The sequence below is a fragment of the Peribacillus sp. V2I11 genome (genome assembly GCF_030817135.1).
In the GTDB taxonomy this organism is placed as follows: Bacteria; Bacillota; Bacilli; order Bacillales; family DSM-1321; genus Peribacillus; species Peribacillus simplex.
Genome location: NZ_JAUSYW010000001.1, coordinates 2831545 through 2946887, shown reverse-complemented (window position 1 = coordinate 2946887; position 115343 = coordinate 2831545). Strand labels below are relative to the sequence as shown.

Annotated in this window: 111 protein-coding genes, 22 tRNA genes, 3 rRNA genes and 4 pseudogenes (2 of these 140 only partly in view); 46 read left to right on the top strand and 94 right to left on the bottom strand. The window is 42.4% G+C overall.

Annotated features, from left to right (window positions below; translation table 11 throughout):
* The 3 genes in view from QFZ73_RS14395 to QFZ73_RS14385 are tightly spaced (at most 27 nt apart) and all read left to right on the top strand, a layout consistent with a single transcriptional unit that may run on beyond the window.
* A protein-coding gene (locus tag QFZ73_RS14395) for an ABC transporter substrate-binding protein (RefSeq protein WP_251434390.1) crosses the window boundary here: on the top strand, positions 1–117 show its end. The gene continues 840 nt to the left of window position 1, outside the view; the window shows 117 of its 957 coding nt (coding positions 841–957); the start codon falls outside the window, past its left edge; its stop codon occupies positions 115–117.
* A 27-nt stretch (positions 118–144) separates the two neighbouring features.
* Positions 145–915, top strand: coding sequence for an ABC transporter ATP-binding protein (locus tag QFZ73_RS14390; protein ID WP_251434184.1), 771 nt, complete (start codon positions 145–147; stop codon positions 913–915).
* Positions 905–1696 (top strand): ABC transporter permease, encoded by a 792-nt coding sequence (locus tag QFZ73_RS14385; RefSeq protein WP_307267241.1) that lies wholly within the window; start codon positions 905–907, stop codon positions 1694–1696. Before QFZ73_RS14390 ends, QFZ73_RS14385 begins: the two co-directional genes overlap by 11 nt.
* Before the next feature lie 178 nt (positions 1697–1874).
* On the opposite strand, the gene ytkD is transcribed toward QFZ73_RS14385, so the two are convergent.
* Together ytkD and QFZ73_RS14375 are read right to left on the bottom strand one after the other, a co-directional pair.
* Entirely contained in the window at positions 1875–2345 is a 471-nt protein-coding gene (gene ytkD / locus QFZ73_RS14380) for an RNA deprotection pyrophosphohydrolase (RefSeq protein WP_251434178.1), read from the bottom strand.
* A gap of 113 nt (positions 2346–2458) precedes the next feature.
* A complete protein-coding gene (locus QFZ73_RS14375) occupies positions 2459–2809 on the bottom strand; it encodes a hydrolase (RefSeq protein ID WP_251434175.1) in 351 nt (116 codons plus the stop codon).
* A 226-nt stretch (positions 2810–3035) separates the two neighbouring features.
* Between QFZ73_RS14375 and QFZ73_RS14370 the strand changes: the two genes are divergently transcribed.
* A complete protein-coding gene (locus tag QFZ73_RS14370) occupies positions 3036–3302 on the top strand; it encodes a DUF6154 family protein (protein WP_370694063.1) in 267 nt (88 codons plus the stop codon).
* A 93-nt stretch (positions 3303–3395) separates the two neighbouring features.
* On the opposite strand, the gene QFZ73_RS14365 is transcribed toward QFZ73_RS14370, so the two are convergent.
* Entirely contained in the window at positions 3396–3836 is a 441-nt protein-coding gene (locus QFZ73_RS14365) for a Dps family protein (protein WP_307267233.1), read from the bottom strand.
* A gap of 123 nt (positions 3837–3959) precedes the next feature.
* Here QFZ73_RS14365 and ytzI point away from each other — a divergent pair, with 123 nt between their 5' ends.
* Both ytzI and QFZ73_RS14355 read left to right on the top strand, forming a co-directional pair.
* Entirely contained in the window at positions 3960–4115 is a 156-nt protein-coding gene (gene ytzI, locus QFZ73_RS14360; protein ID WP_251434170.1) for a YtzI protein, read from the top strand.
* Positions 4116–4421: 306 nt separating this feature from the next.
* Positions 4422–4577, top strand: coding sequence for a hypothetical protein (locus tag QFZ73_RS14355; protein ID WP_307267223.1), 156 nt, complete (start codon positions 4422–4424; stop codon positions 4575–4577).
* Positions 4578–4722: 145 nt separating this feature from the next.
* Here the strand turns inward: QFZ73_RS14355 and QFZ73_RS14350 are convergent, their stop codons facing one another.
* Positions 4723–5196 (bottom strand): S-ribosylhomocysteine lyase, encoded by a 474-nt coding sequence (locus tag QFZ73_RS14350; protein ID WP_137019600.1) that lies wholly within the window; start codon positions 5194–5196, stop codon positions 4723–4725.
* A gap of 209 nt (positions 5197–5405) precedes the next feature.
* Between QFZ73_RS14350 and yidD the strand changes: the two genes are divergently transcribed.
* On the top strand, positions 5406–5627 hold the full coding sequence (gene yidD / locus QFZ73_RS14345) for a membrane protein insertion efficiency factor YidD (protein WP_373459008.1): 222 nt from the start codon (positions 5406–5408) through the stop codon (positions 5625–5627).
* A gap of 121 nt (positions 5628–5748) precedes the next feature.
* On the top strand, positions 5749–6696 hold the full coding sequence (locus tag QFZ73_RS14340) for a metal ABC transporter solute-binding protein, Zn/Mn family (RefSeq protein ID WP_251438011.1): 948 nt from the start codon (positions 5749–5751) through the stop codon (positions 6694–6696).
* Positions 6697–6754: 58 nt separating this feature from the next.
* On the opposite strand, the gene QFZ73_RS14335 is transcribed toward QFZ73_RS14340, so the two are convergent.
* The 3 genes from QFZ73_RS14335 to QFZ73_RS14325 form a co-directional block, all read right to left on the bottom strand.
* On the bottom strand, positions 6755–7177 hold the full coding sequence (locus tag QFZ73_RS14335) for an IS3 family transposase (protein ID WP_307267210.1): 423 nt from the start codon (positions 7175–7177) through the stop codon (positions 6755–6757).
* A 396-nt stretch (positions 7178–7573) separates the two neighbouring features.
* Complete coding sequence (locus tag QFZ73_RS14330) at positions 7574–7999, bottom strand: HTH domain-containing protein (protein WP_307267207.1); 426 nt, start codon at positions 7997–7999, stop codon at positions 7574–7576.
* Between the two features lie 131 nt (positions 8000–8130).
* Positions 8131–9195: a DctP family TRAP transporter solute-binding subunit gene (locus QFZ73_RS14325; protein ID WP_251438013.1), complete on the bottom strand. Its 1065-nt coding sequence runs from the start codon at positions 9193–9195 to the stop codon at positions 8131–8133.
* Between the two features lie 140 nt (positions 9196–9335).
* On the opposite strand from QFZ73_RS14325, the gene QFZ73_RS14320 reads away from it, so the two are divergent.
* Together QFZ73_RS14320 and QFZ73_RS14315 are read left to right on the top strand one after the other, a co-directional pair.
* A complete protein-coding gene (locus tag QFZ73_RS14320; RefSeq protein WP_307267201.1) occupies positions 9336–10946 on the top strand; it encodes an ATP-binding protein in 1611 nt (536 codons plus the stop codon).
* Positions 10939–11634, top strand: a complete 696-nt coding sequence (locus QFZ73_RS14315) for a response regulator (protein ID WP_307267196.1) — start codon at positions 10939–10941, stop codon at positions 11632–11634. Before QFZ73_RS14320 ends, QFZ73_RS14315 begins: the two co-directional genes overlap by 8 nt.
* Positions 11635–11687: 53 nt before the next feature.
* On the opposite strand, the gene QFZ73_RS14310 is transcribed toward QFZ73_RS14315, so the two are convergent.
* The 8 genes from QFZ73_RS14310 to QFZ73_RS14275 form a co-directional block, all read right to left on the bottom strand.
* The gene (locus QFZ73_RS14310; protein ID WP_185151124.1) at positions 11688–11837 is read right to left on the bottom strand and encodes a hypothetical protein; all 150 of its coding nucleotides are present in this window, start codon (positions 11835–11837) and stop codon (positions 11688–11690) included.
* Positions 11838–11970: 133 nt separating this feature from the next.
* A complete protein-coding gene (locus QFZ73_RS14305) occupies positions 11971–12192 on the bottom strand; it encodes a hypothetical protein (protein WP_307267193.1) in 222 nt (73 codons plus the stop codon).
* A 152-nt stretch (positions 12193–12344) separates the two neighbouring features.
* Positions 12345–13448: an o-succinylbenzoate synthase gene (gene menC / locus QFZ73_RS14300; protein ID WP_307267190.1), complete on the bottom strand. Its 1104-nt coding sequence runs from the start codon at positions 13446–13448 to the stop codon at positions 12345–12347.
* Positions 13445–14926 carry an o-succinylbenzoate--CoA ligase gene (locus tag QFZ73_RS14295; RefSeq protein WP_307267187.1) on the bottom strand — a complete coding sequence of 494 codons (1482 nt, stop codon included), beginning with the start codon at positions 14924–14926 and terminating at the stop codon, positions 13445–13447. The genes menC and QFZ73_RS14295 overlap by 4 nt, the downstream gene beginning before the upstream one ends.
* A gap of 86 nt (positions 14927–15012) precedes the next feature.
* Positions 15013–15825 carry a 1,4-dihydroxy-2-naphthoyl-CoA synthase gene (gene menB / locus QFZ73_RS14290; protein ID WP_370029151.1) on the bottom strand — a complete coding sequence of 271 codons (813 nt, stop codon included), beginning with the start codon at positions 15823–15825 and terminating at the stop codon, positions 15013–15015.
* Positions 15826–15827: 2 nt separating this feature from the next.
* The gene (gene menH / locus QFZ73_RS14285; RefSeq protein ID WP_307267173.1) at positions 15828–16652 is read right to left on the bottom strand and encodes a 2-succinyl-6-hydroxy-2,4-cyclohexadiene-1-carboxylate synthase; all 825 of its coding nucleotides are present in this window, start codon (positions 16650–16652) and stop codon (positions 15828–15830) included.
* Positions 16649–18400, bottom strand: coding sequence for a 2-succinyl-5-enolpyruvyl-6-hydroxy-3-cyclohexene-1-carboxylic-acid synthase (gene menD / locus QFZ73_RS14280; RefSeq protein WP_307267170.1), 1752 nt, complete (start codon positions 18398–18400; stop codon positions 16649–16651). The genes menH and menD overlap by 4 nt, the downstream gene beginning before the upstream one ends.
* The gene (locus QFZ73_RS14275) at positions 18393–19802 is read right to left on the bottom strand and encodes an isochorismate synthase (protein WP_251438020.1); all 1410 of its coding nucleotides are present in this window, start codon (positions 19800–19802) and stop codon (positions 18393–18395) included. Before QFZ73_RS14275 ends, menD begins: the two co-directional genes overlap by 8 nt.
* A gap of 299 nt (positions 19803–20101) precedes the next feature.
* On the opposite strand from QFZ73_RS14275, the gene QFZ73_RS14270 reads away from it, so the two are divergent.
* Together QFZ73_RS14270 and QFZ73_RS28935 are read left to right on the top strand one after the other, a co-directional pair.
* Entirely contained in the window at positions 20102–21022 is a 921-nt protein-coding gene (locus QFZ73_RS14270; protein WP_307267166.1) for a 1,4-dihydroxy-2-naphthoate polyprenyltransferase, read from the top strand.
* 141 nt (positions 21023–21163) lie between these two features.
* Positions 21164–21640 (top strand): annotated as a pseudogene (locus tag QFZ73_RS28935) (TraR/DksA C4-type zinc finger protein); the annotation flags it as partial.
* Between the two features lie 314 nt (positions 21641–21954).
* Here QFZ73_RS28935 and QFZ73_RS14260 read toward each other — a convergent pair.
* From QFZ73_RS14260 to QFZ73_RS14145, 24 genes are all read right to left on the bottom strand, one after another.
* Positions 21955–22026, bottom strand: a tRNA-Glu gene (locus QFZ73_RS14260).
* Between the two features lie 3 nt (positions 22027–22029).
* Positions 22030–22120 (bottom strand) — tRNA-Ser (locus QFZ73_RS14255).
* A 1-nt stretch (position 22121) separates the two neighbouring features.
* Positions 22122–22196 (bottom strand) — tRNA-Asn (locus QFZ73_RS14250).
* Between the two features lie 12 nt (positions 22197–22208).
* Positions 22209–22285, bottom strand: a tRNA-Ile gene (locus QFZ73_RS14245).
* 5 nt (positions 22286–22290) lie between these two features.
* Positions 22291–22364, bottom strand: a tRNA-Gly gene (locus QFZ73_RS14240).
* Between the two features lie 4 nt (positions 22365–22368).
* Positions 22369–22444, bottom strand: a tRNA-His gene (locus tag QFZ73_RS14235).
* Between the two features lie 17 nt (positions 22445–22461).
* Positions 22462–22537: transfer RNA gene (locus QFZ73_RS14230), tRNA-Phe, on the bottom strand.
* Positions 22538–22560: 23 nt separating this feature from the next.
* A tRNA-Asp gene (locus QFZ73_RS14225) sits at positions 22561–22636 on the bottom strand.
* 6 nt (positions 22637–22642) lie between these two features.
* A tRNA-Met gene (locus QFZ73_RS14220) sits at positions 22643–22716 on the bottom strand.
* A gap of 103 nt (positions 22717–22819) precedes the next feature.
* Positions 22820–22912: transfer RNA gene (locus QFZ73_RS14215), tRNA-Ser, on the bottom strand.
* 20 nt (positions 22913–22932) lie between these two features.
* Positions 22933–23009 (bottom strand) — tRNA-Ile (locus QFZ73_RS14210).
* Positions 23010–23019: 10 nt separating this feature from the next.
* Positions 23020–23096, bottom strand: a tRNA-Met gene (locus QFZ73_RS14205).
* A gap of 28 nt (positions 23097–23124) precedes the next feature.
* Positions 23125–23200 (bottom strand) — tRNA-Ala (locus tag QFZ73_RS14200).
* Between the two features lie 17 nt (positions 23201–23217).
* Positions 23218–23294 (bottom strand) — tRNA-Pro (locus tag QFZ73_RS14195).
* Between the two features lie 12 nt (positions 23295–23306).
* Positions 23307–23383, bottom strand: a tRNA-Arg gene (locus tag QFZ73_RS14190).
* Positions 23384–23392: 9 nt separating this feature from the next.
* A tRNA-Leu gene (locus tag QFZ73_RS14185) sits at positions 23393–23481 on the bottom strand.
* A gap of 12 nt (positions 23482–23493) precedes the next feature.
* Positions 23494–23568 (bottom strand) — tRNA-Gly (locus tag QFZ73_RS14180).
* A gap of 8 nt (positions 23569–23576) precedes the next feature.
* Positions 23577–23658 (bottom strand) — tRNA-Leu (locus tag QFZ73_RS14175).
* An 8-nt stretch (positions 23659–23666) separates the two neighbouring features.
* Positions 23667–23742, bottom strand: a tRNA-Lys gene (locus QFZ73_RS14170).
* Positions 23743–23762: 20 nt separating this feature from the next.
* A tRNA-Thr gene (locus QFZ73_RS14165) sits at positions 23763–23838 on the bottom strand.
* A gap of 10 nt (positions 23839–23848) precedes the next feature.
* Positions 23849–23924 (bottom strand) — tRNA-Val (locus tag QFZ73_RS14160).
* An 11-nt stretch (positions 23925–23935) separates the two neighbouring features.
* Positions 23936–24051 (bottom strand): 5S ribosomal RNA (gene rrf / locus QFZ73_RS14155).
* A 118-nt stretch (positions 24052–24169) separates the two neighbouring features.
* A 23S ribosomal RNA gene (locus QFZ73_RS14150) occupies positions 24170–27102 on the bottom strand.
* A gap of 176 nt (positions 27103–27278) precedes the next feature.
* A 16S ribosomal RNA gene (locus QFZ73_RS14145) occupies positions 27279–28829 on the bottom strand.
* Together the 16S, 23S and 5S rRNA genes with 21 tRNA genes alongside form the textbook arrangement of a ribosomal RNA operon.
* 434 nt (positions 28830–29263) lie before the next feature.
* Here QFZ73_RS14145 and QFZ73_RS14140 point away from each other — a divergent pair.
* On the top strand, positions 29264–29449 hold the full coding sequence (locus QFZ73_RS14140) for a hypothetical protein (protein WP_034310479.1): 186 nt from the start codon (positions 29264–29266) through the stop codon (positions 29447–29449).
* Positions 29450–29481: 32 nt separating this feature from the next.
* Here the strand turns inward: QFZ73_RS14140 and QFZ73_RS14135 are convergent, their stop codons facing one another.
* Positions 29482–30387, bottom strand: a complete 906-nt coding sequence (locus QFZ73_RS14135; RefSeq protein WP_307267154.1) for a DMT family transporter — start codon at positions 30385–30387, stop codon at positions 29482–29484.
* 145 nt (positions 30388–30532) lie between these two features.
* On the opposite strand from QFZ73_RS14135, the gene QFZ73_RS14130 reads away from it, so the two are divergent.
* Positions 30533–31240: an MgtC/SapB family protein gene (locus QFZ73_RS14130; protein ID WP_251437355.1), complete on the top strand. Its 708-nt coding sequence runs from the start codon at positions 30533–30535 to the stop codon at positions 31238–31240.
* A gap of 114 nt (positions 31241–31354) precedes the next feature.
* Positions 31355–31427: transfer RNA gene (locus QFZ73_RS14125), tRNA-Ala, on the top strand.
* Between the two features lie 160 nt (positions 31428–31587).
* Here the strand turns inward: QFZ73_RS14125 and QFZ73_RS14120 are convergent.
* From QFZ73_RS14120 to QFZ73_RS14105, 4 genes are all read right to left on the bottom strand, one after another.
* Positions 31588–31719, bottom strand: a complete 132-nt coding sequence (locus QFZ73_RS14120) for a DUF6254 family protein (RefSeq protein WP_251437356.1) — start codon at positions 31717–31719, stop codon at positions 31588–31590.
* An 89-nt stretch (positions 31720–31808) separates the two neighbouring features.
* Positions 31809–31991 carry a hypothetical protein gene (locus QFZ73_RS14115; protein WP_307267148.1) on the bottom strand — a complete coding sequence of 61 codons (183 nt, stop codon included), beginning with the start codon at positions 31989–31991 and terminating at the stop codon, positions 31809–31811.
* A 270-nt stretch (positions 31992–32261) separates the two neighbouring features.
* Positions 32262–32507 carry a hypothetical protein gene (locus QFZ73_RS14110; protein ID WP_251437357.1) on the bottom strand — a complete coding sequence of 82 codons (246 nt, stop codon included), beginning with the start codon at positions 32505–32507 and terminating at the stop codon, positions 32262–32264.
* Positions 32508–32778: 271 nt separating this feature from the next.
* On the bottom strand, positions 32779–33981 hold the full coding sequence (locus QFZ73_RS14105) for an aminotransferase-like domain-containing protein (RefSeq protein WP_307267143.1): 1203 nt from the start codon (positions 33979–33981) through the stop codon (positions 32779–32781).
* Positions 33982–34549: 568 nt separating this feature from the next.
* Between QFZ73_RS14105 and QFZ73_RS14100 the strand changes: the two genes are divergently transcribed.
* A complete protein-coding gene (locus tag QFZ73_RS14100; RefSeq protein ID WP_207440688.1) occupies positions 34550–34780 on the top strand; it encodes a helix-turn-helix transcriptional regulator in 231 nt (76 codons plus the stop codon).
* A gap of 863 nt (positions 34781–35643) precedes the next feature.
* Here QFZ73_RS14100 and QFZ73_RS14095 read toward each other — a convergent pair.
* Positions 35644–35808 (bottom strand): hypothetical protein, encoded by a 165-nt coding sequence (locus tag QFZ73_RS14095; RefSeq protein ID WP_251437361.1) that lies wholly within the window; start codon positions 35806–35808, stop codon positions 35644–35646.
* A 408-nt stretch (positions 35809–36216) separates the two neighbouring features.
* Here QFZ73_RS14095 and QFZ73_RS14090 point away from each other — a divergent pair, with 408 nt between their 5' ends.
* From QFZ73_RS14090 to QFZ73_RS14075, 4 genes are all read left to right on the top strand, one after another.
* Positions 36217–37134 carry a proline dehydrogenase family protein gene (locus QFZ73_RS14090; RefSeq protein WP_251437362.1) on the top strand — a complete coding sequence of 306 codons (918 nt, stop codon included), beginning with the start codon at positions 36217–36219 and terminating at the stop codon, positions 37132–37134.
* 57 nt (positions 37135–37191) lie between these two features.
* The gene (pruA, locus tag QFZ73_RS14085) at positions 37192–38733 is read left to right on the top strand and encodes an L-glutamate gamma-semialdehyde dehydrogenase (protein WP_251437363.1); all 1542 of its coding nucleotides are present in this window, start codon (positions 37192–37194) and stop codon (positions 38731–38733) included.
* Between the two features lie 157 nt (positions 38734–38890).
* Positions 38891–40357, top strand: coding sequence for a sodium/proline symporter PutP (putP, locus tag QFZ73_RS14080; protein WP_307267130.1), 1467 nt, complete (start codon positions 38891–38893; stop codon positions 40355–40357).
* Positions 40358–40498: 141 nt separating this feature from the next.
* Positions 40499–41719 (top strand): PucR family transcriptional regulator, encoded by a 1221-nt coding sequence (locus QFZ73_RS14075; protein WP_251437364.1) that lies wholly within the window; start codon positions 40499–40501, stop codon positions 41717–41719.
* A gap of 156 nt (positions 41720–41875) precedes the next feature.
* Here the strand turns inward: QFZ73_RS14075 and QFZ73_RS14070 are convergent, their stop codons facing one another.
* The 9 genes from QFZ73_RS14070 to QFZ73_RS14030 all read right to left on the bottom strand — a co-directional run bounded on the left by QFZ73_RS14070 (position 41876) and on the right by QFZ73_RS14030 (position 52822).
* A complete protein-coding gene (locus QFZ73_RS14070) occupies positions 41876–43330 on the bottom strand; it encodes an alanine/glycine:cation symporter family protein (RefSeq protein WP_307267126.1) in 1455 nt (484 codons plus the stop codon).
* Between the two features lie 174 nt (positions 43331–43504).
* Positions 43505–45157, bottom strand: coding sequence for a glycerol-3-phosphate dehydrogenase/oxidase (locus tag QFZ73_RS14065; RefSeq protein WP_307267123.1), 1653 nt, complete (start codon positions 45155–45157; stop codon positions 43505–43507).
* A 302-nt stretch (positions 45158–45459) separates the two neighbouring features.
* Positions 45460–46950 carry a glycerol kinase GlpK gene (glpK, locus tag QFZ73_RS14060; protein WP_307267119.1) on the bottom strand — a complete coding sequence of 497 codons (1491 nt, stop codon included), beginning with the start codon at positions 46948–46950 and terminating at the stop codon, positions 45460–45462.
* 21 nt (positions 46951–46971) lie between these two features.
* A complete protein-coding gene (locus QFZ73_RS14055; RefSeq protein WP_251437368.1) occupies positions 46972–47796 on the bottom strand; it encodes an MIP/aquaporin family protein in 825 nt (274 codons plus the stop codon).
* A 226-nt stretch (positions 47797–48022) separates the two neighbouring features.
* On the bottom strand, positions 48023–48565 hold the full coding sequence (locus tag QFZ73_RS14050) for a glycerol-3-phosphate responsive antiterminator (RefSeq protein ID WP_048683275.1): 543 nt from the start codon (positions 48563–48565) through the stop codon (positions 48023–48025).
* A gap of 173 nt (positions 48566–48738) precedes the next feature.
* The gene (locus QFZ73_RS14045; RefSeq protein WP_251437370.1) at positions 48739–49167 is read right to left on the bottom strand and encodes a hypothetical protein; all 429 of its coding nucleotides are present in this window, start codon (positions 49165–49167) and stop codon (positions 48739–48741) included.
* Positions 49168–49230: 63 nt separating this feature from the next.
* Positions 49231–49755: a hypothetical protein gene (locus tag QFZ73_RS14040; RefSeq protein WP_307267108.1), complete on the bottom strand. Its 525-nt coding sequence runs from the start codon at positions 49753–49755 to the stop codon at positions 49231–49233.
* 251 nt (positions 49756–50006) lie between these two features.
* Entirely contained in the window at positions 50007–51107 is a 1101-nt protein-coding gene (locus tag QFZ73_RS14035; protein ID WP_307267099.1) for a CaiB/BaiF CoA transferase family protein, read from the bottom strand.
* Between the two features lie 233 nt (positions 51108–51340).
* Entirely contained in the window at positions 51341–52822 is a 1482-nt protein-coding gene (locus QFZ73_RS14030; protein ID WP_307267096.1) for an amino acid permease, read from the bottom strand.
* A gap of 442 nt (positions 52823–53264) precedes the next feature.
* Between QFZ73_RS14030 and QFZ73_RS14025 the strand changes: the two genes are divergently transcribed.
* Together QFZ73_RS14025 and QFZ73_RS14020 are read left to right on the top strand one after the other, a co-directional pair.
* Positions 53265–54890 carry a M4 family metallopeptidase gene (locus QFZ73_RS14025; protein WP_307267094.1) on the top strand — a complete coding sequence of 542 codons (1626 nt, stop codon included), beginning with the start codon at positions 53265–53267 and terminating at the stop codon, positions 54888–54890.
* Between the two features lie 427 nt (positions 54891–55317).
* Complete coding sequence (locus tag QFZ73_RS14020; RefSeq protein ID WP_192206858.1) at positions 55318–55719, top strand: SET domain-containing protein; 402 nt, start codon at positions 55318–55320, stop codon at positions 55717–55719.
* A 177-nt stretch (positions 55720–55896) separates the two neighbouring features.
* Here QFZ73_RS14020 and QFZ73_RS14015 read toward each other — a convergent pair whose 3' ends face one another.
* On the bottom strand, positions 55897–56085 hold the full coding sequence (locus tag QFZ73_RS14015) for a hypothetical protein (protein ID WP_063234131.1): 189 nt from the start codon (positions 56083–56085) through the stop codon (positions 55897–55899).
* A gap of 91 nt (positions 56086–56176) precedes the next feature.
* Positions 56177–57400: a beta-N-acetylhexosaminidase gene (nagZ, locus tag QFZ73_RS14010; protein ID WP_307267085.1), complete on the bottom strand. Its 1224-nt coding sequence runs from the start codon at positions 57398–57400 to the stop codon at positions 56177–56179.
* Positions 57401–57583: 183 nt separating this feature from the next.
* On the opposite strand from nagZ, the gene QFZ73_RS14005 reads away from it, so the two are divergent.
* The gene (locus QFZ73_RS14005) at positions 57584–57937 is read left to right on the top strand and encodes a hypothetical protein (RefSeq protein WP_251437380.1); all 354 of its coding nucleotides are present in this window, start codon (positions 57584–57586) and stop codon (positions 57935–57937) included.
* A 63-nt stretch (positions 57938–58000) separates the two neighbouring features.
* Here QFZ73_RS14005 and QFZ73_RS14000 read toward each other — a convergent pair whose 3' ends face one another.
* On the bottom strand, positions 58001–58783 hold the full coding sequence (locus tag QFZ73_RS14000; protein WP_251437381.1) for a TrmB family transcriptional regulator: 783 nt from the start codon (positions 58781–58783) through the stop codon (positions 58001–58003).
* Between the two features lie 216 nt (positions 58784–58999).
* Here QFZ73_RS14000 and QFZ73_RS13995 point away from each other — a divergent pair, with 216 nt between their 5' ends.
* Together QFZ73_RS13995 and QFZ73_RS13990 are read left to right on the top strand one after the other, a co-directional pair.
* Positions 59000–59770: a TSUP family transporter gene (locus tag QFZ73_RS13995; protein ID WP_307267078.1), complete on the top strand. Its 771-nt coding sequence runs from the start codon at positions 59000–59002 to the stop codon at positions 59768–59770.
* A 99-nt stretch (positions 59771–59869) separates the two neighbouring features.
* On the top strand, positions 59870–60634 hold the full coding sequence (locus tag QFZ73_RS13990; protein ID WP_307267073.1) for an oxidoreductase: 765 nt from the start codon (positions 59870–59872) through the stop codon (positions 60632–60634).
* Positions 60635–60894: 260 nt separating this feature from the next.
* Here QFZ73_RS13990 and QFZ73_RS13985 read toward each other — a convergent pair whose 3' ends face one another.
* Complete coding sequence (locus tag QFZ73_RS13985; protein WP_063234129.1) at positions 60895–61335, bottom strand: peptidylprolyl isomerase; 441 nt, start codon at positions 61333–61335, stop codon at positions 60895–60897.
* 162 nt (positions 61336–61497) lie between these two features.
* Between QFZ73_RS13985 and QFZ73_RS13980 the strand changes: the two genes are divergently transcribed.
* Positions 61498–62490, top strand: coding sequence for an NADPH:quinone oxidoreductase family protein (locus QFZ73_RS13980; protein ID WP_307267068.1), 993 nt, complete (start codon positions 61498–61500; stop codon positions 62488–62490).
* Positions 62491–62527: 37 nt separating this feature from the next.
* On the opposite strand, the gene QFZ73_RS13975 is transcribed toward QFZ73_RS13980, so the two are convergent.
* From QFZ73_RS13975 to QFZ73_RS13965, 3 genes are all read right to left on the bottom strand, one after another.
* Positions 62528–63994, bottom strand: a complete 1467-nt coding sequence (locus QFZ73_RS13975; protein WP_307267064.1) for a PAS domain-containing sensor histidine kinase — start codon at positions 63992–63994, stop codon at positions 62528–62530.
* A gap of 147 nt (positions 63995–64141) precedes the next feature.
* The gene (locus tag QFZ73_RS13970; RefSeq protein ID WP_251437386.1) at positions 64142–64570 is read right to left on the bottom strand and encodes a cell wall hydrolase; all 429 of its coding nucleotides are present in this window, start codon (positions 64568–64570) and stop codon (positions 64142–64144) included.
* A 224-nt stretch (positions 64571–64794) separates the two neighbouring features.
* Positions 64795–65064, bottom strand: coding sequence for a DUF1292 domain-containing protein (locus QFZ73_RS13965; protein WP_034310405.1), 270 nt, complete (start codon positions 65062–65064; stop codon positions 64795–64797).
* Between the two features lie 322 nt (positions 65065–65386).
* On the opposite strand from QFZ73_RS13965, the gene QFZ73_RS13960 reads away from it, so the two are divergent.
* Positions 65387–65773: a VOC family protein gene (locus tag QFZ73_RS13960; RefSeq protein WP_285847394.1), complete on the top strand. Its 387-nt coding sequence runs from the start codon at positions 65387–65389 to the stop codon at positions 65771–65773.
* A 199-nt stretch (positions 65774–65972) separates the two neighbouring features.
* Complete coding sequence (locus tag QFZ73_RS13955; RefSeq protein WP_307272771.1) at positions 65973–67616, top strand: alkaline phosphatase; 1644 nt, start codon at positions 65973–65975, stop codon at positions 67614–67616.
* Positions 67617–68066: 450 nt separating this feature from the next.
* On the opposite strand, the gene rpsN is transcribed toward QFZ73_RS13955, so the two are convergent.
* The 10 genes and pseudogenes from rpsN to purT all read right to left on the bottom strand — a co-directional run bounded on the left by rpsN (position 68067) and on the right by purT (position 76430).
* Complete coding sequence (gene rpsN / locus QFZ73_RS13950; protein ID WP_285847395.1) at positions 68067–68336, bottom strand: 30S ribosomal protein S14; 270 nt, start codon at positions 68334–68336, stop codon at positions 68067–68069.
* 39 nt (positions 68337–68375) lie between these two features.
* Positions 68376–69545, bottom strand: a complete 1170-nt coding sequence (locus tag QFZ73_RS13945) for an NAD(P)-binding domain-containing protein (RefSeq protein WP_307267056.1) — start codon at positions 69543–69545, stop codon at positions 68376–68378.
* A 68-nt stretch (positions 69546–69613) separates the two neighbouring features.
* Entirely contained in the window at positions 69614–69763 is a 150-nt protein-coding gene (gene rpmG / locus QFZ73_RS13940) for a 50S ribosomal protein L33 (protein WP_034310390.1), read from the bottom strand.
* A gap of 22 nt (positions 69764–69785) precedes the next feature.
* A complete protein-coding gene (locus tag QFZ73_RS13935) occupies positions 69786–70979 on the bottom strand; it encodes a GTP-binding protein (RefSeq protein ID WP_307267048.1) in 1194 nt (397 codons plus the stop codon).
* A gap of 428 nt (positions 70980–71407) precedes the next feature.
* Positions 71408–71578 carry a hypothetical protein gene (locus QFZ73_RS13930; RefSeq protein WP_307267044.1) on the bottom strand — a complete coding sequence of 57 codons (171 nt, stop codon included), beginning with the start codon at positions 71576–71578 and terminating at the stop codon, positions 71408–71410.
* A gap of 166 nt (positions 71579–71744) precedes the next feature.
* Complete coding sequence (locus QFZ73_RS13925; RefSeq protein ID WP_170946990.1) at positions 71745–72125, bottom strand: nucleotide excision repair endonuclease; 381 nt, start codon at positions 72123–72125, stop codon at positions 71745–71747.
* 206 nt (positions 72126–72331) lie between these two features.
* Complete coding sequence (locus QFZ73_RS13920) at positions 72332–72484, bottom strand: YpzG family protein (protein ID WP_283899230.1); 153 nt, start codon at positions 72482–72484, stop codon at positions 72332–72334.
* A 106-nt stretch (positions 72485–72590) separates the two neighbouring features.
* On the bottom strand, positions 72591–73238 hold the full coding sequence (locus tag QFZ73_RS13915) for a DUF4352 domain-containing protein (RefSeq protein WP_307267039.1): 648 nt from the start codon (positions 73236–73238) through the stop codon (positions 72591–72593).
* 22 nt (positions 73239–73260) lie between these two features.
* On the bottom strand, positions 73261–74628 hold the full coding sequence (locus tag QFZ73_RS13910; RefSeq protein ID WP_307267035.1) for an alkaline phosphatase: 1368 nt from the start codon (positions 74626–74628) through the stop codon (positions 73261–73263).
* Positions 74629–75271: 643 nt separating this feature from the next.
* A pseudogene (purT, locus tag QFZ73_RS13905) lies at positions 75272–76430 on the bottom strand (phosphoribosylglycinamide formyltransferase 2).
* A gap of 274 nt (positions 76431–76704) precedes the next feature.
* Between purT and QFZ73_RS13900 the strand changes: the two are divergent.
* On the top strand, positions 76705–77031 hold the full coding sequence (locus QFZ73_RS13900) for a hypothetical protein (protein WP_251436929.1): 327 nt from the start codon (positions 76705–76707) through the stop codon (positions 77029–77031).
* A gap of 440 nt (positions 77032–77471) precedes the next feature.
* Here the strand turns inward: QFZ73_RS13900 and QFZ73_RS13895 are convergent, their stop codons facing one another.
* From QFZ73_RS13895 to katA, 3 genes are all read right to left on the bottom strand, one after another.
* The gene (locus QFZ73_RS13895) at positions 77472–78665 is read right to left on the bottom strand and encodes a M14 family metallopeptidase (protein WP_307267031.1); all 1194 of its coding nucleotides are present in this window, start codon (positions 78663–78665) and stop codon (positions 77472–77474) included.
* Positions 78666–78797: 132 nt separating this feature from the next.
* On the bottom strand, positions 78798–79091 hold the full coding sequence (locus tag QFZ73_RS13890; protein ID WP_307267028.1) for a hypothetical protein: 294 nt from the start codon (positions 79089–79091) through the stop codon (positions 78798–78800).
* A 334-nt stretch (positions 79092–79425) separates the two neighbouring features.
* Positions 79426–80880, bottom strand: coding sequence for a catalase KatA (katA, locus tag QFZ73_RS13885; protein WP_307267024.1), 1455 nt, complete (start codon positions 80878–80880; stop codon positions 79426–79428).
* Positions 80881–81491: 611 nt separating this feature from the next.
* Between katA and QFZ73_RS13880 the strand changes: the two genes are divergently transcribed.
* From QFZ73_RS13880 to QFZ73_RS13860, 5 genes and pseudogenes are all read left to right on the top strand, one after another.
* On the top strand, positions 81492–82382 hold the full coding sequence (locus tag QFZ73_RS13880; protein ID WP_251436937.1) for a TetR/AcrR family transcriptional regulator: 891 nt from the start codon (positions 81492–81494) through the stop codon (positions 82380–82382).
* 253 nt (positions 82383–82635) lie between these two features.
* The gene (locus tag QFZ73_RS13875) at positions 82636–82983 is read left to right on the top strand and encodes a phage holin family protein (protein WP_101223581.1); all 348 of its coding nucleotides are present in this window, start codon (positions 82636–82638) and stop codon (positions 82981–82983) included.
* 203 nt (positions 82984–83186) lie between these two features.
* Positions 83187–83558, top strand: a pseudogene (locus tag QFZ73_RS13870) (DUF6359 domain-containing protein); the annotation flags it as partial.
* A gap of 105 nt (positions 83559–83663) precedes the next feature.
* Positions 83664–84321, top strand: a pseudogene (locus tag QFZ73_RS13865) (endonuclease I family protein); the annotation flags it as partial.
* Between the two features lie 335 nt (positions 84322–84656).
* Positions 84657–86024 (top strand): amino acid permease, encoded by a 1368-nt coding sequence (locus QFZ73_RS13860; protein ID WP_251436942.1) that lies wholly within the window; start codon positions 84657–84659, stop codon positions 86022–86024.
* A 49-nt stretch (positions 86025–86073) separates the two neighbouring features.
* Here QFZ73_RS13860 and QFZ73_RS13855 read toward each other — a convergent pair whose 3' ends face one another.
* The 5 genes from QFZ73_RS13855 to QFZ73_RS13835 all read right to left on the bottom strand — a co-directional run bounded on the left by QFZ73_RS13855 (position 86074) and on the right by QFZ73_RS13835 (position 89789).
* On the bottom strand, positions 86074–86940 hold the full coding sequence (locus QFZ73_RS13855; protein WP_307267016.1) for a DUF4349 domain-containing protein: 867 nt from the start codon (positions 86938–86940) through the stop codon (positions 86074–86076).
* A 227-nt stretch (positions 86941–87167) separates the two neighbouring features.
* The gene (locus QFZ73_RS13850) at positions 87168–87509 is read right to left on the bottom strand and encodes a 5'-nucleotidase C-terminal domain-containing protein (protein ID WP_307267013.1); all 342 of its coding nucleotides are present in this window, start codon (positions 87507–87509) and stop codon (positions 87168–87170) included.
* A 374-nt stretch (positions 87510–87883) separates the two neighbouring features.
* Positions 87884–88342 (bottom strand): DinB family protein, encoded by a 459-nt coding sequence (locus QFZ73_RS13845; RefSeq protein WP_307267011.1) that lies wholly within the window; start codon positions 88340–88342, stop codon positions 87884–87886.
* A 41-nt stretch (positions 88343–88383) separates the two neighbouring features.
* Positions 88384–89211: a GNAT family N-acetyltransferase gene (locus QFZ73_RS13840; RefSeq protein ID WP_307267007.1), complete on the bottom strand. Its 828-nt coding sequence runs from the start codon at positions 89209–89211 to the stop codon at positions 88384–88386.
* A gap of 413 nt (positions 89212–89624) precedes the next feature.
* Positions 89625–89789, bottom strand: coding sequence for a YvrJ family protein (locus QFZ73_RS13835; protein WP_251436952.1), 165 nt, complete (start codon positions 89787–89789; stop codon positions 89625–89627).
* A gap of 157 nt (positions 89790–89946) precedes the next feature.
* Between QFZ73_RS13835 and QFZ73_RS13830 the strand changes: the two genes are divergently transcribed.
* Positions 89947–90570: a sigma-70 family RNA polymerase sigma factor gene (locus QFZ73_RS13830; RefSeq protein ID WP_251436953.1), complete on the top strand. Its 624-nt coding sequence runs from the start codon at positions 89947–89949 to the stop codon at positions 90568–90570.
* Positions 90563–90781: a hypothetical protein gene (locus QFZ73_RS13825; protein ID WP_251436955.1), complete on the top strand. Its 219-nt coding sequence runs from the start codon at positions 90563–90565 to the stop codon at positions 90779–90781. Before QFZ73_RS13830 ends, QFZ73_RS13825 begins: the two co-directional genes overlap by 8 nt.
* 54 nt (positions 90782–90835) lie before the next feature.
* On the opposite strand, the gene QFZ73_RS13820 is transcribed toward QFZ73_RS13825, so the two are convergent.
* The 3 genes from QFZ73_RS13820 to QFZ73_RS13810 all read right to left on the bottom strand — a co-directional run bounded on the left by QFZ73_RS13820 (position 90836) and on the right by QFZ73_RS13810 (position 94920).
* A complete protein-coding gene (locus QFZ73_RS13820; protein WP_307267000.1) occupies positions 90836–93205 on the bottom strand; it encodes a penicillin acylase family protein in 2370 nt (789 codons plus the stop codon).
* Positions 93206–93441: 236 nt separating this feature from the next.
* A complete protein-coding gene (locus tag QFZ73_RS13815) occupies positions 93442–93879 on the bottom strand; it encodes a hypothetical protein (protein WP_307266997.1) in 438 nt (145 codons plus the stop codon).
* Positions 93880–94056: 177 nt separating this feature from the next.
* Complete coding sequence (locus QFZ73_RS13810) at positions 94057–94920, bottom strand: STAS domain-containing protein (protein ID WP_307266993.1); 864 nt, start codon at positions 94918–94920, stop codon at positions 94057–94059.
* A gap of 145 nt (positions 94921–95065) precedes the next feature.
* On the opposite strand from QFZ73_RS13810, the gene QFZ73_RS13805 reads away from it, so the two are divergent.
* The gene (locus tag QFZ73_RS13805) at positions 95066–95209 is read left to right on the top strand and encodes a hypothetical protein (RefSeq protein ID WP_155726480.1); all 144 of its coding nucleotides are present in this window, start codon (positions 95066–95068) and stop codon (positions 95207–95209) included.
* A 110-nt stretch (positions 95210–95319) separates the two neighbouring features.
* Here the strand turns inward: QFZ73_RS13805 and QFZ73_RS13800 are convergent, their stop codons facing one another.
* From QFZ73_RS13800 to QFZ73_RS13785, 4 genes are all read right to left on the bottom strand, one after another.
* Positions 95320–95649: a hypothetical protein gene (locus QFZ73_RS13800; RefSeq protein ID WP_251436962.1), complete on the bottom strand. Its 330-nt coding sequence runs from the start codon at positions 95647–95649 to the stop codon at positions 95320–95322.
* A gap of 99 nt (positions 95650–95748) precedes the next feature.
* Positions 95749–96942 (bottom strand): MFS transporter, encoded by a 1194-nt coding sequence (locus tag QFZ73_RS13795; protein ID WP_251436964.1) that lies wholly within the window; start codon positions 96940–96942, stop codon positions 95749–95751.
* A 149-nt stretch (positions 96943–97091) separates the two neighbouring features.
* Positions 97092–98414: an APC family permease gene (locus QFZ73_RS13790; RefSeq protein ID WP_251436965.1), complete on the bottom strand. Its 1323-nt coding sequence runs from the start codon at positions 98412–98414 to the stop codon at positions 97092–97094.
* A gap of 372 nt (positions 98415–98786) precedes the next feature.
* Positions 98787–99614 carry an undecaprenyl-diphosphate phosphatase gene (locus QFZ73_RS13785; RefSeq protein ID WP_285847398.1) on the bottom strand — a complete coding sequence of 276 codons (828 nt, stop codon included), beginning with the start codon at positions 99612–99614 and terminating at the stop codon, positions 98787–98789.
* Positions 99615–99767: 153 nt separating this feature from the next.
* On the opposite strand from QFZ73_RS13785, the gene QFZ73_RS13780 reads away from it, so the two are divergent.
* Positions 99768–100511 (top strand): glycerophosphodiester phosphodiesterase, encoded by a 744-nt coding sequence (locus QFZ73_RS13780; RefSeq protein ID WP_251436967.1) that lies wholly within the window; start codon positions 99768–99770, stop codon positions 100509–100511.
* A 60-nt stretch (positions 100512–100571) separates the two neighbouring features.
* Here the strand turns inward: QFZ73_RS13780 and QFZ73_RS13775 are convergent, their stop codons facing one another.
* A complete protein-coding gene (locus QFZ73_RS13775) occupies positions 100572–100781 on the bottom strand; it encodes an alpha/beta-type small acid-soluble spore protein (RefSeq protein WP_034310322.1) in 210 nt (69 codons plus the stop codon).
* A gap of 165 nt (positions 100782–100946) precedes the next feature.
* Here QFZ73_RS13775 and QFZ73_RS13770 point away from each other — a divergent pair, with 165 nt between their 5' ends.
* Positions 100947–102233 carry a glycoside hydrolase family 18 protein gene (locus QFZ73_RS13770; RefSeq protein WP_251436969.1) on the top strand — a complete coding sequence of 429 codons (1287 nt, stop codon included), beginning with the start codon at positions 100947–100949 and terminating at the stop codon, positions 102231–102233.
* A gap of 245 nt (positions 102234–102478) precedes the next feature.
* The gene (locus QFZ73_RS13765) at positions 102479–103471 is read left to right on the top strand and encodes a potassium channel family protein (RefSeq protein ID WP_251436971.1); all 993 of its coding nucleotides are present in this window, start codon (positions 102479–102481) and stop codon (positions 103469–103471) included.
* Here QFZ73_RS13765 and QFZ73_RS13760 read toward each other — a convergent pair.
* The 3 genes from QFZ73_RS13760 to QFZ73_RS13750 form a co-directional block, all read right to left on the bottom strand.
* The gene (locus QFZ73_RS13760; protein ID WP_251436973.1) at positions 103468–103872 is read right to left on the bottom strand and encodes a YugN-like family protein; all 405 of its coding nucleotides are present in this window, start codon (positions 103870–103872) and stop codon (positions 103468–103470) included. The two genes, QFZ73_RS13765 and QFZ73_RS13760, sit on opposite strands and share 4 nt — an antisense overlap.
* A 220-nt stretch (positions 103873–104092) precedes the next feature.
* Positions 104093–105439, bottom strand: coding sequence for a glucose-6-phosphate isomerase (locus QFZ73_RS13755; protein ID WP_307266972.1), 1347 nt, complete (start codon positions 105437–105439; stop codon positions 104093–104095).
* A 147-nt stretch (positions 105440–105586) separates the two neighbouring features.
* On the bottom strand, positions 105587–106750 hold the full coding sequence (locus tag QFZ73_RS13750) for an iron-containing alcohol dehydrogenase (protein ID WP_307266969.1): 1164 nt from the start codon (positions 106748–106750) through the stop codon (positions 105587–105589).
* A gap of 206 nt (positions 106751–106956) precedes the next feature.
* Here QFZ73_RS13750 and QFZ73_RS13745 point away from each other — a divergent pair, with 206 nt between their 5' ends.
* Positions 106957–107190 carry a DUF378 domain-containing protein gene (locus QFZ73_RS13745; RefSeq protein ID WP_251436977.1) on the top strand — a complete coding sequence of 78 codons (234 nt, stop codon included), beginning with the start codon at positions 106957–106959 and terminating at the stop codon, positions 107188–107190.
* A 137-nt stretch (positions 107191–107327) separates the two neighbouring features.
* Here the strand turns inward: QFZ73_RS13745 and yugI are convergent, their stop codons facing one another.
* A complete protein-coding gene (gene yugI / locus QFZ73_RS13740) occupies positions 107328–107732 on the bottom strand; it encodes a S1 domain-containing post-transcriptional regulator GSP13 (protein WP_063234086.1) in 405 nt (134 codons plus the stop codon).
* A gap of 346 nt (positions 107733–108078) precedes the next feature.
* Here yugI and QFZ73_RS13735 point away from each other — a divergent pair, with 346 nt between their 5' ends.
* Together QFZ73_RS13735 and QFZ73_RS13730 are read left to right on the top strand one after the other, a co-directional pair.
* A complete protein-coding gene (locus QFZ73_RS13735; RefSeq protein WP_307266964.1) occupies positions 108079–109422 on the top strand; it encodes a sodium-dependent transporter in 1344 nt (447 codons plus the stop codon).
* A gap of 140 nt (positions 109423–109562) precedes the next feature.
* Positions 109563–109916 carry a helix-turn-helix domain-containing protein gene (locus tag QFZ73_RS13730; protein WP_251436981.1) on the top strand — a complete coding sequence of 118 codons (354 nt, stop codon included), beginning with the start codon at positions 109563–109565 and terminating at the stop codon, positions 109914–109916.
* 160 nt (positions 109917–110076) lie between these two features.
* Here the strand turns inward: QFZ73_RS13730 and QFZ73_RS13725 are convergent, their stop codons facing one another.
* Both QFZ73_RS13725 and QFZ73_RS13720 read right to left on the bottom strand, forming a co-directional pair.
* Positions 110077–111246, bottom strand: coding sequence for an aminotransferase (locus QFZ73_RS13725; protein WP_307266959.1), 1170 nt, complete (start codon positions 111244–111246; stop codon positions 110077–110079).
* A complete protein-coding gene (locus QFZ73_RS13720) occupies positions 111243–111743 on the bottom strand; it encodes an Lrp/AsnC family transcriptional regulator (protein ID WP_251436985.1) in 501 nt (166 codons plus the stop codon). Before QFZ73_RS13720 ends, QFZ73_RS13725 begins: the two co-directional genes overlap by 4 nt.
* A gap of 305 nt (positions 111744–112048) precedes the next feature.
* On the opposite strand from QFZ73_RS13720, the gene QFZ73_RS13715 reads away from it, so the two are divergent.
* Complete coding sequence (locus QFZ73_RS13715; protein WP_307266955.1) at positions 112049–112891, top strand: alpha/beta fold hydrolase; 843 nt, start codon at positions 112049–112051, stop codon at positions 112889–112891.
* 298 nt (positions 112892–113189) lie between these two features.
* Here QFZ73_RS13715 and QFZ73_RS13710 read toward each other — a convergent pair whose 3' ends face one another.
* Positions 113190–113450: a DUF1871 family protein gene (locus tag QFZ73_RS13710; protein WP_251436989.1), complete on the bottom strand. Its 261-nt coding sequence runs from the start codon at positions 113448–113450 to the stop codon at positions 113190–113192.
* A gap of 102 nt (positions 113451–113552) precedes the next feature.
* Here QFZ73_RS13710 and QFZ73_RS13705 point away from each other — a divergent pair, with 102 nt between their 5' ends.
* Positions 113553–114728 (top strand): MalY/PatB family protein, encoded by a 1176-nt coding sequence (locus QFZ73_RS13705; RefSeq protein ID WP_251436991.1) that lies wholly within the window; start codon positions 113553–113555, stop codon positions 114726–114728.
* A gap of 74 nt (positions 114729–114802) precedes the next feature.
* A protein-coding gene (locus tag QFZ73_RS13700) for an IS3 family transposase (protein WP_307266945.1) occupies positions 114803–115343 on the top strand; the annotation gives its coding sequence in 2 pieces (ribosomal slippage) (positions 114803–115247 and positions 115247–115343; 1347 coding nt in all); it runs 805 nt beyond the window's last position.

Sequence of the window (115343 nt, the reverse complement as noted above, 5' to 3'; positions counted from 1 at the left end):
GATGAAGAAGAATGGAACAATCTTCAAAACATCATGGATGAAGCAGGCGAGCTGCCTTCACGTATAAGCCATGAAGAGCTGGTCAATACCGATTTTGCTGAAGAAGTCACAAAATAGCATAGCTAAAGGTAAGGAGGATGTCCGATGAGCTTTTTAAAAATCCAAGACATTCACCATACTTATTTTTCAAATCAGACGGCAGCGACCGCACTAGCGGACATTTCCCTCGACATTGAAAAAGGTGAATTCGTCTCTTTTCTAGGTCCGAGCGGCTGCGGAAAAACCACCCTGCTTTCCATCATCGCCGGGCTATTTCCGCCCACTGCGGGAAAGATCCTGCTCGAAAACAAACCGCTGAAAGCCAACAGTGACCTTTCAATCGGCTATATGCTGCAGCAGGATTATCTATTTCCATGGAAGACGATTGAAGAAAATATATTATTAGGATTGAAATTGATTAAAAAAGATGAAGGCCTTGAGAGAATAAAAACGCTGAAACTTTTAAGTGACGTTGGATTGGGAGGCACCGGAAAATTATATCCGCGCGAACTCTCGGGAGGAATGAGGCAAAGGGCTGCACTGGCACGGACACTGGCGGTCGACCCAAAAATCCTTTTGCTTGATGAACCGTTTTCGGCTCTTGATTACCAAACGAAGTTGAAGCTTGAAGACCTTGTTTTTGAAACCCTTAAATCTTTCGGAAAGACAGCCGTGCTCGTCACCCATGATATCGGTGAAGCCATTGCAATGAGTGACCGCATCTATCTGTTTTCCGCAAACCCGGGAAACGTGCACAAAACCTTCAAGGTGCCCGATGAACTGCGTGAACTCACGCCTTTCCATGCACGCAACCATCCACAGTATCCGATGCTATTCCAAACGATCTGGAAGGAGCTTGAGAGCCTTGAATATTGAACAGCTTCATAACCAATATAAAACCTCATTAAAAAAAGAAAACAGACTCATTCGCTTTTATCAGATCCTGATTTTCATCGTTTTTTTCAGCAGTTGGGAAATTTTATCCAGGATGGAAGTGATCGATCCGCTCATCTTCAGCTCCCCAACTAAAGTATGGCATCTTTTCATACAGAAATTAGGTGATGGAACCCTGCTATCCCATTCCGGAGTGACGCTATTCGAGACCGTTCTCGGCTTTATCATAGGGACACTGCTTGGAACCATCCTGGCATCCCTGCTTTGGTGGTCGCCAAGATTATCAAAAACACTTGACCCCTATCTCGTCATTTTAAATGCCATGCCGAAAGTGGCACTCGGCCCCATCATCATCGTAGCATTCGGCCCTGGCTTTCCATCCATCATCTCGATGGGGGCGATCATCTCCATCATCATCACCACCATTGTCGTCTACACCGCATTTCGCGAAGTGGACCCGAACTACCTGAAGGTACTCCAAACTTTTGGCGCCACAAGAACACAAGCTTTTCGGGAAGCCATATTACCCGCCTCCTTCCCAACGATCATCTCGACATTGAAAGTGAATGTCGGCCTCTCCTGGGTCGGCGTCATCGTAGGGGAATTCCTTGTTTCGGCGAAAGGACTCGGCTACCTCATCATTTATGGCTTTCAAGTTTTCAACTTCACCCTTGTAATGCTTGCCTTGATGATCATTGCCGTCTTTGCCACAATCATGTATCAACTAGTCGAACTGCTCGAGCGAAAATTAATCAAAGACTGACCAAACTGCCGATAACCCTCGGCAGTTTTTCATTCATGCTGAGATAAAACATGAATTTAGTTGAGTTTCGGCATTTCACTCGTGAATTAGGCTTTTACTCGTGAATTCAGGCGATTTACTCGTGAGTTTGGTGCTTTTACTCGTGAATTTCGGCGTTTTACTCGTGAGTTCCGGCGATTCACTCGTTTCTGAGCAAAATACCATCATCCAGTCTTGATAAGCTTAACGGTACAATCTCGTCTTTCATGATGAAGCTAAACTCCTCACCGAGTTCATCCGGCAGTGCTTCCAAAAAGATCGGGCCGTCCGTTTCCATGTAATTCTCTTTCTTTTCCACTTCACGCAATGCGGCATAGTATATCGATTTAACGAATGGCTTTACTGGATCATGTACTTTATATTGTCCCAAAAATTGCAGTTTGCCCACCAAGCCCCCTGTTTCTTCATACACTTCCCGTATGGCCGTTTCTTCAATCGATTCCCCTGCTTCCCTCTTTCCTCCGGGGAACTCCAATCCCCGCTCCCTATGTTTGGTCAATACCCACCTGCCCTTATATCTGCTAAGCACAAAAACATGCCAAGACTCTCCAAAGACAGGATCCTCGGAGAATTCCACCTTATATCCGTTCTTATCAAGAAAACGTTTCATTTTTCCCCTTCTCTCCGTATAAGAAATAATGCTATGACCCTTCATTCATTATATGGGTAAAAAAAAACACTATCCAGCCAGAATCTGCAACACATCAAAAAAACGATGGATCCTCAATATTCGAGGCCATCGTCTGTTGGTTTTGCCTGTAAAATCCCCATGCTTTCTATATGCCTTCTTCCTTCTTCAGTACCCAGAGTATAAATCATCTCGTAAATTTTCTGGAGAGTGATATCCTGTTCATCATTTTCACGGTCAAAATGATATTGAAGGTATGGGACATGTGCCCGGTAAAAATTTTCTTCCCCTGCTGAATAATTATAATCAAATAATTCACGTAATTTGATGATTTCATCATCTGTCGCCTCGATCTCGAAATTCCATGGAGAACTTTCCCTATCTTGTGTTATCTGCCCATTTGGAATCCAAATGTAATATTTCTTCCTTTTTTCAGACACATTCATCGACCCTTTCCATATTTCCTACGCTTATTTTTCACGTATTTCCCCACTTCATACAATGGGAAATTTTGTTTACAGAAGAACAAAGATGTTAAATAATAGATTAAAGTATCTTTCAAAGGGTAAAACATATAATAAGCCCAAGCATCCCTTAAGATTTTTATATGCACCCAGAGGTTTTTTTGATAACCTACATATAAAGAGATAACGGATTTCTAATAAATGTGAGGTGAGAGTTTTGAAGTTAATTGAAGAATTATACAATATGTACCGTGATAAGATGACTGGTGATGAAGAAGATATTGATATGCTTACTTTTGCGGTTCTGGAACAGCTTGACCGTAAGGAAATTTTCGAATTGCTTCAAGAGATGGATGATCAAGAACTAACCAATTTAATGGGCCTTTACATTATTGAAACGTTAAAAGGGAAGTTCGCTCAAAATAGTATGAACGACACGAAACCTACACATTTTCCGCCTAGGAATATTCATTAATACATACCATGTCAGGTGTCCCTCTTTTGATGGATGCCTTTTTTATTGTTTTAAACAAAAAAAGGCCCTACGAAGCAGGGCTTTTCCTATATCTTAATGTCCTAAATACGCACGCAGCATCCAAGCATGTTTGTTTAAGCTTTTCTTCATGCCTGTCAGCATATCAGCGGTAACCGGATCTTCTGTTTCGGCAACTTCGATGATTTCCAGGAACTCTTCGGAAAGCTTCTCAAAATCACTGATGACGCTTTGAACCATATCTTCTGTATTTTCCTTACCTGTCGCTTCTTCGATCGTAGTTAATTCCATGTACTCTTTAAGGGTAGCAACCGGCTTTTCACCAATGGCCAATAGTCTTTCAGCCAATTCGTCATAGTTGGTTGTCACTTCTTTATATAATTCTTCCAATTTTTGGTGAAGTTCAAAGAAGTGCGGTCCATTCACGAACCAGTGGTAATTATGAATTTTCGTATAAAGAACACTGAAGTTTGCAATTTCCTTATTCACTAAAGTTCCTAATTTTTTCTGAGCCATAAATATCTACCTCCGTAAGTGGTTATACCTTTATAATTCCCTCTATTCAAAAATTGAAACATTATCTGACTTGGTTCTTATGCTAAAATGAATCTAAATTGTGAACGTTAGGAGCTGTAAAGTATGATTACGGTTTTAGTTATCTCCATTATTGTGATTCTGATTGTATTGGCCTTATCGGTCCTCACAATCGGAAAAGGTTACAGCTACAAGCATACAGTGGATCCGATCGATCCTTTGCCTGAGGATGAGGAAAAAAAAGAAGAACCTGAAAAATAAAAAAAGTTCCTGTCACAAATGGACAGGAACTTTCAGACTGTAGACAAACTCGATGAAAATCGAGTTTGTCTATTTTTATGGCTTGTACAATTTGGACGTTGATTTCCACTCCAGGCACTCGCTTTCCGCGGGCGGTCGGGGAGCCTCCTCGGCTTTCGCCTGCGGGGTCTCCCCTAGACGCGCTTTTCCCGCAGGAGTCTCGTACCTTCCGTTCCAATCAACTTTGTCTTACCTTTTAGATAGAACACTTTTGCCTGGAGTCATTTTTGTTTTAAAATAGAAGTATTAAAACTTGAGGTGATGAGGATGCTTTCTAAACATGATTCTATTCAGCGAGATCAACTTGAAATGATTACTTTAGATCAACTGGTGCCACCGAACCATTTGGTTCGTAAAATGGAGGCTGCCATTAATTTAAAGAAGATGGCCAATTGGACATGGCGAGGTCCAAAAATGGCCTAACATAGTGGGCTCGTAGAGCCCCAATCTCTTAACTTTAGGCGAAAATTCAAAGGGAATTTCAAAAGGGGTTCAGAATTTTTTAATTCCGAACCCCTTTTGTCTACAAACTGAAAGTTCCTGTCACAAATGGACAGGAACTTTTTTATTAACCGAAAACTTTATGAAGATCTTCTTTATCTTGTGCAAGCCAGAAATTCATTAATTTCTTAGCTCCTTCAAGATCATGCAATTTTGCTTGGCCGCATTGTTTTTCGTTTGCAGCAGGAATTTCCGTAATTGTAACAGCATCCTTGAATGTATCTTCAAGAACATCGATGATTTCCGTCACTGTCGGCTCGCCGCTGACCACAAGGTAATATCCTGTTTGACATCCCATTGGCGAAATATCGATTATATCAAAGTGATCGTAGCGCTCGGAATGCTTACGGATATTGAATGCAAGCAAGTGTTCCAGGGTATGGATCGTATCCGGCTTCATCGCTTGTTTATTCGGCTGGCAAAAACGGATATCAAATTTATTAACAACACCGTCTGTTCCTACTTTATGGACACCGCAATGTCTAACATATGGGGCTTTAACAGCATTATGATCTAATTCAAAGCTTTCAACTGAAGGCATTTAATTCACTCCTTAATTGTATGTCATCTCTATTTTACCTTGAATAACAATATATTTCATCCTTTAAAATTAATTCTCATTATATCAATCGGATTACCAATATGCTTATTCCTTTTTTACCCTTATAGGAAATTTAGAAAATATGCTATAATGGAGGGTAGTGAATTTACTCGAAAAGAGATGAAAGCATTGTGTTGAAAAAAATATTAATGGGAATCATCCGTTTTTACCAAGTTGCTCTTTCTCCATTAAAACCGCCTACCTGCCGTTTTTACCCAACTTGTTCCCATTATGGTTTGGAAGCGATCAATCGGTTCGGACCTATAAAAGGAAGCTGGTTAGCAATCATCCGGATTCTTAAATGTCATCCGTTTCATCCAGGAGGCATTGATCTTGTTCCTGAAAAAAAAGAAAAAAGTGAGGACCATTAGAAAAAAACCTTGCTTTCTTTTGCAATCTTTTGTATCATACAGAAGTCAAATCGTAATCATTTCGTTTTTACCACATAAAATTCAAATCGTAATCAATACGAATTATAAAGGAGCATTTCATATGAAAATTCGCGCATTGCTCTCACTTTTCCTTGTTACTGCGCTATTTCTATCAGCATGCGGCAACTCAAAGGGAGAATCGAGTAAAGAAACCAAGGATGCCTTAGATATATATACAACAGTTTACCCTTTACAATACTTCACGGAGGCCATTGGCGGGGAGTACGTAAATGTCGAGACGATCTATCCTCCCGGAACGGATGAACATTCATTCGAACCTTCTCAAAAAGATATTGTAAAAATGGCTGAGTCAGACCTGTTTTTCTATATTGGCTATAATCTTGAAGGCTTTGTAACCAAGGCTGAACCAATTCTAAGCAAAGAAGGCGTCAGTACAATCGCGGTGGGAGAAACGGTTCATCTTGATGAGGATGAGCAAGCACACGAAGAGGAACATGCTCATGAAGAAGACGGTCATGACCATGGGGGCGTCAATCCGCATTTGTGGTTAGATCCCATCTATTCCATTGACATGGCTAAAACCATCAAGGACGAATTAACGAAAAAAATGCCGGAACAGGAAGAATATTTCAACAGCCAATTCAACAAGCTTTCCGAAAAGCTTACGGCACTTGATGAAAAATTCGCGACGACGATCGAGTCGGGCCGTACAAATAAGATCATCGTTTCCCATTCTGCATATGGTTATTGGGAGGAACGCTACGGATTGGAACAAATTGGCGTCACAGGACTAACATCTTCAAACGAACCATCTCAAAAGGAACTGGGGAAAATCGTAACCATGGCTGAAGAAGAAGACTTGAACTACGTCATCTTTGAGCAAAATATCAGTTCTAAACTAACTGAGATCATCCAAAAGGAAATGGGAGCGAAATCACTTGAGCTCCATAACCTTTCCGTGTTGACGGATAAAGATATCGAAGCCGGCGAAGATTACTTCAGTTTAATGGAAAAAAATATCAAGACACTGCAAACTGCATTGCAATAGGAAAAAAGCGGGCCCTTTATGAACTATGCCCCACTTTTCGGACAGTATAAAAAAGTGCCTATGCGGCTAATAGGTGGTCCCGGTATTGTACCGGGGCCATTTTCTTTAGTCCCCATTGATAACGACACTTATTGTATTCTTCTATAACTCGATCAACTTCTTCCTTCACATCCGTTAAATTAGTACATGTTTTATATTCTGCTAAATCTTTAAAGTGGCCAAAAAAAATTTCCATCGGCGGATTATCCCAACAGTTTCCCTTGCGGGACATGGATTGGGTTAGCCCAAGTTCCTTCACTTTGTTTTGAAATAGCGGATAGGTGTAATGGAATCCTTGGTCAGGATGCAGGATTGCACTCGGATGGAACTCGTGATTCACAGCCTGCCTTAGCTTGTTTAAAGTTTCATAAACGATATTCATATCCATGACGTGGATAAATGATACGTAACTATTTCTTTTATAGCCGTATCTTATACGCATGACAAATACGCTTTTTGACCCTTTCCATAATAAAGGTAGGTAATGTCAGTAAGCAGAATTTCCCTTGGCTCCTCCTGTTTGAATTCACGATTAAGAAGGTTTGAACAAGTAAGGTTTTCTTATGATTCATGACGGCCGAATAATCATTTTCCATAACCATTTTGATTTGGAGGGCGCCTACTTTTTCCTTTTTACTGAGGAATATACTTTTAATTAATTCTATGTCCAAATCATCCTGTTCCTCGCGTAGCTCACAGGTTAGAGCTGCCTTTAACCAATCGTAGTAGCCACTTCGACTTACACCAGCCAATTTGCATAGATAGGAAACAGCCTTCTTTAAATGGTATGTCCTGATGGTTCTTTCAATCAGATAGAACTTCTCAGCTGCAGTTAGAATTATTTCTTTTTCAACGCCCGCCTTTCTAACTCTTCCAGCTTTTTTAGGAAGTCATTTTCTGCTTCAAGGAATTTGATTCTCGCTTCGGCTCTCCTAAGTTGATTCTCTATAGACTGTGGCTTGGAAGAAGGGCGACCTGTACTTCCTTTTCCACGGCATTCCGTAAGGAAGCCTTCCTCACCAAACCTTTCAAAGGTATCACGCCAGCGCTGTAGACAACGCTTAGGTTGTTCCTTACCAATTATTTCGAGATTAAATCCATGTTCTATGAAAATTTGAGAGGGGGATTTCCCTTTTTTATATTCCTTAACAGCATTTGTTTTAAATTCGGGATTATAGGAAATAGAACGCTCTGAAGCACTTATGATATTTGGATTCTTTTCAAGTTCTTTAATCTGGAATTCAGTATATATATTCTTACTCATAGAAACCCTCCGTCCATACTCATTACACCTATTGAAACATAAAAAAACCCGGATAAGGGACACTTTTTTATGTGTGTCCGTTATCCGGGTCATAGTTCTTTTGGGTCCGCTCTTTTTTGCCCATCATTTAATTATTCCTTTAAATGCTTCTCACGGATTTTTTCCATTTTCGTCATCAATTCTGTTCCAATCGTTGATTCGAATTCCGGATAGATGACGGTCATCTCATCCATCCATTCTTTCTTTTCTTCTTCTGACAGTGCATAGATATCGATATTCGATTTTTGCTGGATTTCCCTAAGCTGTTCCTGATTCAATTCATTTGATTTGATCCATAGCCATTTCGTTGTATCATCCATCGCCCGTTGGATTTGCTGCTGAATATCCAACGGGAGTTTGTTCCAAAATGGCTTGTTTATCATGACTACATACCCTAAATAGCCATGATCACTGATCGTTAAATATTTTTGCACCTCATATAATTTCTTGGAATAGATATTCGAAATCGTATTTTCCTGGCTGTCCGTTTCATTGATTTCAAGGCTTTTAAACGTTTCATTAAACTCCAGCTCAGAAGTTGTCGCCCCAAAATGCTTGAATTGGCTTTCCAGGACTGCACTTGGCATGATTCTAAAATTCTTTCCGGCAAAATCACTTGGATGCCGTATCGGTTTACTGCTTGTAATCTGTTTATAGTTATTCGACCAAAATGCGAGACCCTCGATATCGATGCTATTCAGCTGCTTTAGCAGCTCTTCCCCCACTTCCCCATTCAACGCTTCCTGCAAGGCAGCGTCCGTTGGAAAGACGTAAGGGAGGTCCAAGAGCATCCATTTCTTTGATATGCTCGTAATTTTAGATGTAGTTGGAGCAATCATCTGCACCTTATTTTCGTGTAATGCTTCGATTTCTTCATGATCACTATATAATGACTGATTAGGATAGACTTCAATTTTGACACGATGATCTGTATATTCATCGACTAGTTTGGCAAATCGGTTCGCAGCCAGCCCTTTAGGTGTATTTTCGGCAACGACATGACTGAACTTAATAACGATTTGATCCTTCATCCCGAACTGCTCCTCATCCTTCGGCAAATTGAAACCGAAGCTTGTAAAGAACGATTGAAACGATATATACACTGCTATCAACAGCACCAAGCCAATTAATAAGAAGTACCCCCATAATGCACGCATACCGACAACTCCTCACCGCTCACTTCACATTATCACTATTCTATCACAGCTTTTTACTGTCGTAATACAATGCGCGAAAAATAGCGAAAAGTGATAGAAATTCTGTTACTATAAAGTATAGAAGTAATGGAGGAAAAACAATGGATAAATCCTTTCATATGCCCATTCAAATTAAAATCACCCTGCTATCATTCGTAATCGTCGCTTTTTCGATACTAATAGGCGGGATTTTTATATTCGGAAATATCGTTTCGGTCAGGGAAGATGAAATCGGCAAACGATCCATGATCACCGCCCATACCATCGCTGAACTCCCTGAAGTACAAAAATTGGTCCGTGAGCCTGAAGGATGGACGCAGCTCAATCCGATTATTGAAAACTTAAGGAAAATCCATCAAGCTGATTATATTGTAGTGCTCAACAATCAGCATATACGCTATTCCCACCCGGTGTTCAGTCAATTGGGAACCCCCTCGGGCAGCAGCGACGAAAGCGCTGCGTTCGCTGAACACGAATACCTTTCAAAGGCTGCTGGCGAACTTGGCATTTCCGTCCGCGCCTTTGTCCCTATCCTTGATAGAGATAGAGAGCAAATCGGCGTCGTACTGGTTGGGAATATCTTGCCTACGATACCGGAATTAATCAAGGACCTGAAAGGAGAAATAGCGATTATCCTGGTCCTTACACTTCTATTCGGTGTATGCGGCTCATGGCTGATGGCAAGAAGGATAAAAAAAGAGACCTTCCAACTTGAACCACATGAAATTTCACGGATGTTGGTTGAAAGGACAGCTGCTTTCAATGCCATGCATGAAGGGGTCATCGCCATAGATAATAATCAGACAATCACGATCTTCAATGAAAAGGCAAAGCAAATATTCAATATTAACGGTGCGGTCATTGGCAAGAATATCAATGATATTATACATGATACCCGTCTCCCGGAAGTGCTCGACCGGACATCTCCCATCTTCAATCAGGAAATCTCCGTTCAAAACAGGAATATTGTAAGCAACCGGGTACCAATAAAGATTGCGGATAAAACGATTGGTGCCGTGGCCATATTCCAGGATCGGACCGATGTGACGAAGCTAGCTGAAGAATTGACTAGTGTCAAAGCATTCGTTGAAGCCCTCCGTGTTCAAAACCATGAACATTCGAACAAACTTCATACGATAGCAGGATTGATACAGCTAGGTAATCTTGACGAAGCGCTGCATTACATTTTTCAGATCACGGAAGAACAGGAGGAATTGACCAGGTTTTTAACGAAGCACATTCACGATGATAATTTAGTGGGGCTGATATTAAGTAAGATCTCCTTGGGACGGGAACTCGGAATCGAGCTCATCATGGACAAGCACACGAAATTAGACCGCTTCCCCGCTGATTTGGATCATCACGATTTTGTATTGATAATTGGAAACCTGATCGAAAACTCATTCGCAGCGCTAAAGCATTGTTCAGAGGAAACAAAACAGGTTTATCTATCCATCTATCAAGATGAACGTCATTGTCAAATCGTGCTTGAGGATAATGGACCCGGCATTCCCGAGGACATTCATAAAGATATATTCGAATATGGTTTTACAACAAAAGGTGCGGAAGGATCAGGAATTGGTCTTTATCTAATAGACCAAATTGTAAAAAAAGCGAACGGCGAAATGAAATTCACGACACGCCCTAACGAAGGAACAAGCTTTTTTCTTTCTTTTCCGATGCACGATATAGAGGAGAACCAAAATGACTAACGAAATTCGTGTACTTTTAATTGAAGACGACCCTATGGTCCAAGAGGTCAACAAACAATTCATCGAGCGCCTGCCTGCCTTTAAAGTCGTTGATACGGCTTCCAATGGGCTTGAAGGTCTTGAAAAAATCAGGCATTCTAAACCCGACCTTGTCATTTTGGACATCTTCATGCCATCTTTAAACGGGGTTGATACACTTTATCAAATCAGAAAAGAGCAAATTGATGTGGATGTCATCATCATTTCAGCGGCAAATGATCAGAAAACGATCAGAAAAATGATACAGAACGGGGCTTTTGACTATTTAATCAAGCCATTTAAATTCGATAGGCTAAAACATACTCTGGAACAATACTTTGCTTTTCGGATGGAGGTTGAACCTGACCATCAAATTTCTCAAAATCAGCTCGACCGAATTCTCTTTCAAAATAAAACAGATTCTGAAACGAGTCCGAAATATGATGTTCCAAAAGGATTGAATGGCGCGACTCTTGAGCAAGTGACGAAGTTCATAAAGACCCAGCCTGGGTCACTATCTGCAGAAGAAGTGGCTGATGGGATTGGAATCGCCAGAGTTACAGCAAGGCGCTATCTTGAATACTTGCATGGCGAAGAAGTCCTTCAGCTTGACGTACAGTATGGGAGCATAGGCCGTCCAGTCAATAGGTACCGGCTTAAAAAAACTTAAAACTCATAGGGACCGGCCAGAACCGAAACGGTTCCCTTTTTTCTTTTATTCATTTACGCACCTGTCTTCCGGTCATATAGGCCCCACTTTCTCTTCAAAAGAAACAGCTCGCACTCTTCCAATGCCGTCACTTCTTTAATGACATAGTCCGGCATGCCCCTTCTTAGTAGAATTTCCGCAATAAGGTACGGTTTTTTCTTCATACACTCTCCCCTCCCTTTCCCTTGGTTGCCATTCTTTTCATTTCATTATACAAAATAATCCAATAAATAAAAAATAGACAAGGCCCCATTTTCCGAGAAAAATATGATTTATCCGGCCATTTAAATGATTTTTCTAAAATCTGTAGCCAATTAAAAAAACAGTTGATTCAGAAATCCGCTCCTTTCCGCCGACTGGCTGCCAAGCCTCCTCGCCGCAAACGGCTGTTGCGTCTTGGCCAGCCAGTAATTCGGCAGGAGTGTCGCAAATTTCCTCAATCCAATGAAGGGTCCATTCATATAAAAAAGTAAACCATGAAGGCGTGGGCAGACCAATCGATCCTTCTTTTGTCGACAAACTGATATTTGTTATTTATCCTATTAAAATCATTTCTAAAAGGGTGGGTTTCCGTCCAATAAAATACTAAATGGGTAGTTACATAGACCGTGGGGGCAAAAGAAGATAGAGGATTGATCAAAAGAGGTGGTATTGCACCTCCTTTGATGTTTTCACTTGTACTGTTTACTATATGTAGTCAATTCCTTTAGCCGCTTTTCATTGATGGCAAAACCGATTCCAGCTTTATCTGGAACTTGGATCATGCCATTTTCGACAATGACTTCAGGATCGATTATATCACCATCCCAATAACGGGATGAAGATGATATATCCCCGGGAATCGTGAACCCTTTTAATGTGGCAAGTGCAATATTATGTGCACGTGAAATGCCAAATTCAATCATACCGCCGCACCAAACGGGCACATCATTTCCCTGGCATAAATCATGGATTCTTACAGCTTCCATCCAGCCGCCGACTTTAGCCATCTTAATGTTGATCACCCCACAGCTCTGGAGCGACAGCGCACTTTTGGCATCGTGAAATGAATTTATGCTTTCATCCAGGCAAATGGGTGTCTGCAGCTGTTTCTGCAAAAATGAATGTTCCACAATGTCGTCATGTCCCAGCGGCTGCTCAATCATCATCAGCTTGAACACATCAAGCTGATGAAGATGTGGGATGTCATCAAGAGTGTACGCTGAATTGGCATCTGCCATGAGCGGGATATCGGGATAGGCCCGACGTATTTCCGCTAAAAACTCCAGATCATTTTGAGGATTGATTTTTATTTTATAACGCTGATAACCTGATCCGGAAAAATCCTCGATCTGGCGCAACGCGTCTTCAATATCATTGGATGCAACGACTACACCAGCTGCCACTTCACTTCGTTCGCCGCCAAACAGCCGTCCGAGGTAGACTCCTTTCTGCTTCGCATATAAATCGAGGATTGCCTGCTCTAAAGCTGACTTAGCCATCGCATTCCGTCTGATTCCGCCCCATAAGTTCGGTAGCTCATCAGGATGCCTGATCTGACTTGCCAATGTCAGCGGGATTAAGAAGTCATCCAACATATGAAAGCATGTTTTGATCGTTTCCTCGGTATACCAAGGACTTGTAAAAGGGACAGCTTCCCCGTATCCAATCAATCCGTCTTCATCCATGGCTTCGACAACTATCACTTCCCGGTCGCTTACCGTTTCCAGATGCGTCTTGAATGGCCGCTTTAAAGGGGCCTTAATGAGCTTTAGGGAAATGGAGGATAACTTCATTGCCATTCCCCCATTTCCTTCTTCAGTTCGCGTCTCAGAAGCTTGCTTGCGCCATTCCGCGGAAGCTCCTCGCAAAAAATAACGTTCCGGGGAATTTTATAGGATGCCAAATACTCCCTGCAAAATTCCAGCAGTTCGCTCTCATCAAGCTCGGCACCTTGATGCAAGACGACAAAAGCAAGTGGAACCTGTCCCCATTTTTCATCATCAGTCCCCGTCACTCCCGCTTCGAAAACATCAGGGTGCTTACTAAGGACATTTTCAATCTCCGCCGGATAGACATTTTCACCGCCGGAGATGATTAAATCCGAGCGTCGGTCAAGCACATATAAAAAGCCTTCCTCATCGAGATAACCAAGGTCCCCAGTATAAAGCCATCCATCGGTAATGGCCTGCTGTGTAGCGTCCATCCGATTAAAATATCCTTTTGTCACATTCGGACCTGAAACCACGATTTCACCCACTGCACCCGGTTCACACATAGTGCCGTCTTTCTCTATCCGTAACTGTGAAGGAAACAAAGGCTTTCCAGCTGATCCGATTTTTGTCATGCTATACTCCGGTGCAAGCGTCACAATCTGTGAAGCCGTTTCGGTCATCCCATATGATTGGTAGACGGGAATCCCTTTCTCTTTACATGCTTCAAGTAAATGAACGGGTGCTGGGCCGCCGCCCAACAGGATACAGCGAAAGGTTTTTGGATAGCTTGTTCCCTTCAAATCCTGCACCATCCTATTCAGCATCGCCGTCACGACCGAAATGATCGTCACGCCACTTTCCTGGATGCTCCGGTTGGTTTCCCGTTCATCGAACCGTTCCGCCAAAACGACCTTCATGCCATAAATCACATTTTTCATCAGGATCGATAATCCGCTAATATGAAAGATCGGAACCGCACAATACCAAGAATCCTCCTCATGCAATCCAAGGTTCAGGACCGATCCGACTGCGCTCCACCAATGGTTGCCGAATGTTTGGATCACACCTTTTGGATTTCCTGTCGTACCTGATGTATACATGATCGTTGCGGTATCCTCAAGGTAAAACTCTTGAAGAATCTCTGCCGTGCCTTCACCCGGCAAATCTTCCGCTAAATGAAGGTTCAAATTCGGGAGAATCTCACCAATATTAGAGAGTTTGCCGGAAAAGGATCCTTCTGAAACGAGATGGTCAGTTCCACTATCCTCGATTTGCCAGGACAGCTCCTTTGCCGTTAGCTTATTATTCAGCATCACAATCTTCACACCAAGATAAAATAGTGCATGGATAACGACAACACCATCAATATGGTTACGGAGTAAAACCGCGCATGAATCGCCAGCGCCAAGACCAATGCTTGCCAGCTTACCAGCCATCTGTTCCGATAATGTATGCAGTTCAAGAAAGCTATACGTATGACCTTCAAACTCAATTGCCGGGCGATCCGGTGAAAGATGCGCCCGATTTTTCAGCCAGTTCGGCAACTTTTCTTCTGCCATCGCTGCTTACCCTCTTCCATTTTGATATAGAAAACAGCCCGGCGATTTTTCGCCAAGCTGTCAGTCTCATCGATTCACGCGTTTCATTAAGGGAAACGAGGGAATTGCCCAAAGTCCGGAGTGCGTTTTTCTTTGAATGCATCGCGGCCTTCTTTTGCTTCTTCTGTTGTATAGTATAAAAGTGTAGCGTCACCAGCCAATTGTTGAAGACCTGCAAGGCCATCAGTATCAGCGTTCATTGCCGCTTTCAAGAAACGAAGTGCAGTCGGGCTCTTCTCAAGCATTTCTTCACACCATTTAACCGTTTCCGCTTCTAATTGGTCTAATGGTACAACCGTGTTGACCAATCCCATATCCAATGCTTCCTGTGCGTTGTATTGACGGCATAGGTACCAGATTTCACGCGCCTTTTTATGACCCACGATACGAGCCAGGTAGCCAGAACCATAACCAGCATCAAAGCTTCCCACATTCGGTCCAGTTTGTCCGAAAATTGCATTGTCAGCAGCAATCGTCAAGTCACATACCACGTTCAAGACATTACCGCCACCAATTGCATATCCTGCAACCATGGCTACGACTGGTTTTGGAATTACGCGAATCAGGCGTTGCAAATCAAGAACATTTAGACGCGGAATGTTATCTTCACCCACATATCCGCCATTTCCGCGTACTTTTTGGTCTCCGCCTGAACAGAATGCTTTGCCGCCTACACCTGTTAAAATAATGACACCAATACTGGAATCATCACGAGCCCTTGCGAATGCATCAATCATTTCAGCAGTCGTTTTTGGCGTGAATGCATTATGTACATGTGGTCGGTTGATGGACACTTTCGCAATCCCGTTATATTTTTCATACAAAATCTCATCATACTCACGTATTGTTTCCCATTGTATCGTCACCTTAATTCCTCCTTCTTTCGCTTTAAAAACTCACTTATTATTTTACCAAACTTTTCTCCAACTTCCACATGAATCGCATGTCCCGCATCATTTATTATTTTCCATTCGGCGCGCTTCAGCTTTTTTTTCATCGAGTCCGCAATTTCACAAAACTTCCGGTCAAGTTCACCGGTTACAAGGAGCACAGGGAAATCAAGGGTTTGCAGCTGTTCCCAGTATGACGCCTGATTGCCGGTCCCCATACCAAGAAGGCTATTGGAAAGGCCGGAAGGGTCATTTGCCAGCCGCTGCTCCCGAATGGCCGACCTGGTTTTGGCCGACAACCGTTTTTGACTTTCAAACAGCGGGATGTTTTCCCATTGATCCACAAACGCTTCCATGCCATTTTCAAGAATCCGTTCGGCAAGCTTCTTATCATTTTCCCTTCGGATTTCCCGTTCCCCTTTTGTTAAAAGGCCTGGTGAAGCGCTCTCCAAAATCAATGCATCAACATACTCAGGATACAAACAGGCAAATCCCAATCCGAGCCTTCCGCCCATTGAGTATCCAAGGATATGGGCTTTCGGGAAATGTAACACATCCAAAATATACTTGATATCCTCAGCCACCCTCTCCATCTCATACCTTCGATGATCGGCTGGTGACTCAGACATGCCATGACCGATGATGTCGACCATTACCATGGTATACCTGTCACTCAGTAGCGGAATGAGGAATTTCCATGTATCCCGATTTCCCGTAAATCCATGCAAAAGTACAAGAGGATCTCCATTTCCCGTTATTTCAACAGCATAATTGACATCCTTGCTGACAATATTCATGATATTTCCCTGTCTAACACCATTTTTATTTCCTGGGAAACAAAGCTCCACAAATTTCGATGCTTTTGTAAATTGGACTCTCTTTCTGTCGGTACTTCGATGATTTTCAGACCTTGAATTTCAAATGACTCTGTAAATACCGTCTCTAACTCATCCCAACTTTGCACCTTGTTGTATTTACCGCCATAAAGCTGGGCAGTATGGGAGAAATCAAGCCCATGAGGCGTGCCGAATAGCGTTTCGAAATGTTCCCTTTCATTCGCCTGCGGCAAGAAGGAGAAAATGCCCCCGCCATCATTATTAACCAGCAATATCGTGATATTTTGTTTTTGAAGTTTTGCCGCAAGCAAGCCATTCATATCATGGAAAAAGCTTAAATCACCTATTGCCAGCACAGTATTTTTCGATACCGTGCTTACGCCCAGCGCAGTGGAAACGACACCATCGATGCCATTCGCCCCGCGATTTGCAATCGTTTTGATTCCTTTTCCATTATTCAAAAAGAAAGTATCCAAATCACGTATAGGCATACTATTCCCGACAAACAACGTGGATTCAACTGGCATCATATCAGCAAGCAGGGCGAACAGCTTGCCTTCACTTAACTCCGCCTCATCCCTGACGGTGGCTAAGGCATCTTTTGTCGCTCCGTTGACGGTTTGCCATAATCCAAGCCATTCATCATCAGGGGAAGAAGTAATTTCATCAGCAATTCGCTGACAAAAATCTTTCTCTTCGCTGTAAATCATATTCGTTGCCAATCCGGCTGGTTCGCGCCAGCCTGCTCCGCCATCGACGACCAAAGTGACTGCCTGTTTTTGTTTTTTCATGAATAACAATAAGGGTTTGGAAACAGGCATTGCCCCGAAACGCAAGATCACTTCCGGCCTGAAAGCCGCCTTTGCCGCATCATCGCGTAGAAACGTATCGTACGCATCAATTATGACGGCTTTGTCATGACTTCCGCTCCTTAACTGTGAAAGAGGATCAGCCAGTACCGGAAAAGCAAGTTTTTCAGCTAATGCGACGATGGCTTCCTTCATCTCTGGATGCGGTAATTCGCCACATACAATCATACCTTGCTTAGCTTGTGACAATGTAGTTGCAACAGCTTCTATTTGTGATGCGGACAGTGACCGTTCTCCACTGTCAATCAATACTGAAGGCGTCATTTTATTTTGCCTGTACTCCTTTGCTTGCTCCAGGTCCGGAATCAATGGTTCACGAAGCGGGAAATTCAAATGTACAGGCCCTGCAGGTTCAGTTGCCGCTGTAGCCACTGCCCTCGCACCGACCGTTCTGGCATACCGCATCATCCCAGCCGTGCTTTCAGGAAGTGCCATTTCGACAAACCATTTTACATGTCTCCCATAAAGATGTATCTGATCGATCGCCTGCGGGGCTCCGACATCACGCAATTCATGCGGACGGTCAGCGGTAAGTACGATAAGCGGCACTCTTGAATAGAAAGCCTCAATGACGGCTGGGTAATAGTTTGCAGCTGCCGTACCGGACGTACAAAGAAGTCCGACAGGTTCTTTTAAGGCCTTAGCTAAACCAAGGGCAAAAAAAGCAGCCGAACGCTCATCCACATTAATATGAATTTCGATATCAGGATGTTCCACTAGCAGTAAAGCTAGGGGCGTGGATCGTGAACCTGGGCTCACCACCACATGCTTCACCTCATTTTGTGCCAGCTCATCGACGAATGAAGCAGCATACGCTGTCAATGCATCTCGGTCATTCATTAAGATTTCCTCCTAAAGCACTTAACATCGGATTGAATTTAATCCCCGTTTCCCGGAATTCACTTTCGGGAGTCGAATCTTCCACTACTCCGCATCCGGCAAAGAGCGATGCCTCATTGTTCTGTATTAGGGCAGAACGTATACCTACAGCGAATTCCCCGTTTCCATACGTATCCACCCAGCCTAAAGGACCTGCATAAAAGCCGCGTTCAAGACCTTCCATTTCCCGAATTCGGACAACGGCCTTATCTTTTGGAAGTCCGCCCATAGCAGGTGTAGGATGGAGATTCTCGACGAATTCAAAAATCGTGACACCTTCCTTTGATAGACCGCGGACCGGTGTGTATAAATGCTGGATATGACGGTTTTTCATAAGTGCCGGTTCGGCCGGAACCATCACCTTTTCGCATACAGAATCAAAAGCATTGGATATCATCGACACGACATATTGATGCTCTTGTAAATTCTTTTGGTCATGAAGCAATTCTTCACCAAGACGAACATCTTCTCGCTCATCTTTCCCTCGCCCCATCGATCCAGCAAGACAGGTAGAAAAAACTTCATTTCCCTGTTTCTTAATTAAACGTTCAGGGGTGGCACCGACAAAACAGTCACCACCAGCCTCCAAACTGAAAATATAGCTTAATGGCTGCTCAGCAATCAATCTTTCAAGCACCTTCCCTGAATCGATGGAACGTTCAAAAACAAGTCGAAGCTCCCTTGCCAAAACGATCTTGTCGAGATCTGTCGTCTTGATTTCCTGAACAGCCTCTGCGACCGTCCGCTTCCATTCCTCAGGTTCGACTTCCCTCTGCATAACCAGGGAATTTGCCCCCAATCCATTGCCATCCAAGCTTTCGAAAAGGAAAGCTTCCCGTTCATTTATCATGTCTATGAAGAGTTTTTCTGAATCATCAGGCGAACAAAGTAAGTTTGTCGTTAAGTAAGCTTGTTTCCCCACTATTGACAGCATGAAGGCAGGTATATAAAACAGGTTGTCCCCGAACTGATTCCAAAGGAGCGTACTGTCAGTTTCATAATCAAAAGAAAAGCCCCCAAACAGTAAAGGACCTGTCGCTTCTAAATCGGTCACCCCTGTTTTGACAGCAGTATTCTGCAGTTTGATCCAGCTCTTTTCGACTTCTCTATAACGTTCGGCATTCGATGCCGCTTTGAGTTTCTTTACATTGCCTAAACCGGTGATGGTCATTTCCTTTGCAGGGTCCTCCCAGAAAAAGCGTTCACCCGCGTACCGTTCTCTTCCAGCTTGATAAAATGAAAGGGGGTTGTTGCAATTAACTTTCTTAATATGACTGAATAGAACTTGATCATTCAAGTCCTTCGCCTTTTGTATAGCTGAAGCCAGTCCCTGAAACTGTTCAGTTTCCTCTGAGATAGCCAAAAAAAATCCCCCCAAATGTACATTTTAAAAGCTTTTTAACCTATTTAAAGATACACCTCCCTTCAACCTCATGTCAATAAAACGCCCCTTTACCGAACGATTCTTTCCTGCTTTTTTCCTTATTATATGAATCTTAGCGAATGTAGAGAAATATCCTTGATTTTGGAAATGCAACATCCTTGAATTCCTATTATCACCCTTACCCACTTTTCTTGCATTATTAGGATAACCTTTTGTGCAACATTTCAATATTTGTTATAATTTCGAGAGAACCAATAATGATTTTGAGGAGAGAAATAATGCAAACAGAATACGACGGACTTCCCCTTAAACGGACCTGGAAGATTTGGTGGGAGTTAATTCGTCCACATACACTAACCGCAGCTTTTGTCCCAGTTTTACTTGGAACTGTGATTGCACTTTTGGAAGATGGAGTGAATTGGTTACTATTCGCTGCCATGATGATTGCAAGTATCCTGATTCAAGCTGCAACCAATTTATTCAATGAATACTATGATTTCAAGAGAGGCTTGGATACAGAGGAATCCGTAGGCATAGGCGGCGGGATCGTCCGTCATGGGATGACCCCCAAACTAATCATGACCCTGGCCCTTGGCATGTATGCCATCGCCTTGTTACTGGGCATCTATATCTGTGCCGCATCATCTTGGTGGCTTGCTGCAGTAGGACTGGTTTGCATGCTTGTCGGCTATCTTTATACAGGCGGTCCCCTGCCCATTTCATATACACCATTCGGGGAACTTTTTTCTGGATTGTTCATGGGCTTTTTGATAATCCTGATCGCCTTTTTCATTCAAACCGGTTTTGTCTCTTCAACAGCCATTTTAATTGCCATTCCAAGTGGAATATTGGTCGGGTTGATCAACTTATCCAATAACCTACGTGACCATGATGGGGATAAGGCACATGGCCGAAAAACGATGCCAGTAGTGATGGGCAGGAAAAACGCCCTGACATTCATGGCAATCATGTTCGCCTTCTCTTATCTATGGCTTGTTGGACTAGTCCTTACTGAAAGCGTAACGGCATGGATTCTCCTTGCCTTCCTAAGCATCCCGAAAGCCATGGCCGCAATCAAAGGCTTCGTAGGTAAAACGCAGCCGATCACGATGGTTCCAGCAATGAAAGCCACGGCCCAAACGAACACCTTCTTTGGCTTACTCATGGCCATTGGATTATTCATCAGCTATCTTATATAATCTCTCAGGACTGAGCTCATCAGTCCTTTTTTCTATCTTCCGTACCATATTGTTTTCCTATACTCCGATTCGGGTAATAGATAATACAACCATCTTACCAATAAAAAATGAGCTTTGGACTTTAGAAGGAGTGAATCGGATATGACAACGAAACAACAAACGCAAAAATTCAAAAATGAACTGCTTCAAGAAAAAAATGAGCTAAGTAATAGAATTCAAAATGATGAACAATCCATTCTGGATAAAAGCCAGACGGAATCCGTAGGGGAATTATCATCCTATGATAATCATCCTGCTGACCTAGGAACCGAATTATTCGAGATGGAACGGAATCAAGCACTCGATGAGCATGCACAATCCGAAATGGAGAAAATCGATGAAGCTTTGAAAGCCATAGAAGAAGGTTCGTATGGCCATTGTAAAACCTGCAATATGGAAATCCCCCTCGAGAGGCTTGAAGCGATCCCATGCACCCTCTACTGTGTCGAGCATGCCCCAGAACGGCCACTTTCCCAAGAACGGCCAGCGGAAGAGGATATACTGATTCCATCCAAGGGTGATCATTTTGAAAATCGTCATGGAATCGAAAGGGTGGATAAAGAAGATAGCTTTGGTGAAGTTGCCAAATTCGGTACATCCGAAACGCCATCTGATTATACCGGCGATCATGACAATTATAATAATCTTTATAAAGCCGAAGATGAGACGAACGGATTTCCTGAGGACTATGAAGGATTTGCCGCAAATGATATCGAAGGAAAAAATAGAGTGGATATCCCGAACAAAAAGCAAAAGGAATTTGAAGATGCACTGGAAGAAGAAAATATAGAATCCAACCTTGGAGACATTCCCTATAAACAAAAAGATAGTTATATTAATGAAAAGAAATGAAAAAAAGAAGCATACATGAATGTATGCTTCCCTTTTTGTTATGACCCGTACGGGATTCGAACCCGTGTTACCGCCGTGAAAGGGCGGTGTCTTAACCGCTTGACCAACGGGCCAACTGGCGGAGAAGGAGGGATTTGAACCCTCGCGCCGCTCGCGCGACCTACACCCTTAGCAGGGGCGCCTCTTCAGCCTCTTGAGTACTTCCCCATGGCTCCGCAGGTAGGACTCGAACCTACGACCGTTCGGTTAACAGCCGAATGCTCTACCACTGAGCTACTGCGGAACAATATGAATATGGTGGGCCTAAATGGACTCGAACCATCGACCTCACGCTTATCAGGCGTGCGCTCTAACCAGCTGAGCTATAGGCCCATATTTGGAGCGGGTGAAGGGAATCGAACCCTCATCATCAGCTTGGAAGGCTGAGGTTTTACCACTAAACTACACCCGCGAAATGGGGCGACTGATGGGAATCGAACCCACGAATGCCTGAACCACAATCAGGTGCGTTAACCACTTCGCCACAATCGCCGTAATTTTTTAAAATATGGTGGCTCAGGACGGAATCGAACCGCCGACACAAGGATTTTCAGTCCTTTGCTCTACCGACTGAGCTACTGAGCCACATATGTATTGAATTTAAAGAATGGCGGTCCCGACGGGAATCGAACCCGCGATCTCCTGCGTGACAGGCAGGCATGTTAACCGCTACACCACGGGACCTAATAATTGCGGGGACAGGATTTGAACCTGCGACCTTCGGGTTATGAGCCCGACGAGCTACCGGACTGCTCCACCCCGCGACGGTAAAAATGAAACGATTCACATCAAGTTTTCGTGTATATTGTTTCGTCCGCTTCCTTTATGTAAGGTTGTTTCAAAACAACTTGCTGCTTTTTGAAAAAATGGAGGAGGTAGAGGGATTCGAACCCCCGCGGGATTTGACTCCCCTGTCGGTTTTCAAGACCGATCCCTTCAGCCGAACTTGGGTATACCTCCACGGCTTTAAAAAATGAATATGGTGGACCTTGTAGGACTCGAACCTACGACCGGACGGTTATGAGCCGTCTGCTCTAACCAGCTGAGCTAAAGGTCCTTATATTTATTGGTAGCGGCGGAGGGGATCGAACCCCCGACCTCACGGGTATGAACCGTACGCTCTAGCCAGCTGAGCTACACCGCCAATATAATATAAGTATCTGATTGAAAAATGGTGGAGCCTAGCGGGATCGAACCGCTGACCTCCTGCGTGCAAGGCAGGCGCTCTCCCAGCTGAGCTAAGGCCCCATTCATTAAAAATCACGTGGTCGGGAAGACAGGATTCGAACCTGCGACCCCTTGGTCCCAAACCAAGTGCTCTACCAAGCTGAGCTACTTCCCGCAATAAAAAACATGGTGCGCCCGGCGGGAGTCGAACCTACAACCTTCTGATTCGTAGTCAGATGCTCTATCCAATTGAGCTACGGGCGCATATTATGATGGTGCCGAGGACCGGAATCGAACCGGTACGGTAGTCACCTACCGCAGGATTTTAAGTCCTGTGCGTCTGCCAGTTCCGCCACCCCGGCACATACGAAAAGTGGAGCGGAAGACGGGATTCGAACCCGCGACCCCAACCTTGGCAAGGTTGTATTCTACCACTGAACTACTTCCGCATGAAAGATGCGGGTGAAGGGACTTGAACCCCCACGCCTTGCGGCGCCAGATCCTAAGTCTGGTGCGTCTGCCAATTCCGCCACACCCGCATATATAATGGTGAGCCATGAAGGATTCGAACCTTCGACCCTCTGATTAAAAGTCAGATGCTCTACCAACTGAGCTAATGGCTCGTGCTTGTACTATCTTAAAATGGTGCCGGCAAGAGGACTTGAACCCCCAACCTACTGATTACAAGTCAGTTGCTCTACCAGTTGAGCTACACCGGCAGGTGTAAAATGGTGGAGGATGACGGGATCGAACCGCCGACCCTCTGCTTGTAAGGCAGATGCTCTCCCAGCTGAGCTAATCCTCCATATAAAACCTGCTTGGCGACGTCCTACTCTCACAGGGGGAAACCCCCAACTACCATCGGCGCTGAAGAGCTTAACTGCCGTGTTCGGAATGGGAACGGGTGTGACCTCTTCGCTATCGTCACCAAACATTGTTATCATTTTTTTAAGACATATATTATTATAACGTCTTTTTGAGAAAATGCAAGAAGAAATTTTCATTCCTTCAAAACTAGATAATAAGAAGGCATTTCATTTTTTTAAAGCGTTGGTTAAGTCCTCGATCTATTAGTATCAGTCAGCTCCACATGTCGCCACGCTTCCACCTCTGACCTATCAACCTGATCATCTTTCAGGGATCTTACTAGCTTGCGCCATGGGAAATCTCATCTTGAGGGGGGCTTCATGCTTAGATGCTTTCAGCACTTATCCCGTCCGCACGTAGCTACCCAGCTATGCCTTTGGCAAGACAACTGGTACACCAGCGGTGCGTCCATCCCGGTCCTCTCGTACTAAGGACAGCTCCTCTCAAATTTCCTGCGCCCGCGACGGATAGGGACCGAACTGTCTCACGACGTTCTGAACCCAGCTCGCGTACCGCTTTAATGGGCGAACAGCCCAACCCTTGGGACCGACTACAGCCCCAGGATGCGATGAGCCGACATCGAGGTGCCAAACCTCCCCGTCGATGTGGACTCTTGGGGGAGATAAGCCTGTTATCCCCGGGGTAGCTTTTATCCGTTGAGCGATGGCCCTTCCATGCGGAACCACCGGATCACTAAGCCCGACTTTCGTCCCTGCTCGACTTGTAGGTCTCGCAGTCAAGCTCCCTTGTGCCTTTACACTCTACGAATGATTTCCAACCATTCTGAGGGAACCTTTGGGCGCCTCCGTTACTCTTTAGGAGGCGACCGCCCCAGTCAAACTGCCCACCTGACACTGTCTCCCACCCCGATAAGGGGCGCGGGTTAGAATTTCAATACAGCCAGGGTAGTATCCCACCAACGCCTCCACCGAAGCTAGCGCTCCGGCTTCTCAGGCTCCTACCTATCCTGTACAAGCTGTACCAAAATTCAATATCAGGCTGCAGTAAAGCTCCACGGGGTCTTTCCGTCCTGTCGCGGGTAACCTGCATCTTCACAGGTACTATAATTTCACCGAGTCTCTCGTTGAGACAGTGCCCAGATCGTTACACCTTTCGTGCGGGTCGGAACTTACCCGACAAGGAATTTCGCTACCTTAGGACCGTTATAGTTACGGCCGCCGTTTACTGGGGCTTCGGTTCAAAGCTTCGCTTGCGCTAACCTCTCCCCTTAACCTTCCAGCACCGGGCAGGTGTCAGCCCCTATACTTCGCCTTGCGGCTTCGCAGAGACCTGTGTTTTTGCTAAACAGTCGCCTGGGCCTATTCACTGCGGCTTTTCTGGGCTATTCACCCTAAAAAGCACCCCTTCTCCCGAAGTTACGGGGTCATTTTGCCGAGTTCCTTAACGAGAGTTCTCTCGCACACCTTAGGATTCTCTCCTCGCCTACCTGTGTCGGTTTGCGGTACGGGCACCTTACATCTCACTAGAGGCTTTTCTTGGCAGCGTGGAATCAGGAACTTCGGTACTATATTTCCCTCGCCATCACAGCTCCGCCTTAATGGAAACGGGATTTGCCTCGTTTCCGGCCTAACTGCTTGGACGCGCATATCCAACAGCGCGCTTACCCTATCCTTCTGCGTCCCCCCATCGTTCAAACGATGTATAGGTGGTACAGGAATATCAACCTGTTGTCCATCGCCTACGCCTTTCGGCCTCGGCTTAGGTCCCGACTAACCCTGAGCGGACGAGCCTTCCTCAGGAAACCTTAGGCATTCGGTGGAAGGGATTCTCACCCTTCTTTCGCTACTCATACCGGCATTCTCACTTCTAAGCGCTCCACCAGTCCTTCCGGTCTGACTTCAACGCCCTTAGAACGCTCTCCTACCATCGACACCTAATGGTGTCAATCCACAGCTTCGGTGATACGTTTAGCCCCGGTACATTTTCGGCGCGGAGTCACTCGACCAGTGAGCTATTACGCACTCTTTAAATGGTGGCTGCTTCTGAGCCAACATCCTGGTTGTCTAAGCAACTCCACATCCTTTTCCACTTAACGTATACTTTGGGACCTTAGCTGGTGGTCTGGGCTGTTTCCCTTTCGACTACGGATCTTATCACTCGCAGTCTGACTCCCAAGAATAAGTATTTGGCATTCGGAGTTTGACTGAATTCGGTAACCCGTTGGGGGCCCCTAGTCCAATCAGTGCTCTACCTCCAATACTCTCATCTTGAGGCTAGCCCTAAAGCTATTTCGGAGAGAACCAGCTATCTCCAGGTTCGATTGGAATTTCTCCGCTACCCACACCTCATCCCCGCACTTTTCAACGTGCGTGGGTTCGGGCCTCCATTCAGTGTTACCTGAACTTCACCCTGGACATGGGTAGATCACCTGGTTTCGGGTCTACGACCTCATACTCATTCGCCCTATTCAGACTCGCTTTCGCTGCGGCTCCGTCTCATCAACTTAACCTCGCATGAAATCGTAACTCGCCGGTTCATTCTACAAAAGGCACGCCATTACCCATTAACGGGCTTTGACTACTTGTAGGCACACGGTTTCAGGATCTATTTCACTCCCCTTCCGGGGTGCTTTTCACCTTTCCCTCACGGTACTGGTTCACTATCGGTCACTAGGGAGTATTTAGCCTTGGGAGATGGTCCTCCCTGCTTCCGACGGGATTTCTCGTGTCCCGCCGTACTCAGGATCCACTCAGGAGGGAACGAAGTTTCAACTACAGGGTTTTTACCTTCTTTGACGGACCTTTCCAGATCGCTTCATTTACCCCGTTCCTTTGTAACTCCATGTTGAGTGTCCTACAACCCCAAGAGGCAAGCCTCTTGGTTTGGGCTAATTCCGTTTCGCTCGCCGCTACTCAGGAAATCGCATTTGCTTTCTCTTCCTCCGGGTACTTAGATGTTTCAGTTCCCCGGGTCTGCCTTCAGTACCCTATGTATTCAGGTAAAGATACTGTTCCATTACGAACAGTGGGTTTCCCCATTCGGAAATCTCCGGATCAAAGCTTACTTACAGCTCCCCGAAGCATATCGGTGTTAGTCCCGTCCTTCATCGGCTCCTAGTGCCAAGGCATCCACCGTGCGCCCTTTCTAACTTAACCGTTAAAAAAGATCTTACAGATGCTTTGAAAAAAATTAATTGCCTTCTATCTATTATCTAGTTTTCAAGGAACAAAGCAGAAAGAATCCATCACATCGTGATGTTTGTCTTTCCTATTTGAATGAATCACTCATTCAAAACTGAACAAAACAAAAGCGCTCTCGTAATTATCCTTAGAAAGGAGGTGATCCAGCCGCACCTTCCGATACGGCTACCTTGTTACGACTTCACCCCAATCATCTGTCCCACCTTAGGCGGCTGGCTCCATGAAGGTTACCTCACCGACTTCGGGTGTTACAAACTCTCGTGGTGTGACGGGCGGTGTGTACAAGGCCCGGGAACGTATTCACCGCGGCATGCTGATCCGCGATTACTAGCGATTCCGGCTTCATGTAGGCGAGTTGCAGCCTACAATCCGAACTGAGAATGGCTTTATGGGATTCGCTTACCTTCGCAGGTTTGCAGCCCTTTGTACCATCCATTGTAGCACGTGTGTAGCCCAGGTCATAAGGGGCATGATGATTTGACGTCATCCCCACCTTCCTCCGGTTTGTCACCGGCAGTCACCTTAGAGTGCCCAACTGAATGCTGGCAACTAAGATCAAGGGTTGCGCTCGTTGCGGGACTTAACCCAACATCTCACGACACGAGCTGACGACAACCATGCACCACCTGTCACTCTGTCCCCCGAAGGGGAAAGCCCTATCTCTAGGGTTGTCAGAGGATGTCAAGACCTGGTAAGGTTCTTCGCGTTGCTTCGAATTAAACCACATGCTCCACCGCTTGTGCGGGCCCCCGTCAATTCCTTTGAGTTTCAGCCTTGCGGCCGTACTCCCCAGGCGGAGTGCTTAATGCGTTAGCTGCAGCACTAAAGGGCGGAAACCCTCTAACACTTAGCACTCATCGTTTACGGCGTGGACTACCAGGGTATCTAATCCTGTTTGCTCCCCACGCTTTCGCGCCTCAGTGTCAGTTACAGACCAGAAAGTCGCCTTCGCCACTGGTGTTCCTCCAAATCTCTACGCATTTCACCGCTACACTTGGAATTCCACTTTCCTCTTCTGCACTCAAGTTCCCCAGTTTCCAATGACCCTCCACGGTTGAGCCGTGGGCTTTCACATCAGACTTAAGGAACCACCTGCGCGCGCTTTACGCCCAATAATTCCGGACAACGCTTGCCACCTACGTATTACCGCGGCTGCTGGCACGTAGTTAGCCGTGGCTTTCTGGTTAGGTACCGTCAAGGTACCAGCAGTTACTCTGGTACTTGTTCTTCCCTAACAACAGAACTTTACGACCCGAAGGCCTTCTTCGTTCACGCGGCGTTGCTCCGTCAGACTTTCGTCCATTGCGGAAGATTCCCTACTGCTGCCTCCCGTAGGAGTCTGGGCCGTGTCTCAGTCCCAGTGTGGCCGATCACCCTCTCAGGTCGGCTACGCATCGTCGCCTTGGTGAGCCATTACCTCACCAACTAGCTAATGCGCCGCGGGCCCATCTATAAGTGACAGCGTAAACCGTCTTTCCATCTTCTCTCATGCGAGAAAAGAACGTATCCGGTATTAGCTCCGGTTTCCCGAAGTTATCCCAGTCTTATAGGCAGGTTGCCCACGTGTTACTCACCCGTCCGCCGCTAATCTCAGGGAGCAAGCTCCCATCGATTCGCTCGACTTGCATGTATTAGGCACGCCGCCAGCGTTCGTCCTGAGCCAGGATCAAACTCTCCGAAGAAATGTTTGACTTGCTCATTTGCTTTTTTGATAGTGTGTGCTCACTTAAAATTTAACGTTGGCGCTTTGTTTTGTTCAGTTTTCAAAGAGCAATTTGTTGTCGTTTCTCTCGGAAGCGACTTCTATAATGTAACACATTCTGTCACGTTTCGTCAACAACTTTTTTAAGAATGTTTTTCAACAACTTGTTAGCTGTTTGAGTTGCTGTCTTAGCGACAAGAAATAATATACCATGTACTAAAAATGTTTGCAATACGTTTTTTAAAACTTTTTCAAAAAAACCATTTTCACCTATTTCCTTCTATATATCTTTACATCATCACAACCTTTCCCCTGCTATCCAGGCCAAGCTCATGTTTTATGAATAAACGAAGCATATTTCCAAAGAAAAACAAATAGTCATATATAGATATCTTTTTTTCATGAGGTGAAGCAATGAATCTGCCATTAATCGGATTACTCATTTCTTACAGTATGGCCCTTTACTTATTCAGTACCGCTTTTTATGAAGCCATAAAGTTCAGCAGAGAAAAAGGCAAGGTGAATGGTACGACGTTTTTATTCAGCTTTACTTTTGCTTTGATTTTCACACGGATCACCTATTTGTTTCACCCCTATTAAATAAAAGCAGTAAGTCGGGAGACTTACTGCTTTTATACGGAGACTTTCACTTCTTCATGTACCTTGCTTTTCTTTTCATCCTTTAAGAACATCATCAAACCACCCAATATGATGGTACCTCCCAGGACCTGCGTCCAGAGTATCGGTTCATCTAATATGAAGTAAGCCAGAATCGTCGCTCCCACCGGTTCAAGTAAGATTCCCATCGAAAGCGTCGAAGTGCTTAACCACTTTAGTGACCAATTGAATAAAGAATGCCCTAATAAAGTCGGGAAAATGGCAAGCAAAACGAAATAGAGCCAATCGGAAGCAGGATAAGGCGCCAATGCCTCTCCCTTAAATATCACATAGAAAAATAATGCGACAGCGCTGATTGCATACACGACAAATGTATATGTTATAGAAGAGATGCGTTTTCGAACATTTTGACCAAACAGTAAATAACCGGTTACCAGCGCACATGCGATAAGCGAAAGAATATCTCCCCAAAGTGCCATGCCGCTGATTCTCAAATCGCCCCAGCTAATGACAAGGCTGCCGGCTATCGCGATGATGCCGCTCAATATCGCCTTCATTGAAAATCTTTCTTTAAAAAACAGGTAAGCTCCGGCAAAAGCGAATAAAGGCTGGAGTGTGACAAGCACAGTTGAACTCGCGACCGATGTGTAATTAAGCGATTCAAACCATAAAATAAAATGAAAAGCCAAAAACACTCCTGCCGCAATCGAATACAGCCAATCCTTTTTTTCAATGAATTTAAGTTCATGACGGTATTTCAACAAGAAAACCGGCATCATAAGAAGGACAGTAAATAATAAACGGTAAAAGGCGATAATACCCGATGGAGCGTTCGCCAATTTAACAAGGATGGCCGAAAATGATACGGATGCCACACCGATCGCCAACGCTACATAGGGATTTACTTTTGGCATTTGCATTTAAATTCCTCCTTTCAACAGAATCACGTTTCATTGAACTCTATTCTACTATGTTAAAGTTATTAGGGTAGTTTTTTTTGAAAAACGGGTATATGGCAACAGACGATCTTATTCTTCGATAATAATTCGGAAGTGGTGAAACAAAATGGAATGGACATTCGATCCTCAATCGGAACTGCAAATCCTTATCAAATTGGGGATTTCAGCTCTCCTTGGACTAATTATCGGACTAGAGCGAGAAATGAAACGAAAACCCGTTGGATTAAAAACAAGCCTGGTCATTTCAATCGTCAGCTGTTTATTAACGATCGTTTCCATGGAATCAGCTTATAAGTTCCCCGGGAGCGACGACGTAAATATTACAATGGACCCCTTGCGTTTAGCGGCTCAGATCGTTTCTGGCGTCGGATTTATCGGTGCAGGCGTCATTCTCCGGCGGGACAACAACAGCATATCCGGTTTAACGACAGCCGCCATCATCTGGGGAGCTGCGGGAATCGGGATCGCCGTTGGAGCTGGATTTTTTCTCGAGGCCATAGCCGGCGTCATCCTATTGATCATAAGTGTCGAATTGGTGCCAGCACTCGTCACCTGGCTCGGACCGATGAAGTTACGGCAAAAAGAAATCTTTCTGCAGCTGGTCGTGCAAAATAAAGATGACATTGGCGTCGTACTGAAAAAAATCAAAGACGAAAAAATATTCATCAAAAACCTTAGAATCAAAGATGTGGCAAATGACAACCACCTTTTGACACTTAAAGTTCTGGTCGATCATAAAGTTAGAACATCGGAAGTGTATTACACTGTCTCCAATCTTAAGGAAATTGAAAGGGTAGAGATCGAAAATGTATAATAAAAAAACCGTTTGACTACCCTCAAACGGTTTTTTTATTATTTTTGCAAAAATCTCATATTTGTTATTGACTTTTCCCGAAAATTCGTTAAAATAATTATTGTACCTCAATTCGGGGCATTAGCTCAGCTGGGAGAGCGCTACGCTGGCAGCGTAGAGGTCAGCGGTTCGATCCCGCTATGCTCCATACTCGAAAACCCTTGTGTAGCAAGGGTTTTTTTCTTTTTATATTCCGTGGACCTGCCCATTTATTGAAGTTTGCACAATTTGAGCACTTTCAGTACACTAAATTGTTTTATCTTCTAAATCCGGAAAGACTTGGGATAGCCTCTCATTCTAAAACAGCTTTACTTAGTTTCAGATTCATTTTTGCCCATATCTTGAGCTAATTGTTCAAATGATCTTACCTTACCATGTGGGTTCTGCGATTGTTTACGATCTTTCCATTGGCGTTCTTGTTGTCCCTTAGATTGAGTCATCTAATAAGCTCCTTTACATAAAGTTCAGTAAACAGTTTGTACTCGGTGCAGGCATCACTTATCATTAGGTCGAGTCTGGCAAGCATTAATTAATGCATGCCTTTCCACTCACCTTGATTTTTAGATGCTTTTTCTTTTTTTGCTTTATTTTTATGTGCTTGATTGGCGTTTGCACTGCCAAATTCCTGAGAAAATTCCGAATCAGTTTTGCTTGAATCAATTCCTTGTTTGTTCTTTTGGTCTGCATCATTTTTCTTTGTTCGTTTTGCCATGGATACCCCTCCTTCTTATCTTTAGTATGAGATCAGAAAGAAGAAATATACCCCGAATTAAAACCGATAATAACATGAATCTGTCATGTAATTCGGGTAAAAAACAAAGTGAATAAAAAATTCCAGTTCGGTTATTTTTTAAGTTAAATACCTACGATGTTGCCGTTTTTATAGGTTTCAATTGTCATTTGGTCGACAATTGAAATCGTATCTCAATGACGAATCCATGAATCGAAAAAGACGCCCCGACATGGGACGCCTTATAGTCAATTATTCTTTTTCAATCAATTTCGAATACCCCAACTTCTCCGAGCGAATGACCCGTTCGTCGTCCTCACGCAATCGGTTCATAACGTGACTAATTTGTCCGAAACGAATTCCCCATTTGTTGAAGATAAAATCCGAAACTTCCTCATTCGAAACTTCGTTGCCCTTTTCACGCATGAATGAAACAATTCCCCGTTGAATCTCTTTTTTATCGTATTCTTTACTTTTTGTATATATGTTTTGTGTCATTTTGATTTTCCCCTTGTCTATTTTTCTCTTATAGTATAGCGGAAACGAAGGCATTTCGGGTCTTTCGTCATGATGTGCTTCAGTAGCGGGCTTTATCCATGGTGCTTATCATTTCTTGCGATAAAATCATCGCGAAGGAGAATCCTTTTATTACAAAATGCGCCTACCTCCTTTTAGGAAGTAGGCGCATTCAAATTTTTTCACACATTTATTTTCGAAATAGCTTAGAGCGATTGCATTGATTTTAATTAACCAACTAACTAATAATCCTTCAGGACAATCCATGAAAAAAAGATGCGATAAGCTGACCTAGTCTTTGAATTCCCTCGATTATTTCTTTCTCATTGGCATAACTGAACGAGAGCCGGAGAAACTCTGTTCCATCGTTTTGATCCAAGAAAAAGTATTTCCCTGGAACATACGAAACACCCTCAGCTAGAGCCAGTGATAATAAATGCGACGTATCAACACCTGGAATTCTCACCCATACAAAGTAACCACCATCTGGTATATACCAGGAAATGGGTTCTGGCAGAAATTGTTCCATCGATCGGATTAACGTAGTACATTTAGAACGATACACATCTTTTAGAAGGTCTAGTCGTTTCTCAAAATCGGTGTTTTCTAAGTATACAGCCATTGTACTTTGAGCAAATGGATGGTCTAAATCTTTTTTAAACCACTCTAAAACCTTAATGAATTCACTTTCTCCTGCTATCCATCCAATCCGCATACCCGGCGCAACAACCTTTGATAATGACCCAACTTGGAGGACTCGCCCGCATTTATCAATAGATTTTATTGGCACCGGATTTTTATCGAAGGATAATTCTCCGTATGCATCATCCTCTAGAATGAGGAAATCAAATTCGATGGAAAGCTCCAATAAATGCTTCCGGCGCTCAATTGTCATAGTCGTCCCAGTTGGATTTTGAAAGGTTGGGATTGTATATAGAAAACGCGGGAGGGTTAGACCTGTACGTTTCCTTTCATCCAACATTTCTTTTAATCGGTATGTTTGGAGTCCATGTTCATCTATAGGTATACTGATAATCTGCTTCGTATAGTTTTGAAATATCTCTAAAGCCTCCATATAGGTGGGAGACTCTACCGCTACCACCGCTTTTTCATCAAGGAGAATGCGGGCTATAAGATCAATCGCTTGGCAAGCTCCTGATGTAATCAAAAGCTCTTCTTCCAAAACGCAAATTCCACGCTCTGCCAATCTTTTCTGGATTTGCTGCTTTAGTCTTGCAATTCGTGGACTTCCGAGATAATGGAGCGGCAAATCCTGCTCCTCATCAAGAAGTCTGGCTACTGCTCCCTTGATCTCCTCAGCAGGAACGAGAGTAGGATCCGGATAGCCTGAACTCAAGCGAATACAACCATCTGGCAGATCTGGCATCCATGCGCCGGGCGGATCATTCTTAAGTGCCGCTTTAATGTTTTCAGAAAAAAAAGATTCAACATTCACTTCAACCATACACCCTTCCGTCAATCGAACCTTGATTGATTCTCGCAAATTTTGTAGATAGCTGTTTTTCAAGAGACAAATCATAAATTTCCATTCGTTTAGCCTTTGATCCCCATCTGCTTTAATGTATAAGGTGGACTGACTTATTGGTAATAAAGAATGACCAAATTCACTTCTTCACCACCCTCACTTTCCATACATAGCTGGGCCAATTGATACCTTCAAACAAAAATCCTCTTTCTTATTTATGTTTGTCTTTTTTTATATATTTTTAAATATTCTGATACCTTATGCATTATAACATTTTTCACTAATCATTATTTACTGCTACTATATATTATTCTTTTTTAGATGCATGGAGGAAGTTAATCATAGTTCATTCTAAAACTTGCCCCTTCGCTATAATATACAATTTCTTATTCTATAGTGAATAGTCATTGCGTTATCGGCCTGTTAATTCAAGAAGAAACCTTCAAAGTCCGTGATACCAAATATTTGCGAAACTATGCGTATATTTTTGTGAAAGTTGGACGAGACTGTTAGTAATTAATTCTAGGAGGTTATCAAAATGTTTAGATTCGGGAAGAGAAAGCTGCGGAGCAAGGTAGGTAAATTAATTGATAAGCACGGATATACACAAGAGGAGTTTGTAAGTGCATCAGGAATCTCACGCAATACGATAAGCAGAGTTTGCAGCGATCCTAAGTATGTGCCGTCAGCCGGAGTATTAAAGAAAATCATGAAGGCGGTTCGAAGTATAGATGCTGATGCAAAGGCAGATGACTATTTTAATATTTAAGGAGACAGCAAGTGTTCGTATTTAGGAACACGCATCCTCACCCTTATAAAACTCTTGATAAGCCTCGGTCATTAATCCATCAAGAGGCCAGTGGATCGCTGTTCCTTCACTTCCTTTTCAGGTATATTCTATAGATCGGAATAGACATAAACCGTAGTACCCCCATATTTATATTGCTTCGCAAATGGTGCTCCATAAAAAAACAGATTTCAGTCGTAGACAAACTCGATAATAATTGAGTTTGCCTAAATCGTTATTTTCCACTCCTGGCACTCGCTTTCCGCGGGCGGTCCGCCCTTGGCGCCCTTGGACGCGCTTTTCCCGCAGGAGCCTCGCACACTTATTCCAATCAACTTGCTTTTAAAATTTGGATGAAACTCCTTTTGTCTGTGATTGATGTAAATCAGATCAAAGTTGATCGAATTAGTATGATGCTCAGTCTTCATCCATCATATAAAATGATCCCATATCCAAGCTTTCCTTTTGCTGGAATGAAGTCATCCGGCAGCTTTTATTCGGATGAAACCCGCTAAATTGAGAAATTTGCGACGCTCCTGCCGAATAACTGGGCAGCCTAGACCCCCCAGATGCTTGCGGCGAGGAGGCTTGGCAGCCAGTCGGCGGAAAGAGAGCGGATTTCTGAAATGAACTGAAATTTTTTAAATAAAAAAACTTTAGACAAACTCGTTTTCCTTCGAATTTATCTATAGTCTGAAAACCCCCACTTCCATTAGAAGCGGGGGTTTTCGGATGATATGTATATCTTGCGGTTCTTTTGTCCCTTTTAGACAAACCCTGCAGGGATTTCTTTAAATAAAGGCTTGTTATCGATTAGGGATAAAAGGTTATGTATTCCGCTCGAGCTATTTTCGACTAACCATTTTCTTTATGAACTGAACCACAGGTGACACAATGGATTCATGTACATTCGTAAGGGCATAACCGATCAGCCCCAATATTATCAGGGCCATAATTAATCCTATTATCAATCCTGATGTTTCCCTAAGTTCTTCAAGTACAGCATCCATTCCTTATCCTCCCCGGCTTGCCGATGCGACTTATTTTACGGATTTACATCCATTTTACTTCTGATTGCTTCATCTATCGTTTTTTCTTGGACATTGACCCATTCTGTTAAATAAGGTTCATTATAACGCATTGGATGATTATGGTCGAGATGCCACTTTTAAACGTATTCATTGATGTCATTCACATCATTGTTTCCTGCTAAAGGCTTTACCTATAGCGTTTCTCTTTAAGTTAAAATATAAACCTTCGTTTAATCCGAACATACAAGAAAAAATGTAAACCTTTTCATTTGTCCATAACAGACAAATTCAAGGTATTATTATTGTTTTTTTAGAACATTGAGAATATTGTCGAAAAATCGTAAGCTTAATTTATTGAAATACATCTTCTTAGGGGGTGCGCTTTATATGGAAGCCATTACAAGGGACTTTTTCTTATTTTTATCTAAAAATAATCTGCTTAATAATATTGCTAAAAAAAGCGGAGGAAGTTTTGCTGCTGGAAAGATCATTGGGGGAACTGATTTCCAAAGTTCCATTAAATTCATTAAACAACTTAATAATAGCGGCTTGTCGGTTACAGTTGACCATCTTGGGGAATTCGTTGATTCTAAGGAAGTGACTCAGGAACGGACGGCAGAATGCATCGAAACCATCGAAATGATCAGCAGGGAAAAACTTGATTCACAGGTTTCTCTGAAGATGACTTCTTTGGGACTTGATATCGATCATAAACTCGTGATCGAGAATATGACGAAAATTCTTGATACAGCCGAAAAACATAAAGTCATGGTCACGATCGATATGGAAGATGAAGTTCGCTGTCAGGCGACAATCGATATCTTTAGACAGTTCAAAGAAAAATACAGCTGCATAAGTACTGTTCTACAAGCATATTTATTCCGCACAGAGAAAGATTTGGAGGACCTTGCCCAATATAAACCATTCCTGCGTCTCGTAAAGGGTGCCTACAAGGAATCTCCCGAGGTGGCTTTCCCCGAAAAGGATGATGTAGATGAAAACTATAAAAAGTTGATTAAGCAAAGTCTTCTTAACGGAAATTATACGGCCATTGCCTCACATGATGACAAAATCATCGAATATACAAAAGAGCTGGCTAAGAAGTTTGACATCCCAAATACACAATTTGAATTTCAAATGCTTTATGGCATGAGAAACAAAACTCAATACGAGTTGGTCAAGCAAGGTTACAAAATGCGCGTCTATGTACCATATGGTCTGGATTGGTATGGATACTTCATGAGAAGGCTTGCAGAAAGGCCATCCAATATTGCCTTTGCCTTCAAAGGGATGGTCAGAAGCTAAATATACATTCAACATTATTAATTGCTACAAAAAATCTATTAAAAGGTGTGATTATCAATGATTTCATATAAACACGAACCATTTGTTGATTTTACAAACGAGGAAAACAAAAAAGCATATCAGGAAGCACTTCAAACTGTTGAGGGCTACTTAGGGCAAGACTACCCTCTTTATATCGGGGCAGAGAAAGTGACGACTGATGAGAAAATCGTTTCATATAACCCTGCAGATAAGCAAGAGGTCATCGGCCGAGTATCGAAAGCGAACAGGGATCTTGCTGAAAAAGCCATGCAGGAAGCTGTTACCGCTTTTGCTAGCTGGAAAAAAGTGAAGCCGGAAATCCGTGCTGACGTTTTGTTCAAAGCGGCTGCCATCATTCGCAGACGCAAGCATGAATTCTCTGCGTTATTGACAAAAGAAGCTGGGAAACCTTGGAATGAGGCTGATGCGGATACAGCGGAAGCAATCGATTTCCTTGAATTCTATGCCCGTCAAATGCTGACGCTTAAAGATGGTGTGCCTGTTCAAAGCCGTCCGGGAGAATTTAACCGCTATGATTACATTCCATTAGGAGTAGGCATCATCATTTCTCCTTGGAACTTCCCATTTGCCATCATGGCAGGTACAGCTGTTGCCGCTATCGTCACTGGTAACACAATCCTTTTGAAACCAGCTTCGACTACTCCTATCGTTGCTGCGAAATTCGTTGAAGTGATGCTTGAAGCAGGCCTTCCAGCAGGTGTGTTGAATTTCGTTCCAGGAAGCGGAGCCGAAGTGGGCGACTACCTGGTTGATCATCCTAAAACACGTTTCATTTCCTTCACAGGTTCACGCGATGTAGGTCTGCGCATTTACAAACGTGCTTCAGAAGTGAACGAAGGCCAAATTTGGCTGAAGCGTGTCATCGCTGAAATGGGCGGAAAAGATACGATCGTCGTCGACAAAGAGGCAGATCTTGAATTGGCCGCTCAATCGATCGTGAAATCTGCATTTGGCTTCTCTGGACAAAAATGTTCTGCTTGCTCCCGCGCTGTCATTGTAGAAGATGTATACGATCAAGTTTTAGATCGCGCTGTTGAATTAACAAAACAACTTACTGTTGGTAATCCTGTAGAAAATCATTTCATGGGACCAGTTATCGATCAAGCTGCTTTTGACAAAATCATGAGCTATATTGAAATCGGGAACCAAGAAGGACGCATTCTGACTGGAGGAGAAGGAGATAGCTCTAAAGGCTACTTCGTTCAACCGACAATCGTTGCTGATGTCGATCCGCAAGCCCGCTTGATGCAAGAAGAAATCTTCGGACCAGTCGTTGCCTTCACAAAAGCGAAGGACTTTAACGAAGCTCTTGAGATTGCCAATAACACTGAATATGGTTTGACTGGGGCTGTCATTACGACAAATCGCCTTAACATGGAAAAAGCACGCGAAGAATTCCATGTAGGGAACTTGTATTTCAACCGCGGCTGTACTGGTGCAATCGTAGGTTATCAGCCATTCGGCGGGTTCAACATGTCTGGAACTGATTCCAAGGCAGGCGGACCGGACTACTTGCAGCTTCATATGCAAGCCAAAACAACATCCGAAACATTCTGATAATGTTCCATTAAGCAATTTGAAGATGATTTGAACCCCCCTATGGTTATGTATCTTCCATACTGGATACGGAAACCAAAATGAGGTTAAATGGAGGAAGTGACAAATAGGTTGCTTCCTCTTTTAAAACAAAAAATCAACCTGAAGGGAGTCTTTTATGGATTACTCATTAATAACTTCGATCAGCATTTATATGGCGGGCATGCTGTTAATCGGATATTTCGCCTACAAAAAGACCACCAATCTAAATGATTACATGCTTGGCGACCGGGGTCTTGGCCCTGCCGTCACTGCATTAAGTGCCGGAGCTGCCGATATGAGCGGCTGGCTTTTAATGGGGATGCCAGGCGCCATGTTCGCAACGGGACTCAGTTCCATCTGGATCGTAATCGGCCTGACGCTTGGTGCCTATGCAAACTGGTTATATGTTGCACCAAGATTGAGAACCTATACGGAAGTAGCCAATAACTCCATTACGATTCCTGCTTTCCTGGAAAATCGTTTTGGTGAGGGCTCACGGATCTTAAGGCTCATTTCAGCATTGGTTATCCTGATATTCTTTACCTTTTACGTTTCTTCCGGAATGGTGTCCGGCGGAGTCTTATTCCAAAGTACATTTGGCCTTGATTACCATACAGGTCTATGGATCTTGACAGGCGTCACCGTTGCCTATACTTTATTCGGTGGATTCCTGGCAGTAAGCTGGACAGACTTTGTTCAAGGACTCATCATGGTCGTCGCCCTGGTTCTTGTACCGATCGTCACCCTTTTCCATGTTGGCGGCTTCGGCCCTTCCATAGATACACCACGTTCCATTGATCCTGCCTTATTGAATATTTTTACCGGAACTAGCTTTTTAGGCATCATCTCATTATTTGCATGGGGACTGGGGTACTTCGGACAACCCCATATCATTGTCCGCTTTATGGCGATCAGTTCTGTTAAGGAAATAAAGAGAGCCCGTACTATCGGGATGGGCTGGATGATTTTCTCCACTATTGGTGCAATGCTGACCGGATTCATCGGAATCACGTATTTTTCTCAGAACGGTCTCAAGTTAGCTGATCCTGAAACGATTTTCATAGAGTTAGGGGAAATACTGTTCCACCCATTCATTACTGGTTTCTTGATTTCAGCAATACTGGCAGCCGTCATGAGCACGATTTCTTCGCAGTTGTTGGTTACAGCCAGCTCTTTAACGGAGGATATATACAAAACCTTCTTCCGTCGTACCGCTTCAGATAAAGAACTTGTCTTCCTAGGCAGACTTTCTGTACTGATCATATCGATCATCGCGCTTATTCTCTCTTGGGAGAAAAATGACACGATTCTTTCACTTGTAGGGTATGCTTGGGCTGGATTCGGTTCTTCATTCGGTCCATTGGTCTTACTAAGCCTATGCTGGAAACGCATGACAAAATGGGGCGCATTAGCAGGGATGGTCGTTGGTGCCGGGACTGTAATTTTCTGGTCCATGGCAGGATTATCCGATACGCTTTATGAAATGATTCCTGGTTTTGGCGCAAGCTTGATTGCCATCATCCTGGTCAGTCTTCTAACAGCGAAACCATCAAAAGAAGTAGAAGAGCAATTCGATGAATTCGAAAGAACATTAAAACAATAATAAATTACCTAAAAGGAACGGTATATGAAAATCTTTTCATATACCGTTCCTTCTTTGTTCTTCCCCCTATACACATCATTACTTTAAAAGTATTATTAAACTAAGTTGTCATATACTTCAAAAAATAACAGGGGGCCATATATGTCATTAGAAAAAATCCTGACTCTCACGAACATCAACGATATAACGGATATGGTCAGCACTTATTTAAAAAAACCAGTCGTCATCGAAAATGACCAATTTTTATTGCTGGCATATAGTTCATATTATATCGAACACTTCGACCAAGCCAATCGGCAAACCATCTTCACAAAGCATTGGCCGATTCCAATTCTGGAAAAATTCATGGATGAGGGCATTGTCGAACAGCTTAAAACCGTGGAGCATCCATTTAGGGTGAAACAAATCGAGGAAATCGGATTAAATCAAAGAGTCGTTGTAAGCGCCGTTCACAAAGGACAGGTCTTCGGATTCATTTGGGTCCAAGAAACGGAAATGATGACTGATTCCGATTTGGAATTTTTACATGAAGTTTCCCATCATATCGGCAAGCTCCTTTATCAGAAAAAACAGATAAACATGAAAAAAGACGAAGAAAAAAATGAGTTTTATCAAAAGGTCATTGACGAAGTCTATCAAACAGAAAACCAAATAAAATGGGAAGCCGCCAATATGAGTCTTCTCATTCCGGAAACTTTCCTTGTCAATGTCTTTACCATCGCTCAATCAGATGCGGAGCATTTCGATGAATTAGCGGATACAGTCAGTCTATTCGCCAATGCATTGAATCATTTTACCCATGTATTCACAAACCAATTGAAGATCATCGTCTTGATTGGCAGCAACGGAAAAGGGAAAGACCTGCTTACCGATAGTGCCAATGATTTAACGAACACCGTTCTTTCCCAATTCAATGACAAAAAGGTATTCCCGGGAATCGGAAATGAGTATTCTTCGATTCTTCAATTAAGAAAATCCTATCTCGAAGCCCTGGAAGTGATCAACTCAGCCAAGTTCATCGGTAAACCTGAACAGCTTCCTTTCCAATATAGCAAGCTTGGGATTTTCCGTTACCTCGAAATGATCTCCAACCATCATACTAAAACGAATTATATCAATACGGATTTAGAAATTCTTCAAAAGAAGGACCAGGAAAGCCAGACCAAACTCCTTCAAACACTGGAAATATATCTGTTGAACAATTGCCGGATCAAACCGACAGCTGAACAGCTATACATTCATACCAACACATTGAAATATAGATTGAATCAAATAACCGATCTCACCTCAATCGATTTTGATGACTTTCATTCGAGAATGCAGCTTTACATCGATTTACAGCTTATAAAGCAGAGATCTTAAAGAGCGTCCCCGGTTTTTGAGTTCGGGAGATTCAATAAGCTAAGGAGAGAAGAAACACGGCCAGGCCTGCCGTTTTCCTCTCTCCTTATACATGTTTCACCTATTATCTAAAGGTTTACAATTTCGTTTATTAAATTAATTTAAGGGCATTTTCCTTCAAGAAACATTTTCCTTGTCGCCGGTGTATTCACTCTCCCAAAAATCGGCGTTTTTTATGCCTAAAGCTTTTGGATTGAAAACCGGATCGACCCCTGCCTTCTTTTGCTTTTCGTAATCCTTTAACGTAATAAGCGCCGGTTTAGCCAGAATTAAAATGGCAATGACATTGAGCCATACCATAATGCCTAATCCAGCATCCCCTAATGCCCAAGCCAACTCTGCCGTACGCACTGATCCGTAAAAACTGGCCGCAAGGATGATGAGCTTCAGGGCGAACATGGCCCATTTACCATTCCGGTTGCGCATTAAATAGGCGATATTGGTTTCAGCAATATAATAGTAGGCCATGATCGTCGTAAAGGCGAAGAAGAAAAGCGCTATTGCAACAAAGCCAGCACCAAAACCCGGGATTACGTTATCTATTGCCGCTTGTGTATACCCTGGGCCAGGTGATACATCGCCCAAATTATTGACGATATATGAACCATTTTCCGCTTGTGTATTATACATGCCTGTAAATAAAATCATAAAGGCCGTAGCGGAACAAACGAACAATGTATCGATATAAACCGAGAATGCTTGGACAAGTCCCTGCTTTGCTGGATGAGATACTTCAGCCGCAGCTGCCGGGTGAGCGCCTGTCCCTTGTCCCGCCTCATTTGAATAAACGCCGCGTTTCACCCCCCAAGCAATCGCCATGCCAATGATCCCCCCAAATGCAGAATCCAACCCGAAGGCACTTCTGAATATCAAAGAGATGACTCCTGGTAATTCAGTGATATTCAATAAGACGATCACAACAGATAGCAATATATAACCTAGAGCCATAAAAGGCACGATCAAGGTTGCAGCATTAGCTATCCGCTTTACACCGCCGAATATAATGAAGCCCAATAAAAGGACGATTGCCAAACCAGTGAACACCGGTTTGATGCCGAATGCATTTTCCACCCCGGCAGCAATCGAATTGGATTGAACACCTGGCATAAGGATGGCCATGGCTATAAGGGCCGCAAATGCAAAAAGTACAGCAAACCACTTCCACCCTATCCCTTTCTCAATATAATAAGCGGGGCCTCCCCGATATTGTCCATCTTGTTTGACTTTATAAATTTGAGCTAAAGTGGATTCCACAAATGCACTGGCCGCTCCTATGAAGGCGATGGCCCACATCCAGAAAACGGCACCGGGACCGCCAAAGGCGATAGCCGTGGCCACACCTGCAATGTTACCTGTACCGACCCGCCCTGAAAGGGCTATGGATAGAGCCTGGAATGAGGAAACCCCCGCTTCCGAACTTTTGCCTTGGAACATCAAAACAACCATTTCCTTAATATGCCTCACTTGCAGAAAACGGGTTAAAATCGAGAATAATAAACCCACTCCCAGTAAAATATAAATGACTGGTGAACTCCATAAAACTCCATTTAACGCCGTAATAAAATCAGACAATAAAACTCCTCCTTATATTTTGAAAATTCTAATTAATGTTTTAATGATTATATTTCATCTTGATGAATTAAACAATAGTTTTCGCGTAAGGAAACCTAACATCTCTATTTGGTTTCCCTTTCCTAATTGAAAAAAACGCCAGCGATTCCGCCGGCGTCATGTTTTTCATATAGTTCAAGATACTCTAATCGCACCCAATATTTCCTGTTCCAATTGTTTGGTTCTCTCCATTTTTGTTGATTCCGTCCATCCAAAATATCCAGCCATATAATCGATCACTGCATGTTTATGCGTTTGGACTAAATCGATATTGAATAATAGCGTCCCCGTCCTGCGGAAGAAGAAGTCCACTGGAGTTGCGGCCATTTCATGATCCAGTGCGTATTTCAGCTGTACGAACAATTTCTTTGGAAGGCCACTGCTTGCTCCTCCGTCTCCTTCGTTTTTTGCGATATCGAATAACACAGGTGCGTTGGACCCGTACATGGCCAATATCTCTTCGGAGTCCTTAACATCGAGTCCTGAGTCAACTCCCATTTGAATATGTTGCTTGATATAATCGGAGAAGTTGCTTGATCCCCCGACATCCCCTCCGGAAATCGGCATTCCCTTAGTGCCGCTGGCAGGGTAAGATTTATTGTATTGCTGGGCAAGCTTCCCTGCCAAAAGGTCGACCGTCGTTTTTGCCATTTTGCGATAACCGGTCAATTTCCCTCCCGCAATCGTGATAAGGCCGGAATCGGACTCCCATATTTCATCTTTCCTTGATATCTCGGAAGGATCTTTTCCTTCTTCAAGAATCAACGGCCGTACACCAGCCCAGCTTGATTCGATATCATCATCCGTAATGTTCACTTCTGGAAACATATAATGTATGGACTTTAATAAATAAGCACGGTCTTCGGAAGTAACGGTCGGCACTGCAGGATCACCATCATAAAAAGTGTCCGTAGTCCCTACATAAGCTTTACCGGCTCTCGGGATGGCAAAGATCATCCGCCCATCAGGCGTATCAAAATAAAGCGCCTGCTTCAAAGGGAACTTCGATTGGTCGATGACCACATGAACACCCTTGGATAACTTCAGCGTTTTCCCTTTTTTCGATTGGTCCTTCTCACGAATGGAATCTACCCATGGACCTGCTGCATTAATAACTTTGTCTGCGTATATTTCAAAAGAACCACCTGAAAGTAAATCGGCAACTTGGACGCCGTTCACCTTTCCATTTTCATATAACAATTTATCTACTTTTGTATAGTTTATCGGTATTGCACCTTTATCGACAGCCGCCTTCATGACTTCAATCGTAAGACGTGCATCATCTGTCCGATATTCAACATAGTAGCCTCCGCCCTTCAATCCCTCTTTCTTAACGAGAGGCTCCCGTTTTAGTGTTTCCTCCACCGAAAGCATTTTTCTGCGTTCAGCTTTTTTAACGCCCGCAAGGAAATCATATACCCGGAGTCCAATGGAGGTACTGAATTTCCCGAATGTGCCACCTTTGTGCATCGGTAACAACATCCATTCCGGCGTGGTCACATGCGGTCCATTTTCATAAACGATTTCTCGCTCTTTACCAACCTCGGCAACCATTTTTATTTCAAATTGCTTCAAATAACGCAATCCGCCATGAACAAGTTTTGTAGAGCGGCTTGAAGTACCTGCTGCAAAGTCCTGCATTTCAACCAAAGCCACTTTCATTCCACGGGTCGTTGCATCCAGAGCGATCCCTGCACCTGTAATCCCCCCACCAATGACAACCACATCATATTTCTCTTTTTTCATAAGTTCGATCGTTTCTTCCCGATATATATTTGAAAACTTCATGCCTGACTCCTCCTTTAAGTATTGCATTCTATTTTTTTCGTGAATTCGTGCGGTTTACTCGGGAATTCACACTGTTTACTCGTGAACTCGGTCATTATATTCATTGGGTTCATTTGTTCGCATAGTTTATATAGATATTCATATCCCTAATCTGCCATTAAAAACAAAAAAAGAGACCATAAATGCACATTATCGAATTAACGATAACGCATTCATGGTCTCTCCTGTTCTCCGGCCGAGTTATTAACTTGATTTAATTATAGCATACTCCAGCTCATTTGAGAAAGAATACATCCTGTTTTTTATTTAAACGCCATAGCGGCATGTACAGCTTTTTTCCAGCCTTCATATAATTTTTCACTATCTTGCTCTTCCATGGATGGTTTAAAGGTTTTGTCCACTGCCCATTGACGGGAGATTTCTTCTTGATCCTTCCAATACCCGACAGCAAGTCCAGCTAAGTATGCAGCTCCTAATGCTGTAGTTTCGTTTATGGTCGGCCTCTCGACAGGCACCCGTAATAAGTCGCTTTGGAATTGCATCAAGAAGTCATTCATGACCGCCCCGCCATCCACTCTTAATGTCTGCAGCTCGATTCCTGAATCCGCCTCCATTGCATCAAGGACATCCTTCGTTTGATACGCAAGTGATTCAAGTGTGGCACGAATGAAATGTTCTTTGGATGTGCCGCGCGTCAAACCAAAGACGGCTCCCCGCACTTCGCTGTCCCAATATGGAGTTCCAAGTCCTACAAAAGCCGGTACCACATATACTCCATCCGTACTTTCCACCCGTTTTGCATAGGCTTCGCTGTCCTTGGCATCATGAAGCATCCGCAGACCATCGCGCAGCCATTGGATTGCGGAGCCAGCTACGAATATACTGCCTTCCAGTGCATATTCGACCTTCCCATTCAATCCCCAAGCAAGGGTCGTCAATAGTCCGTGTTCGGAACTGACAGCCTTTTCGCCTGTATTCATGAGCATGAAACAGCCTGTTCCATACGTATTTTTAGCCATTCCTTCATTAAAGCAGGCTTGGCCGAATAATGCTGCCTGCTGATCACCTGCTGCCCCGGCGATTGGAATTGATTGGCCGAAGAAATGATATTCGATCGTACGTGCATACTCCTCAGATGAAGGCCTTACTTCCGGCAGCATTGACTTTGGTACAGTCAATATCTCAAGCAGTTCTTCATCCCATTTCAGTTCATGGATATTGTACATCAATGTCCGGGATGCATTGGAATAGTCCGTTACATGAACCTTGCCTCCTGATAGCTTCCAGATCAGCCAAGTATCGATGGTACCGAATAACAGCTTGCCTTCATCCGCCTTTTGTCGTGCCCCTTCTACATTATCGAGGATCCATTTCACTTTCGTTCCGGAAAAATATGCATCTATCAACAATCCCGTTTTATCCCGGAATAGATCATTAAGTCCCTTTTCCTTCAAATCATCACAGATTTCACTTGTTTGCCTGGACTGCCATACAATCGCATTATAGACAGGGGTACCTGTTTCCTTATCCCAAACGACTGCCGTTTCACGCTGATTAGTGATCCCGATACCGGCAATTTGCTCTGGCTTTACACCGGATTCAGATAGTACACCGGCAATCACCGCCAGGATCGATCCCCAAATCTCATTGGCGTTATGCTCGACCCAGCCTGGTTTAGGGAAATGCTGCGTGAATTCCTTTTGGGAGGAATGGACGATTTCCCCCTTTTCGTTAAATAAAATCGCCCGCGAACTTGTTGTTCCTTGATCTAATGATAAAATGTATTTTTCCATTGTGTATGCCCCTCCTTTTAATTAACTAGCAATATTTCTGCTTTCCAATTCATGTGACTGTTTTTTACCAAAAGCATAGGCTAATATCAATAGTACCAGGCCTATACCCAAAACAGACCAAAATCCTGCTGTTATTTCCCCCATAAAGAAGGCTTTATAACAAACGGCACCAAGTGAACCCCCAACAATCGGTCCAACGACCGGAATCCATGAATAGCCCCAATTGGAATTGCCTTTACCAGGTATCGGCAGCAAAAAGTGAGCGATGCGCGGCCCCAGGTCGCGGGCCGGGTTAATGGCGTATCCGGTCGTTCCTCCAAGTGACATCCCGATCACGACAATCAATAACCCGACTGCGAATGGGTTTAGACCCTCTGTAAAATCATTGGCACCTATAAATAATAAACCAAGGATAAGGATGAAAGTTCCAATCATCTCACTTAATAGATTTGATAATGTGTGCGGGATTGCAGGTGAAGTCGCAAACACTCCAAGCTTCGTTCCTGGATCATCAGTTGCTTTCCAGTGTGGCAAATAGTGCAGGAATACTAGAGTTGCGCCCAGGATTGCGCCAATCATTTGGGCCACGATGTAACCGGGCACATCACTCCAAGGAAATTCTCCAATAATGGCAAACCCTACTGTGACCGCCGGGTTTAAATGCGCCCCGCTTATGGAACCCACTGCAAAAACACCCATGGTAACAGCCAATCCCCACGCTATCGTGATAACGATCCAACCGGCATCCTTTGCATATGAACCCTTTAAGGATGAACCCGCCCCAATACCTGCTCCGAATAAAACCAATATCATCGTGCCTAACACTTCTCCCCAAAATGGAGTCATGATAAAACCCCTCCCCTGATAAATTTTTAAACTTTGCCAACAAATAAAAGGAGATCCACAGCAGAACTATCTTCATAAAAAAATTATGAATAGATCTGTTGTGAATCTCCTAGTCTCCGTCACATATATTAACTTGTACTGTAAAATATACTAGGTTATGAAAACGCTGTCAATATTTTGTGAAAAATAAATCTATTTTTCTGTAATTTTTTTCAATTCGTCCCTATTAGACGATATCCCATAATTCAGTTTTGGAAGTGGTGATTGACGACGCTCCAGCATCAAGGGCGTTCAGGACTTCATCCGAAGTACGTATGAGGCCGCCTGCAAAAATGGGTGTCTGCAATCGTTCCTTCACTTCTTTTATCATCCATGGCATGGCGCCCGGCAATACTTCGATATAATCCGGCTTGGTTTTCTGCACCAGCTTATAACTTTTCTCAAGCGCATGTGAGTCTATTAAAAAGATTCGCTGGATGGCAATGACCCCCTTTTGCTTCGCTTTCAATATAACGCTTGATTTAGTCGAAATCAGCCCATAGGGATTATATTCCTGACAAATGAATTCTGTCGCGTACTCATCACTTCTTATGCCATGAATCAAATCGACATGATAGATCATTTTCTTATTATGCTGCTTTGCCATCATACTTACATTTTTCAATTGTGATATATGCAAATCAAGAAACACACCTATTTCATAGGAACTTTCTAAAAATCTTTCGAAATCCTTCATGCTTGCAGAAGCAGGCAAAATCTTCTGATCCATTATTATCCTCCTCATTCCCAGAAAAACTCAAAACTTCAAGTCATTTAGTATATTTTAAAGAGCTTGATTTATCAAACACATTTTTTTCATGACCGATGTCACCATAACACTAACATACCTGGCACTCCCTTTATAGATTGCAGTTAAGGATGTATGTAAAATATCCCCTTAAATCATAAAGAAAGTTTCATTTTCAATGCACCTTCGACAAGTTCATACGATTTAATTGTGCCCACCGGAACTTTTCTCACGAGGTTCCAAGCATTAACATTCATTTTGATCGTTCTATTTTCAAATTCAAAAAATGGCGGTCTGTTAAATATCCTTTGGTTGATGAAATTCCTGTCAATTGGTTCCATTTCCACTAATTCAAATGAAATCGTTCTATTTTCGACGTGTACCGGTTTTAATGTAATCCGGAAAGCTACGTTTTTCTTAAACATCATTTTTTTCACTTCCATCGTTCCCGAAAGCACGATATGCTTTGGCGTAATATCGACTTTAATATCCTGATCATATGATTTCATTTTTATGATTCTCTCTATCATAGCTTCAGTTACCGTTATCGGTATGCCATTTTTGAATGGATTGAATGTACTCATCCTCGCATTCCCCTCCTGCCATGCATATGGAACGTCGGTTATAGCATATGCCGGGTTTACCGATTACTTGCAGCTATCTTCATCATCCATTTTCTTCACAAATATATCATCCGTCACCCTATCTTCCAGCTTGTTCCTCAATGCCAATTCCGCAGCCTTCCCATCACTAGGCGACCCGTCCGAGAAATACATCGGAAACAAGGAGAAAAACATAATATAGAAAGAAAAATAGATAAATTGATACCAGATTACCGAGCTTTCCAAGATATTCTGATACACTAAGCTATATATGATCAGCATGCCGACTAAATTAAAGATAGCCCCCCCTAAATATATCAGCGTATTCGTCAATCGATTATCATGTTTCAATCCCTTGAACTCGCAAGTCCCGTTCCAAAAATAATATTTCCTCACCTCTATGTTCCGAAAGGCGAAAAGTTTATTACCACAACCGATCAAGATTTTCTTTTCTGATCCCCCAAAGATCGTAACAAAGAAAATATGCCCGCTCAAATGTATCAGCGTAACGATCGGCATGATCAAAAAAAAGGAAAATAGAAATTTAATGATATCAGAGAGACCAAACATGTCTAATAAATCCTCCTTACCTGAGCAATTTTCTCAAAAGCCCTTTGACAGGGATGTTACTCTGATACCCTGTCCAAATTAGTTATAACCAGTAAAATTTCACAGTAGCAATATGTTGCTTTCCACAAGTGATAAGAGGATAATTTGTTCTCCTTCTGCTTAATACGGCCTTCCGCCGCTTTTTCGGCCCTCAAAAAAACGGCTATCCCTTTCCAAAAAACTCGGAAAAGGGATAGCCTTTACATCATTATTTAGCGATTGGGGGTGCGAAGAATTTCTGCGTTGTTTTGTCCTGGCCTCAAGCCTGCATGTTTATATTCAGGGGTGAAAACCGATGTTTTGATCGGGCATGCGATTTGCTTCTGGGCACTTCCTTTTCCGTCAGGTACCTTGACGATCATTCCCCTCTCCTTCAATTGGGGGTGTTCGGCCGCTTCAGTGAAGGTCAGCACTGGTTCTGCGCAGGCCTCGAAATCAGCGAATATTTCCTGCCATTCATGAAAATCTCTTTCAAGAAAAGCAAGTCGAATGGCCGTTTTAAACCTGATTCCGCTTTCTTCATCGCTTTTCATGCTCAGTTTATACAATTCGGGTGCACCGATCGCTTCACATAATGCTTTTCGAAAAGGGGGCTCAAGGCTTCCTACCGAAAAATAGCGTCCACATTTCGTTTCATAAAAGTCATAAAAGGACCCTCCGTTTAACATCAGTTTTTCTGGTTCAAGCTCGAGGCCCCCTTGTAAATTCAGAGGTGCGGATATGGCATTCAAGGCAAAACTGCAGTCGGTCATGCTGATGTCGATGGCTTGGCCTTCTCCTGTTCTTTCCCTATGAATGACAGCAGATAATATACCGATAACAGCATGCAGTGAGCCTCCGGCAAGATCTGCTATTTGGGTTCCGTTTTTTGCCGGCCCGTCCTTTTTCGTACCGGAATAGCCTGATAAGCCTGCAATCGAAATATAATTGATATCATGTCCCGGTCGGTCTTTATAGGGACCGGTCTGGCCGAAGCCAGTGATGGAACAGTAAATCAGCTTCGGATTGATCCATTTTAATGCCTCATACCCCAGTCCTAGGCGTTCCATGACACCTGGACGGAATTGTTCAATGACGATATCGTATTCCTTCACTAGATTTTTTACGGATTCGATGGACCCGGATTGTTTTAAATCAAGTGTGATCGACTTCTTCGATCTGTTAAGATATTGGTTCACACCCCATGAATCCTTCGCTCCCGGCCTCTCTACCTTCAAAACGTCCGCTCCTAAATCCGCTAGCATCAAAGTGGCAAATGGGCCTGGCAGTAACGTTGAAAAGTCCAATACTTTTAAATGAGTCAATAAGGTCATCAGCCGTGCACCTTCCCTTTCCCTTGGAAATATTAAAAGCTTTCCCCGTCGTTCTGTACATTCAATTTAGCAGAGTTTACGATTATCATATAACACCTCCCACTAGATTTGTATAAATTTCCATTTACCAAAAATAAAAAACTAGGAATCAGCTTCCTAGCTTTTGATAATGAGCCTATGGAAAACAAGTAAAAGCCGGACAAATTGTCCGGCTGATTTTACTTTACACTTGTTCATTCATATTTTTTGTCAAAGTCAAATTCGACTTCATCAAGTTTAACGAATTTAGTTTTTCTTACCAGTTTATAGCCAAACCATAGACCAAGGAAAAGCGGAATTCCCAGGTATGCTGCTATAACACTTCCCCAATCGATCTGGTCTGAGAAAAAGGCTTGGATATTTTGGGACAGGATGACGATCATGCCAATTAAAATGGCAAAGATCGGTCCAATCGGGAACCATAATGCCTTATAGGGCAGCTTCTCCAATGAATGGCCTTGAGCGATGAATGCTTTCCGGAAACGGTAATGGCTGATGGAAATGCCCAGCCAAAAGATAAATCCTGTAATTCCAATGGCATTCATTAACCAAATATACACTTTACCATCACCGAATATGGAGGCTAAAAATGCCAGCATGCCGATGGAACATGTCAAAATCATTCCTGCAACCGGTACTCCGCGTTTATTAAGCTTTGCAAAAATACGAGGTGCTTGCCCATCTTTTGCCATTGAATATAACATACGCGTAGATGCATATAGACTGGAGTTACCTGCAGATAATACCGCTGTTAAAATGACGGCATTCATAAGCGAAGCAGCAAAGGCCACTCCAGCTTTTTCAAAAATGAGCGTGAATGGGCTTACCATGACGTTATCACCTTGTAAACTTGAGTTCGTATAAGGGATAAGCAGTCCTATTACAAAGATTGCCAATACGTAAAAGAGCAGGATTCTCCAGAAGACACTTTTAATGGCCTTCGGTATATTCCGTGCAGGATCTTCACTCTCCCCGGCAGCCACACCGACAATTTCGGTACCTTGAAAAGAAAAGCCAGCCGCTATGAACACGATGAAGACACCCATGAACCCACCCGGGAAAGGAGCGTCATCGACGGTGAAGTTTTTAAAGCCTACTGCTTCGCCGCCCATAATGCCGACGATCATTAGCAGCCCGACGATTATAAAAATAACGATGGCTGTTACTTTTATGAAGGAAAACCAGTATTCCCCTTCACCATATCCTTTAACGGATAAATAGTTCAATAGGAAAATGAGCACCAAGAATGATGAGCTCCATAACAATGATGGACTATTCGGAAACCAGAATTTCATGATCATTGTCGAGGCCGCCAACTCTGCCGCTATCGTCATCGACCAATTGAACCAATACGTCCATCCCAAGGCAAAACCAAATGCCGGATCGACGAATTTCGATCCATAAGTACTGAAAGAGCCGCTTGTCGGCATAAAGGCTGCCAGTTCCCCTAAGCTCGTCATCACAAAGTACACCATTGCCCCAACTAAGGCATAAGCAAGTAATGCGCCGCCTGGCCCAGCTGTATGAATGGCTGCCCCGCTGCTAAGGAACAGCCCGGTGCCAATAGCCCCGCCAATGGAAATCATCGTTAAATGACGGGATTTTAAACCGCGCTTTAATTCTTGTTCTTCTTGCTTTGGAGGATGCAAGATGTCATTGTCTTGTTTTGGTATCATAAATTTTCATCCCTTTCTATATAAGCGCTTTCATATATGGGAAATCCATTTAATAAATTTTCCTATTTCATAGACTTTCAAATAGATCCAATTTACAATTCGAATTCCTTTTCTGATATATATGCAATTTTCATGCCAGATTTATAAAACGCAATAATCAACAAATTATTAAAAAAACGCCTTCAATAGACAATTTTTTTTGCACTTTACGCCACGTTTTTTTGCACATTACGCCATGTTTTTTTGCACTTTTATTCATTTGGTTCTATATAAATACATTCCAAATATTACTAAAAGAATATATTCAAAGAATATTTCTTTCAAAATCCATTTTTCTCCATTTTATTCCTTTAAATGTCATATTTTTCGCGAGTTTTATCCATTTGATAATAATAATGAAACGATGTAAAAATGAGGTATTCTCATGAAGGAGTTGAATGTTATGAAAGGTAAGGTATTTTTAGGAACTGCACTATCCATCGGTCTTTTATTTTCTGCTATTCCCCATCAAGAAGCTTTAGCGGCAAAGAATGTGTTAAGTGTTGAAAAGTACAATAAGCATAAGGATTCGCTAGAATTCAAGTCTGGGAACCTTACGGATCCATCAAAGCAAGCGGCAGAAGATATCATTCTTACCTTTTTTGATGAAAACAAAAAGTCTTACAAGCTAGAAAAGCAAAAGGCGAAAGACTCCTTCACGATCCAGAAAGAAAGCAAGGATGAACTAGGCAATACCATCCTTAGATTGCAACAAACCTATAAAGGCGTACCTGTATGGAATTCCACACAAGCAGTATCGATTGACTCTAAAGGTGTATTGACGGTCGTGTCCGGTACGGTTGAAGCCAATTTAAACACTAAATTAGGGAAAAAGGCAAAAAAAGGCATCAGTAAATCCGAAGCTATCAAAATAGCGGAAGCGGATCTTGGGTTCACTCCTGCCTACGAACAATCGCCTGAATCTGACCTATATGTATACGCAAATAAAGGCAAGGCCGATTATGTATATAAAGTCAATTTGAAATTCTTAAGTCCGGAACCAGGAAATCATAATTATTTCATTTCAGTCAAAACGGGTAAAATCCTGAATAAATTTAATACACTGGATGAAGTGACGGGGACCAATTCCGTCGGAACGGGCACCGGGGTCTTAAACAACACCGTGTCACTGAACACTACCTTATCCAGCGGCAAATACTATTTACAAGACAATACACGCGGCAAAGGCATCTACACTTATAATGCCAATAACCGATCAAGATTGCCTGGTACACTCTTTTCCAACACAACAAATGCTTTTACTGCTTCTACCGATAAAGCTGGTGTGGATGCTCATTTTTATGCGGGTAAAACCTATGATTATTACAAATCCACATTTGGACGGAACTCTTATGATGGAAATGGAACCATCCTGAAGTCAACCGTTCATTATGGCTCGAGATACAATAATGCTTTCTGGGATGGCAACCAAATGGTTTACGGTGATGGAGATGGCACGACGTTCATCCCATTGTCCGGCGGTCTGGATGTCGTTGCACACGAACTGACGCATGCCGTTTCTTCCACTGAATCGAATCTTACCTACCAATATGAATCCGGTGCTTTGAATGAAGCGATTTCTGATATTTTTGGCACCGTTGTCGAATTTAAGAATCAAAGTGCCAAAGCGGATTATTTGATCGGAGAAGATATTTACACACCAAATATTTCCGGCGATGCACTCCGTTCAATGGCTAATCCAACATTGAATGGTGACCCTGACCATTATTCGAACCGTTATACTGGAACGGGTGATAATGGAGGAGTACACACGAACAGCGGAATCATAAATAAGGCAGCATATTTGATCTCTGCAGGCGGAACTCACCATGGCGTAAGTGTATCCGGAATCGGCATTGATAAACTGGGAACCATCTTTTACCGGGCAAACACGACTTATTTAACTTCCTCGTCGACATTTTCACAAGCCAGAGCGGCAGTCGTACAAGCGGCCTCTGATTTATACGGTTCAACCAGTGCAGAAGTCACAGCTGTCAAAAATGCCTTTACAGCTGTGGGTGTGAATTAAGAGATTTACCTATATGAACGGCACCTCCCTAGCTTCACTTCTAGCGGAGGTGTTTTTTCTTATGTACTGTAATAGATAAACCGATTATTCACATTCATTTTAGAATAACAATGGATTTTCCGATACATCATAATAAACAGTAAAAATCGGTATCCAGGACTCACAGGTCATACTATCTTCCTTCATGATGGCACTTCCCGCTCCACGAAGATGTTTCGTCCTTCCGAGGATTATTTCGGCCGCTCGCTACCTTTTTTCGGCCTTCATGTGCAGAATTCCGTCCTACGGTACAGGTAGAGCTCCAATAAAAAACTATCGTGTCGTTTACTAAAAATGATTAATTCCGTAAAATAGTTGCTTTTCTCCTAATTAACTGTCAAGCTTAGATGATCTGGACTATATTGAATAGAACAAGTAGGTGACGAACATGATTGAAGTTAAAACTTCCACACTCAGTGATGGTGAGTTCAATAGAGGCGTATTCGCAACACGAGATATTAAAAAAGGTGAGCTTTTGCATGAGGCACCTGTCATTGCTTATCCAAACGAGGAGCATGTTTTCATAGAGAAGACATTGCTGGCTGATTATGCGTTTGAATATGGAATTAACCATACTGCCATGCTTTTAGGTTATGGCATGCTGTTTAATCATTCTTATACACCCAACGCTACGTATGACATTAACTTCAAGAATCATACGTTTGATTTCTTTGCTTACACCGACATAAAAGCAGGAGAAGAAATCCTGATTAATTATAATGGTGAAGTCGATAACGAGGATCCGCTTTGGTTCAATAAAGAAGATGACGGTGAAGATGAAGCTGAATGATCATTGATCATTCATGAAAGCACTTGTACTTTTGAAAACCTGTCCAAGGTTTATCGAAAGAATCGGGTGCTTTCTTTTTCCTTTCCCCGGCTTCTGCTGGCGGTTTAATCGTTTACCAAAAGGATGTTAAGCAATAAAAAAAGCCCCATTAATAACAACTTAATGGGGTTATTTACTTTAACGTACGGATGGGTTACTTGATTTTGTTTTGGTTATTGATTGGAATTGGCTCTTAACCTTATCAATGGTTTCTGGTGTGGCTAGGGATCTTATTTGACCCATGGTTTTTTCACGGGTTTTCTTATTGCGCATTAAGAATGCGGCTGCTCCTATCAGGACGGTTCCAAGCATTTTGTTTGATGGCATGTTGGTTTCCTCCTTCAAGTTAGTCATATATAGTATTCCCTCTATCAGCTGATTTAAACAAAAGCATCCTCTTGAGAGAACGGTTACGCTTTTATTTATCCTCGCTCAGGCTTTCGATATACTTTATGCTTTCGGGATTTTTCACGACTTTTTCAGCTTTGTCCGGGTCAGCTTTCGTTTGCTTCATATTGTTAAGTTTATATGTCAGCACTCTTTTCACTGACTCGTTAATTCTATCCATTGGAACTTCCCCTGCCTTTACTGCTTGCAGTAATCCGTTATATACCTCAAGCTCATGGGAATATTCATGACAGACAAGTAATAAATCGGCTCCTGCAAGGATTGCCTGCTTCCCCATATCTTCATAGGAGAAATACTTGTTCACAGCACCCATTTCCAAATCGTCGGTAACGACTAGTCCTTCATATTTGAGTTTCCCCCGCAGCAGGTCACCTATGATGATTTTAGAAAGGCTTGCTGGTTTTTCTTTATCATAGGCTGGATATTTAATGTGGGTCACCATCACGAAAAACTTTTGGTTATCCATTTCACTTATGATTTGCTTGAAAGGATAAATATCCGAATTTTCCAGATCAAGTTGGTTTGCCTCCACGGAAGATGTTTCGACATGCGGATCGATTTCGCTGCGTCCGTTTCCAGGAAAGTGCTTCAGTGCACCAGTTACCGATACATCGTTCAATCCTTGAATGGCTTTCTTTCCGTATTGATACACCTTTTCCGGATCTTGCCCAAATGAACGCTTATCCGTTTTCGATAGATCAAGTACAGGGGCGAAATTAATGTTAATCCCCATGGAGCCCAGTTCTGTCCCATTCAATTTGGCCACTTTGTACATGTCTTCAATAGAGGCATTTTTTCCAAGATCCTGTTGCGCAGGGAGGGGCGATACCCGTTCCTTCATCCTGATGATGTCCCCGCCTTCCTGATCGATGGCCACCATCAACGGAAGCGAATGTGTACTTTGATCTGCCGTTTGCTGAAGTGAATTGGATAACCTGGCCACTTGTTTAGGGGATTTCATATTGCGGTCAAAATAAATGACTCCCCCTATATGTTTTTGTTCGATAAGCTCTGTAATTTCACTGCTCTTTTCAGTTCCCTTGAAACCGACCATCATAAGCTGTCCGATTTTTTCTTCAATCGTCATTTTTTTCAGCAATTTTTCTATTTTTTCATGACTATCCGCATCGGCGTCTTCCCCTTTTTCCGCTCTGGAATTCAACTGAATGAACACCACTGAAAAAGCGAGGATTACGATGAGGAACAGACCCCAATATATATTTTTATTCTTCATGCTTTGACCTTCATTGACATTTTCTCTGTCCTTCCTTAATTGCCCTTTTATTGATTTTGCTGCACACTATCTTAATCATGTTCATAAACCGACAATTCTATATCATCATTACGAATTTTTTTGCATAAAGCATTAGCCACGTACCATACTACAAACAAAGCCTAATTAAAAGGAGATGCCCCCATGAACGGAATCTTTAAGAATATTGCCGTCACCTTCAGTCATGCAGTCGATTATGCAAAAGAAAAAATAACAGCCATTACAGGAACAACTTCTGTTACAATAGCGGAATTGGGTGAGCACATCATCAATCAGCCTGAAACAACACTGATCAGCAAGGACCTTTTAGGAATACCTTTTTCTTTTTACCATTTACAAAAAGAAGACGTTACGTACTATTTGGAGATGAAAAGCTCACAGATTCTCCAGTTGGATGTTCAAGCGCATAACCATACGATTGTGTCTTACAGGTCTTATCGAGATAAATCCAGCTTGCCCACGGCCATTAGATTTCCTAAAACCCTTTTATCCGAATGACTCTGGTACAAAAAATAAAAAAGCTGATATCCCCGCATATGGGGTTATCAGCTTTTTTCAAATCTATAGGGAGAAAAAACGATCTCTTTCGCTTGAAATCCATTTCTCGGCATCTTCTTCATCCTTTTTGACCAAGCGGTTAACGAGGATATCATGCCAAATGTAATTTTCGAGAAAATTGATATGAATGGGATCATCTGTGTAAAACGCCGTTTCTCTCGTTTCGGGAGAAGGGCCGTAAATCGTCTCCTTGCCATCGATGGATAAGATGAACCATTTGTTCTCTCCGATATTGTCCACATAGCTTGTTTTGCGATGTATATCTATACCTGGTAATGGGTTTTCAACCTGAAATGCAATCCCCTTGAGAGTGCAATGCGCGGCAATCCCTTTTAGCTCTTGTTCAAGTTTTCCATACATCTCGTCCCATAAGGAAACCACCACCCGTTTCTCGGCTTTTTGAATCAAAGTACGGCAAAAGGATAGGATGTGCCCTTCACCCTTAAGCGTCATTACACGATTGTCTGACATCGGTTCGATTTTCTCGAATTGTTTTAGTGTATGACTGATGGATTGGTAGGTATTATTCCATTTTGATTGGACCGATTCCAGAAACACATCGACTGGTAGCGGTGAATATTGTACCGAGTCATTGATTTCCTCTTTTAAAACGATTCCTTCTTCTTGAAGTCCATTTAATATCTCATAGATGCGGGCCCTGGGAATTCCTGATTCCTTGCTTACTTGATAGGCACTGGTTGGACCTTGGCGAACCAAAGAAACATAAGCCTTTGCTTCATATTGACTAAACCCGAGAGATTGTAGTTTTTGAATGATATCTTGCATAGTACCTCCTAGTGCTTTTAGTAAGTTATATGCCTATCATACCAAATCTCTTATCGAAATCTATTCGATTTCAAAAGGTATGACTCTTCATATTCTTATTTACAGAATGGTTTTGATTAGTTACTATCTAAATAGTGACTAATATAAATAAACTGGGTTATGGCTTCAGCAAAACTAGCATTTAGCCATAATGCCATTGATACGGAGGCTTCTTGGATGGAGGATATACAAATTTCAACACTCGTGCTGCTGATGTTTTTCGGCTTTTTGGCAGCATTCATTGATTCTGTGGTCGGCGGAGGAGGCCTGATTTCCATACCCGCTTTATTATTTTCAGGACTTTCCCCTTCTCAAGCGATCGCAACGAATAAGTTAGCAAGTTCAATGGGGTCTTTAACAAGTACCATAGCCTTCATTCGCTCAGGCAAGGTTGATTTTCGACTGGTTTCCAAACTTTTCCCACTGATTTTCATAGGTTCCCTGCTAGGAGCTTGGGTTGTCAATTTCGTCTCACCTGAATTATTAAAACCTCTGATCTTAGTTCTTTTACTAGCTATTGCCATTTATACTTTTTTTAAAAAGGACTGGGGACAGAAATCGACTTACCTTAGACTCACATGGCAAAAGGCCGCACTATTTGGGTTCGCTATATTGGCCATTGGTTTTTATGATGGATTTTTGGGCGCTGGAACGGGATCTTTCATTTTGTTTGCCTTTTTAATGATTGGCTTTGATTTTTTGCACTCTGCAGGAAATGCAAAATTTTTGAACTTCGGAAGTAATCTGGCAGCACTGATCATGTTCATATTCCTTGATACCGTCAACTTTTCCTATGGAATACCGATGGGGATTTCCATGGTAGCAGGAGCATTGGCCGGTTCAAAATTCGCCATTAAGAAAGGAGTGGCATATGTAAGAGTATTATTTATCATAGTTACCGTCATTCTGATCATGAAAAATATAATGGATTACTTAATGGGCGGTTAATTTTTTTTAATACAGCACTCTGTTCCCGCCACAGAATGTGACATATAGGAATTATTTGGGTATATGATAGGTATAGACTGTGTGGAAAGGTGTGATTGGATGATTGAAAAGTGGAATGGCGAAGAAATGGCAGATGTATCGGGGCAAACCATTGTGATTACTGGTGCAAATAGTGGACTTGGCTTCGAAACGGCTTTTGCACTGGCCGGTAAGGGGGCAGAGATCATCCTTGCCGTCCGGAATGCTTCAAAGGGTGAAAAGGCGGTCGATAGGATCTTATCGGTCCATCCTAAGGCAAATGTACACGTGATGCATCTGGATTTAAGTGATTTAAGCAGCATTCGTCATTTTGCCGATTCCTTTCAGGAAAACTATGACTCACTCTCCGTCCTCATCAATAACGCAGGTGTGATGATTCCGCCATACAGTAAGACGAAGGATGGTTTCGAGCTGCAATTCGGCAGCAATCATCTCGGTCATTTTGCTTTGACAGGCCTCCTTCTTCCGCGTATCCTTTCTACACCAAAATCGCGTGTGGTCACATTGAGCAGCTTGGCCGCCATCAATGGATATATAGACTTCGAAAACCTAAATGGTGAAAACGGTTATAAACCGATGAAATACTATGGGCAAAGCAAGCTGGCCAATCTACTCTTCGCCCGCGAATTACAGAATAAATTCAACCAGCATGATGCAAACCCGGTTAGCGTTGCCTGTCACCCGGGCCTTTCCCATACTAATCTCATGTCTCGCGGATCTGGCAAACCCATAAATAGATTCGTGCACTTTCTTTCCAAAACCATCACCCAGCCGGCAAGTAGGGAGCATTGCCTACCCTTTATGCCGCAACGGAACCTGCATTAATAGGCGGGGAGTATATCGGACCTGATGGAAAGAAGAGCAGAAAAGGCTTTCCTAGAAAAGACGATATCATAGATACTTTATATAATGAAGAAACTTCGAAAAGATTATGGGATATTTCAGAAACCTTGACAGCGGTCAAATATCGTTTCACTGAAAGCATTATACAAAAGTGACTCTATATTCCCCCGGTTTTCGCAAAAAATGCCTCCATGGACATGGCAAAAAAAGAGGGAGCATAATGCCCCCTCTTTTCGCTTTCATCATTCAGCGTCAAAAACTTCTACTTTTTCCATTTTGTCGCCATTTTTCATAGCTTTGGCTGTTTCAAGTCCAGATGTCACTTTACCGAATACTGTGTGAACACCGTTAAGATGCGGTTGTGGTTCGTGCACGATAAAGAATTGGCTTGAGCCTGTATCTTTTCCAGCATGTGCCATCGATAGGCTTCCTGCCTCATGTTTGTGAGGGTTGCCTTCTGTTTCACATTTGATTTGCTTGCCGCTTCCGCCTGCACCTGTACCTGTTGGATCTCCGCCTTGGCTTACGAAACCAGGGATGACACGGTGAAAGACTACACCATTATAAAAGCCTGTGTTTGCTAAGTTTTCGAAGTTAGCCACTGTGTTCGGTGCTTCGTTCGGGAAAAGGTCGAATTCGATCTTTTCTCCATTTGCCATAAGTATGTATCCTTTTTTAGCCATGTAAAACATCTCCTTTAATATGAACTGAATCAAATCTAATAGTACCATTTTTAGAAGCAGAAAGAAAAGCAAGCGCTACTTATTTCGAATTGTATCATTATACATTCCTATATTTTTTCTTTTATAATGGGGTAGATTCATTATTATAAGGGGGACCGAACCATGATTCAGCAATTTGATGCATTAGTCGTGAACAAGCAAGATGATCAATTCACCGTTAACATTCAGCACCTATCACTTGATGATCTACCTCAAGGCGAAGTGCTCATCCGTGTTCATTATTCCGGTGTGAACTATAAAGATAGCCTTGCCAGCATTCCTAATGGAAACATTGTCAGCAGCTATCCGATCGTTCCAGGAATTGATATGGCTGGTGTCGTCGTTTCATCTGAGGATTCGCACTTTAAAGAAGGGGACGAAGTCATTGCGACCTCCTATGGGATTGGCGTTTCGCAATCCGGCGGCTACAGTCAATTTGCCCGTGTTCCTGCAGAGTGGATCGTCCCGCTTCCTGAAGGCCTTACAATGAAAGAGGCAATGATCATCGGTACGGCCGGTTTCACTGCAGCCTTATCGGTTCTGAGACTGGAAGAAAATAACCTCACCCCTGAGCAAGGGAGCATTCTCGTCACTGGTGCAACTGGCGGGGTTGGCAGTTTCGCTGTCTCGATCCTTTCCAAACTTGGCTATTCCGTGGAAGCGAGTACTGGAAAAGAATCGGAACATGGTTACTTGAAGGAAATCGGTGCAACGACCATTGTATCGCGGGAAGATGTATATGATGGCAAGCTGCGGGCACTTGGCAAACAGAAGTGGAGCGGGGCGGTAGATCCCGTCGGCGGTGAACCGTTAGCCTCGGTCCTTAGCCAAATCAAGTATGGCGGAGCTGTTGCGGTCAGTGGGTTGACAGCTGGTACAAGCCTTCCTGCCACCGTCTTTCCATTCATCCTAAGAGGGGTTAATCTACTTGGGATCGATTCGGTCAATTGCCCGATGGATACAAGATTGAAAGTTTGGCATCGCCTTGCCACTGACTTTAAACCCGAGCATTTAGAACAGCTCGTTCAACAGGAAATTACACTTGAAGAATTGCCTGACGTCCTTCCTACCCTAATAAAAGGGGAAGCTAGAGGCAGAACGATCGTTAAACTATAAACCAAAAAGTGACGAGAGCATGGCTTCTCGTCACTTTTCATTGTGAACTTTCATTGATAGGGAGACGGATATCTACAATCGTCCCTTCTCCCACTTCGCTGCTGAAATGAATTTCCCCATTATGCTCATGGATGATTTTAGTACTGACCATGAGCCCAAACCCTGTTCCTTTTTCAGAGGTGCTATAAAAAGGCTGCCCTAGATGCTTCAAGCGCTCATTGGAGATTCCGCAGCCTTGATCCATGAATCGGATCATTGCAGAGCCTCCTTCATGGTTTAACTGTATATGAAGTTTGCCGCCATTCGGCATGGCTTCCATCGCATTATTGACGACATTCGTGAATACTTGTTTTAACTGATTCGGTTCACCAAAGACAGATGCCGAATCCATATTATATTCCTTGATGATTTCAACATCATTCAAAATCGCTTGAAACTCGGCTACCATAATCACACTATCCAATATATCGCTAAGCTGAATGAATTCACAAACCTTCACTTCTGGCTCTGCTAAACTTAAAAATTCATTGGCAAGGGTTTCGATTTTTTCAACTTCACTGACCATCATTTCAAGATAGTCCTTTTGCTCAGGGTCTTCCCTTAATAATTGTAAAAATCCCTTGACCGTCGTTAATGGATTTCTTATTTCATGTGCGATGCCTGCAGCCATCTGTCCTACCGCCGATAACATATTGGATTTACAGAGCAGCTCTTCGGTCTTTTTACGCTCCGTAATATCCCTGCAGAATACCTGTATGGCTGGTTGACCTTTATAAATAATCGGAAGACCGAGTGTTTCTCCATAAAATACTTGTCCATCAAGCCGAATGAACTTTTGTTCCAGTAAACCAACTGCCTGATGATCGTCCCTCATGGTCTCGATTCTTTTTTGTACACTTTCCCGGGACTCCAGGTGAACGAACTGAAAAACCGATTTACCGATAATATCTTCCACACTATCCATCCCAAGCATTTTTGCCCCCATGGGATTCATATACTCGATGATCCCATTGCGATGTACAAAAATCGCTTCAGGTGACACCTCCACTAAACTGCGATACCTTTGCTCACTTTCCTTCAAGGCAGCTTCAGCAAGTTTTTGATTCGTGATGTCCCGATAAACGAAAACCAGTGCACACGGCTCATTTTCATCATCCCGGATATTGAACAGGGAAATGCTTACATCGATTAACTGGCCGTCCTTCCTTAGCCTGACCGTTTCAAAGCCTTTCTTTTGTACCCCTGCCTTAATCTGGTCATGCAATTCATTGACTGACTCCTTCAAGAAATCAGGAATAATTGGAAACGGCATGCCAATGAGCTCATCATTCGTCCAACCGAAAAACTCTTCAAAACCTGCATTCACTAGAAGGGTCTTCCCTTCCAGATCAACAATGGAAATGGCGTCCGGGTTGTTCTCCACGAAAGACTTAAATATCTCTGCAATATCTTCCGGCTGTTCCCCGATTTGCCCTTGTCCATAATCAATAAGCCTTTTACTCATCAATTTTTTTATTCCTTTCTCATCAGGAAATTTACAGTCTCAATTTTACAGTATCAGTAAATCATTTGCCAGTTTTATCATATGTTTTTTCCAAGTCAAGGATTGATGCACAAAGAGGCCAAACCCCCATAAGGTTCAGCCTCTTCCTTAAAATGTATTATAAATATTTGGGCATTCTGTACCTGTTGGTTCATAAAAGCAATGGAGCTTGAAACGCCCAACCAGGGGCTGATTATACCAGGTTGCCGGACAATCTCCCGGTGGCCTGAAGTACCATAGGCTAAATTTCGAAGGCCATAACCTTTCACCATTTACACTGCGGCGTGCAAGTCTTTTTTCCCTCTCCCTTGCTCGCTGATAAAAATACCCCTTCTGCACTGCTTCAAAGGCATGCTCCTGATAAATCATGTCTGGAATCGTCCTCAACCCTTTGAAATCGGAACAATTCGACCTAATCCGATTGACTCCTACATTACCGATCATCAACATCCCTTGATCCCCTTCACCCTCGCCTTCCGCTCTAAGCAATCTTGCCAATAAGGCAAGATCGGCATCAGTGTGCTTTACAACGGCCATCCCTTCACCTCCACTTTTTTTATCCTATGCCTTGGAGGTGGAAAAATACTCCGTTTATTAACAAAATCTTCATATGGAGTACACGTCCTATCAATAAAACAACCCTATACTTAAGTAAGGCTGGATAGCACGCGTGGCTATCATGGTATTTGGCGAAGGCGGGGCCAATACTTTCTTTATACATATAAAAAAAGGCGGCACAAATTGTGCCGTCTTTTATCATGTCATTCTTTCGCTTCAAATGCCGCTTCAAACGCCAATGATACCTTTTCGAACTCTTCATCCGATTCGATATCGAGCAGTTCACCTTCGCCTTCGACCCTGAAAAAGAAAATATCGATATCTTCATCTGTATCCTCTTCAATATCTTCAAGCAAACCTACTGCAACATATTCCGTTCCTTCTACATCCAATGATCCTAAAACCTCAACTTCATGGCCTTCATCACTGTCATCAGTAAGGGTGAAAACCTCACCTTCACGAATTTTTCCCATGCTACCTCTCCTCTCATATCCATTAAATAATGGAGTTGTTTCCATAGTATATCGACTATTCCATTTAGAAACAAATTTTTGCCCTGGAAAATTATAATACCATTCTTTCCAAAAAAAGAATCAATCAAGAAATATTATGGAAGAAAAGTATTATCCCAAAAGCCATTCATCATTTTTTCATTATTTACCAATGAATTCCCTTTTTTAACATCATTTAAAAAATTATCTAAAAACGGCTATAAATTGTAATTAAATTCCGAATAATCTTATATATACTAATATTAGCGTATTGCACCTGGATATAATGAAGGAGGAAGATTTCTTGGCTGCGAAAAGGGTCGATCACATTGGCGTTGTTGTAAAAGATCTTGAAAAATCCATCGCCTTTTATCAGGATGTGCTGGATTTAAAATTAAAAGCACGCATGACTCATACTAATGGGGTAATCGAACTGGCATTCCTGGGTTACGAAGAGTCGGACGAAACAGAAATAGAATTGATTCAGGGATATAGCGACACACTGCCATCCGAAGCAACGATCCACCATTTTGCCATTACCGTGGATGATATCGAAGTAGAATATGCAAGGATCAAAAGCTTGGATAACATCGAGCTGATTGATGAAGAGATAGTCACCCTTCCAAATGGTTATCGCTATTTCTACGTATATGGACCGGAAAAAGAGTGGATTGAATTTTTCCAAAGGTAAAAAGCAGCATACTAAAAAAAGCAGAGTCTAAGAGACTTCTGCTTTTTTAACGTTCACTCTACAGGCCGCCTCTTCAATGTTTAACAAAATTTACAGGCAAAAAACCTTTCTTTACTTAAATGAAGTAATTTCTTAATACACTGCATTTATCCTAAGATGTAATAATTATATTTTCTTGGAGGTATGCATTTTGGGGAAAATGAGCAAAAAGGTAGCAGGAATTACGTTAGCGGGCGCGGTAGCCATATCATCACTAGGTATTTCAACAATGAAGGACGATGTTAAGGCAAAAGACAAGAAAAAAGAACCAACAAACGTCATCATGATGGTGATGGATGGGACAAGCACAGGAGCCACAACCCTTTCAAGGTGGTATAAAGGCGATAATCTAGCCATGGACGAAATGCTGTCTGGCGGCATGCGTACATACTCAGCTGAATCGGCCATTACAGACTCAGCTCCTGCAGCAACAGCGCTTGCGACAGGAAATAAATCCAATGATAAATATGTCGGTGTCCTGCCATCCATCGTAAATTCTCCAAGGCTCGATCCGGTTAATCCGAAAAATGCCCATAGACCAGTCGCCAACGTTTTGGAAGGTGCGAAACAAGCGGGAAAAGCTACTGGGATCATCTCTACATCTGAAATCCAGCATGCTACACCCGCAGGCTTTTCCGCTCACGTGACACATCGAAGCAATTACGGTGATATTGCGGAACAGCAGGTTTATCAGGGGATTGACGTGGTTTTGGGAGGGGGGAAAGAATCTCTTTTACCAGGTAAAACAAAAAATGCAAGAATTGATGGAGAAAACCTTTTGGAAGTGCTTGATGAAGATAAATATGATTTTGTTGAAACCCGTGACGAGCTGTTAAACTCTAAATCGAATAAAATTTGGGGTAGCTTTGCACCAAGTGCCCTAGCATATGATTTAGATCGTGAAACAACAAAGCCAAGTGAGCCCACTTTAGCCGAAATGACTGATAAGGCCCTTAAAACCTTGAAAAAAGATAAAGATGGCTTCTTCTTATTTGTTGAGGGAAGCAAGATTGACTGGGCTGCTCACGGAAACGACACGATCGGAATGATTAGTGATACTTTAGCTTTTGATGATGCCGTGAATGAAGCCCTTAAGTTTGCAAAAAATGACGGAAACACGATGGTCATTGCAGTAACGGACCATGGGAACAGCGGAATTACAATGGGTAACGTAAACACGAACTCCTCCTACCCGGAAACGCCCGTTTCAGCCTACATCGATCCATTAAAGAAAGCGAAGATGACTGTTGAAGGAGCTTTAAGTAAGTTGAAACCAGATCATTCCAATCTAAAAGAAGTTGCAGCACTGTATGGACTTGATGATCTGACATCTGAAGAATCAGCAAAACTTACCTCTTCTAAAAACGTAGGTGCTGAAATGACAAAGATGCTTGCTAACCGTGCCAACATTGGCTTTACAACAGGCGGTCATACAGGGGAAGACGTTTTCCTATATTCTTATGGCCCTTCAAAACCGGCTGGATTAGTGGAAAATACAGATCTCGCTAAAAAAATGGCCGAATTTATGGGCTTTGATTTACAAAAATTATCTAATAAACTATACATGAATGCTAAAGATTCCTTTGAGAAAAAAGGATATTCAACACGTATTGATGTGACAGACCCGAATAACCCAGTTTTCGTAGCGAAAAAGGGTCAGCAAAAAGTAGAGTTACCTGCAAATAAGGATATCGTTATCAGCAAGACTCCTAAATCCACTCAACAAAAGGAAATAAATGCCATCACCGTTTACAACGGAAAAGACTTCTATATATCTGAACAAGCATTGAAGGCAGTCAAGTAAGCATCACTTCTTTATAGTGATGAGTGAATAGGAAGGAGCCCTTGTTTTAACAAGGGCTCCGACTGTAGGCAAACTTGATGAAAATTGAGTATACCTAAGTTTTTTTTAGGATTAGTACAATTTGTCCACTCCAGGCACTCGCTTTCCGCGCAGGAGTCTCGCACCTTCCGCTCCAATCAACTTTTAAAAATTTAGATAGAAATCATACCTAAGGTGATGAAAGTGTTCCTTTTGGCCAATTGGTTTCTGAATATCATTTAGTCTAGCAATTATTGATTTCCCTTTCATTGAGTTAAAAAGGGACCAAGGGTATAGGCATGCGGCAATCCTACTCATCCAAAAAGGAGCTCCTGTTTAACAAGGGCTCCTTTTCTTATGAATGATCTCTGCAGTACTAGATCTCTTCTAATGAAAGACTTTAATCCTTAAATCACCTTTCTTCTCCCCGCTTCACCAGCTTGACTTTTTGACACCCGGCAGTTGCCCTTTATGAGCAAGTTCCCTAAAAACGATACGTGACATGTTGAATTTGCGCATATATCCACGGGGCCTCCCCGTTACTCCACAACGATTGTGAACCCTTGTCGGCGAGGAATCACGAGGGAGTTTGGCCAATGCGTCATAATCCCCTTTCTCCTTCAATTCCTTTCTAAGTTCTGCATACTTTTCGACCATTGCCAACTGTTTTTCCGCTTTTATCACCTTGGATTTTTTCGCCATTTTAATTCTCCTTTTTTAAAGATCTTGATTTTATACATTCTATAAACTATTCACAATTCGTTCCGCTGCCTGTCTTGCTCCCGATATATTCCTGGATATCGGTCCCATTTCAAGTTCAGCCAATGCTCCCGTGACATATAAACCAGGTCCCCACTGCAACGACTGCGATACAATCGGATAACCACATTCAGCGCAGCGTAAATCATGCGACCGGATGACTGGCGTTAGCCAATCCTTCCCTGGCATTGAAGACTTAAAGCCGGTCGCTAAAAGGATCGTCCCTGTTTTTTGAATGAGCTTTTCGTTTTTATCCCTGAGGCTAATATGCCCGTCCCTCCACACAGCGCTTATCACTTCAACATCCATGACACGCAATAATCCCTGTTTAACATGATTCATCAGCGCTTTATGTAAGTCAGGTGGGATGGATCCCTTATTACGGGCCTGGATAATGGCCTCGCGTCTTTTTTGATAGCTTGTTATAGCATGGAAAGGACGCTGTTTTTTCGGCCCCAACCAACCAGGATCACTGTCGAAATCATGAATTCTAAAAGGATGCCGCTTTAGTACCGTTACATCATTGGGATAGATCTTACTCAGCTTTAAAGCGAGATGGACAGAAGATATGCCACCCCCAATGATCGTGATGGGCCCTTGTAATTGTGTCAGCTCCGGAATATTTTCATCGAATATGTGGTAAATGGAACCCTCATGCTCTTGTTTTAATTGCTGTGCCCAATCTGGCCAATAAGGCTGTTCACCAATACCAATTGAAATCACAAGCTTTTGCCCTACAAGGCTTCGCTTGTTTTGCAATTGGATTTCCCAGCCCTGTCCCGTTTTGCAGGCAGAGGTGACTTTCCCTTGCACCCAAGCCTGCTTGATGGATAAATCATCAGCCAAGTGAACACAATGTTCATTGAAGGATTGCAGGGATGGCCGCTTATATTGGCCGTAAAAGTTAGTGTTCCAGTCTGCCTTTTCCACATATTTCTGCAGGCTGAATGGATTCACATCCAGATGGTGTACGGATGGAGAACGTAAATATGGCATTGAAATGACTTCCGTACAATGCTTCCATCTTGCCAATGGTTCTTGATTTCTATCGACAATCGCCAGCTGGTCCACTGTCGTTTTTCCTGACTTAAGTAAAAACGCAGCCATCGTCATACCTTGAATGCCTCCGCCAATAATGATCCATTCCAACATGAAACTTCCCTCCTTTTACATCCATTGTCTTTCACTAAAACATAATCATTACGATTTAAACCTCAAAATTACTTTGTTTCACGGTGAAGCGTGTGTTTCTTTAATCGCGGGCAGTACTTTTTCAATTCGATCCTGTCCGGGTTATTCCGCTTGTTTTTCGTCGTGATATAATTTCGGTCCCCTGATTCTGTGCATGCTAAAGTAATGTTTACTCTCATTTTTGTTTCCTCCTAAAGTTTTTTAATGAACGGTTTCCGTAAATGCAGGTAATCGATCTTCATACAAAGACCAATCCTGCTGCAACTCAATTTCCGTCAATAAGCATTGATCTAATTCATTTTCGATTTCCTGTTGATTCATTTGAATGCCAATCATCACCAGCTCCGTCATCCTGTCACCGTATACTGCATCCCACCGTTCCAATAATTCAGGTGCTTCCTTTAAAATTTGGCGCTGTTCTTCCTCAGGGAATGCTGCAATCCATTTACCGGCTGCTTGTAAAGTTAATGACGGTCCTGCCTGCGATAGCAAGCCTGCCGTATCATTTCTCGATGCCAGCCAAAGGAAGCCCTTTGCCCTCACCACTTGTACGGGCCAGTTTTCTAACCACTCCATCAGCCTTTCGGGATGAAAGGGTATTTTCCTTCTGTAAACGAAGGACGAAATCCCGTACTCCAGGGTCTCCGGGATATGCTCTTCATTCAATTCCTTTATCCAGCCAGCTCCTTGGCTTGCCTCTTCAAAATCAAATAAATGTGTATTCAATACATCCTTTAGCGGCACCTTGGAATGGTTTGTTTCGATGATCCTCGCATCCGCATTCATTTTATGAAGAACCGCTTTCAATTCCTTAACGGCGTCAGCATCCATTAGATCGATTTTATTTAACAGGATGACATTGGCGAACTCTATCTGATCTATTAATAGATCGACCACTTCCCTGCCATCCGCAGCATCAGTTGCCTGCATCCTGTCAATAAGTGTTTCTCCGGAAGTGAAGTCTTGCCAAAAGTTATACCCATCAACAACGGTAACCATCGTATCAAGCCGGCAATATTCGGATAAATCAATTCCCATACTTTCATCAACATAGGAGAAGGTTTGGGCTACAGGTACCGGTTCACTTATCCCAGTCGATTCAATCACGATGTAATCAATGTCCCCTTGTTTCGCCAATTTTTCCACTTCAATCATCAAATCCTCACGAAGCGTACAGCAAATGCAGCCATTCTGCATTTCCACCAGTTTTTCATCCGTCCGGGTAAACCCTCCCTGTTTGACCAGCGAAGCATCAATATTGATCTCACTCATATCATTAACGATAACGGCAACCTTCAGCTCATTCCGATTTTCAAGAATATGATTCAAAAGCGTCGTCTTTCCCGCACCAAGGTATCCACTCAATACCGTAACCGGAATTTTCTTCATCTCCATCCTTACCACTCCTTTGCCTGATTTCTTTGCCGTGCATAAATCAAAATCATTACGATTTAAATACCAAAGCTTTCACCCATGCAAAAACACTCTCTAATAATAAAACGTAATCATTACTATTTGCAAGTTTTTTTCAAAATTACCTCCGAATACTTTTCCCGAACGAATGTAATCATGATTGCTCCAATACTGCTGCATGGGCAATCACGGTAAATGAAAGGTGCTGACATTCTTCATAAAACTAAAAACAAAAATTAAATGGAAGCCCAATCACACATAACATCACGTGTAATGAACCTCCATTGCTGTTTTATCATTTATTGTACTTCCATATTGACAAGCAGCTGATCATCAACAACGTTTCATTATCCAATACATTTTTCTTTTTCTTTGTTGCAAATCGAGAAAAAAATTATTGGTTACTGTGCTTATTCCGCCATTTCCCACCCTGAAGATTTTACTGTCTCATGTTCAAAAGTTTCACTCTCTCTCTGTTTCGCCAGTTTAGAAGCTTGTGACACGGACCACGTTAAATTCCCAAAGGCAATCACTGTCCCAATCGAGATAACCAACACCTTTTTACAAAGTATTTTCTTCAATAGCTTCCTCCTGAGAATGTATTGGAATACTCTAAATATAAACCAACATTGTTAACCTAACATGGAGCAGCTGTAAATGTACGAAATTATTTTTGTACATATGTAAACTTAAGTTTGCACACAAAAAAGCTGATTGCATATGCAGTCAGCTTTTCATAGGTGCTTCTTATTTATAAAACACTTTGTCGACGTTATATTTAGCATGAAGTTTATTGATCATGTACGTTTCATAAATTTCACGTTCCATAGCGTCTTCGACTAAAAGAATGTCAATTTTCTTGACTTCATTACGATGCTCTTTAATGGGAGAAACATTATCCTCGAAATGCTTCTTGACCCTTGGTCTTAATTTACGAGCTTTACCGACAAAAATCAGCTCATCGTTTTCATTGTAAAACAAAATGATGCCGCCTTTATCACGGGGAATCAAATGAAAATCGATAAACCCGTAAATTTCAGGAATGACAGCTTCGTCTCCTTCTATAACTTGCTTTCTTTGTTTGATGCTTATATCCGCTGCAGGGATTTCAATTTTAATCATTACAATTCACGTCCTCTATTTGTATAAGGTGAAACTTTCAATCGGAATCAAAACTCCGGTTTCACGCTCGGCTCATCGTTTTAGTCTTAAAGGTAAATGGTATCATAATTATGAATGAAAAGCCATGTATGCCTTGGTCGGTTTAGATGATTCTGGATTAAATATAAAGAAGAAGACCCGCTGGGAGCCTCCTTCTTTGTCGGAAATATCCGTTACCACCTGTGAGCCTTTGCATTGCTTCTTAGTATAATGTTTGTTTGCGATTCTACCGTATGGCCATTTACTTGAGAATTGGAACGCTTAGGTCTTGTCCAGTTATGGTGAAACTTTTGAGAATGTGGATCTAATTGATCTTTATAGCTCATTCTGTGTCACCTCATCATTAGGATTTGGATATTCCGTTCAGTGATAGAAATCCCTATCACTTGTTCTAGTATTTGATTTTTTCTGGCAAAACATACGCCATATCCTTTAAAAAGCGAATTCAACTGACTTGCCTTTTGCAAGGACTTCCCCTTCTTCATCCACCGCATCACTTGTCATGAGGGATATACCTTTTATGTTTCCATCATTTAGAATGAAACCAATGTTTCCGCTTTTTGAACCGTTTCCTTCTATTTCACCAGTAAGTTCTTCTAGGTAAATCTCATCTTCCCATGTCAGATGTTCTCCGCTGTCCGTTTCAAGGAAAGCAACTGGGGAAAACTTAATTTTTTCATCCGTATTATTTTTGATTTCCACGTTCACTTTTACGATATCGAAATCCTCATCATGCGTATACCCGTGGAAGAAATCAATCATGCTGTAATCCGGAGTGGCATGCATCACTTTCATTTCTTTGACTTTAACCTCGATCGGGCCAACATTCAACGTTTCATTCACTTTTTTATAGGCCTTCAAACTTAATTCGCCTTTTGCATCGGAAACGTTCTGACCGATCTGGTTCAAGTTTATGTCATCAGGAAGCTGTGGATTAGGCACATAGACATCCTTTTTTACCAGTGGTCGTGCAATTTCCTCTGTTTTTTCTTTAGCTGTCGTTTCTTCTTCGTAAGCTGGTTGGGTATTAAGAGCACCAAATGCCGTTAATAACAGGGCACCAATCATCAGTCTGTTCATTGAATCCCTCCCTGAAGTGTTATTACTTCTTTAATAGATCAAAGATGATTTTGGCATGGTCCGTGTTATCGACCTGCCCTGCAAAACGTTCTTTATATGGCCCGTATGCGTAGACCGGAACATCTTCACCCGTATGTCCCCCGGTAGTCCATGCAGTATTGGTCCGATTGTCGAATATGGCTTCAATGGCATTATCGACGTTCGTCACATTTTTTGATTTGGCAGCTTCTGTTACCGTTTTGATTTCATCGTCAGTTAGCTTCACTTCATTTTGGTTAATATATTGCTTTAAAGTCTTTTCAACATCGGCCCCTTTGACGATGGCATCCGCTATGAAGTCAGGGGTTCGTTTGGCTGCCTTGATCGGTTCACCATACCAGTTATATATTCCTTTGGCTCCTATCGAGAATCCTCCTGTAGAGTGATCCGCAGTAGCCACCACTAAAGTATGTTTGTCTTTCTTCGCGAATTCCATGGCCGCCATGTATGCTTTTTCAAAGTCTTCCATTTCACTCATTGCCCCTACGATATCATTATCATGTCCTGCCCAATCGACCTGGCTTCCCTCGACCATAAGGAAGAATCCATCTTTATTTTTATTCAAACGCTGAATCGCCGAACTTGTCATGTCTTCCAAAAAAGGGGTTTCACTTGGGCGATCAATCATTTTCGGGAGTCCTTCAGAAGCGAATAAACCAAGGACCTGTTCATTTTTGTCCTTAAGCATTTGTTTTTTATCAGTCACATAACTGTAACCGTCTTTTTCGAAGGCTTTCGCCAAATTGACATCCGGCCGGACAAAATTGGATTTCCCACCGCCCAATAGGACGTCGATTTTATGTTTGCCCTTGATTAAGTCATTATAATAATCGTCTGCGATTGAATTCATGTTTTTCCGATTCTCATCATGGGCGCCAAAAGATGCAGGTGTAGCATGAGTGATTTCTGAAGTGGCAACCAATCCCGTCGCTTTTCCTTTTTCCTTTGCTGCTTCCAATACGGTTTTGACTTCAGATTTATCATTATCCACTGCAATGGCAGCATTATAAGTCTTCACCCCGGAAGACATTGCCGTTGCGGCCGAAGCTGAATCCGTTATATTTTGTGCAGAGTCCTCAGGGTAAGTCATCTGCTGGCCAACCAGGTATTTATCAAACTCTGTCCGTTCCGCCACCTTCGTACCAGGGTTATCTTTTAAATACCGGTAAGCGGAGGTATAGGAAACACCCATGCCGTCACCGATCAGAAAAATCACGTTCTTGATTTCTGGTTCTTTTTTTGGATTCCCCTTTGCCGAAACACGATCCGCAGCGGACCATGATAAACTTCCAAATGCTAATGCAGAAACGAGCGTGATGGGTAAAACCTGTTTACTCCATGTGCGATTCAAATGAATGACCTCCCATTAATGTTTTCTCTTTAAATTAAACTATAGATGAAGATAATGAACCCAATGTCAAGGCTATGTAAAAATGCAGCAGGATAATTGTTAAGACCAGGTAAAGGCAGCATGTCTCGGAATTGTATGCCACTTTTATGAAGTTGTTGGTTGTTCAGGAGAATCATCAGTAGTGGGGTCATTTTACAGGCTTTAGAGGAATGAAAAAGAGTTAACACCAGCATGGGTAAGTGATCTTGAACCAAGTTCTATTCAACTTCTTCAAATCGGGGTGATTTGTTAGGAGTTTTAAAGTGCTAAAGAATTAATGGAGAAAAAAAAGGTCCGGTTGTTTTCAGAAATCCGCTCCCTGTCTGCCAAGCGTCTGCGGGGTCTTGGCTAGCCAGTTATTCGGCAGGAGTGTCGCGAATTTCTTCAAACTAGTGAGGGTTACATAAAACAAGAAAAAACCATAAAGTCCACCCTAGTCTTAAACATGGTTCCGGATGAGACCCTTCCCCCCCCCCTATTGTCGATAAACTGAAGCATTCAATCAGGATGCTTTATTTTCTCTTATAGAACTCTGTCAGGGACCTGGTTATGGAGGTCATGCTATATGAAAAAGCGCTCCATTCAAAGAGCGCTTTTTTCACTATTATTTCTCTACAACTAAACATTCCAAAGCACGAGCCGCATTCACTCTCGCCAACTCGATTGAATCGGCAGTTGACAGGGCAACCGCGACCCTTCTACCTGCCTTTGTGACAGGCTTTCCGAAAAGACGCACTTGTGTATTCGGTAAAGCCAAAGCTTGTTCAACACCGACTATAGAATATTCCGATAACTCATCTTGTGCTTTTAATGGACGGCTGGCACCTGGGCTGATCAGCTTGATTTCCGGGATGGGAAATCCTAGAATCGCACGAATATGAAGGGCAAACTCGGACAAATTCTGAGTCACTAATGTAACTAGCCCCGTATCATGCGGACGTGGGGAAACTTCACTGAAATAGACTTTATCCCCTGAGAGGAAAAGCTCAACCCCGAATAATCCGTACCCGCCAAGTTCATCCGTAATGGCATGGGCAATTCTTTTCGCTTCCATTATTTGCGCTTCTGTCATATTATGCGGCTGCCAGGATTCAATATAATCCCCGCCCTGCTGAATGTGACCGATGGGAGGACAAAACATGGTACCATTCACGGCCCGGACAGTAAGCAGCGTAATTTCCGAATCAAAACGGATAAATTCTTCAATGATCACACGTCCATTTTGAACCCGGCCGCCTTCCATCGCGATTTTCCAGCAATCCTCCAGGTCACCTTCCGTTCGGCACACACTTTGCCCTTTACCTGAGGAACTCATCAGCGGTTTTACGACATTGGGAAATCCAACTTCCTTGGCAGCTTGGACAAATTCTTCATATGTATCGGCGAATTTGTAGGCTGCGGTCGGAATCTCCAGGGTTTCAGAAGCCAACCTCCTGATTCCTTCACGATCCATAGTCAATTTAGCCGCTCTTGCCGTCGGAATGACATGAAAGCCTTCCTCTTCCAATTTGACTAATTCAGATGTAGCGATGGCTTCGATTTCCGGTACAATCAAATCGGGTTGTTCTTTTTCTACAACTCCCCTTAGTTGCTCCGGATCCAGCATATCGATCACATAACTGCGATGAGCGACTTGCATGGCAGGGGCATGTTCATAGCGGTCTACAGCAACGGTCTCCACACCAAGTCGCTGCGCTTCAAGTATGACCTCTTTCCCCAATTCACCCGAGCCCAATAAATAAAATCCTTTTCGATTTATACATTCAGTCTCTCCTCCTTAATACTTCAAAATCATTATATACGAACTATAAACGAATAAACATAAATTTTTATTCGTATTTTCATTTGAAATCACACTGGAAATGGAAATGAATGTATTCATTTCAGTTTCCAAATACCGATTTGACAAATGGGATTAGTATACTTTATACTGCTTTTATATTAGGAATGTATATAAGCTGACTAGTTCACTGGAGGCTCTCTATTCAACAGGAATAGGGGGTTTTTTCGTTTTTATCAATGAGGGAGGAGTTTACTATGCAAAAGGAATTGCTACGGACCATTTCCCCTGTCATGAATGAGAAGCAAAATGGGGGCTTAGAAGATATGGAGTACCTTAATCTTCCTGACAGACTATTTTTCCACTGGTGCCAGCAGAAATATCGACTGAATAGAGGGGTTTACAACACGATCGATCATTGGTTCTACGAATATGGCATTGTCCATATTCTTCACCGCCGGATCAACCTTTTAGCCTTTTTGGATTTCGCTTCTACCTCGGAACAAGATGCCGGAAAGACAAAATTCATCAAATTCGGCAATGGTGGCCTAACGCAAAAGTTACAGGAATTCATTGCAGATTAACCTGAATCTTATAGAGTCCTTATCAGTAATATGCCCATTCTCCTCCTACTGGTAAGGGACACTTATACGAATGTCGAAATTTGCATTACGATTACTTTTGTAAATGTAAGCGCTTTCTATTATAATGAAATTAGGTTGGATGGCATGCGTGGCCGTCAAAGTATATGGCGTAGGTGGGGCCAGTACTAGCGCTAAGGAAGTCAAACTTCTTTACCGCAAAACTATTAGATTACCTTTTGGTAGGGGCTGCAACATTACTGGGACATGGAGAATGTCCGTTAATTTTAGGCTAAAAGGCGAGTTAATCATGCAATCGATAAGTAAAACATAACTTTACTTATTTTTTGCAGCAGCCCTCATCGTATCAAGTCTAATAGTTTATAAGACTAAAAAGCTCTTCCCCATGAAAACGGAGTTGAGCTTTTTCATTTGGTCAAATTTCACATATATAACCCTGCTAAGAAAATCCCAAGCGACTTCTGATAAATCTCATCGAACTGTGCTATAGGCAAGGGATTCGTTCCTTTGCCCAGTTCCACGGTAAACCCCGGCCTTCGCCAATCCTGAATGAACCAATCCTTATACCCTGCGTAACTATTGGCGGATTTGACAGGCTCATATCCACTGACCCTCGCAAACTCATTGACTATCGTTTCCGACTCGGGCGGTTCCAAATCTTCAAACCCCCAATAAATGACCTCTCCTTGGGTGTGGAACGCAAGGACTTTGCCAAAATCACGTTTTTTTGTCAACTCTGACATTGCAATAGCTTCTGGCTGTGTAAGCGGCCCTTCCCCGGAATAATTTGCCGGACCTGGCTCCGTTACATTATTGCGAGCTTGTTCCAGTTCCCATTTGGCGGGAAATTGATCATTCAGATCCACCCCATTAATATTGGCTTTCCAGCCAGAGAAGTCTTCGCTGCCATTATTCCATTCGACGAGCCGTTCTCTCAATGACTCATCCTCAGGCGGGCCTTTCAGAACCAACTCCACTCCGTCTGGATTCACCATTGGGACGATCGACAGCATCGTCTGTTGATAAAAGGGAAACATAGATAGACCGCGGATGTCAGCCTGATTCGTGATTGCGAGTAAATAATCATTTAAAAAGGTCATGATCACAGGCGTCGTTATCCACTCATTCGCATGAAAGGAACCATTATAGTGCACTCGTTTGTTACCATTTCCAATCAGCACTTCGGGGATATCCCTTTCAAGCACCGAGTCCCCGATGGGGGAGGTTTTAATAAATGGATAGATATTTTTCAAACGTCTTACATCGGTCATCATCGTCTCATAATCATATTCCCGGTTTCCTTGAATCAGCCTCCACGTAATCCTTAATGGCACAGAAATTGTCTGACCAACTTGCAGGGCATTCGGGTTGAGATTGGGATTAACCAAAAATAGGGCATCCAATGAAAGATTACGTGACCTGGCAATTGCCCATAACGAATCACCTTGCTTAACGCTATAACTGGTAGTCGTAAAGCCAGGAATTTTGATTTGTTGGCCAATCATAAGTGCAAGTGGATCAATCCCACTATTGGAATCAATGATAAGTTGGTAATTCACCTTGAATAATTGGCTATAATACCACAAGGAATCATTCTGCCGCACAAAAACGTCCATACTGCACCTCCTCTTAACCAAATGTATGCTGATTCGATTTAATTATTTCCAAAGCACCCTGTTCTGGACTTAATGATTATTGAAAAGTCAACTCCTCAAAATGAACCGAAGTGGGTGCATCATCCAGAATGCTTAGATATGCTCAGTACTTCCATACTTACCCCCAGGTTCTAATTTTCGATATCTTTTGAATTTCGCCATCCGGTCTTCTTCTTTGAGCCAGCACAGATGCTTCAAGCGAATGTCGGATAACTTGTAAGGCAATTCAAAGACATTTTCTGCAAATCTCGTTCCATTTGCATTCACATCCCCCCTGATACCTGACCAGGAACGGCTGGTCATACCGGTGAGCGCACCAGCGTTCATCCTCCCTGTAATGGGTTCCATTCCAAAACTCATATAACTGGATTTCGCTTGATCGCTCATCTTCATTTCATCAATGAAGAAAATGCCAAGCTCATTCCCTCCAAATCCAACCTTTTAAGAACTTTTATAAAATATGTGGTTTCTGGTAAATTGGACTGCCTACGAAATCCCGATTCTTTTTACTGGTCATTAATTCCAGCCTTTACTGATAATCTAAGTACTGGCCTCCATTAATCTGACAGCTTGACTTCCTTACAAACATTTATAACTATATATTCTTGCCGAACTTGTCGGGTGTCATTTATATAACGGTGCCCTCCATAAACAAACAAAACAGGCATCCATTCAAGAATGGATGCCTGTTTTCATTTTAATAGATTGGGAGTCCCCTATTTTACGCTTCTTGCCGTACGGGCAAACCTAAACCCTCGGCTATGCGCGTTCCGTATTCTGGATCGGCTTTGTAAAAATGACCGATTTGACGAAGCTTGATTTCTTCCAATTCCACAGGTTTCATTGCGCCCACAATCGTGTCAACAAGGCGAGTTTTCTCTTCGGCACTCAATAGACGGTATAAGTCACCTGCTTGAGTGTAATGATCATCACTATTATGACCAACTTGTGCAGCTTGCCCAGTCACCTCGAAAGGAGTGACTTTATTTTCCGTTGATTCGGCAGGGCCGCCAAAACTATTCGGCTCATAATAAACAGATCCCTTGCCATTGTCATCTGCACGCATGAAGCCATCACGCTGATAGTGGTTCGCTTCCACTTTCGGACGGTTCACCGGAAGCTGGTTATGATTCGAGCCCACACGGTAACGGTGTGCATCTCCATATGCGAATAGACGTCCTTGAAGCATCTTGTCTGGGGAAGCTTCAATTCCTGGTACGAATGTTCCCGGTGAGAACGTGGCTTGCTCTACTTCAGCAAAGTAGTTTTCAGGATTTCTGTTCAATACCATACGGCCAAGCTCGATCAGCGGATAATCTTTTTGAGACCATACCTTCGTCACATCGAATGGATCGAAACGGTATGTATCCGCATCTTCCAGAGGCATGATCTGAACATATAATTTCCATGCAGGGAAGTCCCCTTTTTCAATGGCATTGAAAAGATCTTCCGTATGGTAATCAGGGTTTTCACCTGCTAGTTTTGCAGCTAGATCCACATCAAGGTTTCTGATGCCCTGTTCTGTTTTGAAGTGGTATTTCACCCAAACGCCTTTTCCTTCAGCATTCACCCATTTAAATGTGTGGCTTCCGAAACCATGTGTATGACGAAGTGTAGCAGGAATGCCCCGGTCGGACATCAGGATCGTAACTTGGTGCAAAGATTCCGGTGAATGTGACCAGAAATCCCAAACTGCCGTAGGGTTCTTCAAATGTGTTCTAGGATCTCTTTTTTGTGTATGGATGAAGTCGGGGAATTTAATCGCATCGCGAATAAAGAATACAGGCGTATTATTACCGACGATATCGTAGTTTCCTTCTTCCGTGTAGAATTTAACAGCAAATCCACGCGGGTCACGGACTGTATCAGCAGAACCCAATTCACCTGCAACTGTGGAGAAACGGATAAAAAGATCTGTCTTCTTGCCCACACCATTGAAAAGTTTAGCTTTCGTGTACTGAGAAAGGTCGTTCGTTACTTCGAAAGTTCCGAATGCACCGGCACCCTTCGCATGAACTACACGTTCAGGCACACGTTCACGGTTGAAGTGGGCTAGCTTTTCCAATAAGTGTACATCTTGAATGAGTACCGGGCCGCGTTCGCCGGCAGTGATCGAGTTTTGATTATCTCCAACTGGCGCTCCCCAGCTTGTAGTAAGGTTTTTCTTATTCGACATAATTGAACCACCTTTTCATTATTATTTATGTATATAATGATAAAGCTTATCAGAAAAAAATCAATACTTATTTATAATGATTTTAATATAATAATTAATTCATTGTTTTTCCGTTGATGATATAACTTATCAACTATCCATAATATGGATAACGAAAAGGATAAAAACATTGATGGAGCGACATATACACATAATTTAATTCCTAAATAAGGTATACGACCCTTATAACCAATATTCCTTCATGACAAGTGATTTTATCATTTCTCCTACCAATGGGATAGTAATCGATAATGATAACGAATATTCATAGTTACATTGCGCTACTTCACCTATTTAACTTCTATCTTATAACAAACCGAAGTGTTCTCCTGTGACTTTGTTCACTTCATCAGCCTTTATTTACATGACGAATAGAAGGATGCATAGAAACTGAATTTTTCATTGCTTTTGTGAACCCTATCTTCAGCAGAACTCTTTGTAATTTGACTGAAACAAAAGGCCTTCACCCTAATTTTGCTAGAGAAATTGTAAACATACTGGTTTGTGTTCGTATAGAAAATAAGATACTATTACGTTAAAATGACCGTCCAATAAGAGTAAGGGTGATATATATGAATGAGCGCAAACAACTGGTAGTTAAATATGCACACCAATTATTTATTGAAAAGGGTTATCAAGCAACTTCCATTCAGGATATTTTAGATTATAGCGGCATTTCAAAAGGAACATTTTATAACTATTTTTCTTCTAAAAGCGAATTGCTTAAGGCAGTCTTCCTAACTTCGCAAGAAAAATTCGAAAAAGAGCGGAATGAATTGCTGATTGGGCAAAACCTTGCAGATATTGAAATATTCATCAAACAATCCGAATTACAAATGCACTCAAACAAAAGCAATAAACTCTTTTCCTTATATGAAGAAGTAATGATTTCAAATGATAAGGAACTTAAGAACTTCATAACACATGCTAAATTCCAGCATATCCATTGGCTATCAAAACGATTTCTGGACATTTTCGGTGCTGATAAAAAACCTTATATTTTGGACTGTGCCATCCTTTACTCGGGGATGATGCATCAAACGATTCATTTTAATTCCTTGGCTAAAGAGCCCGATTTCAACCCTACTGAAATTATCCGTTATTGTGTCGATAGGATTAAATCGATTTTCGAAGATGTCAGCAAGTCAAAAGCACAGCTTTTGGAACCCGATCTCATCAAGCAATGGCTACCTGAGTGCTTCCGTACACAGCAGGATTTTCATACAGCACTCCTGCACTCTGCAAATGACCTAAAAAAGATGATTTTGAGGCAATGCCAAGATGATGAAGCGGAACGGGTTAAAAACTTAAAATTGATTCACTTTATCCAAGAGGAATTATTACAAAACGTTGAACCGCGGATCTTTCTCATCGAAAGTGCCATGCTTTCCTTAAACACCAATCCAAAATTGAAAAACACATTGGAATTAAGTGAATTCGAAAAGATCATTGCCAACAACTAATATAGAAGCTACTGGGTCCCATTTTGTAGACAAATGGGGTTCTTTCTGCGGAAAGGGAGCGGATTTCTGAAACAACTGGAACGTTTTTCAAGGAAAAAAACTGCTCCGAGACCTTTAAATGGATCTTTTTCCAATCTGGGGGGAATACATATCGTATTCCTCTTTTTTTGTGACAATTCTGCAAACATTTAACTGAATTCATGAAATTTTAGTATAATGACTTGTAGTAAAGTGACTTCAGGAGGAGTTATTCATGAACATAATAATGCGTTTTCTTATCAACGGGCTGGTATTGCTCGTTATTGACTGGCTTCTCGACTCCATCACGATTAAGTCTTACGGAACAGCCTTGCTGGCGGTTTTTATATTATCGATCATGAACTTGCTGGTTAGACCCATTCTCCAACTCATCACATTGCCGATCACCATCCTGACGTTCGGGTTGTTTTCTTTCATTATAAATGCCTTCACATTCCAAATTACTTCCTATGCCGTCAGTGGCTTTGTAATAAATTCTTTTTGGGGAGCTTTAATCGGATCATTGTTATTGAGTTTCATTCAAAGTCTTCTTATAAAACAGAGTAAAAAAAACCGTCAGTAGCATGCTGACGGTTTTTCGTATATTTCATTTCCATAACAGCCTTCGATATTTCCCGGGCAATTTCCCTAAATTCCGCTAAGCTTCACTAGCTGTTTTCTCTCATTTTTGACAAAACAGAAGGAGAAAGCCCCTAATATCCATAACTTTACATATACATCTGATTTCTCTGGAAATGGGTATGAATCGATTTATGGAGGAATGACATGTTTACAAAACATGAACCAAGATTTGCCCTGCCCATTTCACTTGTGCTTGCTTTCTTTATTCCCGCTCTTTTCATTTCCCCATCACTAGCCGCGGCTGGCGATGGCAGCTTGTCATCTCCTTACTCCGTTTCCCAAGCCATTGCGAATCAGGACAGCACGATTAAAACGGTCAGTGGATATGTGACGGGACAGCCTGCATCAGCCAATACCATCGTCACGGGCAGCTATCCGGATGATTATGCCCTAGCATTGGCAGACAGCTCTTCAAAAACAAACATTTCCAATATGGTATATGTTCAGATTCCATCCTCCTTCCGCTCTGAATTCGGATTAAAAACACATCCTTCTTTGAAAGGAAAAAAAGTCACCGTAACCGGTACACTGAATGCGTATTTCACCCATCCAGGCTTAAAGGATGTATCTGCCATGTTTTCAGGGAATGATTCACCAGAACCGGAGACACCGGGGGTTGGCTCATACTATGATTCAGCCTTTGGAAAATCAGCGTCTTCGCTAAAGAATGCCCTCCGTGAAATCATCGATGACCATTCTGAAATATCATATTCAAATGGATGGGAAGCTTTACGAAAAACCGATGAGGACCCGAATAACGCCAATAATGTCATTCTTCTTTATACAGGGCGTTCTCAAGGGAAAACGATGAACGGATCTGGTGTTAGTTGATTGGAATCGTAAGCATGTATGGGCGAAATCGCATGGTGATTTTGGTACCACTTTATGACCCGTCACTGATCTGCATCACCTTCGGCCGACTGATGCTTCTGTCAACAGTACAAGAAACAACCTGGACTTTGATAATGGTGGTTCTGAACATACCGAAGCGATAGGAAATTACTATGACTCCGATTCGTGGGAACCTCGCGATAGTGTCAAAGGTGATGTCGCCCGGATGCTGTTTTATATGGCGGTTCGTTACGAGGTTGATGCAGGGGAAGTGGATTTAGAGTTAAATAATCAAGTGAACAATGGTACCGCCCCTTATCATGGTAAATTGGCTGTCTTACTGGAATGGAATGAACAGGATCCCGTAGATGCCTTCGAGCGTAACCGAAATGGGATCATTTATAATGAATATCAGCATAATCGCAACCCTTTTATAGATCATCCGTAATGGGCCTCCGCCATCTGGCGATGAAAAAACGAAAAAGCTGTTCCCTTTTTGGGCAGCTTTTTCGTTCAAAAGTCTAAATTTTTAGAAAAATCACATTATTATATTTTGTTTAAATAGCATTATAATTAGTATTGGAAGATTATTATATGATGAAAACAGATGGGATCTCATACATAGTAAGCGTTTTCATTTTTCTCTTTACATTCTTCCTATTAAAATATATTATTTAGTTGTAATATTATGTGAAAAATCAATAAATAATATGTATTCTCCTCTACTAGTGATAAAATGCTAGATAGAGAAAATTAAACTCCAACATAGAAAAGGGGAAAATTATGCAAAACTCCAAAGAATCTCAACTACATAGAGGTTTGGAAGAAAGGCATATCGCATTAATGTCTCTTGGCGCAGCCATTGGAGTCGGTTTATTTCTCGGCTCGGCATCTGCGATTAAATTAGCCGGCCCAGCCATCATTATTTCCTACGCCATTGGCGGACTTATGATCTATCTTATCATGCGTGCACTAGGGGAAATGGCGATAAAAAATCCAGTCGCAGGCTCTTTCAGCCGCTATGCGAGCGAATTTGTGGGTCCTCTTGCCGGATATATAACCGGATGGAATTACTGGTTCGTTTGGATTGCCACCTGTATGGCTGAAATTACGGCAGTCGGAATCTATATGCAATTTTGGTTCCCTGATACTCCGCAATGGGCTTGGGCGTTAGCCGCACTTGCCATCATGACAACGATTAACTTTCTTGCTGTAAAAGCTTACGGTGAATTGGAGTTTTGGTTCGCCTTAATTAAAATCATTACGATCATCCTTATGATCGTCCTTGGCTTCGGAATGATCCTCTTTGGTCTGGGGAACGGCGGAATCGCGGTCGGTTTCGGCAACCTTGTTGAACATGGAGGATTTTTCCCTAATGGGATTTCCGGTGTCATCCTATCGTTCCAAATGGTCATGTTCGCCTATTTAGGAATTGAAATGCTTGGAGTAACCGCAGGTGAAGTTAAAAATCCTGAAAAATCTTTAAAAAGAGCCATCGATACCGTTTTTTATCGGATTTTACTTTTTTATGTTTTAGCTCTGACAGTCATTTTATCGATCACTCCATGGGATGAAATGAATGGAGAAAACAGTCCATTCGTTATGATGTTTGATAAAATCGGTATACCAGGCGCAGCAGGAATCATTCAGTTTGTCGTACTGACAGCGGCCCTTTCATCTTGTAACAGCGGGATCTTCAGTACAGGAAGAATGTTATTCAACCTAGCGCAGCAAGGTGAATCACCAAAAAGTTTCGAACGTACAACAAAGTCAGGTGTTCCTGGCGTTGCCATCATCGTTTCGGCTGTCGTGCTTCTTTTCGGTGTTTACCTTAACTACATGGAAGCTGATAAAGTTTTCACTTACGTCACAAGTGTCGCTACATTCGGTGCGCTCTGGACATGGGGAACCATACTTGTCACACAGATTATGTCCAGAAGGAAAATGAGTCAGGGAGAAAAACATGGCTTGTCTTACAAGATGCCTCTTTTCCCATTCACTTCCTATTTCACTTTAGCCTTTTTAGCATTCGTAATGGTAGTACTCGGTTTTTCAGCAGATACAAGAATCGCTCTAATCGTTGGTCCGATTTGGATCTTACTGTTGGTAGTCCTGTATTATGTGACCGGCTTGCATAAACGGAAAAGATAAATGTCAGAGGGTGCCCAATCCAATTGGCACCCTCTAATTCTGCTACCTTTTACCCCTCCTTTTCATCACCCAATAAGCCAACGGCTCCGCCTAAAGTAATGAGGATAGGCAAGTTTCCTATTATAAAAACAATGATTCCCGAACCCGCTTTAAGTAATAGATTCGCACTCGTTGCAAGTTGTTTCTTCGTTCTCTCCCATGTATTCAATTCCTCATTATCAATGCCCGGCACAACTATCCGATCCTGTGATAACGTGATGGTAACCGTCGAATATGAGGTCTGGTTTTCAAGATATTTCATTTGCCCGGTCAGCTGCTCTATTTCTTCTTGGACCACGGCAAGATCGGATGATATTTTCAGCAAGTCTTCCGTCTTCTTAGCATCCTTCATGAATGCAAGTAACCTTTCCTCTACCGCCCTCTTTGTCTTCAACCTTGCTTTTAAATCTACATATTGCTCCGTTACATCCTGTCCTGTCACATTCCTTCCGACCACTTCTGAAGCCTCGCCCTCGCTATCGGCTAGAAAATCCTGAAAATGTGCTTCAGGGACCCGAACAGTGATCGTTCCTTCCACCAGTTCTTCATCTTCCCTGTATACATTGGACTCGACAACATATCCGCCATATTCACCCACCTTATTCTCGATCTTCATTTGTGCCTTTTCAAGGTTCTTTACCTTCAGCTCAAGCTGGGCTTGATGGATGACCTTTCTTTCATCCATCATCCCTTCTTTTTCCGTTACTCCTTTTTCCGTTACTTCTTCCTGCACCTTATTCCCGGAAATTGAAGCGTCCATTTTACTGTCCGCCTTGTCATCCTGTACTTTAGATGCTGAATCATCTTTTTCATTACTGCTGCATCCAGCAAGTAAAAGGAACAAACTGAACATATGCATCATTATTTTACGGTTCATCGGTATTCCCCCTTTTCTTAATAGTACCGACGTTGAATTTGGAAGAAAGTTACACTTAGTGCTTATTGGGCATGTTTTATTTTCAGAAACAATTAATCACAAAAAAGGAAGCGCCCCTCGTATTAAGGGGAGCTCTCTTTTAGAGTTTCACGAGTAAATGTTGAAAACTCACGAGTAAATGTTCTAATTTCACGAGTAAATCCGCGTAACTCACGAGTAAACCTCAATTAATTATTGATATTCGTAATTCTGCCTTCAATTTCTGCCGTGATCTTCCCGCCTTTAAACGTTTCTTTCACATAGTTAACGAAAGCTTCCAGATCAGCATGTCCAAACACACGCTCTTTTCCTTTCAGGACGGTATAGTTATCACCGCCGCTTGCCATGAAATCATTGACGGCCACCGTATATGTTTCGGTATCCTTGATCGGTGTTCCGTCCGCTTTCTCCAATAAAGTGACACGTTCCGTGACAGGTTTACTGAAGTCGGCTGTATAGCTCAGTCCAGAAATTTGCAAAGTTTTCGGAGATCCTTCAACGATCCATTGCTGTTGCAGCAGCGTTTTCACTTCGGCTCAGCAAGAATCGGGGCGAGCATCTTATTAACATGCATCTTGAAAGACATACTTCACAACCCTTCTATTTTTATAAAATGCTAGAATAATATATCATGATTTCGTCGAATAATACCCAATATTTACCTTAATACCACGAATTTTGAATAAATGGTTCTTTTTATCAATTTTCATTCAGTGCACACAGATCGATATACCTTCAATCATGCATATAATCATTATCCTAATCCCATTGGATCCTTAGGGAGAAAGTCTAATATAAAAAAAGCTGGCCCATTTAAAAGAACCAGCCTGCTAACATCGTATGGATCTCAAAGGTCGTTCCTTACTCCCTTTATTTCAGGGAAACCTTTTTGAAAACTCCAAATCTATAAATCCCGATCTATTAAACTGGCTGATACCGGTTCGATGCCCATCTCCCTCGACCAGATGGACAGCTGGCCCATATGGTGAATTTCGTGCGCTATCAGATGGCGCAGTATCCTGCCTTTTTCGTATGACCCCTCCATCCAAGGTGGCTGAATCATTCCATTCTCATCATCAATGGAATGCGAGTTCAAATAGTCCATGGCCTCAGAGTGATAACCGTTAGATAAATCTTCCACTTTTTCGATCGTATCATAGGCATCCAAATCGATCGCGACATCAGGCTTCCCTTGCATGGCCCTGATCCAGCTGAATTCGACATCGATAATATGGGCAAGTGTCTTCAATATATTGCCCATCCCTCCTGTGCGCTGCCGTTTCAGCTCCTCACTCGGTAAGGACCGGCACCACTTGAACCACTCACTTCGCACCTGCCAGTTATAATTGAATAATGTCAACATCCATCCCAGCCCCCTAACACTCAATGTCGTCGAAGTATCCTTTAGTATCCCCCCCCTTTGTATTGATAATAATCTTGTCTTTGAATGGTTTTGAATCCACAAGATTCATAGAGTCTTAAAGCATGCTCATTAGTAGCCTCGACCTCGAGAAAAATATCATATCCCAGCTGGCATTGTTCGGCTACAACCTTTTTCAATGCCCTTCTGCCAAGTCCTTTTCCCTGGTATTTTGGCAAAATCGAAAATCCATAAATCCACGCTTCCCGGCCTGATTGATCAACACGGATTTTACCGACCGCGCGGCCATCCTTTTCAATCATCATGGTTTTCAGGGTATCCTCATATAGGATGCGCTGATAATAATCCTTCGCCTCTTGTTTCGTAAATTGGAAACATTGAATATCCAGCTGAATTTCCGTTTCCTCATCATCTCTCCGTGAAGGGCGAACGACTGCATCACCATAATCATCAAGCTCCGTTTCGGACCATTTCATTTGAAACTCAGAAAAAGAAAACTCACATGGGAGCTGTTTCAAAAATTCCTTCCCCGAATGGGATTGAGCAGGTGAGTTCAAGAGAATCAACTTATAGTTGCGCTCCACGGCACTCCTTATAGCCTCTTCCAGCAGCTTTGTAAATATGCCTTGCCTCCGGTAATCAGGATGAACCATCCCGCACATCTCCACTTTGTTTCCAAAATCGTAAAGACCAAGAAAACCAACAAGCTTCAATCCATCATAGTGAAGAAAGTCATTCTTATTCACACCGTTTCGACTGCTAAGCGTTTCCCAGTTCAGCTTTAAAGTAAAACCTTGCCGTTCACATTCTTGCTGCAGGATCCGAATATCTTCTAGCTGTTTATCCTCCAAATTCGCCACCCCTTTTCCATATTATCAGTTTATTACCAAAAAAATAAGAAAAGCAGCACCCTTTTACTCGGATGCCGCATACTATTCATAAGTTTATTAATGAATGTTGTTTTTTTAAAAGTATTTTCACTTTAATCCATAAAACTAAAATCGTACGAGGGGAGGATTTCCTATCTAATTCCATTGACGGATGAATTATAGTAGAAAAATGATTCCAAATGACGATTATTTTTTACCTATTTTGTGCTATATTCCAAATAATGGTTTACCATTATTTTACTTGAGTTTAAGGGAGGGATTTACAAAGTCTTGATTTTCAGATAGTACCCATTACTTTATACCCGAATTCCGGACCCTTTTTAGAATAGAATCCGAAATTCGGTGTTTAACACCTGGCACATTACGTCCTGAGGTTATCGTCTTTTCGTTTTATGAGCGGACTTTTTTAAGTTCTCTACGTCCGTTGTCAGTTCTTTTAATTGTTTACCGAAGCGGAAGAGCAAAAACATAGAAACGACGAATGGATAGCCAAATTCGCTAACTAATGAAACCCACATAGTAGCATCCTCAATCATCATCCTCTTCACCCCTTTTCTTGTATCTGATAACTAAAGTGAAACTTGTTTAAAAAAATCAATCTAGCACTATTGATTTATGGAAAAAGGAACGAATGTTCCTATATAATTGATTTATTCCCCTTGTCTATCACTTTATTAATTAAAAGGAGGGATAACAATGAACCAATTAACTTCTCATTTTTTTTCTCATTCGTTGGAGTTTCTGCAGCAACAGTACTCATCTTTCTTTGAACAACCGATCATTCAAGTATTTTTACAGAACCCAGAGCATTTAAAGATTTTCACTGAAACTCTTGATTCCCCTTCTTCCCACAACATTTGTCATCTCAACGAGACTTTCCAAATTTTCTATTACCGGGCTAAAGTATACAAATACATGTGCTCCTTAATTTACTTTTTCTCTGTTGACTTTGATAAAAGGGCACGGAAGCAGCGGGAACGCTACCGAATGGTACTTGATGCGACACCAAGGGATACTGGCGGATTGATCGATCGAATCGGCACTTTGGACGTTCAACTTGAAAAGATGGGGGAAACGAATGAACTCGCTTCACACATAAGTGATGAAGAGATGATAAAAGCCTTGAAGAAGTTAACGGCCAAACAAAACCTGGTGCTGACCATGATCTTTTCCTACGGCCTATCCAACAAGGAAATTGCTGCCTATTTCCATGAGTCCCCGCAGAATATCTCAAGCATCCGTAAACAAGCTCTAAAAAAACTTCGAAAGCACTATATGGATGAGGTATATGTTAGAAAGGAGAAAAGCCATTGTGGATAAAAAATTGTCAAAAGAAGAATTGTTGGATCTAATCGACTCTTTGAATCCTAAAATAAAAAAATCGTTAAAAAACACGAACTATCAAGACCGGAATGATCTGGAGCAAGAAATTAAACTCAAGATCATTGAATCATATGAAAAAATCGCTGCAATCAAGGCCCCTAATTTCGAGGAGTTCCTTGCAGAATTCCTTACTAATCAAAAACAATGAAAAAGTACCAAGTCCAGAGCAAGGATGCTGGACTTGGTACTTTTTTTCTGAATATCAGTATGATGGTTTCAATGTCAGCTTATCACCTTTTGGATCGTCCAATGTGGTTTTGTGATAAGTACCTTCTGCCCAATCATCAAGCTGATCATGGTACCACTCACTTTTAACGTTACCTGATTGACCAGGGCCAACGAGGTGATACCCTTGATTCATGTCGGCAAGGTCGATGACAAATCTCCAGGAGCCACCATGATTAACGGTTCCATCATCTAAAAATGCCGCCGCTTGTACGGTGACACTGCTACCGCCTACCGGGATTCCGCCGCCGCTTTTAAATAAATAATTTAACGGGGCGACACTCGATAGCGTGTGGTTAAACCTGACCTGATGAAAGTCCCCCCATTCCCAATCAGCTATATCGTCACCTTGTGATTCTTCAAGTTCCGTTAACGTCTCCTGTAACGACTTGGCAAGCACCTGCTCAAGTCCGCCTGCCTCTTCAATCCAAGGGCCCGGCTTACCGTCCAGTGCCCGCCTTAGTAGTTCATCAACGGCCGAACGCCTTCCATTAAAGAGGTTGAGGGTTTCCTCCGGTATTTCTTCTGTAAGCAGAACATCCCCTATTTTTCGCATCCAGACATTAAAGATCATCGGTGCCGCCTCATCAACGGAATCAATATGATTCCATTTCTTCAGAATCGTCAGAGCCTGGTCTTCCTGTTTCCTGGATGGACCTTTCAATACATCCACGAATTGAGGAACAAACTCCTTGGCCTGCAAATTCACTTTATCCATCTGCAGGCTTTGCATATCCTCGGCCGTAAGCTTTTTATTGGCTTTTAAAAACTCCTGTATCCTCATCTGACGGTACGGCTGTGCCCAGTCATTGCTGATGTGGTAAGGATAATCATCTGAGATGACTTTATTATTCGCTGTCGAAATGAATCCCTCTTCCGGATTCACCGTTTTCGGAAGTTCATCAAAGGGAATATAGCCTTTCCACTCAAATTCATCCGTCCAGCCAGGTACAGGCAGCATACTATCGCCTTTTTTCCGGATTGGGATTTTCCCATTCGCCTTATAGGCAATGGTCCCATCGACTGAGGCAAAGACGAAATTCTGTGCCGGCGTTTCGAATTTCAAAAGGGCCTTTTCGAATTCTTTCCAGCTTCCCGCTTTATTCATATTCAGTACCGCTTCAAGCTCGGCAGATGGATCAAGTGCTGTCCACCTTAATGCAAGCACGGTATCTTTTCCGCTTTTCCCGGCAAACTCCGAGACAACAGGTCCATGGCGGGTAACCGTCACTTGATAGTCAAGTGTTTTACCATCCTTCACCTCGATAGGTTCGTCCAGGATTTCAGATTTTTCCCATTTACCTTTGTAAAAGAATTCTTTCTCGTTTTCCGGGTTTCTCCTCTCAATATACAGATCCTGAACATCCGGACCGGTATTGGTCACACCCCAAGCGACCTTTTCGTTATGACCTAGTATGATTCCCGGAATCCCGGCAAAAATAACTCCGCTCACATTGACTGACGGGGCCTCCAAATGCATTTGATACCAAACGGACGGTGTAGCTAATCCCAGATGGGGATCATCCGCCAATAATGGCTGTCCGGAATCCGTTTTCTTGCCTGAAACGACCCAGTTATTGCTGCCGTTGAATTCAAAAGGAATAACGGCCCCGGCAAAACCTTTTTCAATATCCAGTTCTTCCTTGCTGATGATATATGGAGCGCTCTTTGGATAATTAGGAAATAAATCATATGCTTTTTCCTTTGGGAACGTTTGCAGTAAATACTGCCTAAACGCCTGATCTTCCCAGTTCCCTCCTAAATCAAAGGCCATATATTTACCGATGGTCAGCGAATCGACGGGTGTCCACGGCTCTGGTTCGTATCCAAGCAGAGTGAACTCCGCCGGCCAATTCCCATTCTCCTTCAATTCATAGATATAAAGATTTACCCCCTCGGCAAACACATCCAATGCTTCTTTCCCCTCACTTGTATATGCTGCATAAGAGGCTTCAGCCGCCCGCCTCAACCCAAGTGTGCGGAAATACTTATCGTTTTTGACGGTCTTCTCACCAATCACTTCACTCAATCTTCCTGACGCCTGACGCCTGCTTAAATCCATTTGAAATAAACGGTCCTGTGCTTGGATATACCCTTGAGCTAAATACAAATCATGTTCATTCGCTGCGTTGATATGCGGGACCCCATTTGAATCCCTCACCACCGTAACCGGTTTCAAAAGACCTGGAAGCGATATCTCCCCCTTTGTTTCCGGCAAGGATCTTGAAAGAAATACATTTGCAGCAATCAAGACAGACAGCAAAAGTATAATCAGGATTCCAAAACTCCATAGAGCACGCTTTCTCCACTTCCGTTTTGGCTTTTGCTGAGGTACGGCAACTTCCATCGATCATCTTCCTCTCCCCTTAAAACTCTCTTTCTCTTTCTATTTAAGATATTCCGCGCTTCTCCCCATCTTTCCTACCAACTTCCTTACATTCTCTCTTTTTATTTCAAGAAGGCAGAGAGGTGCAAGGACGAATTTTACTCGCACAAGGTTGGATTATTACGGCGGAATTTCATCGGTAAACATTGAATCAAATGCAAAAACACCGATACAATGTATCGATGTGGCAGGGGATGCTAGCTATTTGCAATAATGTATTCAATCACTTTATCTGCATCGTTTGTATAAAAGAGAGCTTTATCAAAGTCATGGGCCGCCTTCGTCTCGGCTTCCATGTATTCAATCGGGGAGAGGAGACCAAAGAGCCTCTTCCATTTATGAGTTTTCTCCAGAAGTTTTCTTTCCTTTTTTATATCCTCTGGTATGAATTCATTAATGATAAAACATGGGTCGGAAAATGAAGGGTCCTGAAAACGTTCGTTCAAGGCTCGCAATTTATCCCGATCCCATTCCACCCTTACCAAGTCCGATATGACCTTTACATTTTGGACCGAGTCGAGGATGCGTTTGGACAAAACATCATATTCTTCATCCTCCAGCCCATTATCCGTCATGATTCCTACACAATACCATTTTTCGTTATGATCAGGTTCTTCATTTTTCTTGAAAAACACTCTTCATCCACCTTCCTTACACACTTTACATGTCCTATTTAATTTAAATGAAAATTAACATGTCCGCCCCCGTCATTTCACTATAACATGGAGCAAATATCGATGGCGATAAAATATGAAAGCTGCAGGAATGGGGCTGATATAGAAAAAAAGATACCCTGAAAAAGGATACCTCCATCATACTGGCTGAAGAGCCAGCCCTCTTTGTTTAAACAGATATTCCAGAGCCTGACTGAACGATAGAAAGGCTTTTACCTGATTTGCGAAATCAAGTTTGACGATCTCTTTCACGACATCAGGGGTAAAACCGACAAACATCGTTTCCGTTCCCATCAGCGCCAGTGCCCCCACTAATTGATCCAACAGGGAGAGCATATTGCTTTCCTTCGTAAAGGTAATTCCCGAGAAATCCATGATCAATACTTCCGCATTCAGATCTGCACATTTTTGCAATACCGTCGATTGCATCGACTCCATTCTCCAATCGTCAATGCGTCCAATCAATGGTAAGAGCAGCACATCCCTTAATACGGTCTGAACAATCGGGGTGGACAATTCTTCCATGACTTCTTGGTTTTCTTTTATCTTCTGCAAAGAATCGTTTGCCATTTTCGCCATTTCTTTATAATGATTCACGTAACTGATACTCACACAGTGTATGAACTGGTCCAGGATTGCATCAATTATCGAGCTTGCCTTTAGCAGAATTTCAATGGAGTAATAGCGATTGCTTACCTCTTCTTCAATGAAACTCCAGAAAAGGTTACGAACAAGCTGTGCTTCCTCAATATTCTTATCTAAAGGAATGCCCATATCCACGATGCGCTTACCTATTTCCATACCCGTTATTTTCATACTTTCCATTGCTTGTGCCTTTCCATGAATCAAGGCATCTGCATGAATTTGAATAAGCTTTGACCGTACCTCTTTACTGGTTTCAAAATCATAGAGCGGTTCCTCTTCTTCGAACAACTCGATATGCTCCACTAAGATATATTTAAATTTTTCAATTTTTTCACCGATCATTCTTAATTCTTCCATATGGACCTCCCATACAGGGCTTTTATCATATTTTATCAAAAAATGAATGGTTAAGGATATAAAATCCTTCTATTACCAATATGATTATAGACGTTTACCCTTTTCAATTTAAGGGTATTATGATATATGACTTGGAGGGATTACCATGAAAAAAGATCAGAAAGACTTCGAATCTGAAAACATGAGCGATTTGGTCGAACTCATAAACAGTAAAAATAACAGCCGCAGAATCTTGGATGTACTTCGGCGTAATAAAAAGGATAAAAGTAAAAGCAAAGATAAAAAGTGAAAAAAACCAGTCCAAAACGGCCTGGGTTTTTTGAATGGATAAAATAAAAGAGCTGAGTTTATTCATTAAGCAACCTCAGCTCTTTCGTCATTAAATAATATTGATTGCCACTACCTTTTTCTCCGGATTTCCTTCACATGGTTCCCTTCAGTAGTAATATAGACTGTTTCATCAATTTTGTATGTTAAATAACGGTCACAATCAATTTCCAACGTTTTCCCATTGTTGAATTTCATTGCGCAATTGGATCCCTCTTCGGTTTCCGTCACATCAATGACTTCGTTCGTCTTAAAACCGATTGCCTTGCCATCGGAGAAATGAGGATAGTATTTTTCAACAATCTCCACCTTTTCCAATCTGCCCGGACTTGTTAAGTATACAACGAATAATATAATTAAAACGGCTATTAACCCAATGAGAATTACTGCTTTTCGTTTCACTCTATCTATTACCCTCTTCTCTTATCAATCTATTATTCAATCTCCATTTTCACTAGATTATATTCAGGATTCCGGAAAAACATGATAGAAAAGATCATTTTATTTAACGATTTTCACTTTTTCAACCAACATCGCACAAGCGGCAGCCAGGAGGATCAGAATGGATACAGCCGAGATGACCCCTCCCCAGCCGAACTTCATTAGGAATAAACCGCCTGACGCCCCCACTACACTTGATCCTGCATAGTAAAACAGGAGATATAATGCGGATGCTTGAGCCTTTTCATTCCTATCAGCCAACCTTCCGACCCAGCTGCTCGCAATTGAATGGGCTCCAAAGAAGCCAAATGTAAACAAGGCAAGCCCCATTATTTTCAGCAAAAGCGGATCCATTAAGGTTAAAAGGGCGCCCATCAGCATGATTGCGATTCCGATAAGAAGTACAAGCCTCCGACTAAATTGATCGGCAAGCTTCCCCATCCATGTAGAACTAAATGTCCCCACAAGATAAATAATGAAAATGAAGCCGATCAATGTTTGTGATAAATGATATGGCGGTCCCATTAAAGGTATACCCACAAAGTTATAAACGGTAACAAACGAGCCCATTAATAGGAAGGCCATACCAAATAAGAGTACTAGTCTGCCATTCCTTAAGTTATTGATAAGGGAGGTTTTGATTCTCGACAATGAGACTCCTACGCGGACGGTATGCTGTGAAGCCGGAAGCATCCACCAAAAAGCCAGACTGATGATCAAACTTAAAGCCCCAAGGCTTCCAATCGCTATGTTCCATGAGAAATGGTCGGTAAGCACACCGACAATCAGCCTGCCGGCCAATCCACCGATACTCGAACCACTCACATAGATCCCCATCACATAGCCCAGGCTTTTCGGATGAAATTCTTCATTGATATAAGCCATCGCAATTGCCGGGAAACCTGCAAGCACCGCTCCTTGAATTGCCCGTATTGCGATAAGGATGTATAAATCATCCTGGATGAAGCTGACACATATGGATAACAATGCGGACAGAGTGAGCGCCGTCCCCATTATTTTTTTCCTATCGATATTTTCTGAGAAAAAGGAAACAAGCAATAAACAGATGGCAAGCGTTCCAGTTGCGAAAGATAATGTAAGACTTGCCATTGCAGGAGAGACTCCGAATTGCTTTGCGAAAACCGGAATGACCGGCTGGGTACTATACAGATCCGCAAACGTTACGAAGCTACCAAGAAATAAAGCCAAGATTGTTTTCCTGAATGATTTACCAGCAGGCTCGATATAATTCACTTTTGTTCAGACCCTTCACTATTTAACTTTCCTCCTATGTTAATACGAACTTCACGAGTTGTCTATTTCGCCACTTTTGTCCAAAGATGAATTTTGTTCCAGCCATTTATATTAAAAACCCTTCACTGCATGCAGTGAAGGGTTTTCCATTAATATGAACGTTTATCATCCCGCTCACTTTTTTTAAGCAGCCAGTACACTGGCATACCTATAATGAGGATGATCACAGAGTACAGGGCATTTAAAGGTGTTTGGATTAATGTGCTTAAAACAATATAAATTGCACCAGCAATCGCCACGATGGGGATGATTGGGTAAAACGGCACTTTATAAGTTTTCGCATCCGGATCTTTTCTGCGTAAGATGAAGACCGCATAGAAGGCTAATCCATAAAAACAGAAGACAGAGAATACAGCCATATTGGTAAGTTTGTCAGGGTCTGTTGCAACCATCATGATGATTGCAATGATCACTTGCAATACCGTCGCATTTATTGGTGTTTTAAACTTAGGCGATATTTTCCCGATTTGTTTATGGCCTGGCATCATTTTATCAGTCGCCATCGCCAAGGTAATGCGCGGAAAGGTCAAAAGCTTTCCGTTCAAGCAACCGAAGATTGAAATCGCTATTCCGATTGATATCAATTTCCCGCCCAATTCACCGAATAGCATCGTTGCCGCAACATTCGCTGCATTCGTACCATGGGTTATGACTCCCTCCGCCCCCAATACATGAAGCATGGCAAGGTTCACAGCCAAGTAAGCGACCATGACCACGACTAATCCCGTTATGATTGCCCGCGGCAACGTTTTCTGCGGGTTTTTCATTTCCCCTGCCATGAAGCCGACATTCATCCAGCCATCATACGCCCAGAGCGTAGCCAAAATCGCACCGGCCATACTGATTTTCATTGAACTTTCACTATTGATATTGAATACAGGCATATCACCTTGTGCGATACCGAACACCGCTATGAAAATGATGGGGATCAATTTGGCAACGGTCGATAAGGTTTGGATGATACCGCCGTATTTTGTCCCCAGAAGGTTCATGCCTGCTATAAATACGATCGTAACAATCCCTATCGCCAAAGTGTAACCTGAAGCGATATTAAATATTCCTGCAACTAATAACCCGAAGTATAAACTGAGTGCGCCCATGACTGCAGGCCCATATACCAATGTCTGAACCCAGCCGCATAGGAATCCCCATGCTTTTCCGTACACTTCTTCCATATAGACATATAAGCCTCCCGTTTTAGGAATCCGTGTACTCACTTCCGCAATCGTCAATCCGCTTGCAAGGGTAATCAGACCACCTATCAGCCAAGCTAACAAGGCATTGGTTGAATTCCCGCTTAATTCAAGCACGTCACCAGGTCTCATGAAAATACCAGAACCGATAACTGTACCAACTACAATAGATGTTCCAACCCAAAAGCCAACCGTTTTCTTCAATTGGTCATTCCCCATGCTGTCCTCCTCAGGTGTACACATGTATTTTATTTATACTAAAATTATATCATATAAATTATACTAGAATAGTTTATGTAATCATTAGAATATTATAAAAATACCCAAACGCGTTGGTATCACTACGCTCAGTGGGCTTTATTATATTTATATTTTTTTTACTGATTATGTCTGAAACCACACTAAAAACCGAATGTTTTTTTACCAAAGAAAGATTTATTGATAATTCACTCGATAATTACGAATTAAAAACCACAAAACCTATTTATCATTCGTTATTAATTTTCTGGGATTTCAGCTTTTTTTTCAGACAAAAAAAACCACCCCTAATCAACGGGGTGATTCCTCTCCTCTTTCAAGCTTCATTTCGTATTACCAAATAATGAATAGAAGCACAACCGCTAAGACGATCCGGTAAATGGCAAAAGGAGTCAATTTAACTTTATTGATTAAAATCAAGAAGAAGCGGATACAGAATAACGCAAAGATAAATGCACTGATGAAACCTGCAATAAAGAACGGCAGAACTTCAGGTGTGAAGCTTTCCCAGTATTTCACGATTTTCAACAAACTGGCACCAGCCATGATCGGCACGGCCATGATGAACGTGAAATCGGAAGCCGCCCGGTAGCTCATACCCAAAAGCACTCCACCGGAAATGGTCGAGCCTGAACGCGAGAATCCCGGCCATAGTGACAAACATTGAATTAACCCTACACCGAAGGCTTGTTTATAAGTGATTTGGTCAACCGTCTCTGCAGTCAGCTTTGGACGGAATTTATCCGCAGCAATCATCAAAAACGCGCCCAAGAACAATCCGACGATAACCGTCTTCATCGTAAATAAATAATCATCAATATAATCTTCGAATAATAGACCTAAAACGCCCGCCGGCAACAATCCGACGATAACCTGCAATAGGTTAAGCTTTGGGCCGTTCACAGCGGATGTGCCTTTCAGCTTCCTTAAACCAAGCAAGTCCATGAATCGTCCCCAGAAGAGCACGACAACGGCGAGTATCGAACCAAGCTGGATGACCACCTTAAAGGCATTGGCCACTTCACTCCCGAAAAGTTCTTTCGAATTTAGCCATAAATCATCAACGATAATCATATGCCCTGTAGACGATACAGGAGCAAATTCCGTTAATCCTTCTACAAGACCAAGCATAACTGCAACAAAAATTTCCCACATATTCATTTTATTCACCTCATAATTCGAACACCTATTTATGGAAATACCATATGTATTTTACTCGTTGTTTAAAATATTGTCTATTAAACATTGCTGAAACAATTCAAGCGTACATGTATGATAGGGTTCAAGATAAAGTTTAAAGGGGAAGTGATGATTTTGCAAAACATAATGATTTTCGCCCATAGAGGGTCCAAGGGGACACATCCTGAAAATACCATGGCAGCATTTCAAAAGGCGGCCGAAATCGGGGCCGAGGGGATCGAGTTCGATGTCCATCTCAGTTCTGATGGGGAATTGGTCATCATCCATGACGAAACACTTGATCGAACGACCACCCTTACTGGTTATGTAAAAGATCACTCGGCACAAAGGTTGAAAACGGCTGATGCCGGGAGCAAATTTTCCAGTGAATTCCTTGGGGAGCGGATTCCTTTTTTAATGGACGTTTTCGACTGGGCTAAGGGAAATGCTTTATTGATGAATGTCGAAATCAAGACGGATAAACTCGCTTATGAAGGAATTGAACAGAAGATCATTGATTTAATTCGTCAATATCAAATGGAAAATCGGGTGATCCTCTCTTCCTTCAACCATCAATCCATTGAAAAAGTGAAGATGCTTGCCCCAGACCTTGAACGTGCCTTATTGTTCGAGGGGCTTCCTGAAAACTTCGAAGAAATTTTACGTGATAAAAAAGAATCGGGTTTCCATCCAGATAAAAACAGCCTGACTCCAGCAGTTAGTGAAAAAGCGAAAAAACTTGGATATAATATCCGGCCTTGGGTCGCCAATGATGAAGCCGACATCGTCAAGCTGGCAGAGTTGGGGGTCGACGTCATCATGACCGATTTCCCTGAAAAGGCAATCAAGGTTTTAAAAGCTTGGCAGTCACATGGCTGAACAATGCGAAAGAGAAGGAGCGATACTCCTTCTCTTTCTAATCCATATTTATTCAATTAATTAACGAGAAAAGTTTGAACCGCCTAATTGTTGTTCAGCCATTTGAACCAAACGTTTTGTGATTTCCCCACCAACAGATCCGTTAGCGCGAGAAGTAGTGTCAGCACCTAGGTTTACACCAAATTCACTAGCGATTTCATTCTTCATTTGTTGTAGAGCTTGTTCTGCACCAGATACTAAAAGTTGATTGCTGTTATTGTTGTTTGCCATGTGTTTTCACCTCCTACTAATATTAATTAGCATTTTAGGCTTTAATTATTATTGCCAATTTATTGAATTTTTTTGTTTGTGGTACTCTCAATCCCAAGCTCTTTATCATGAATTTCTTTTTATGCTCATAAACTGTTAGGAAACTTTCAGTAGGAGGGAAAAGAATTGCAAATTCATGTGGTTAGGCCAGGCCAGACGTTATATGGCATCGCCCAGACGTACAGCGTAACCGTTGACAGGCTCGTGGAAACAAATAAGATCCCTAACCCAAATAACCTTGTTTCGGGGCAGGCCCTTGTCATTCCAATCGTCGGCAGTTATTATTTCGTTCAACCGGGTGATAGTCTTTATTCCATTTCCCAAAGGGTTGATGTCCCTGTTCAAGAATTGGCAAATATAAATGGCATTTCCGAAAATCAAATCCTATCCGTTGGATACCGGCTCTATATTCCGGCACGAAAGAAAAGGACCGCCGAATTCAACGGTTATGTCGAGCCGCGGGGTACATCGGTTGCACCGGCCCTTGAAACGGCTGCCAGGGAAGCTGCGCCCTATTTAACCTATTTAGCCCCATTCAGCTTTCAGGCGCTTCGTGACGGCTCCTTAAAAGAGCCTTTGCTCAATGAATTTCCTGCCATCGCCAGAGAAAATAAAAATGTCCTGATGATGGTGATCACGAATCAGGAAAATGACCAATTCAGCGATGAGCTTGGGCAAATCATCTTAACGAATACTTCCGTTCAGAATAAGTTCCTGAACAATATCGTTACAACGGCAAAGAAATATGGATTCCGGGATATCCACTTTGACTTTGAGTTTTTAAGGCCGGCCGATAAAGAAGCGTATAATCAATTTCTCCGAAAAGCCAAGGAACGATTCAAGAAAGAAGGATGGTTCATTTCCACGGCACTTGCCCCTAAAACAAGTGCTGAGCAAAAAGGCCGTTGGTATGAGGCACATGACTATAAAGCACATGGTGAAATCGTCGACTTCGTTATCATCATGACTTATGAATGGGGATATAGCGGAGGACCGGCAATGGCTGTGTCTCCTATTGGACCTGTTCGGGAAGTTCTCGAATATGCCGTCACAGATATTCCCTCCAACAAGATCCTTATGGGACAGAATCTATATGGCTATGACTGGACCCTGCCTTTTGTACAGGGATCCACTGCCAGGGCGGTGAGTCCGCAGCAGGCCATCCAGATTGCGGCGGCCAATAATGTTGCCATCGAGTATGATGAAACCGCACAGGCCCCGCACTTCAACTATACCGATATAGAGGATAGGCAGCATGAGGTGTGGTTTGAAGATGCCAGATCCATTCAGGCAAAATTCGATTTAATCAAAGAACTGAATCTTAGGGGTATGAGTTATTGGAAGCTCGGCTTAGCCTTCCCTCAAAACTGGCTGCTCATCAGTGATAACTTTAACGTACGGAGAAGGGTCTAAGAAAAGATAAAGGAATACCGAAACGCAAACGGGCATATAATCAATCATCGAGCATGAAGTCCAGTTCAGGATACGTGACTCAACCATAAAAGCCTTCCGACATCATCCGGAGGGCTTTTATCATTTACCCGAAATTGAATGGCAACTTTCCAATATTCATAATTCAAAGTTTGTCTGATCGCACCCTTATGAGCCAAGCCTTTTTTGAGCATACTAAAAGGAACAGCTTAAGGGGCGTGAAAAACATGATTCGAATCGGTCCATACACCAGCATCGTTCCCAGATTTCCGCGTTTCATCAGATTGCTTTCTACCATCGCATTATTTTTACTTTCATTCGGGGTCTTGATACACTTTGTGGAACCGAAGAGATTCCCTACTTTACTGGATGGCATCTGGTGGGCAATCGTGACTATGTCAACGGTGGGTTACGGAGATTTCACTCCCGTGACAAATCTTGGAAAAGTCATTGGGATGGTCCTCATTTTGTCAGGCGCCGGCCTGATTACCTCTTATTTTGCGTACATTGCAAAAATCTCCATTTCCAATGAGCAGCAATTTCTAACAGGAAAGAAAGTATTCGGCGGCGGCGGTCATATTATCATTGTAGGCTGGAATGGCCGTTCCCAGAGAATCATCCAAAACATTCATGATCGTAAACATCATCAATCCATTGTCCTTATAGATGATACGCTGCAAAAGCACCCGCTTCCAAGAACGAATATCCACTTTGTCCAAGGAAAAGCTACATTGGATTCCGTTTTGCAGAAAGCGAATGTAAAACAAGCCATACGCGTCCTAATCACGGCTGACCTTAAGCAAGACGAGCTGCAAACGGATATGTTCTCGATATTAACGTTACTGGCTGTCAAAGGGCTGAATCCTCATGTATATTGTCTTGTGGAAATATTAACGCATGAACAAAAGGAAAATGCTTTACGGGCTGGAGCGGACGGTATCGTGGAAACGAATAAATTCGCGAGTGAATATATGCAGGATTGCTTATCGAAGGGGATACTTGCGGAAGCTGAAGAGCGAAAAGAGTTGGATGGATTAAACATCAAGCAGCTGCCCATCCAGGATGACTGGGTTGAATTGACGTTTAAACAGTTGAACGTTAAGCTATTCGATCAAGACATTTTATTGGTCGGCATCATTTCAGGAGGCAAGACATTAATCAAGCCCCCTGGAGATATAATCATACATCGTGATGACACCTTGCTCATCATTGAAGATTAATGTAATAAAAGCTTTTCCAAATCACGGACAAGCGTTTTTCCAAATGAGATATAGTTTTCCGGAAATTCGGCATCCGGATTTTCAGGCTCAGCAAACTGATTGAAGGAAGCGGAGAGGTTTCCGATATTTCCTTCATCATCCATCCCGTCCTCGTACTTATGAGATAACAAAAACGGTTGTAAAAGTTCGACCCTTACCCCATCCTTATCGAGTGAACCATCAACAGCCTTGAAAGGGACTCGCAAGAACTGGTAGCCATCACTGTCATCAATCTTATAATCAAAAGACCCGTGGTCATAATCCCATCCTCCGCCTATCACATATCCTTCCGGTTTTAACTTCGTCTCCAGATCGAACAAACCGAATGTTTTCCCTTCCAACTGAGAAGAAATTTTAATCATTGTATAAAACCTCTTTCGCTAATTTTCTATTAGCTTAACCAAAGTGCCCTAAAAAAAACCTGGAATGCTTCTATTGTTCCCTCAATTTGCTAAAGGAAATTGGCTTCCAAGCTTCCCTTGCGCTTTTCTCTCTCTTCGTCGCTTCCTTGATGGCACTGCTTTAGCTTTCAACAAAAAAAGGCATCAAGCAGGATGTTATTCCGGCTTGATGCCTTTTATATTATAAGCGCTGTTCGAGCTCCGCTTTTTTCTTTTCATAACCCGGCTTGCCTAAAAGAGCAAACATGTTCACCTTATAGGCTTCCACTCCAGGCTGATCAAATGGATTTACACCCAGTAAGTATCCGCTCATTGCACAAGCTTTCTCGAAGAAATATACAAGGTAGCCAAAAGTATAAGCGTCGAGCTGAGGAACCGTTACGATCAAGTTGGGAACGCCACCGTCCGTATGGGCTAACAGCGTACCTTCAAATGCTTTATTATTCACGAATTGCACCGTTTCACCTGATAGGTAATTCAGGCCATCCAAGTCATTGGCCGCTTCTTCAATCAAGATTTCATGACGGGCCTTTTCCACTTTGATGACTGTTTCAAAAAGATCACGCCGCCCTTCCTGAACATACTGCCCTAATGAATGCAGGTCAGTCGAGAAGTTAGCCGATGAAGGGAATATCCCCTTTTGATCCTTTCCTTCACTTTCTCCAAATAATTGTTTCCACCACTCAGAGAAGTATTGAAGCCCTGGCTCATAGTTTATCAGCATTTCAATCGTTTTCCCTTTATTGTAAAGGATATTCCGAACCGCCGCATATTGGTATGCCTGATTCTCACCTAGTTCGGAAGAACTGAAGTCAACCCTGGCACGCTCGGCTCCCTCCATAATTTGATCGATATCCGCCCCGCTGACCGCAATCGGAAGCAGCCCTACAGCCGTTAAGACCGAGTAACGTCCGCCAACATCATCAGGAATGACGAAAGTTTGGAAACCTTCCTCCGTTGCCACCGTTTTTAATGCGCCCTTCTCTTTATCAGTGGTGGCATAAATGCGGCCCTTGGCTTCTTCAACGCCGTATTTTTGTTCCAGCAGTTTCCTGAAAATCCTGAAGGCCAGTGCAGGCTCCGTGGTCGTACCGGATTTAGAGATTACATTGATCGAGAAATCCCTATTTTCCAATAAGTCCATTACATCCTGCATATATGTAGAGCTTATATTATTACCCACAAATAAAATTTGCGGTGCATTTCTTTTATCCGACGGTAAAATGTTATAAAAACTATGTTGAAGCATCTCAACTGCTGATCGTGCCCCCAGATATGATCCACCGATTCCGATAACCAGCAACACTTCTGAATCTTCTTTTATTTTTGCGGCAGCTTTTTTGATTCTTGAGAACTCTTCTTTATCATAATTGGCCGGCAAATCAAGCCAGCCAAGATATTCATTGCCTGCCCCTGTCTGCTCATGCAGGGAATGGTGTGCCACTTTTACAGCATCCTGTAAATAGGTAATCTCATGCTCCCCGAAAAACGGCAGGGCTTTTGAATAATCGAAACGAATATGGGCCATTCAAATTCCTCCTTGAATTCTTTAGTTTCCCTTTCACTTTATCTGATGTAATACTCATAATCAAGAAATCGATCAAGTAAATAATGAATTACGCGTGCAAAGTAACCTCCCACCTGACAAGGTGGGAGACCGGATCATATCACTTGTTTATAATGAAGCCCGTAAAATGGCAATGACATCTTCCCGGTTAAGGACTTTGAACCGTCCAAATTCCCCTCTGCTCATCGCTTTATCAGCCATGACTTCCAATTGTGAGTCATCGATGCCATAATCCGAAAGATTGGTCGGCGCCCCCATGCTGCTCCAAAATGACCTAAGTCTTTCAATGCCTTCAAGGGCCGCTTCCTCATCCGTTTTACCTTCCGGGTCCACATGGAATACACGGACTGCAACTTGTTTAAAGCGCGCGACATTTTCATGAAGCACATGCTTCATCCAATTCGGGAATAAGATGGCCAATCCTCCTGCATGCGGGATGTCATAAACAGCTGAAACGGCATGTTCAATGTTATGCGTAGCCCAATCACCGCTGTAACCGACCCCAAGCGACCCATTCAAGGCTAGGTTTCCGGCATACAGGATAGTAGCCCGGTGCTCATAATCCTCCAGATTTTCCAATAGTTTAGGTGCCGTTTCAATCACCGTCAATAACAGCGATTCACAAAAACGGTCTTGAAGCGGCGCATGCGTTTCCGGATGGAAGTACGTTTCGAACACATGTGACATCATATCGACCATTCCGTATACTGTTTGATTTTTTGGTACTGAAAAAGTATTTTCAGGATCCAAAATGGAGAATTGCGGAAATACCAATGGACTTCCCCATCCATATTTCTCTTTCGTTTCCCAATTTGTTATGACAGATCCGGAATTCGCCTCAGAGCCGGTTGCAGCTAAAGTCAGCACCGTTCCAAATGGAAGGGCCTCTTCGACCGGTGCCTTCTTAATGACAAGATCCCATGGATCCCCCTCATATTTAGCACCAGCAACGATGGCCTTTGTAGCGTCTATAACGCTTCCTCCTCCAACAGCAAGGACAAAGTCGATACCATGTTCTTTACAAAGATCAACACCTTTTCGGACTGTTGAGATGCGAGGATTCGGTTCAACTCCGGAAAGTTCATGCACATCTGCATCGATTTTGCTCAAGGCATTGACCACTTTTTCATATAAGCCATTTTTCTTTATGCTTCCTCCACCGTATACAAGTAAAACTTTATCGCCATATGCAGGAATTTCAGTTTTTAAGCTTTCAAGCTGATTTTTCCCGAAAATTACTTTAGTAGGATTTTTATAAGTGAAATTCTCCAATGGATATCTCTCCTTTAATGCCACATTGACTCCGTTTTTAGAATTGTCCACAGAGCCAATGGCTAAGTTTTTCTTTTACTCATTATGACCAATGTTCCATTTAAATACAAAGTATCCGCCCGGAACTTTTGTAGTGATGTATATTTACATGTTGAAAAAGCATGCTAAGTAAAGAACTGATTTTTTCAAAAAAAGGAGGCTGCACAATGAGTGGAATACAAAGAACTGCACTTGTTCTTACAATAATCGGGGCAATCAACTGGGGTTTAATAGGTTTTTTCCAATTTGACTTGGTCGCTTCGATTTTCGGAGGGCAAGATGCTGGATTTGCCCGTATCGTTTATGGATTGGTTGGAATTGCCGGTCTCATTAATCTTGGTCTTCTCTTTAAACCAAGTCCTGAAATTTCCAGAGAGCCTGAAACGAAACCGACTCGTTGATGCCATGACCATGGACATTGTTTATGTTCCATAAAATAAAGCCGGACCATGGATAAAAACATGCCCCGGCTTTATTTCATTCATATGCCCCCGAACAAAAAAAACCGGCTGATCGAAGGATCTGCCGGTTTCCAAAATTATTTTTTGATTAAGTCTTCGCGTTGAGATTGTTCAATCCACTCTTGAAGTTTGTCTTTCAATGTGTTGAAACCTTCAGTAGATTCGATGTGAGATGTCGCTTTAACAGATGCTTGGCGTTTTTTCGGAGCTTTTTTCGGAGCTTCAGTACGCTCAGGAGCTTCTTCTGTAGCGCGGATCGATAAGCCGATTTTTCCAGCAGCTGAATCGATGGAAAGCACTTTAACTTTCACTTCATCGCCCACTTTTAAATGTTCGTTGATATCTTTAACGAAGCCGTGAGTAATTTCAGAAATATGAACTAAACCTTGAGTTGAATCATCTAGAGCAACAAATGCACCGTATGGTTGAATACCAGTTACTTTACCAGCAACTACCGCACCAATTTCGAATTTTTCAGACATGGTAACACTCCTATTTTATATATATTTTTTCGTCTTTTCACGCAATAAAAAATTATATCACATAATTGGAAAATAATCAAAGTTAAGTATACCATACTTTTTGGGATTTTACTCATTAAAAATGTTCGTTTTTTGGAAATAATAAATATTATAAGATCTTTATTAATAACTTATCCTAAAAACTTGCAAATAAACTCTATTCCCCTTAAGATATTTACTCATTTTTCTAAAGATTGTAATATTAAAACACTATCCAATCACTCATAATCATAGTAAGATGAGAAAATGTTTTAACAAAAGTAATATACAGCTAGATATTCTTTACATCTAAAGGAGTTTTACCATCATGTCAAAACAAGAACAATGGACTTCAAAACTTGGGTTCATCCTGGCAGCCGCGGGATCCGCTATTGGATTGGGGGCCATCTGGAAGCTCCCATATATGACTGGGGAAAATGGCGGAGGGGTCTTTTTCCTGCTCTTCATTTTATTCACCCTGCTTATCGGTGCACCGATATTAATAGCGGAATTCACGATTGGCCGCAATTCACAGAAAGATGCCATTAGCGCATATAAACATATCGCCCCGGGAAAGCCTTGGGCATTGATTGGATATGGCGGTGTCGTCGCTTCCATCATTCTGCTTTCCTTCTTCAGTGTAGTTGGAGGCTGGATCATCTCTTATTTAGCAAGAAGCTTTACGGGTTCCCTCTCAAACTTGACTCAAGAAGAATATGGGAACTTCTTCAATACGATAATCAGTAATCCTTATGAAACGGTTATCGCTCAGTTATTATTCATGGTCTTTACCATTTGGGTCGTGCAAGGCGGCGTTTCCAAGGGAATTGAAAAGGCGAATAAATATATGATGCCTTCCTTGTTCATTCTTTTCATCATTCTTCTTATCCGTTCCTTGACTTTGGATGGAGCAATCGAGGGAGTTAAATTCTTCTTGAAGCCGGACTTTTCGGCATTAACAGGGGAAACGATCCTACTGGCACTGGGCCAATCCTTCTTTGCGCTAAGTGTCGGTGTTTCCGTGATGGTAACCTACGCATCCTATTTAAGTAAAAAAGAAGATATTACAAAATCGGCCTTTTCGGTAGTTGGACTGAATATCTTCATTTCCTTGCTGGCAGGTTTGGTCATCTTCCCGGCTGTTTTCGCACTGGGTTTCAGCCCTTCAAGCGGGCCTGGACTAGTATTTGTCGTGTTGCCTGCCGTCTTCAATGAAATGGCGCTTGGCGGGATCTTCATGTTCATTTTCTTCATATTATTATTATTTGCCACCCTTACGACGGCATTCTCCATTCTCGAAATCGTCGTTGCGGCCATGATCAAGGGTGATTCTGCAAAGCGGAAGAAGGCTTCCTGGATAGCTGGGATCACCGTTTTCCTGATTGGGATTCCAAGCGCATTATCCTTTGGGGTGCTTTCGGATGTGAAGATTTTCAATTTATCCATATTCGATTTCGCTGATTATCTGACAAGCAATATCGCGCTGCCAGTCGGCGCCTTGTTCATATCCCTTTTCATCGGCTATCAAATGAAAAGGATCGAGGTACAAAAGGAGTTCGAATCTGGCGCTGATTCCGGCCAATCACTTTTTAAACTTTGGTACTTCCTGATTCGCTACATCGTGCCGATCATGATCATACTCGTATTCCTTAAGTCAACTAATCTCATTTAACATTCAACATGCCGTTTCGATATTTGTCGATGCGGCATTTTTTTCACAAAACCTACATATTCCGTTACTTCACTCAAGTAATAATATGGTAAAATAATTACATAAAGAAAATATATTTCCTGAAAAAGGAGTGTCTGACTATGTCAAATATCGCGAAGAATATCCGGCAATACCGAGAAGATCACAACCTCACTCAACAGGAACTGGCTTTGAAATTACGAATCGGCACAAAGAAAATTGAAAAGTATGAATCGGGTGAATCGGTTCCTGATACACAAACCATTTTACGGCTTTCCACCGTTCTTGACATTCCAGCTTCAGAATTCCTGAAGGATGCCCAAACTGGGAACGCCGCTGGTATCGACGAGAACATAAAAAAACTGATTGAAGAAATCGGAACCAAAAAAGCGGAGCTCATTTTAAGAACAGCTAAGGACTTTAGCGAAGAACAAATTCTGAATGTTATGCATACTTTATATAATACACAAGCTTAATTCAAAAAATGGGTCTTAGTATATGTATTTTTTTTCAGGGTACTGGATATACTATGATTAACACTTTCTATGTTAATCCATTAGATTAACTCTTTTTTCTAATTCCCCCTATGGAAAGGGATCCGGCTGCTTAAACGGCCGGATCCCTATTTTTTTGCTTTTATTGGCAATGATTTTTCATGAAACGTTCCATCCTTCTAAGCGCTTCTTGAAGCTGTTCCATGGAGGATGCATAGGAACATCGGATATGACCTTCACCGCTTTCCCCGAACACATCACCCGGTACAACGGCTACAAGTTCTTCCGTCAGAAGTTTTTCAGCAAATTCCAATGAAGTCATCCCCGTTTTCTCGATTGAAGGAAAAGCATAAAAAGCCCCGCCAGGATTATGGCAATCAAGACCCATCTCATTAAATGATTTCACGATATAATTTCGCCTTCTCCGATAACTCCGACGCATTTCTTCCACATCCTGCATACCGTGCTTTAAAGCTTCCAATGCAGCATGCTGCGCAACGGTCGGCGCACACATCATCGCATATTGATGAAGCTTAAGCATCGCTTCGGAAATTTCCTTGGGTGCACAAACGAACCCAAGACGCCATCCAGTCATCGCAAACCCTTTCGAAAACCCATTGATGACAATTGTCCGCTCAAGCATACCGTCAATGGCAGCAAAAGAAGTGAATTGTTCATCATAAGCAAGTTCGGCATAGATTTCATCGGAAATCACCAGCAAGTCATGCTTTTTAACGATGTCAGCAAGCATCACTAATTCTTCATGCCCAAGCTGTGTTCCCGTCGGGTTATTCGGTGAACAGATTAAAACGGCCTTCGTTTTAGGCGTGATCGCCGCTTCAAGCTGTTGGGGAGTCAACTTAAAGTCATTTTCCTTGGATGTTTGGACCGTGACCGGTATTCCCCCTGCCATGGTCACAAGCGGTGCATAGGCGACGAAACAAGGTTCGACGACAATGACTTCCTCACCTGGATTCAAGATGGTCCTAAGTGCAATATCAAGGGCCTGGCTTGCTCCGACCGTGACAATGATTTGATCCTCTGGTCTATACGAAACATGGAACTGCTTCTCCATATACCCGCTGATTTCCGCCCTCAATTCATATAATCCGGCATTGGCCGTATATGAGGTATACCCTTCCTCCAAGGAGTTGATCGCCGCTTCCCTTACTGCCCAAGATGTAACGAAATCCGGTTCACCCACACCAAGAGAGACGACCCCTTCCAAATTTGCTGCCAAGTCGAAAAAGCGGCGGATGCCTGATGGTTTAAGCTCTGCAATCGTTTTTGAAACATAACTCGTTTTAATCATGGTGACACCACTATCCGCTTATCTTCTTCAGTTTGATCAAAAATGGTGCCATCATGCTTGTATTTTTTCATAATGAAGTGCGTCGTCGTAGAAATGACGGAATCCAGTGTCGAAAGCTTTTCCGAAACAAAGCTTGCCACTTCGTTCATCGAACGTCCTTCGACAATGACTGAAAGATCATAGGCCCCAGACATTAAATAAACGGACTCGACTTCTTTGAATTTGTAAATCCTTTTTGCGACCTCATCGAAACCGACGCCACGTTTTGGAGTGACTTTTACATCGATCATCGCTGTGACACCATGGTATTCATCCACTTTTGCCCAGTTAATGACTGTTAAGTAACGTACAATAACCCGCATATCTTCTAATTTCTTCAATGTTATTTCAATGTCCGATTCTGATTGATCGGTCATTTTAGCCAAATCCTTCAGATCAATCCGGCTGTTATTTTCAATGATTCTCAAGACTTCCAATTCCTCTTCATTCAAGTGCATTGGAAAACCCCCCTTTTGGAATTCACTAATTTAGATGTGATGGTTTGGCTGGCAGATAGTCTCACGAATTACCTTATTAGACTTTTTAAAAAAACCTATATGACAATATAATTTAATAAGTCCTATTCTGTCAGGATAAACTTACACTATTATATCAAAATTGGTTGGTGACCTGTTATAGTAATTGTCTTTTTTCCTCGTTATTATTACAATTACTGTTATGCAACAGTATTAAAGGACCTTTTTTGGAATATTCAGGGTAACATGGGTTTTTATCATTGACCAATAACGAAGGAGGAGCTTTTATGGAAAGGGATACAATCAAAGGTGTCGAACGGGTGGGTAATATGGAAATCTATTTTGAATATGACCGAATCGATGATTCCCTCCCCACCCTTGTCCTGCTTCATGGATTTTTGTCATCGAGCTTCAGTTTCCGTAAATTAGTGCCCTATTTAATCAAGGAATACAATGTGATCTCCATAGACCTCCCGCCATTCGGGCAAAGCGGAAAAGATTATCGGTATACATATTCATTCCGGAACATCGCTAAATCCCTCGTTATGTTCTTAGAGGGAAAAGGCATCAGGAAATTCAGTACCATCGGCCATTCCATGGGCGGGCAGATTTCCCTGCAGCTCATCAAATCATATCCTGATCTTGTCGACCATGCCATTCTTCTTGCCGGTTCAGGCTATCAGCCCGGCTATTCGGAAAAAATGAAGATGGTCAGTTACCTGCCTTTCTTTTCATTCGGGATAAAACGGTATCTACAAAAATCAGGTATCGAAAAGAACTTGAAAAATGTCGTCCATGACCCGGCCATGATTGATGATGAAATGCGGCAGGGATATCTAGGACCATTCATAAAGAAGCATGATATTTTCCGGGCATTGGGGAGGATGCTTCGAGATAAGGAAGTCGATTTGTTGAAGGAGGACCTTAGTGATATTCATACACCATGCCTGCTTATTTGGGGAAGGCATGACAGAGTGGTGCCATTGAATATTGGCCAAAGGCTCCATGAAGACCTGCCTAATTCCGAGCTTGTTGTCATTGAGGATTCCGGGCACCTTCTTCCAGAGGAGAAACCGGCAGAAGTGTATCATTTAATCAAGGAGTTTATTGGAGTGGCCACACCAACGTAAACTCACGAGTAAACTGCAAACTCACGAGTAAATCGCTGAAATTTACAAGTAAACTGCACAAACTCACGAGTAAATCGCTGAAATTTACGAGTAAATTGCACAAACTCACGAGTAAATTGCAAACTCACGAGTTAACTGCACAAACTATGAGTTAACCGTGTAAATTCACGAGTAAACTGCGTAAACTCACGAGTTAACTGCGCAAACTCACGAGTAAACTGCACAAACTACGAGTATAGAGCAAAAAAACAATGTAAAAAAGGTGCCCCCGATTTCTGGGAACACCCATTTTTCACCTTTAGATCGAACAGCTGGCATCATTTTTTATGATGAGCAGCTTTTGTGCAACTTCAAGGCACTTTCCCATCTGAACGGATTCATCGAACGCGAACTCGTAAATGGATTTTATTTTTTCCGCCAGTCCCTTTGGGTCATCTATATCCCGGATTGCTACGACCGTATCTGCAATTTCCGGCTCATATAGATCCCATCCTATTTTGAATGGGTCCCATTCTTGCAAAACGGCAACCAACGCTAAATTCATTTGCTGTGTATCCATATAATCATCACCTGCTCAATATTTTCAAAGAACATGATATCATAGTATCATAACAACAGGCTTTTCGCGAAGACGACAAATTTTTATTCGGTGGTGGATATTTTGAACAAGTCAATATTTGAAAAACAAATAAACAGGGAAAATTCAGGGTCTGCAAAATGGGATAAAAACTCGCTCACATCATTGTATGGGCGCGAGGATGTTCTGCCAATGTGGGTTGCCGATATGGACTTCCCATCTCCTGAGGGCATTCAAAAGGCATTGATGGAACGCTTGAACCATCCAATTTTCGGCTATACCGTCCCTTCTGAAACGGTTTTCACCGAAATTCAAAGGTGGCTTAGAGACCGGTACTCCTGGCAAATCGATAAAGAGTGGATCTCATTCAGCTCCGGCGTCGTTTCCGCAATCGGTACAACGATCCAAGCATTCACGAACCCGGGCGATAAAATATTGTTACAATCTCCCGTCTATACCCCTTTTTTTGATATGATCAAAAACAATGACCGGGAAGTGGTCAATAGTCCCCTTATCATGAAAAAGGACCGTTTCGAGATTGATTTCACCGATTTTGAGGACAAGCTGAAAAGCGGAGTGAAACTATTCCTTTTTTGCAGTCCGCATAACCCTGGCGGACGCGTTTGGACAAAGGACGAACTCTTACGAATCGGGGAGTTATGTGAAAAATATGATGTAGTCATCGTCAGTGATGAGATACATGCTGACTTATTCCATACAACATCAAGGCATTATCCGATCGGCTCGCTTTCAGAAAAATTAGCGGACATAACGGTTACATTGATGGCGCCAAGCAAAACATTCAATATTGCCGGCCTTCAGGCTTCATTCCTGATTGCCAGTAATGAAAAATTGCAGAAGCAATTACAAAAGGCGCAAACGAAACTTGCCTTCCATGGTCTTAATATCTTTGCCTTAACAGCAATGGAAGCAGCGTATCGGGAGGGTCTGGAATGGCTTGAAGACATGATCGGCTATATTGAGGAGAATATAAAAGTGGCAGAGGAATTCATTGCTGCTGAAATTCCTTCACTGCATGTCATGCATCCGGAAGCCTCTTATCTTTTATGGATTGACTGCCGTGATCTTGGATTGACCGACAAGGAAATTAAGGATCGACTGATCCATCAAGGGAAGCTTGCATTGGAGCCTGGTTCAAAATATGGACCTGGCGGAGAAGGTTTCGTCCGAATGAATCTCGGTTGTTCACGCGGAGTCCTGATGGAAGGGCTAAACCGGTTGAAATTGGCTTTTTCATAAATAAAAGAAGAACCAGGTGTATGAACTGCATCCCAATTGTTAGACAACATCTAACAATTGGAGGTGCAGTTTTTTTGACTAAATATACGATAGACGAAAAATCAAATGCAGTTTTAGAGTACTTAGAAGGGAAAAAATCCTATAAATCCATTGCTCAAGAAAGAAATGTAGGTTTATCCCCTCTGAAAAGATGGGTCGCTCGCTATCTAAAACATGGGATGGAGGGACTTGTTTCATCCTATACAAATTACACTTTGCACTTTAAACTAGAAGTACTTAAAAATATGAACGAATATGGGGCATCGATCAACGAGACCGCTGTACACTATAACCTTCCTTCCGATTCTACACTTTTGAATTGGGCAAATCAGTTTCAGGAAGGAGGTATAGACGCCCTTAAACCAAAGAAAAAGGGGCGTCTATCCATGAAAAAAGAAACTAAGAAAAAATCGCCAGCTAATGGCTCTCAAGAAGCACTTCTTGCCGAATTAGAATACTTACGTGCAGAGAATGCCTATCTAAAAAAGTTGAATGCCTTAGTTCAAGAAAAGGAAGCCTTACAAAGAAAGAAAAAGCGAAAGTAGTCCATGAACTAAGGAAACAATTTGATTTAAA

Coding starts and splice junctions, on each gene's coding strand:
- QFZ73_RS13810 (WP_307266993.1), bottom strand. CDS start 94,920: ATGGAAGAATTAAGAATGATCGGTGAAAAAATTGAAAAATTTAAATAT.
- QFZ73_RS13990 (WP_307267073.1), top strand. CDS start 59,870: ATGATTGAAAAGTGGAATGGCGAAGAAATGGCAGATGTATCGGGGCAA.
- QFZ73_RS13895 (WP_307267031.1), bottom strand. CDS start 78,665: ATGGACGTTTTTGTGCGGCAGAATGATTCCTTGTGGTATTATAGCCAA.
- QFZ73_RS14325 (WP_251438013.1), bottom strand. CDS start 9,195: ATGCGTGCATTATGGGGGTACTTCTTATTAATTGGCTTGGTGCTGTTG.
- QFZ73_RS13975 (WP_307267064.1), bottom strand. CDS start 63,994: ATGAGTAAAAGGCTTATTGATTATGGACAAGGGCAAATCGGGGAACAG.
- QFZ73_RS14110 (WP_251437357.1), bottom strand. CDS start 32,507: ATGACACAAAACATATATACAAAAAGTAAAGAATACGATAAAAAAGAG.
- QFZ73_RS13730 (WP_251436981.1), top strand. CDS start 109,563: ATGTCAAATATCGCGAAGAATATCCGGCAATACCGAGAAGATCACAAC.
- QFZ73_RS14055 (WP_251437368.1), bottom strand. CDS start 47,796: ATGACTCCATTTTGGGGAGAAGTGTTAGGCACGATGATATTGGTTTTA.
- ytkD (WP_251434178.1), bottom strand. CDS start 2,345: ATGAAACGTTTTCTTGATAAGAACGGATATAAGGTGGAATTCTCCGAG.
- yidD (WP_373459008.1), top strand. CDS start 5,406: ATGGGAATCATCCGTTTTTACCAAGTTGCTCTTTCTCCATTAAAACCG.
- QFZ73_RS14120 (WP_251437356.1), bottom strand. CDS start 31,719: ATGACTCAATCTAAGGGACAACAAGAACGCCAATGGAAAGATCGTAAA.
- QFZ73_RS14000 (WP_251437381.1), bottom strand. CDS start 58,783: ATGCAAGATATCATTCAAAAACTACAATCTCTCGGGTTTAGTCAATAT.
- yugI (WP_063234086.1), bottom strand. CDS start 107,732: ATGTCTGAAAAATTCGAAATTGGTGCGGTAGTTGCTGGTAAAGTAACT.
- QFZ73_RS14095 (WP_251437361.1), bottom strand. CDS start 35,808: ATGGATGCTGTACTTGAAGAACTTAGGGAAACATCAGGATTGATAATA.
- menH (WP_307267173.1), bottom strand. CDS start 16,652: ATGAATATTGTCAGCAAGGATGTCAATTATGCTGTTGAAATAACGGGA.
- QFZ73_RS14065 (WP_307267123.1), bottom strand. CDS start 45,157: ATGAAGTTTTCAAATATATATCGGGAAGAAACGATCGAACTTATGAAA.
- glpK (WP_307267119.1), bottom strand. CDS start 46,950: ATGGAAAAATACATTTTATCATTAGATCAAGGAACAACAAGTTCGCGG.
- QFZ73_RS13835 (WP_251436952.1), bottom strand. CDS start 89,789: ATGATGATTGAGGATGCTACTATGTGGGTTTCATTAGTTAGCGAATTT.
- QFZ73_RS14130 (WP_251437355.1), top strand. CDS start 30,533: ATGGAATGGACATTCGATCCTCAATCGGAACTGCAAATCCTTATCAAA.
- QFZ73_RS14075 (WP_251437364.1), top strand. CDS start 40,499: ATGTCATTAGAAAAAATCCTGACTCTCACGAACATCAACGATATAACG.
- QFZ73_RS14350 (WP_137019600.1), bottom strand. CDS start 5,196: ATGCCTTCAGTTGAAAGCTTTGAATTAGATCATAATGCTGTTAAAGCC.
- rpsN (WP_285847395.1), bottom strand. CDS start 68,336: ATGGCGAAAAAATCCAAGGTGATAAAAGCGGAAAAACAGTTGGCAATG.
- QFZ73_RS13735 (WP_307266964.1), top strand. CDS start 108,079: ATGTCAAAACAAGAACAATGGACTTCAAAACTTGGGTTCATCCTGGCA.
- QFZ73_RS14045 (WP_251437370.1), bottom strand. CDS start 49,167: ATGAGTACATTCAATCCATTCAAAAATGGCATACCGATAACGGTAACT.
- QFZ73_RS13890 (WP_307267028.1), bottom strand. CDS start 79,091: ATGAGCGATCAAGCGAAATCCAGTTATATGAGTTTTGGAATGGAACCC.
- QFZ73_RS13945 (WP_307267056.1), bottom strand. CDS start 69,545: ATGTTGGAATGGATCATTATTGGCGGAGGCATTCAAGGTATGACGATG.
- QFZ73_RS13760 (WP_251436973.1), bottom strand. CDS start 103,872: ATGATTAAAATTTCTTCTCAGTTGGAAGGGAAAACATTCGGTTTGTTC.
- QFZ73_RS13830 (WP_251436953.1), top strand. CDS start 89,947: ATGAACCAATTAACTTCTCATTTTTTTTCTCATTCGTTGGAGTTTCTG.
- QFZ73_RS14135 (WP_307267154.1), bottom strand. CDS start 30,387: ATGCAAATGCCAAAAGTAAATCCCTATGTAGCGTTGGCGATCGGTGTG.
- QFZ73_RS13720 (WP_251436985.1), bottom strand. CDS start 111,743: ATGCACTTGAATGAAGAGGAATTGGAAGTCTTGAGAATCATTGAAAAT.
- QFZ73_RS14355 (WP_307267223.1), top strand. CDS start 4,422: ATGCTTTCTAAACATGATTCTATTCAGCGAGATCAACTTGAAATGATT.
- QFZ73_RS14090 (WP_251437362.1), top strand. CDS start 36,217: ATGGAAGCCATTACAAGGGACTTTTTCTTATTTTTATCTAAAAATAAT.
- QFZ73_RS14340 (WP_251438011.1), top strand. CDS start 5,749: ATGAAAATTCGCGCATTGCTCTCACTTTTCCTTGTTACTGCGCTATTT.
- QFZ73_RS13855 (WP_307267016.1), bottom strand. CDS start 86,940: ATGAACCGTAAAATAATGATGCATATGTTCAGTTTGTTCCTTTTACTT.
- QFZ73_RS13900 (WP_251436929.1), top strand. CDS start 76,705: ATGCAAAAGGAATTGCTACGGACCATTTCCCCTGTCATGAATGAGAAG.
- QFZ73_RS14335 (WP_307267210.1), bottom strand. CDS start 7,177: ATGCGTATAAGATACGGCTATAAAAGAAATAGTTACGTATCATTTATC.
- QFZ73_RS13745 (WP_251436977.1), top strand. CDS start 106,957: ATGAGTGGAATACAAAGAACTGCACTTGTTCTTACAATAATCGGGGCA.
- QFZ73_RS14315 (WP_307267196.1), top strand. CDS start 10,939: ATGACTAACGAAATTCGTGTACTTTTAATTGAAGACGACCCTATGGTC.
- QFZ73_RS13820 (WP_307267000.1), bottom strand. CDS start 93,205: ATGGAAGTTGCCGTACCTCAGCAAAAGCCAAAACGGAAGTGGAGAAAG.
- QFZ73_RS13790 (WP_251436965.1), bottom strand. CDS start 98,414: ATGGGGAATGACCAATTGAAGAAAACGGTTGGCTTTTGGGTTGGAACA.
- QFZ73_RS14295 (WP_307267187.1), bottom strand. CDS start 14,926: ATGGCAGAAGAAAAGTTGCCGAACTGGCTGAAAAATCGGGCGCATCTT.
- QFZ73_RS13915 (WP_307267039.1), bottom strand. CDS start 73,238: ATGAACAGACTGATGATTGGTGCCCTGTTATTAACGGCATTTGGTGCT.
- QFZ73_RS14390 (WP_251434184.1), top strand. CDS start 145: ATGAGCTTTTTAAAAATCCAAGACATTCACCATACTTATTTTTCAAAT.
- QFZ73_RS14015 (WP_063234131.1), bottom strand. CDS start 56,085: ATGCCATCAAACAAAATGCTTGGAACCGTCCTGATAGGAGCAGCCGCA.
- QFZ73_RS14140 (WP_034310479.1), top strand. CDS start 29,264: ATGAATCTGCCATTAATCGGATTACTCATTTCTTACAGTATGGCCCTT.
- QFZ73_RS13710 (WP_251436989.1), bottom strand. CDS start 113,450: ATGGATACACAGCAAATGAATTTAGCGTTGGTTGCCGTTTTGCAAGAA.
- QFZ73_RS13995 (WP_307267078.1), top strand. CDS start 59,000: ATGGAGGATATACAAATTTCAACACTCGTGCTGCTGATGTTTTTCGGC.
- QFZ73_RS13935 (WP_307267048.1), bottom strand. CDS start 70,979: ATGGAGATGAAGAAAATTCCGGTTACGGTATTGAGTGGATACCTTGGT.
- QFZ73_RS14030 (WP_307267096.1), bottom strand. CDS start 52,822: ATGATACCAAAACAAGACAATGACATCTTGCATCCTCCAAAGCAAGAA.
- QFZ73_RS13715 (WP_307266955.1), top strand. CDS start 112,049: ATGGAAAGGGATACAATCAAAGGTGTCGAACGGGTGGGTAATATGGAA.
- QFZ73_RS13955 (WP_307272771.1), top strand. CDS start 65,973: ATGAGCAAAAAGGTAGCAGGAATTACGTTAGCGGGCGCGGTAGCCATA.
- QFZ73_RS14320 (WP_307267201.1), top strand. CDS start 9,336: ATGGATAAATCCTTTCATATGCCCATTCAAATTAAAATCACCCTGCTA.
- QFZ73_RS14330 (WP_307267207.1), bottom strand. CDS start 7,999: ATGAGTAAGAATATATATACTGAATTCCAGATTAAAGAACTTGAAAAG.
- ytzI (WP_251434170.1), top strand. CDS start 3,960: ATGATTACGGTTTTAGTTATCTCCATTATTGTGATTCTGATTGTATTG.
- QFZ73_RS14005 (WP_251437380.1), top strand. CDS start 57,584: ATGAACGGAATCTTTAAGAATATTGCCGTCACCTTCAGTCATGCAGTC.
- QFZ73_RS14035 (WP_307267099.1), bottom strand. CDS start 51,107: ATGACCTTATTGACTCATTTAAAAGTATTGGACTTTTCAACGTTACTG.
- putP (WP_307267130.1), top strand. CDS start 38,891: ATGGATTACTCATTAATAACTTCGATCAGCATTTATATGGCGGGCATG.
- QFZ73_RS13765 (WP_251436971.1), top strand. CDS start 102,479: ATGATTCGAATCGGTCCATACACCAGCATCGTTCCCAGATTTCCGCGT.
- QFZ73_RS14310 (WP_185151124.1), bottom strand. CDS start 11,837: ATGAAGAAAAAACCGTACCTTATTGCGGAAATTCTACTAAGAAGGGGC.
- QFZ73_RS13755 (WP_307266972.1), bottom strand. CDS start 105,439: ATGGCCCATATTCGTTTCGATTATTCAAAAGCCCTGCCGTTTTTCGGG.
- rpmG (WP_034310390.1), bottom strand. CDS start 69,763: ATGAGAGTAAACATTACTTTAGCATGCACAGAATCAGGGGACCGAAAT.
- QFZ73_RS14040 (WP_307267108.1), bottom strand. CDS start 49,755: ATGTTTGGTCTCTCTGATATCATTAAATTTCTATTTTCCTTTTTTTTG.
- QFZ73_RS13785 (WP_285847398.1), bottom strand. CDS start 99,614: ATGAATATGTGGGAAATTTTTGTTGCAGTTATGCTTGGTCTTGTAGAA.
- QFZ73_RS14025 (WP_307267094.1), top strand. CDS start 53,265: ATGAAAGGTAAGGTATTTTTAGGAACTGCACTATCCATCGGTCTTTTA.
- katA (WP_307267024.1), bottom strand. CDS start 80,880: ATGTCGAATAAGAAAAACCTTACTACAAGCTGGGGAGCGCCAGTTGGA.
- QFZ73_RS13775 (WP_034310322.1), bottom strand. CDS start 100,781: ATGGCAAACAACAATAACAGCAATCAACTTTTAGTATCTGGTGCAGAA.
- QFZ73_RS13880 (WP_251436937.1), top strand. CDS start 81,492: ATGAATGAGCGCAAACAACTGGTAGTTAAATATGCACACCAATTATTT.
- nagZ (WP_307267085.1), bottom strand. CDS start 57,400: ATGAAGAATAAAAATATATATTGGGGTCTGTTCCTCATCGTAATCCTC.
- QFZ73_RS13985 (WP_063234129.1), bottom strand. CDS start 61,335: ATGGCTAAAAAAGGATACATACTTATGGCAAATGGAGAAAAGATCGAA.
- QFZ73_RS13980 (WP_307267068.1), top strand. CDS start 61,498: ATGATTCAGCAATTTGATGCATTAGTCGTGAACAAGCAAGATGATCAA.
- QFZ73_RS13725 (WP_307266959.1), bottom strand. CDS start 111,246: ATGATTAAAACGAGTTATGTTTCAAAAACGATTGCAGAGCTTAAACCA.
- QFZ73_RS13805 (WP_155726480.1), top strand. CDS start 95,066: ATGAAAAAAGATCAGAAAGACTTCGAATCTGAAAACATGAGCGATTTG.
- menC (WP_307267190.1), bottom strand. CDS start 13,448: ATGAAGTTATCCTCCATTTCCCTAAAGCTCATTAAGGCCCCTTTAAAG.
- QFZ73_RS13845 (WP_307267011.1), bottom strand. CDS start 88,342: ATGTTGACATTATTCAATTATAACTGGCAGGTGCGAAGTGAGTGGTTC.
- QFZ73_RS13875 (WP_101223581.1), top strand. CDS start 82,636: ATGAACATAATAATGCGTTTTCTTATCAACGGGCTGGTATTGCTCGTT.
- menD (WP_307267170.1), bottom strand. CDS start 18,400: ATGAATGACCGAGATGCATTGACAGCGTATGCTGCTTCATTCGTCGAT.
- QFZ73_RS14115 (WP_307267148.1), bottom strand. CDS start 31,991: ATGGCAAAACGAACAAAGAAAAATGATGCAGACCAAAAGAACAAACAA.
- QFZ73_RS14375 (WP_251434175.1), bottom strand. CDS start 2,809: ATGAATGTGTCTGAAAAAAGGAAGAAATATTACATTTGGATTCCAAAT.
- QFZ73_RS13920 (WP_283899230.1), bottom strand. CDS start 72,484: ATGAGCTATAAAGATCAATTAGATCCACATTCTCAAAAGTTTCACCAT.
- pruA (WP_251437363.1), top strand. CDS start 37,192: ATGATTTCATATAAACACGAACCATTTGTTGATTTTACAAACGAGGAA.
- QFZ73_RS13970 (WP_251437386.1), bottom strand. CDS start 64,570: ATGGCCGTTGTAAAGCACACTGATGCCGATCTTGCCTTATTGGCAAGA.
- QFZ73_RS13965 (WP_034310405.1), bottom strand. CDS start 65,064: ATGGGAAAAATTCGTGAAGGTGAGGTTTTCACCCTTACTGATGACAGT.
- QFZ73_RS14020 (WP_192206858.1), top strand. CDS start 55,318: ATGATTGAAGTTAAAACTTCCACACTCAGTGATGGTGAGTTCAATAGA.
- QFZ73_RS14100 (WP_207440688.1), top strand. CDS start 34,550: ATGTTTAGATTCGGGAAGAGAAAGCTGCGGAGCAAGGTAGGTAAATTA.
- QFZ73_RS14270 (WP_307267166.1), top strand. CDS start 20,102: ATGCAAACAGAATACGACGGACTTCCCCTTAAACGGACCTGGAAGATT.
- QFZ73_RS14365 (WP_307267233.1), bottom strand. CDS start 3,836: ATGGCTCAGAAAAAATTAGGAACTTTAGTGAATAAGGAAATTGCAAAC.
- QFZ73_RS13860 (WP_251436942.1), top strand. CDS start 84,657: ATGCAAAACTCCAAAGAATCTCAACTACATAGAGGTTTGGAAGAAAGG.
- QFZ73_RS14050 (WP_048683275.1), bottom strand. CDS start 48,565: ATGGATCAGAAGATTTTGCCTGCTTCTGCAAGCATGAAGGATTTCGAA.